Raw genomic sequence first — 87,968 nt, 5'->3', positions numbered from 1 at the left:
GGCTCAAGCCGGGCCCACTGGCCGTTCGTCAGATCCCCACGTCCCACGGGACATGATCATGAACGAACAAGATCCACTTTCGCAACAGACCCTAGACGTCTTCGGCCAGGAAGGCGGTCAGGCTGTCGAGGAGCATGGTGCTGCCCTGCTCGGCCATGTCGCGTTCCTCCGCCGTGTCGCAGGTCTGGCGGACCGCGATCCGCGTCCGGTCGCCGTCCTCGGCGAGCTCCACGGTCATCGACGACGGCTCGGGCTTCCCGGGCACGTCCATCCCCACCACCAGCAGGCGGTTCTCGGCGACGTCGAGGTAGGACCCGGTCAGCGGGAACTCGCCGCCGTCCGGCGTGACGACGGTGGCCTTCCAGGCGCCGCCCGGCCGTACGTCCATCTCGACGGAACCGGGAACGGCGTACGCCCACCGGGCGTACCGGTCCGGAGTGGTCCACGCCTGCCACACCCTGCCCGTGGGGGCGTCCAGCGTGCGGGTCAGGTGGTAGGAGAAGGCGTTGTCCGTGGTGGTCCGCTCGGCGCTCATGGCGTTGTCCCCTCGTCTTGTGTCCCGGTCGGCGGGTGGGTCCGTCGCACGGGTAGACGTGCGGGGGTGCGGGAAGTCATCGCTCCCCTGTGAGGAATTTTTCGTTGACAACGAAATGTTCATCCTGCGATCCTCGTCCCATGTCCTCGACCACCCCCGCACAGCCCGACGACCCCTTCACCCCGCCGAGTTCCGACGCGGCGCGAGCGCAACGGGTGCACGCCTCCCTGTTCCGCATCGCCGAACGGCACGCGGCCACGGACGGACAACGCCGCCGCCAGATCCACCCCGGCGTGATCGGTCCGCACGAGGCGGTCAGGCTCGTGGCCTTCCTGCTCAGCGGTGCCGCGTTGCCCGAGGACGGCGAACCCGAGGTGGACCGCGCGGACATCACCGCCGCGCTGAGCCTCGTACCGCGTGCCCGCGCGGAGATGGACGAACTGGAGGTCGGACTCCTCGAGATGGCGCGCGGACGCGGCATGACCTGGCCCGAGATCGCCTTCGGCCTCGGCCTGCGCAGTCCGCAGGCCGCCCGGCAGCGCTACGAACGCCTGGCCGGCCGCACCGACACGGACGACCGGTAGCCGATCGGTCAGCCGTCGTGGGCCGGCTCGCCCACGGCCCGGGCGGCTCGCCGCCAGGCGGCGCCGACCGCCCGGTGCGCCGCCTCCGTGCCGGCCGCCGTCCCGGACGGCAGGTGCACGGGCCGGCCGATGTGCACGTGGAGGCGCGGACGGCGCAACGGAGCGGTGAGCACACCGGCCAGTTGCTTCGCGGCCGGTCCGGAGGCCAGCCGCCGGGCCCCCGCCTGGCCCACGGGGACGACCGCGGCGCCGGTGGCGGCCGAGAGCCGTGCCGGACCGGTACGGAACGGCCGGGGCGCGGCACACCCCGCGTCCCGGCGTGACGGCAGGCCACCCTCCGCGTAGATGAGCACATGGCGTCCCGACCGCACCGCCTCCGCGGCGGCCTCCAGCGCGTCCGCCGCGCGGGCCGACCCCCGGTGCACGGGAACGTGCCCGCCCTTCGACAGGGCGCGCCCCAGCACCGGCACCCGCCACAGCCCTGCCGTCGCCAGGACGGCCGGTGTCACGCCCACCCCGCGCAGGGCGGCCAGCACGAGTGCCGGGTCGGCCATCGAGTCGTGGTTGGCGACGAAGACACTGCCCGCGGGGAACGGTCCGTCGGTCTCACGGGTGACGGTGAGCCGCCCGAACAACGGCAGCAGGACGGCGGCGGCACGGCTGAGCAAGGGACGTCCTTCCGGCAGACGGGATTCCTGCCGGTCAGCTTCGGACGCGGCGTGCTCCCCGCGCCTGAGTACGCGTACTCGGGTCGGCGGCGCCGCCTACTCGGCTCAGGACCGGGACCACGGCTGAATCACCTCCGGACACCCTGGGTACCCGCCGGGTCCCGCGCGGATACGCCGCGCCGCTCCGCCACGGAGGGCTGTCATGGCCGACCTCGACCCGACCGGCCCGCGGAAGGCGGCCTCCGGCACCGGGCAGCGCCGTGTCACCGGGCTGTCCGCGCGGCAGCCCCGGCCCGCCAGGCACACCGAACCCAGGGACGGTACCGCGATGACCGAGTACGAGCGTTCACACACGATGCCCGCATCACCCGAGCACGTCTTCGACCAGGCGGCCAACATCGACCAGATGGGCGACTGGCTGCCCGAGGCCCTGCACGTGCACGCCGAGGAGCTGCCCGCCGTCACCGTGCACGAGGACCACTCCGACGAGGACACCTCCGCGCTGTTCCGTGCCCGGCGGGACCAGATGCGGCTCGAATGGGGCACGCGTGAGCAGGGCAGCTACACCGGCTGGCTGCAGGTCGCCGGTATCGACAGCGGGGCCAGCGAGGTCACGGTGCACCTGTCCTTCTTCGAGGACAGCCACGACCCGGGCGAGAAGGCCGTCGGTGACGCCCTGGACACCAGCCTGCGGCGCCTGGAGGAACAGGTACGGCTCCGTGTCGACAACGCCGCCGGCTGACCGTCCACCCGTCCGGAAGGCCACCCACGCCATGAGCGACGAGCCCACCCACGAGCACCGCTCGGAAACCGCACTCGGGATCAACGGCAAGCCGCACACCCTCCTCCTCGACCACCGGCGGGTCCTGCTGGACCTCCTGCGCGAGGACCTCGGTCTCACCGGGGCCAAGAAGGGCTGCGACCACGGCCAGTGCGGGGCCTGCACCGTCCTGGTCGACGGCCGCCGCGTCAACAGCTGCCTGCTCCTGGCCGTCTCCCTGGACGGCTGCGACGTCACCACGGTCGAGGGCCTCACCGACGGCGACGACGGCCTGCACCCGCTGCAGCAGGCCTTCCTCGACCGGGACGCCTTCCAGTGCGGGTACTGCACACCGGGACAGATCTGCTCCGCCGTCGGCGCCCTCGCCGAGGCCGCGGCAGGCCACCCGTCCCACGTCACCGACCCGGCCACCCCCTCGGGATGCCCCGTCGCGCTGGACGCCGCCGAGATCCGCGAGCGGCTCAGCGGCAACCTGTGCCGCTGCGGCGCCTATCCGCACATCGTCGAGGCCGTGCGGGACGTGATCTGAGTGGAACCCTTCGGATACGTACGGGCCGGCACCGTCGAGGAGGCGGCCGAGGCGCTCGCCGCACATCCCGGCGCACGCTGCCTCGGCGGCGGCACCAACCTCGTCGACCTGATGAAACTGGGCGTGGAACACCCCGGTGTCCTCGTCGACGTCAGCCGTCTGCCGCTGGACACGGTGGAGGAACTGCCCGACGGCTCCGTGCGCGTCGGCGCCACCGTCCGCAACAGCGACCTCGCCGCCCACCCTCTGGTCCGCGACCGCTGCCCCGCCCTGTCCCAGGCGCTCCTCGCCGGCGCCTCCGGACAGTTGCGCAACGCCGCGACCATCGGCGGCAACCTCCTCCAGCGCACCCGCTGCCCCTTCTTCCAGGACCTGTCCAAACCGTGCAACAAGCGCGCACCGGGCAGCGGCTGCGGCGCCCGGGAGGGCACCCACCGCGACCACGCGGTGCTCGGCCACTCCGAACACTGCATCGCCACCCACCCCTCGGACATGGCGGTCGCCCTGGCCGCCCTGGACGCGCGCGTGGAGCTGTACGGCGGTCAGGGCGCCCGGGACGTCCCGGCGGACCGGTTCCACCGGCTCCCCGGGGACCACCCGGAGCGGGACACCGGGATCCGGCCCGGCGAACTGATCACCGGCGTGGTGCTCCCGGCCGCCACGGCGTCGCTGCCCTCCGCCTACCGCAAGGCCCGCGACCGCGCCTCGTACGCGTTCGCCCTGGCGTCGGTCGCCGCCGTCCTGGACACGGCGGACGACGGCACCGTCGCCCACGTGGGGCTCGCCTTCGGCGCGCTCGCCCACAAACCGTGGCGGGCCGAACGCGCCGAGGCCGCGCTGCGCGGCGCCCCGGCGACCGCGGACGCCTTCGCCCACGCCGTCGACCTGGAACTCGAGGCGGCCCGGCCGCTGCGGGACAACGGCTACAAGGTGCCCCTCGCCCGCAGTCTCGCCGTGGACGTCCTGACCCGGCTCGCGACACCCTCCCGGACCTGAACCCCCGTCCGGCTCCCCACAGGAGGACCCATGACCGGCACCGGTACCGCGTCGGGTGCCCCGGCCGAACGCCGCGAAGGACGCCAGAAGGTCACCGGCGGCGCCCGCTACGCCGCCGAGCACCCCCTGCCGGACCGCGCCCACGCCTGGCCCGTACCGGCCACCGTCGCCCGCGGCCGGGTGACGGCCGTCGACACCACGGCCGCCCTCGGCCTGCCCGGCGTCCTGACCGTGCTCACCCACGAGAACGCCCCCCGGCTCACCGGGCCCGACGACCCCACCCTGGCCGTGCTGCAGGACTCCCGCGTGCCGCACCGCGGCTGGTACGTCGCGCTCGCCGTCGCCCGGTCCCCGGAAGAGGCCCGTGCCGCCGCGGCGGCCGTCCGGGTCGAGTACGCCGTGGAGGAGCACGACGTGAGCCTCACCGCGGACCATCCCGGGGCGTACGAGCCGGAGACCGCCAACGCCGGGCATCCGGCCCGCCGCGAGTACGGGGATCCCGACAGCGCCTTCGCCGCCGCTCCCGTCCGGGTCGACGTCTCCTACCGTGTGCCGCCGCTGCACAACCACCCCATGGAGCCCCACACCAGTACGGCACAGTGGGAAGGCGACCGCCTCGTCGTCCACACCTCCAGCCAGGGCGGCACCGCGGTGCGCGCCGCACTCGCCGCGCTGTTCGGGCTGCCCGAGGACCGGATCACCGTCGATGCCGGCCATGTGGGCGGCGGCTTCGGCTCCAAGGGCACCCCGCGTCCCGACGTCGTGCTCGCCGTCATGGCCGCCCGCGAGACCGGCCGGCCGGTGACCGTCGCCCTGCCCCGCCGCCACCTGCCCGCCGTCGTCGGCCACCGGGCCCCCACCCTGCACCGGCTCCGCCTCGGCGCCGGCACCGACGGCCGGCTGACCGGTCTGACCCATGAGATCGTCACCCACAGCTCCCGCATCAAGGAGTTCGTGGAACAGGCGGCGGTCCCCGCACGCGTCATGTACGCCACCCCGAGCAGCCGGACGCTCCACCGCGTGGTCCGGCTCGACGTGCCGAGCCCCTCCTGGATGCGCGCCCCCGGTGAGTCGCCCGGCATGTACGCCCTGGAGTCGGCGATGGACGAACTCGCCACCGCCCTCGGCATGGACCCGGTCCGGCTGCGCCTCCTCAACGAACCCGAGCGTGAACCGGACAGCGGCAAACCGTTCAGCAGCAGGCACCTCACGGAGTGTCTGCGCGAGGGCGCCCGCCGCTTCGGCTGGGACCGCAGGGACCCCCGTCCCCGCGCCCGGGCGGAGGGACCGCTGCTCGTCGGCACGGGCGTCGCGGCGGCCACCTATCCCGTCCTCGTCCAGCCGTCCACCGCGGAGGCACGCGCGCTGCCGGACGGGACCTTCGTCGTCCGTGTCAACGCCACCGACATCGGCACCGGGGCCCGTACCGTGCTCGCCCAGGTGGCGGCGGACGCCCTCGGCGTGCCGCTGGAGCGGGTACGGACCGAGATCGGTGACAGCGACCTGCCGTCCGCGTCCCTGGCCGGAGGGTCCTCCGGGACCGCCTCCTGGGGATGGGCCGTGCACGACGCCTGCACCGGGCTGGCGGATCGACTGGCAGGACCTACGGGCCCGTTGCCAGGCGAGGGCATCACCGTCCACGCCGACACGTCGGGCCGGGCCGATGCCGACAGCCCTTACGCCCGGCACGCCTTCGGCGCGCACTTCGCCGAGGTCACCGTCGACTCCGTCACCGGCGAGGTGCGGGTGCGCCGGATGCTCGGTGTCTTCGCAGCCGGACGGATCCTCAACGCCCGCACCGCACGCTCCCAGTTCATCGGCGGCATGACCATGGGGCTGGGCATGGCGCTGACCGAGGGCAGCACGATGGACGCCGTGTTCGGCGACTTCACCGAGTCCGACCTGGCGTCGTACCACGTGCCCGCGCACGCCGACGTGCCCGCCGTCGAGGCGCACTGGATCGACGAGGACGACACCCACCTCAACCCGATGGGCAGCAAGGGGATCGGCGAGATCGGCAACGTGGGCAGCGCGGCCGCCATCGGCAACGCCGTCCACCACGCCACCGGCGTCCGCTTCCGCGAACTCCCGCTGACCCCGGACAAGGTGCTCGCCGGACTGCCGGGGCCGCCCGCGCCTACCAGTGGGCGGGCCGGCTGAGGGCGGGAGGCAGTACGGTGGCCGCGTCGCCCCTGGCCGCGTTGAGCTGCGCCTGGGTGAGGAAGAGCGCGCCGGTGAGGTCGGCGCCGCGCAGGTCCGCGTCGCGCAGATCGGCGCCGATCAGGTCCGCGTCGCGCAGATCGGCCCCGGCGAGGTCGGCGGCGACGAGGAGGGCGCCGCGCAGGCTGGCACCCCTGAGGTCGGCGCCGGACAGCTTCGCGCCGATCAGATCGGCTCCGCGATGGTCCCTCCTGCGGCCCGGGACCCGGGCGCGGGCCAGTTCGCTGGCCCGCAGCAGCAGCGGGTTGACCTCGCCGCGCAGCGCGTTCACGTCCAGGCCGGTGATCGACTCGGCGCTGCCGCGGGTCAGGCCCTCGATGTGGGCCAGCGCCTTCCGCAGTTCCTTGTGGACGGGGCGGGCCGGCGCGAGGTCGAGGGCCTCGGTGACGTAGTAGAGCAGCTCGTGCAGCTGCCGCATCACGGGGAAGACCTGGAACATGGAGCGCGCCGTCTTCGGCGCCCGGCGCCAGTCGGTGCCGCCGAAGGTGACCTGGGACACCTTCTGTCCGGCGCCGAAGCAGTCGAAGACGGTGCAGCCGGGGTAGCCCTTGTCGCGCAGCCGCTCGTGGATGCCGCAGCGGAAGTCCTGCTGGAGGTTGGAGCAGGCCTGTCCGGCGGCCTTGTCGGCCGCGAAGTCGGCGGATCGGGCGAAGGGCAGGGCCACGCAGCACAGACCGAAGCAGTCGGCGCAGTCGGCCCGAAGGTCTTCGTGGTCCCCGGAGTCCACGGGGATTTCGTGCTGTGGTGACACCGTGCGGGCTCCCGTTGTGCGACGAGCGGTCGGCGCCCATTCTCGCAGACGGTTCACCCGCGGATTCTCGGGGACGGCCGAAGACTCACGGCCTTCGGCGCGCGATCCTGGGGCGTCCGTCCTATGATCGACCCAATAAAGTTGAATCTCGAACTTTTCTGTGGTGGTGGAGGATCGGCGCATGAGCAACACGGAAACGCACCCGACGGAGTCGATCTGCGGCGCGGACGTCGACGGACCGCCCCCGCCGGGCATCGAGGTCCTCACCCCGAGGGACGTGCCCCTCGGCGGCCCCCGGGCCATGCGGGTGCGGCGGACCCTGCCCCAGCGGGCGCGGACACTCATCGGGGCCTGGTGCTTCGCCGACCACTACGGCCCCGACGACATCACCGAGTCCGGGGGCATGCGGGTGCCGCCGCACCCGCACACCGGCCTGCAGACGGTGAGCTGGCTGTTCAGCGGCGAGATCGAACACCGAGACAGCCTCGGCAGCCACGCCTTCGTCCGGCCCGGCGAACTCAACCTCATGACCGGCGGGTACGGCATCAGCCACTCCGAGGTCTCCACCCGGAGCACCGGGATCCTGCACGGCGCGCAGCTGTGGGTGGCGCTGCCCGGGGAACACCGCGACACGGCCCGGGACTTCCAGCATCACGTCCCCGCCCCGGTCGCGCTGGACGGCGGAGAGGCCCGCGTCTTCCTGGGCGCGCTCGCCGGCGACACCTCACCGGTGCGCACCTTCACCCCGCTGCTCGGCGCCGAGATCACCCTGGAACCGGGCGCACGCGTGACCCTCGACGTCGACCCCGGCTTCGAACACGGAATCCTCGTCGACAGCGGCGACATCCTCCTCGCCGATACACCCCTGAAGCCGGCCGAACTCGGTTACGCGCCCCCCGGCCGCACCGCCCTCACCCTGTCCAACCGGGCGACGGGGCCGGCCCGGCTGCTGCTCCTGGGCGGGCCGCCCTTCGAGGAGGAGATCGTCATGTGGTGGAACTTCATCGGCCGGTCGCATGAGGAGATCGTGCAGGCCCGCGAGGACTGGATGAAGGGAACCCGCTTCGGTGAGGTACACGGATACGACGGGACTCCACTGCCCGCGCCGGAGCTGCCGAACGCTCCTCTGAAGCCGCGAGGGAGGATGCGCTGACCTGCGAAAACGTGGGCTCTGAACCAAGGGACTCAGGATCGCTGCTGCGCCCGCCCGGTGACGTGGCCATCCCCTGGCGCGGGCCTTCGGTTCCCGCCTCCTGGCACCTCTGAAGCTTTCCGCGGTTCTCGATGTATGGGCATCTGCGGGCAGCTTCAGTCGAACCAACGCTTACCTTTTGCCGACTTTCCTGAGGGGTCGTCAGGTAGGTGGTGGGATGGAGTCCTCTCCACTCGCCCTGTTCGTGAGACGCCCTCGGCGCTGCAGCACTTCGCTGATGCAGTCTCTGGGGCCGGCGGGCTCGTCCCGTGGCGGCCTGCCGAGCATGACAGTGTGTGCTGTTTGCGGGAACCCGACAAGCGGTGTACTTGGTGGGGTCTGACGCAGGTTCGGGCGACAGGTGTGGGCACGCGGCCTGGAGGGTCGGCGTGGTCATGACGGTCTCGAATTCGATGGGGGTCAGCCTGCCGAGTGGGGCTTGTCTGCGGCGTCGGTGGTAGGTCCGCTCGATCCAGGTCACGATCGCGATCCGGAGTTCTTCGCGGGTGGCCCGGACACGGCGGTCGAGCGCCCGGACGAACTTCCGGGAGCGGAACTGCCGTCTTGCAGCGCGTGTGATGGGCGCCGTCCTCAGCCATGTGACCGGTCGACGACGGGTACGGCGGTGACAGGGTTGTGGCCCCCGGCGGCCGGTTGCATGACGAAACCCGCCACTTGGTGGTCAGTTCGGCCCAGACGACACGTCCGGGCCGGCCCGGTGCCCGGGTGACCGCCCAGTCGCCGCTCGACGCGTCGGCCAGGAGCAGTCCGCGTCCGTTCCGGTCGTCGGGGCCGGGCCTGCGGAGCATGGGCAGTTCCGGGCCGCGGGCCTGGTCCTCGACCTCGACGCGGATCCGGTCGGCCAGTATGTGCAGCCGGCAGACGATCCGTTCCCCGGCCGCGTGGGTGAGCGCGTTGGTGAGGAGCTCCGAGGCCACGATGGCAGCGTTGTCGCGCACCTCGTCGGCGACGCCCCGCGCGGTGAGCAGTTCACGCACACCGCCACGGGCGGTACGGGCCGAGGCTGGGGTCGCCGGCAGGCCGAACGCGCGGGTCTCCGTACGGCGTTCGGCCCCATGGGGCCCGGAGGCGAGACGGCCGGGGCCGTCCGGCCAGGGGAGTGGAGCCGTCGGCCCCTTCACCCCGGCGATGTTCGCGATCAGCGTCGCCTGGATCGGCTTCAGCGGGTTCTTTTTCGCGTTCGCCACCGACGACTGGCTCTACCGGGCCCTGACCATGGTGCAGATGGTGGGCGTCGTCGTCTTCTCCCTCGGCCTGCCGGCGATGTTCCACTCGATCGGGGAGGGCGAGTACCTGGAGCTGCGCGCCATGGTGATCGGGTACGTCGTGATACGGATCGCCATGGTGCTGCAGTGGTGGCGCGCGGCCCGCGAGTCTCCCCCGTTCCATGACGTGGGGATGCGGAACATCCGTTGGACCGTGCTGGTCCAACTCGCCTGGATCGTGGTGGGATTCACGCATCTGACGCTCGCGGTGGCGTTCGTCGCCTTCGCCGTGCCGGGGGCCTTGGAACTGCTGCTGCCGCTGCTCGCCCAGGGCCGCGCCGGCGGCACGCCGTGGCACCCCCACCACGTCGCGGAACGGTACGGCCTGTTCGCGATCATCACGCTCGGTGAGGGAGTGGTCGGCGCCGTCGCCTCGTCCGGTGATCTCCTGGGCGGCGCGGCCGGGACGGACTGGAGCGCGAACGCGGTCGCCGTGGTGCTGTCGCCGGCCCTGCCGGTCGGCCTCTGTCTGCTGATGGCGTATCTGCTGCACACGCTGCTGCTGTCCGCGGGAGACGGGTGCCATCTGCTGCTGGTCTCCCTCACCCTCACGGTCCTGGCCGCGGCGGTGCTCCTCGCCGCCGCCGGGGTGGGGGTGGCGGTGTGTCTGCTGGTGGTGATGCTCGCCCCGTTCGCCACCGTGGTCGGCTACGAGACGATCGGCCACCGTCACCAGCGGCGGATGCCGCGGAACCTCCGTACGGAGTGAGGTCTTGTCGACGCCGGTTTCCGTGGTGTCCGTACGGTCGGCGGGTGCCGTTGTGTGGGTCTGGTGAGAGTGTCCAAGTGACTGTCGGAGTAGGCGAGTCAGGGCACTTGAACTGATAAGATCATCAAACTTTCAGTAGGCTGGCGACGCGTCATGAACGCGTACGGGGGACAGTCTCTAAGGCCCCATCGCTGAGGAGTTGAGGCTTGGCCCGCCGTAGGCCCGCGCCGTTCGACGGCCCGGACTCGTCCCACGCATGCGCGGACCTGCCGAACTCCCGGCGCGATGCGACTTGAAGAGAGTCTCATGACGTCATTGACCGGGGATCCGCTGTTGTGGATCCTGCTTGTGGTGCTCGTCGCTGCGGTGTTCGCAGTGCAGCGGGCCCGGAGAACCAATCTGGCGCTCCGAAGAACGAAGAAGGACCTGGAGACCGGACTGGGCCAGGCCCAGGGCCGGATCGATCAGCTCCAGGGGCACATCGCCTCCCTGGACACCCGGCACCGCGGTGACCTCGCGGACGTCCGGGCGGACGCGGAGTCGTCGACCAAGGCGGTGCTGAAGTCGGCGATGGGCACGCTCCAGTCGCTCGCCGAGGAGCAGCAACTGCTGCTGGACGGGCTGTTGCAGAAGTACGGCAACGACACCGAGGTGCTGGCGGACCTGATGTCGGTGGACCACACCGGCAGCCAGTTCGGCCGCCGGGCCAAGGGCATCTCGGTGCTGTGCGGCGGGTGGCTGGGCCGGCGCGAGGGCGTGGCGACCGTCTACGACGTGGCCCGCAGCGCGCAGGGCCGCATCAAGGACTTCAACCGGGTGAGCATCCACGCGCAGGCCAGTGTCGCCGTCGCCAGCAAGGCCGTCGAGCCGGTTGCGGTGGTGCTCGCCGAGCTGCTGGACAACGCGACCACGTACAGTGCTCCGGGCACACCGGTCGAGGTCAACATCCAGGCCGTGCCGACGGGCGTGTGCTTCATCGTCGACGACGCCGGCCTGGGCATGGACCAGGAGACCAAGGACCGGGCGGCGACGCTGCTGTCCGCCGACGGCCCCGTCGACATCACCGGTCTCGGTGACCCGCCCCGGTTCGGGTTCGCGGTGTGCGGCATGCTCGCCGCGCGGTACGGCTTCGCCGTCTCCGTCGGGTCGGTGTCCCCCTACGGCGGAGTGCGTGCAGTGATCCGTGTGCCGGAAAGCCTTCTGGCGGCCGAGGCCGTCACTCCCGCCGAACCCGTCCGGGAGCCGGCGGACCGGGACCAGGACAGTGCGCCGCAGCGGCTGGCTCCCGTCCCGGTGGGCCCCTCGCATGTGGTGGGCACGACGAACGGCGGGCTGCCCAAGCGCCGTCGGCGTCAGGGCCCCATCTCGGTGGTGCCGGCCCCGGAGCCCACTGCCGGTATCGACCAGCAGACGTCCGAGTCGGCCGGCGAGGTGACCGCGTCGCGCCTGGGGGCGTTCGCGCGCGGCACCCAGCTCGGGCGGACCAACACCACGGAAGGACCTGACCACCAGTGAACACCGACCTGTCGTGGGTGCTGAACGATGTGCTCGAGGTGCGTGGTGCCCGCCACGCGGTCCTCGTCTCGGGTGACGGCCTGCTGCTGCAGCGTTCGGACGAGATCTCACGCGACGACGCCGAGACGAACGCCGCCGCGATGAGCTCCATGCAGTCCCTGAGCCGGGCGGTCGCCGGTTTCGTCGGGGCGGGGCACGGCATCTGGAAGCAGACGCTGCTGGAGTACGACGGCGGCTGGATCTTCCTCATCGCCGCCGGATCGGGCGCCTACCTCGCCGTCTCGGCGGCGCCGGACGTCGACATGGAGGCGGTGTCGTTCCGTATGCAGAAGACGGTGCTGGCGCTGAGCAAGGCGATGAGCGTGGCCCCGCGCTCGGACAACGGTGTCGGCGTATGACGACGCCCGGCGAAGAAGCACCCGTCACCAGTGACTTCGTCCGCTCCTACGTCATCACGGGCGGCCGGAGCCTGCCGTCCTCGGACGAACTGGCGCTGCACACCTTGGTCACCCTGGCTCCCGAGCGGACGCTTCCGCTCGGGGCCGGCCCCGAGGTCAGGGCGATCTGGGAGCTGTGCGCGGGTGGCTACCTGTCGGTCGCCGAGGTGGCGGGCCATCTCGGCCTGCCCGTCGGGGTGGCCCGGCTGCTGCTCACCGATTTAGCCGAGCAGGGGCACCTGCTGCGCAGGGCCGAGCCACCCCGGGCCCGGAACGTTGACAGAGCGACCCTCGAGAAGGTTCTGCATGGACTCCAATCCCTCATCGGCTGAGACGGCCCAGAAGTCCATCTACGTCTCCAGCGCGGTGACCAACGCCGCCAAGATCCTCGTCGTCGGGCATTTCGCCGTGGGCAAGACGACCTTCATCGGTTCGCTGTCGGAGATCACTCCGCTGCGCACCGAGGAGAAGATGACCCAGGCGTCCGTCCACGTCGACGACCTCCGGGGCGTGGCGGACAAGACCACCACCACGGTCGCCCTGGACTTCGGCCGTCTCACCCTGAGCGACGACCTGGTGCTGTACCTGTTCGGTACCCCGGGACAGCAACGCTTCATGCAGCTGTGGGAGGACATGGCCCGCGGCGCGCTCGGGGCACTGCTCCTGGTCGACCCGGGACGTCTGGAGGAGACCTTCCCGGTCATCGACCTCATCGAGCGGTACGGCCTGGAGTACGCCATCGCCGTCAACTGCTTCGACCCCGCCGCCACCTACAGCGAGGCCGAGGTGCGCGAGGCGCTCGACCTGCTCCCGGACACCCCTGTCGTCTACTGCGACGCCCGCGACCAGCAGTCGTCCGCCAAGGCGCTGATCGCACTGGTGAGACACCTGCTCGAGCGCGCCGCCTGACCGCCGCGCGCCCGCCCGGACCGGGAGCAGCGGTTCCCGGATCACTAAGGAAGACTTCGTGACTCCGCTCCCCCTCCCGAAGGAGGGGGGCTTCCAACCCGAAAGTTGCGGTCCAGCCCGAACCGATCCCTTGTGGGACAGTCAGAAACGTACACCAGGGATGCGATTCCCCCACCGGCTGATGCCGGTGGTTCCCTCGAAAGAGTTCCGATGGATCATCACTCCCCGTCTGCGGCTACCGCCGCCAGATGCCCCATGCACGACGCCGCGTTCGCCGCCGACCCCCAGCAGGTGTACGACCGGCTGCGCGCCCACGCCCCGGCCGGCCCCGTCGAACTCGCCCCCGGCGCCGACGCCACGCTGGTCGTCGGGCACGAAATGGCCCTGCGCGTGCTGCAGAACACCGAGCTGTTCGCCCGTGACTCCCGCCGCTGGAAAGCGCTCAACGAGGGCCGCATCGGCATGGACAACCCGGTGCTTCCGATGATGGCGTACCGGCCCAACTGCCTGTTCACCGACGGTGCGGTGCACCTGCGGCTGCGCAAGGCCGTGGTGGACAGCCTGGCCCGGCTCAGCACCACGCGCATCCGGCGCGACGTCGAGCCGATCGCGGACTACCTCATCGACCGGTTCAGCGAGCGCGGCCGGGCCGATCTGCTGAACGACTACGCCAAGCTGCTGCCGCTGCTGCTGTTCAACCGGCTGTTCGGCTGCCCGGCGGACATCGGTGACACCATCACCACCTCCCTGTCGGCGATATTCGACGCCAAGGACGCGCTGCGCGCCAACGAGGATCTCACCCACGCCCTCATGGAGCTGATCGCGCTCAAGCGCCGCCGGCCCGGTGACGACGTCACCTCCTGGCTGATCCAGCACCCGGCCGGGCTCACCGATGAGGAGCTCAAGGACCAGCTGGCGCTGTTGATGGGCGCCGGCATCGAACCGGAGCGCAACCTCATCGGCAGCGCCCTGGTGCTGCTGCTGTCCGGGGCGGGCGGCCGGCAGAGCGGCATGCTGATCGAGGAGGCGCTCGATCACGTGCTGTGGAACCAGACGCCCATCGCCAACTACGCCACCCACTATCCGGTGCAGGACGTCGACCTGGGCGGTCATGTGGCGGAGGCCGACACCCCGGTGATGATCTCCTTCGCGGGCGCCAACAGCGACCCCGCGCTGGCCGAGGCCCGCCGCGCCCACAGCAAGGGCGCCCATCTGGCGTGGGGAGCCGGTCCGCACGCCTGCCCCGCCAAGGACCCGGCGCAGGTCATCGCGACCACCGCGATCGAACGGCTGCTCAACGCGCTGCCCGACCTCACCCTGGCCGTACCGGAGAAGGACCTGCAGTGGCGGCCGGGACCGTTCCACCGGGCCCTGGTCGCGCTGCCGGTGACGTTCAGTCCCACGCCGGCCACCCGGATGGCGGCCGCGCTCCAGGACCGGGCCGCGGCACCGGGTGCGCAGCAGCCACTCCCGGCGTCCGCACCGGTACGGCAGGAACCGGCGCGGAAGAAGGGATTCTGGAGCGGCTTCCTGGACATCTTCCGTGTCTGATGCACCGCATGTGACAGGAGCAACACACAGGGGCGCATGACACGAGTGGGTGGAAGGGTAGGTTCCGGCGGTAGTGATCACAGTGCCCAGCAAAAGGAGCCCTGCGTGACCGCCGTTGGCGACATACGCGGTACCGCCACCGACCGCCGAGCCGTCATCTCCCTCATCCGACGCCTGCGTTCGGCTGAAGGACAGGCCAACCCCCTACCCGTATGGGAAGAGTTGCGCGCCCTGGGGGACGTCGTACCCGCCCCCTGGGGTGGCTACTTCGTCACCGGTTTCGAGGCATGCAGCCAGGTCCTGCGCAGCAGGAACTGGCTCGTGCCGGACTTCGCCTGGCAGGAGCGGCAGCCCGACCCGAGACGCTGGCAGGAGCTGGCCACCCAGGAGCTCACCGGTACCCTTTCCCGTCTCAACCCCCCGACGCACACCTGCCAGCGACGCGCGCTGGGCAACCCGTTCGACCGCGCCACCCTGGAGGGCATGCGCCCCCGGATCGCCGCTCTCACCTCCGGCCTCCTGGACGACCTGGAGGACCACCTGCGCACCGACGGGGAGGCCGACTTCGTCCACACGGTCGGCGAATTCCTCCCGGTCCGCACGATCTCCGAGTGGCTCCGCATCCCCGAGGAGCACCTCGCGCACATCCTGGACTTCGCCCACCGGCAGGCCTACGCCCAGGAACTGTTCCCCACCAGGGACGAACTCGCGCAGGCGGCCCGTGCCACGTTGGAGATGCGGGTCTTCTTCACCGAACTGATCCGCGACCGGCGGGCCCGCCCTGGCAACGATGTCCTCACCGGCTGGATCCGCTACTGGGACGCGCAGTACCCGGACGACCGGGCCGCCGCGGACCAGGTGATCTACCACCTCACGATGTTCGTCACCATCGCCTCGCTGGAGACCAGCGCGGTCCTGCTGACCAACGCGGTGCGGTTCGCCACCGAGGACCCCGCCCGGGCGGAGTGGCTCCGTGCGCACCCGGAGCACATCGAGGACCTGGTGGAGGAGGCTCTGCGCTACGACCCTCCGGTCTGGCTCAACTCCCACATCGCCGCCGACGACACCGTCCTGGCCGGCACCCCCATGGCCAAGGACACCACCGTCCACATACTGTACGGTTCGGCGGCCCACGATCCCCGGCGCAACCCGGACCCGCATGTTTTCGACATCCGGCGCGGCGGCGGCCATATCACCTTCGGCAGCGGCGCCCACTACTGCCTCGGCGCGGCCCTGGCGCGCTCCGAGGCCCGGGAACTGATCGCCCAGGTGCTGGAGCGCTTCCCGACCCTGCGGCCCACCGCACCGCCCGCCTACGACACCTCCCGGCTCGTCTTCCGCCGTATCACCTCCTTGAAAGTAACGACATGAATGCCGCGTCCCTCGCCGGACTCCCCGCCGACCGGATACTCAAGACCCTGCGCACCTACCGGCAGGGTCCTCTCCTCACCGTCGAACTGAACGTCCCCGAAGAGGGCAACGCCGTCACCGACGCCATGCTGGAGGATCTCCTCACCGTCCTCGACGAGCAGGACCCGGCGGTACGGGTCCTGGTTCTGGCCGCCGCCGGAGACGAGTTCTGTCTCGGCGGTGACCGGCGCGAGTTCCCCCGGCACCTCGCCGACGACCCCGCCGGCGGCGGCGTCCGTGTCAACGGGACGAAGGCCCTGCGTGTGTGCGAGGCCCTCACCGCCAACCCCGCCGTCACCATCGCCCGCGTCCAGGGCAGGGCCGTCGGCGCCGGCGTCGGACTCGCGCTCGCCTGCGATCTGCGCGTGGGCGCGGACACCGCGTCCTTCCGCCTGCCCGAGCTCGCCCTCGGACTGCCCCCCGCCTGGGGCGGGTTGCTCCCCCGCCTGATCAGCGAGGTGGGGGCCGCCCGTGTGCGGGAGCTGATCCTCACCGCACGTGTCTTCGACGCCCAGGAGGCCCTCGGTCTGTCGGTCCTCCATCGGGCCGTGCCGCGGGACGAGCTCGACGACGCCGTCATGGCCTGGGCCAAACCCGTCCTACGGCGGTCGGCCTCCGCCCTGCGGGTCACCAAGGCCATGTTCAACTCGCTCACCGCCACCACCCGACTCGCCGATACCTCGGTGTTCGATCCCGAACTCCTGGCGGCGGTCCTCACCCAGCAGCACCGGCCCGGCTGACCGCGGGCGTGCCGCTCGGCGGGCGGACGCGGCGATCCGCGCCGGTCAGGTGGACGTCTGCCCGTCGAGCGCCTCGCGCAGGATGTCGGCGTGTCCCGCGTGCTGCGCGGTCTCGGCGATGAGGTGCGCCAGCACCCCGCGCACGCTGCGCACCGCCCCCGGCTCGTGCCAGGGAGCCTCGGGCAGCGGATGGGCCGCCGACAGGTCGGGCACGGAGGCCACGATCTCCTCGCTGCGGGCGGCGACCCGCCCGTAGCGCGCGAGGATGCCGTCCAGGGTGTCGCCGGGCAGCATCCGGAAGTCGTTCCGATGGTCGATCGCCCACTGCGGGACCTCGCGGGCGGTACCGGCCGCGAGATCGGCCCAGGTGACGCCGTCGGGCAGATCGTGGCGCATCGCGGACGGGCCCTCGGTCACGAAGGCCGTCCACGCCTCCTCGACCGACGCGACGTGCTTGATCAGCCCGCCCAGGCACAGGGCGCCGACCGTCGGGCGCACACCGGCCTGTTCGTCGCTCAGTCCGCGCGTCGTGGCGGTCAGGGACGCCCGCGCGGTCGCGAGCGCGGCGAGCAGATCGGCCCGCTCGGCGTCGAGGGCGGGCGGTCGGGGCGTGGCGGTGGTGGTCACGGTGATCAGGTCCTTCTGGTCGTCGTCGTGGTCGGACACGAGAGGACCGTCGCAGGGGAAGCGGCCAGGTGATGTCCTCTTCCCGGGGCAGTATCGACGGCATGCCGAAAACCTCAGCCCGTCTGCTCTCCCTGCTCTCCCTGCTCCAGGCCCGCCGCGACTGGCCGGGGGCGCTGCTGGCCGAGCGGCTGGGGGTGAGCCCGCGGACCGTACGCCGTGACGTCGACCGGCTGCGCGAACTCGGCTATCCCGTCGCCGCCTTCAAGGGACCCGACGGGGGGTACCGGCTGGACGCCGGCACCCGGCTGCCGCCGCTGCTGTTCGACGACGAGCAGGCCGTCGCCCTCGCCGTCGCGCTGCGGACCGCCGCCACCACGGGCGCCGCGATCCGGGAGGACGCGGCCCGCGCCCTGGCCACCGTCCGGCAGGTCATGCCCGCGCGGCTGCGCCACCGCGTCGACACCCTCCGGGTGACCACCGTGGAGCCGTCCACGGCCCGGCCGCAGCCGTCCGTCGACGGCGCGCTGCTCATGACGCTGAGCGCCGCCGTCCACGCCGGCGAAGTGCTGCGCTTCGACTACGCCGCCTCGCCGCCGGAGGACGCCGCGCGTCCGCCGCGCCGGGTGGAGCCGCACCATCTCGTCAGCCGGGGCGGACGCTGGTACCTCGTCGCCTTCGACCTCGACCGTGCCGACTGGCGCACCTTCCGCGCCGACCGGATCGCCCCGCGCAGCCCGGCGGGGCCACGCTTCGCACCGCGCGAGGTACCCGGGGGCGACGTGGCGGCCTTCGTCACCGGCAGGTTCCGGGGTGCGGACGGCCCGGGCGAGTGGCCCTGCCGCGGCGAGGTGATCCTGGACCTGCCCGCCGCCACCGTGGCCCGCCACGCCCACGACGCCGTCGTCGAGGAGCTCGGCCCCGACCGCTGCCGGCTCGTCCTGGGCTCCTGGTCGTGGACCGCCCTCGCCGCCGGCGTCGGACGGTTCGACGCCGCCGTCGAGGTCGTCGGCCCGCAGGAACTCAAGGACGCCTTCGCGGTCCTGGCACGCCGTTACGCCCGTGCGGCGTCCGGTGCGCCCGGTGCGCCCGGTGTGTGATCAACAGTCCCGAAAAGCCGTTGCGCCCAGGGCCCGGTCACCGGATTCTTGGGCCTCATGCCCTACGCACTGCGTCCCGCGGCGCTCACCGACGCGCCCGCCGTCACCGAACTGCTCAACAAGGTCGACGAGATCGAGATCGGCCGGCCCGAGACCGACCTGCACACCGTCGAGGCCGATCTCAAGCATCCCGGTACCGATCTGGAGCGGGACTCCTGGCTCATCTGGGACGGGGACCTCCTGGTGGCGTACGGGCTGCTGTGGGACGGGTCCGGCGGCGAGCGCATCGGCATCGACCAGTACACCCTGCCCGGACACCAGGGGGCCGCCGCCCGGATGCTGGAGGCGATGGAGGCCAGGGCGCTGGAGAAGGCCCGGGAGAACGGGGCGGCGCGGGCGGTGGTGCATCTGTACCTCAACGCGGCGCCCACGCTGGACACCGGACTGTTCCGGGCGCGCGGCTGGCGGGTCGTACGCCGGTACCACGTACTGCGCCGCCCCCTGGACCCCGCGCGGGACCCGGTGCCGGAGGTCCCCGTCGGCGTGCGGGTGCGGAACTGCGCCGCCGAGGCGGACCGGTCGCGGGTCCACGAGCTGTACCAGGCGTCCTTCGCCGACCACTTCGACTTCCAGCCCCGCACCTACGACACGTGGCTGCACGACATCGACGCCGAGGGACTGGACTGGTCCCTGGTGTGGATCGTCGGCACCGAGGACCTGGGGGACGCCGGCTTCCTGCTCGCGCGGGACGACCGCGAGGCCATGGGGTGGATCCGCAGCCTCGGTGTCCTGCCCGAGGCGCGCGGCCGCGGACTGGGCGGATTCATGCTGCGGCACGCGTTCGCGGCCTTCGCGGCACGCGGCCGGGACACCGTCGGGCTCGGCGTGGACACCGGGAACGCCACGGGAGCACCCCGGTTGTACGACCGCCACGGCATGACGGTCCACTACGCCGTCGACACATGGGAGGTGACGGTCGGCTGACGTCGGCGCATCGGTCCCGGCGCACCCGGCATCGGTTACAACAGGCTGCTCCAGTACGTCCAGAAACGGGTCAGGACGAGCAGCACGACCACGCCGTACCAGCCGGCCAGCAGCAGCCAGTGGCTCTCCAGGACCAGGTCCAGGGCGGCGCGACCGTGCCGGGGCACGGGAAGGACGCCGTGCGCGCAGTTGCGCAGGGTCACGTACCAGAACAGGGCGATGGTCACGACCCAGACGACGGCGCAGTACGGGCAGAGGCGGTTGAGTTCGTACAGCGACTGCCAGATCAGCCAGTGGACGAACCCCACCGCCGCCAGCGCCCCGCCGTTCAGCGTCAGCCACAGCGCCCGGTGGAGCCGTGCCCCCGTCAGTACGGTCACGCCGAGGACGGCCACCGCGGCGAAGGCGCCCAGGCCGATCAGCATGTTGGGAAAGCCCAGCAGATTCCCCTGCGGGCTCGCCATGGCGCTGCCGCAGCCCACCACCGTGCTGACGTCGCACGACGGCACGTAGCCGGGGTCCTTGAGCAGACGCCAGTCGTCGACCGCGAGGCGCAGGGAGGCGAGCCAGCCGACGGCCCCGGTCAGCGTCATCAGCCATCCGATACGCCTCCCCGGGACCGTCGTCGTGCCGGCCGCCCCGCTCATACGGCCCGCCGCCCGCCCGGCGTGGTGCCGGCGGCCGTGCGCCGCCGGTAGACCACGTACGGGCGTACGAGGTAGCCGACCGGCGCGCTCCACACATGGACGAGCCGGGTGAACGGCCAGGCGGCGAAGAGCAGGCAGGCGGTGAGGGCGTGGAGCTGGAACAGCAGCGGGGCCCCGGCGATCGCCCCGGGCTCGGGGGAGAGGGTGAACAGCCCGCGGAACCACACCGAGACGGTGGAGCGGTAGTCGTAACCGGCGCCGAAGACGTTGTGGGCGGCGGTGGCGGTGATGCCGAGCAGTACGGTGGCGGACAGCAGCGGGAAGAGGACCTTGTCGCTGCGGTCGGTGCCGAGCCGGATCCGGCGGCTCAGCAGCCGGCGGGCGCACAGCATGCCGAGGCCGGCGACCATGGCGACCCCGGCGACCGAGCCCGCCCATACGGCGGTGGTGTGATACGTGTGCTCGTCGACGCCCACCGCCTCCGTCCAGGAAGCCGGCACCGCGAGGCCGACGACATGCCCGGCGATCACCATGAACGCGCCGAGGTGGAACAGCGGGCTGCCCCAGCGCAGCCACCGGTGCTCCAGGAGCTGGCTGGTGCGCGAGGTCCAGCCGAACTGGTCCTGGCGGTAGCGCCAGACGTGCCCGACGGCGAACACCGCGAGGCAGACGTAGGGGACGGCGACCCAGAGGAGGAGGTCGGCTGCGGAGGTGTTCATCAGCGGTCTTCCTGACGGTGCGCGGCGGACGGCGGAACGCGGGTGGGCGGAGCCTGCTCGGGTGGGACGAACGAGCCCGGCGGCGCGAACTCACCGGCCCCGTACGTCCCGTACGGGTCGATCCCGACGTCCTCGTTCGGCGGGCCCTCGGCGGCCAGTTCGGCCACCGCCCGCAGATCGGCCGCGGTCGGCGGCGGCAGCAGCTCGATCAGCGCCGCGAGGACGTGCCGGTAGGGGGAGTCCGCGTCGGCCAGGGCGTGGTGGATCAGTTCGATGCCGCGCCGGTGCTGGCGCAGCGGGGCCTCGCCCTTGCCGGGGCCGGTCAGCGCGGCGAACTCGAGCACGACCGGGAGGTGGTCGGGGAGTTCACCGCCGTCGGTGTCCCAGCCGGCCGCGCGGTACCGCTGGGCGAGGGTGAGCAGGGCCATGCCGCGGCGGCGGGTGTCACCGTGCAGGTAGTAGGTGAGGTAGAGGCTGCTGCGGCGGCGCAGGTCGAACGTCTCGACGTAGTGCCGCTCCAGGGTCTCCGGATCCTGTCCGGTGAACCAGGCGGCGAACTCGGCCAGGTGTCCGGCCGCGGGTGAGGGCGGCAGCGCCCCGACGGTGGCGGTGAGCACCGGCCGGGCGGCGGTGAGGTCGGCGTCGGGGTACTGCAGCAGCAGCGACATCAGCCGCAGCAGCAGCGCCCGTTGCTCCGTCTCCTCGGGGGTGGGCGGGGCGGTGCGGGAGCCCCGGTCCGGGCGGCGCAGCGCGGCCCGCACCTTGGTGCGCACGATCCCGGGCACGGTGGAGGGCAGCGGGGTCACGGGTGGCCTCCGGCGGGGGTGTCGGTGCCGCGGCGGCGCAGGGTGGGAATGCCGAGCATCACGCGCCGGCCGTCGCCGGGCCCCGGCTCGTCGGCGGTCTCGACGGGGCAGCGGTTCTCCATCGCGGAGAGCGCCGCCGCGTCCTCCTTGTGCGCGGCGGGGACGACGTAGCGGTCGTCGTACTTGGCGACGGCGAGCAGCCGGTGCAGGTCCTCCGCCTCCCGCGCGGTGAGTCCGACCGCCTTGAGCACGGCCTCGTCGCCCTCCTCGCCGAGCGTGCGCTCGCGCATGTAGGAGCGCAGCGCGGTGAGCTTCATCAGGACCCCGCCGACGACATCGGTGTCCCCGGCGCTGAACAGCTCCGCCAGGTACTCCAGGGGGATGCGCAGCCGGGTGACGGCGGCGAACACATGGTCGGGGTCGTCCTGGTTGCCGCCGGCCGCGTCGACGGCGTCGAGGACGGGGGAGAGCGGCGGCACGTACCAGACCATCGGCAGCGTGCGGTACTCCGGGTGCAGCGGGAGCGCCACCTTGTACTTCGACACCAGGGCGTGGACCGGGGAGCGGCGGGCGGCGTCCAGCCAGTCCTCGGGGATGCCCGACTCCCGGGCGGCGGCGATGACTTCGGGGTCGAAGGGGTCGAGGAAGACGCTGCGCTGGGCGTCCAGCAGGTCCTTCTCGTCAGGGGTGGCCGCCGCCTCGCCGACCCGGTCGGCGTCGTACAGCAGCAGGCCGAGGTAGCGCAGCCGGCCGACGCAGGTCTCCGAGCAGACGGTGGGCTGACCGGCCTCGATGCGCGGGAAGCAGAAGGTGCACTTCTCGGCCTTGCCGGTGGCGTGGTTGACGTACACCTTCTTGTACGGGCACGCCGTCACGCACATCCGCCAGCCGCGGCACTTGTCCTGGTCGACCAGGACGATGCCGTCCTCCACCCGCTTGTACATCGCGCCGGACGGACAGGCCGACACACAGGCCGGGTTGAGGCAGTGCTCGCACAGCCGCGGCAGGTGGAAGAGGAAGGTCTGCTCGAACTCGAACTTGACCTTCTCGGCCCACTCCCCGGAGAGGTTGGGGTCGGCACCGGCGTTCTCGGGAGCCCCGCCCAGGCCGTCCTCCCAGTTGGCGCCCCAGGTGATGGCGGTGGGCTTGCCGGTGAGGACGGAGCGGGGCCGGGCGACCGGCATGTCGGGCCCGGCGGGGGCGCTGATGAGGTTGTCGTAGTCGTAGGTGACCGGCTCGTAGTAGTCCTCCAGGGACGGCAGGTCGGGGTTGGAGAACAGCGACAGCAGCCGCTTGACCCGGCCCCCGGAGCGCAGGACCAGGCGCCCGCGCCGGTCGAGCATCCAGCCGCCCTTCCACTGCTCCTGGTCCTCGTAGCGGCGGGGGTAACCGACGCCGGGCTTGGTCTCGACGTTGTTGAACCAGGCGTACTCGACGCCGGTGCGGTTGGTCCACGTCTGCTTGCAGGTGACGGAGCAGGTGTGGCAGCCGATGCACTTGTCGAGGTTCATCACCATCGCGATCTGGGCCATGACGCGCATCTCAGTACTCCACTTGCTGGCTGCGGCGGCGGATGACGGTGACCTCGTCACGCTGGTTGCCGGTCGGGCCGTAGTAGTTGAAGGCGTAGGTGAACTGCGCGTAACCGCCGGCCAGGTGGGTCGGCTTGAGCAGCAGACGGGTCAGTGAGTTGTGCATGCCGCCGCGTCTGCCGCTGACCTCGGTCTTCGGCACGTTCACGTTGCGGTCCTGGGCGTGGTACATGTACACGGTTCCCTCGGGCATCCGGTGGGTGACCACGGCCCGGCAGGCGACGACACCGTTGCGGTTGTACGCCTCGATCCACTCGTTGTCCTTGACGCCGATCTTCTCGGCGTCCTGAAGTGACATCCAGATGACCGGACCGCCGCGGGACAGGTCGAGCATGTACTTGTTGTCCTGGTAGTTGGAGTGGATGGACCACTTCGAGTGCGGGGTCAGATAGCGGACCGTGACCTCGGCCCGCCCGTCCTCGTGCAGCTGCTCGTCGCCGTAGTGCCGTGGGGTGTTCAACGGCGGCCGGTAGACGGGCAGTTGCTCGCCGAGCTCGGTCATCCAGTCGTGCTGGACGAAGAAGTGCTGGCGGCCGGTGAGGGTGTGCCAGGGCTTCTTGTGCTCGGTGTTGATGACGAACGGGGAGTAGCGGCGCCCGCCGGTCTCCGAACCCGACCACTCGTAGGAGGTCATCACCGAGCGCGGCTGGGTGCGGGTGTCGGCGAAGGTGATCCGTTCCGCCTCGCGTTCGGCGGCGAGCTCCACCAGTCCCTCGCTGCCGGTCTGCCGCTCCAGCTCGCGGAAGCCCTCGGTGGCCAGGCGGCCGTTGGTGGTGCCGGACAGGGCCAGGATCGCCTCGCACATGTCGGAGGCGGTGGCCAGCGACGGCCGGCCGGCGGCCACGCCCTCGCGGACGGTCCCGCAGCGCAGGCGCAGGTCCTCGATCTCCCGGTCGGGGTGGACGGTGACACCCTTGGTGGTGGTGCCCAGGGTGTCGAGGAGCGGGCCGATGGCCCGCATCTTCTGCGCGACGGCCGCGTAGTCCCGCTCGACGACCACCAGCTTGGGCATGGTGCGTCCGGGGACCGGCTCGCACTCGCCGGTCTTCCAGTCCCGCACCACCCCACCGGGCTGGGCGAGTTCGTCGGGGGTGTCGTGGGTCAGCGGCACCGCCATGACGTCGGTGCGCTTGCCCAGGTGCTCGGCGGCCAGGTCGCTGAACCGGTCGGCGATGGTGAGGAAGGTGTCGTAGTCGGTACGGGCCTGCCAGGGCGGGGCGATGGCGGGAGTGAAGGCGTGCACGAAGGGGTGCATGTCCGTGCTGGACAGGTCGTCCTTCTCGTACCAGGTCGCGGCCGGCAGGACGACGTCGGAGAGCAGGCCGGTGGAGGTCATCCGGAAGTCCATGGTGACCAGCAGGTCGAGCTTGCCCTCGGGCGCCTCGTCCCGCCAGACCACCTCCCGCGGGCGCTTCCCGGGCGGGGTCTCCTCGGAGCGGACGGCCGCGTCCGTGCCCAGCAGGTGCCGGAGGAAGTACTCGTTGCCCTTGCCGGAGGAGCCCAGCAGGTTGGCCCGCCACACGGTCAGCACGCGCGGGAAGTTGGCCGGGTCGTCGGGGTCCTCGGCGGCGAACCGCAGCCGTCCCGCCTTCAGTTCGTCCACGATGTGCTCGGCGACCGGGCGCCCCTGCTCGGCGGCCTCGTCCGCCAGGTCGAGGGGGTTGCGGTTGAAGCCGGGGTGACCCGGCGTCCAGCCCAGCCGCACCGCCTGCGCCAGACAGTCGGCGAACCCCTTGCCCGCGAACCGCCCCTCGCCCAGCGGGGAAGCCAGTTCGTCCGGCCCGAACGCCTCGTACCGCCACTGGTCGGAGTTGAGGTACCAGTACGAGGTGCCCGCCATGTGCCGGGTCGGCCGCTGCCAGTCGAAGGCGAACGCCAGGTGCTGGAAACCGGTGAGCGGGCGCACCTTCTCCTGGCCGACGTAGTGTGCCCAGCCGCCTCCGTTGACGCCCTGGCAGCCGGTCAGGGTGGTCAGCGCCAGGAACGCCCGGTAGATGGTGTCGGAGTGGAACCAGTGGTTGGTACCGGCCCCCAGCGCGATCATGGAACGGCCGTTGGTGCGCTCGGCGTTGCGGGCGAACTCCCGGGCGATGCGCGCGGCCTGCTCCGTCGGCACGGAGGTGACGGTCTCCTGCCAGGCCGGGGTGTAAGGCTCGGACGCGTCCTCGTACGACGACGGCCACCTTCCCGGCAGGCCCGGCCGCTCCACACCGTACTGGGCCAGCATCAGGTCGAACACGGTGGTGACCCGGCGTCCGCCGACGGTACGGACCGGCACCCCGCGGACCATGGTCGTACCGCCCTCGGTGGCGCCCTCGTCGAAGCGGGGCAGCATGACCTCGGCCGTCTCCTCGGCCCGCTCCAGCAGGGTCAGCTCGGGTGTCACCTCGCCGAGGTCGAGGTTCCAGCGGCCCTGCTCGCCCTTGGCCCAGCGGAAGCCGAGCGAGCCGTTCGGTACGACCGGCCCGCCCGTGGCCGCGTCGAGGAGGACGGTCTTGGAGCCGGCGTTCTCCTCCTCGTGGCCGAGATCGGCGGCGGTCAGGAAACCGTCCGGCACCAGACCGCCCTCCGCGTGCTCGCGCAGCGCGATCAGGAACGGGGCGTCGGTGAACTTCCGCAGGTAGTCCTGGAAGTACGGCACCTCGCGGTCGATCAGGAACTCCCGCAGGATCACATGGCCCATGGCCATCGCCAGCGCACCGTCGGTGCCCGGGTGCGGGGACACCCACTCGTCGGCGTGCTTGACGTTGTCGGCGTAGTCGGGGCTGACGGCGACGACCTTGGTGCCGTTGTAGCGGGACTCGGTGAGGAAGTGCGCGTCGGGCGTGCGGGTGACCGGGATGTTGGAACCCCACATGATCAGGTAGCCGGCGTTCCACCAGTCCGCCGCCTCCGGCACGTCCGTCTGGTCGCCGAAGACCTGGGGGGAGGCGACCGGCAGATCGGCGTACCAGTCGTAGAACGACAGCAGGGTGCCGCCGATCAGCGACATGAACCGGGAACCGGCCGCGAACGACGCCATCGACATCGCCGGGATGGGGGAGAACCCGGCGACGCGGTCCGGGCCGTACGCCTTGACGGTGTGGACCTGCGCGGCGGCGACCAGCTCGGCCACCTCGTCCCAGTCGGCCCGTACCAGTCCGCCCTTGCCGCGCGCCCGCTTGTAGGCACGGGCCTTCGCGGGGTCGGACGTGATCTCCGCCCACGCCGCCACCGGGTCACCGAGCCGCTTGCGGGCCTCGCGCCACAGCTTCAGCAGCGCCCCGCGCACATACGGGTAGCGGACCCGGCTGGGCGAGTAGGTGTACCAGGAGAACGACGCCCCGCGCGGGCAGCCGCGCGGCTCGTACTCGGGGCAGTCGGTGCCGATCGACGGGTAGTCGGTGGCCTGGTGCTCCCAGGTGATGATGCCGTCCTTGACGTACACCATCCAGGAGCAGGAACCGGTGCAGTTGACGCCGTGGGTGGAACGCACCACCTTGTCGTGGGACCAGCGGTTCCGGTAGAAACCCTCCCACTTCGGATCGCCCTCACCGAACACCGCGCGCCCGTCGGACGAGACCTCACGGCGGTTCAGCAGTCTGCGCGCGGCCAGCGGCCAGCCCTGCGGGGCGGGGGCCTGACCCCGGGGTGCGCTGTGATCGTTCTCCATGGTCGAGAACGTTAGGTTCCGGCCGCACGGGCGGCCTTGGGCCGAACGGCCCTGCTCACCCCTCCTTCCGGCCCGCTCCCGGCCCACCGGCCAGGGACTCTCGGCGCGCCCGGACCGAAGCGCCCGGCCGGGTAAGGCCGTTCGGCCCGGTGCCCGCCCGGCGGCCGGGACCGGTGGACGCCGGCACGGGCCCGCCCGGCCCACGCGGCGGGGCGGAGGGCCGGTGATGCTGAGGCCCGGCCGGACCGGAGGCGACACGGACCGTCGGGCCGGCCGCCCGGCCACGTCTTCTCGCGTCAGGGGCCGCGCGGCAGGCACGGCGCGCTCCCGGTCCGGTCACCGTCCGGTCGCGAACGGCCCCGGTGGCGCCCCGGCCGCCTTCACCCGTTCCGCGGCTCGAACGCCCGGGCGACCGCCAGGCTGTCCTCGTAGACGTGGTGCCGGGTGACGAGACCGTCCCGGACCGTGAGATGCAGGGCGAACCGCGCCCGGTACGCGCGCCCGGTGGGCCGGGCGGTCTGACGGATCTCGCCGAGCACCACCGCGTCGTCACCGTCGACGAGGATGCGCTCGATCTCGGTCGCCGCGTGCTCCGGCACGTGGTGTGCGGCCAGTTCCCGGTAGTGGGCGGCCGCGTCGGCCCGGGTGGACCGGTGCCGGATCCACGGTGTGACGGCCCGGCCGTGCTCGGCCTCCGGCCAGTCCAGTCTCCAGTCGCAGTGCTCGGCGTACAGCTCGGCGACGAGCTCGGGGTCACCTTCGCCGATCCGGCGCAGCAACTCCTCGACGACGGTGCGCGTAGGTGCGGACGCTGTTGTGGACACGACCCTGCCTCCTCGTTCCTGCTGATGCGGAGCACTCATCCTGGCCCGCGCGCACCGGCCCGGCAATTACCTGCCGGGTAAGGGCGGACGGCCCGACCGCCGCGGAGAGGGACCTTCGGCCCACCGGATCGGGACTGGTCGGCCGGGGGGCCGGCCCGGCCCCGTGCGGGAGGCTGGCACCGACCGATCCGGAGGTATCCCGTGCACCACCGCAACCAGCACCCGTGCGGCTGTGTCCCCCGCCGTCCCCCGTCACGGGCGCTGCGCGCGGCACGGACCGGTCACAGTCCGGTCGCCCGACCCGTCTGCCACGACTCCCGGGCGGCCGGACGAACACTGGCCACGACCCGAACGCGGGGGACCCGATGAGCGGCGCACGCGCGATCCGGCAGCAGCACCAGGACGTCGCCGACCGGCCGTTCATCGTCATCTGGGAATCCACCCGCGCCTGCCCGCTGGCCTGTCTGCACTGCCGGGCCGAGGCCGTGCCCGACCGCGATCCGCGTGAGCTGGACACGCCCGCGGCCAAGGATCTGCTGGGTCAGGTCGCCGAGTTCGGGCAGCCCGCCCCGCTGTTCGTGATCACCGGTGGCGACCCGTTCCAGCGCCCCGACCTGAACGAGCTGATCGCTCACGGCAAGGAGGTCGGCGTCCGCGTCGCAGTGTCGCCGTCCGGCACTCCGACGCTCACCCCCGAGCGGCTGCGGGAGGTTCACGCGGCAGGTGCCGTCGGGCTCTCGCTCAGCCTGGACGGCTCCACCGCCGAACTGCACGACGGCTTCCGCGGGGTGCCCGGCGTGTACGGCTGGACGCTCGACGCGTGGGACGCCGCCCGCGCCATGGGTATGAAGGTGCAGATCAACACCACGATCGCCCGGCACAACCTGCACGACCTGCCGGACATCGTCCGTCTCGTCCGCGACCACGGGGCGATGCTGTGGAGCGCCTTCTTCCTGGTGCCCACCGGCCGCGGCCGGCAACTCGGCGAACTCACCCCCGCCGAGACCGAGGACGTACTCAACTTCGTGTACGACGTGGGTCTCACCGTGCCCGCCAAGACCACCGAGGCCCACCACTTCCGCCGGGTGGCGATTCAGCGCAGGATCCTCGCCGAGGCAGGCGACGACCACCCGGCGGTACTGGGACTCGGCCCGCTCTACCGGGAGTTGCGGGAGCGCTCCGCCGCACTCGGCCTGGACGCCGGGGGACGGCGGGCCCGGCGCCCCCCACTGGACGTCAACGCGGCACGCGGCTTCGTCTTCGTGTCGCACACCGGCACCGTGCACCCCAGCGGATTCCTCCCGCTGGGCGCCGGCAACGTGCGCACCCGGCCCCTGACCGGGATCTACCGGACCTCGGAGCTGTTCACCGGTCTGCGGGACCCCGACCGGCTGGGCGGACGGTGCGGGAAGTGCGAGTTCTGCCGGGTCTGCGGAGGCTCACGGTCCCGCGCGTACGGCGTCACCGGTGACCCGTACGCCGAGGAGCCCTGGTGCGGCTACCAGCCGGGGTCCTTCCCCCGCCGGGCCGAGCTGAGGGCGGCCCTTTCCGGCATCCTGCCGGTCACCGGGGAGTGACGTGAACGGCAGCCATGACGCCTCCTCCCGGCGGCCCGTCCTGCTGGGCACCGCGGCCGGAGCGGCCCTGACCGTGCTGGCCGTGCTCGCCGCCAACAGCGGCGGAGACACGGGCGGTCCGGCCGTCGCCGCGGGCACCGCGGGCGGTACCACCGTCACCCGCACCGTCGAGGTCACCCTGGACGGCATGCGCGTGCGCCCCGCCCGCATCGACGTCACCGAAGGCACCGCCCTGCGCCTGAAGGTCACCAACACCGACGCGCAGCGCCACGACCTCAAGGTCGGGAACGGATCCGCCACCCCGCTGCTCGCCCGGGGACAGAGCCGCACCCTCGACCTCGGGCCGGTCACCGAGGACCGCGAGGCCTGGTGCACCCTGCCCGGACACCGCGCGGCCGGTATGACCCTGGACATCGTCGTCCGCCGGGCGGCCGCCGACGGCCACGAGGGGCACTCCTCCGACGGCGCCGGCCTCGACCTCGGCGCCGGCTTCTCCCCGGGCCGGCAGCCGCGCACGGCCGACCTCGCCCCCGCACCGGACGGACGGATCCACAGGCTGGAACTGCGCGCCGCCCGCACCACGGTCGAGGTCGCCCCCGGCGTCGAACAGCAGATGTGGACCTTCGGTGGCACCGCCCCCGGCCCCACCCTGCGCGGCAAGGTCGGCGACGTCTTCGAGATCACCCTGGTCAACGACGACGAGACCATGGGCCACGGCATCGACTTCCACGCCGGGTCCCTCGCCCCCGACCGGCCCATGCGCACCCTCGAGCCCGGCGAACGCCTCGTCCACCGCTTCCGCGCGGAGAAGGCCGGGGCCTGGCTGTACCACTGCAGCACCGCCCCCATGCTCCAGCACATCGGCAACGGCATGTACGGCGCCGTCGTCATCGACCCGCCCGGCCTGAAGGAGGTGGACCACGAGTACCTCCTGGTCTCCTCCGAGCTCTACCTCGGCACCCCCGGCAGCACCGCCCAGGTGACCAAGATGCGCGAAGGCACCCCGGACGCCTGGGTCTTCAACGGCGTCGCCGCCCAGTACGCGAAGCGGCCCCTGACCGCGAAGGCCGGGGAACGGGCCCGGTTCTGGGTGGTCGACGCCGGGCCGGGCGACCCGGTGGCCTTCCACATCGTCGGAACCGTCTTCGACACGGTGTACAAGGAAGGCGCCTACCTGCTGACACCGGACCGGCCCGGCGGCGCGCAGGTGCTGGACCTGGCCCCGGCCCAGGGCGGTTTCGTCGAGACCACGTTCCCCGGGGCCGGGCACTACTCCTTCGTCGACCACGACATGCGGCACGCCGAGGCCGGGGCGCACGGCACCGTGGAGGTGGGGCGGTAGTGGACACCGTAGGACCGTGGTCCCTGGTGCGCTTCGCGCATGTGGCGGGCGCCGCACTGTGGGTCGGCGGACAGCTCGCCCTGTCCCTGGTGATCCTGCCGCTCGCCAGGCGCCTGCTCGCTCCCGACGCCAAGGACCGCTTCACCGCCGAGGCGGGACGCCGGTTCGGGATGCTCACCGGCGCGCTGTTCCTGCCGGTGCAGCTCGGCACGGGCGTCGCCATGGCCTGGCACAAGGGCGTCACCTGGGACTCCCTCGCCGAACCCGGCTACGGCCGCACCCTGGCCGCCAAACTCGCCCTGTTCGTCCTGGTGATGGCCGCCGCGGCGGGCCACGGCATCGCCCACGCGCGACACCGCACCGGCCTGGCCCGCGCCCTCGCCGTCGTCTCCCTCGTCGGCTCCCTGGGCGTCGTCCTCCTCGCCACCGCCCTGCCGGCCACCTGAGATCCCGGGGCCGCTCGGCGCGTGGCGAGGGGCCGCCCGGCCCTTCGCCGCCCGCCCCGCGGCGACGGAGGGTGGAGACCACGGGCAGCACTCCTCCACACCGGAGGTTCCCCCGACAGCGAGGAGCCACTGTGCAGACCAAGGAGATCGACGCCACCGCGCTGGAGACACTGCTGGCCGCGGCGGTGGCGGCGCCGTCGATCCACAACACCCAGCCGTGGCGCTTCGGCTTCGACCTGGGCACCCGGGCGGTCACGGTCCACGCCGACCGCAGCCGGGCCCTGGCGCTGGCCGACCCGGACGGACGCGCCCTGCACCTGTCCGCCGGCTCGGCCGTCCTCAACCTGCTGGTCGCAGCCGCCCACCTGGGCTGGAAGCCCGTACCACACCTGCTGCCGGATCCGTACGATCCGGAACTGCTGGCCACCGTGCAGCTGACCGTCGCCACGGACCCCCCGCCGGCCTACCGCGCCCTGTACCCGGCCGTGGAGCGGCGCCACTCCAGCCGGATGCCGTTCACCGGCCGCCCGGTGCCCGAACCGGTCGTCGCCGGCATGACCGCCGCAGCGCGGGCCGAGGGCGCCCACCTGTACGTCCCGGACATCCTCCAGACGCGCCGCCTGCTGCGGGTGACGTCGGCGGCCGAGCTGCGCAACGCCACGGACGAGGCCCGTGCCGCCGAAAGCCGCGCCTGGGTCGCCCCGCCCGGGGTGAGCCCGTACGGCATACCGCTCACCGCCGCCCGCCCGCTGGACGCCGCAGGACGCATGCCGATGCGTGACTTCACCGGCCGGGTGTCCGTGCCGGGGCGGCCACGGATGCGGTTCGAACGGCACGCCCAGGTCGCCCTGTTGTGGACCGTCGGCGACCGGCCGCGGGACTGGCTCGGGGCCGGCCAGGCACTGGAACGCGTGCTGCTGGTGGCCACCGCGCACGGGGTGCGGACCTCACTGCTCCACCAGGCCATGGAATGGCCGGACCTGCGGGAGGCGATGCGGGTCCCCGGCACCCGATGGTGCCGCCCGCAGGTGCTGATCCGCTTCGGTTACGGCCCCGAGGCGAAGGGAACCCTCCCCCCGCGGGCCGCGGCGCGTCCGGCCGAACGGCCGGTGCGGCACGCCGTTGGGACCTCGTTTCCGGGACCGCCGGTCCCCGGCGAGGGGGACTGACGGCCCAACGCGTCACCGCGTTCCGCGGCCGATAGTGGTCGTGGGACGCCGGCACGCAGCTCCGGCACCCGCGGCGCCGACTGATCCGGGCCGCACCGCGAACAGGGAGGACGGGCGGCATGCTCCAGCCGTCGAGCAAGTCGAATCGCGCACCGGCATCCGGTGCGGCCGTGACCGGCCGGGCCTGGCTGATGCTGGCCCTGGCCACGGCGGGGTTCGCCCTCAATTTCTGGGCCTGGGCACTGCTCAGCCCTCTCGCCCCCCAGCTGAAGGACTCCTTGGGCCTGTCGTCGTTCCAGCAGTCGCTGTTGGTGGCGGTCCCCGTCGTGGTGGGCTCCCTGGGCCGCATCCCGGTCGGCGCGCTCACCGACCGGTTCGGCGGACGGGTGATGTTCCCGCTGGTCTCGGCGGCCACCATCGTGCCCGTGCTCTACCTCGGTCTGGCCGGGCACTCCTCGCTCGCCGCGCTGCTGGCCGGCGGCCTCTTCCTCGGCATCGGCGGCACCTCCTTCGCCGTCGGCGTGCCGTTCGTCAGCGCGTGGTTCCCGCCCGAACGCCGGGGCCTGGCCATCGGCGTCTTCGGCGCCGGCATGGGCGGCACCGCGATCAGCGCCCTCACCACGGTCAAGCTGGTCGACGCGCACGGGATGGCCAACCCGTTCCTGATCACCGCCGCGGCGCTGGCCGTGTACGCGGTGGCCGCCGCCCTGCTGTTGCGCGACGCCCCCGGGTGCACCGTGCCGACCGAGCCGCTGGCGCGCCGTCTGGCCGCGACCTTCAGGCTGAACATCACCTGGCAGGCGTCCGCCCTGTACGCGGTGGCCTTCGGCGGCTACGTCGCCTTCTCGGTCTACCTGCCCACCTACCTGAAGACCGGTTACGGCCTCACCCAGGCGGACGCGGCCAACCGGATGGCGGGGTTCGTGCTGCTGGCCGTGGCCATGCGGCCGATCGGCGGCTGGCTGTCGGACCGCATCGGTCCGGTACGGGTGCTCACCGGCGCACTGACCCTGGTGGTCGCCGGCGCACTGGCCCAGTCGTTCACCCCCGCCCTGGCGCCCGTCGGCACCATCGCGTTCCTCGCCATGGCCGCGGCGCTCGGTGCCGGAAGCGGCGCCGTCTTCGCCCTCGTGGCGCTGCTGGCACCGGCGAACAAGGTCGGCTCGGTCACCGGCGTCGTCGGTGCGGCCGGTGGCCTCGGCGGCTTCCTGCCGCCGCTGGTCATGGGCGCCCTGTACGGCGCGTACGGCTCCTACGCGGTGGGCCTGGTGCTGCTGGCCCTGGTGGCCGCGGCGGCCCTGGCCCACACCGCGACCGGTGTACGCCGCGGGGTCACCCGACGCGTCCCCGCCGGCCGGCCGAACTGACCGTCACCCCCGGAGGAGTTACACCATGTGCGAGTACTGCGGCTGCCAGTCCTTGACGGCGATCGACGACCTCACCCGCGAACACGACGCGGTGGTGGACCTGATCAGCCACGTCCGGGAGGCCCACCGTGCCGGCGACACCGACCGGATGGCCGAACTGGCCCGGCGGATCGGCGCCGTACTGGAGCCCCACACCCAGGTCGAGGAGCACGGGCTGTTCCCGGCCCTCACCGACGAGTTCCCCGAGCAGATGGCCGCGCTCGAGGCGGAACACCGCCGCATCGAGGCCGTGCTGGAGGAGGCCGCGGCCGGCACACCGGCGGACGTCGCCTGGCCGGACCGGCTGATCCGGGCGCTCGACCTGCTGCGCGAGCACATCCTCAAGGAACAGGACGGTGTCTTCCCGGCCGCGCTGGCGGCCCTGTCGACCGAGGAGTGGGAGGCGGTCGAGGCGGTGCGTGCCCGCGTCGGCACCCGCATGCGGCAGCCGGCGGGCTGAGACCGGCCTGTGCCCCGGCCGGACACGTGTCCGGCCGGGGCACAGGCGTGTGGTGTCCCGGTGGGTCAGTCGCGGGTGACCTGGGGAGCGATGTCCTCGGTGTAACCGCGAGCCGGTGCGGTGGGCCTGGCGGCCGTACCGGAGCCGCAGAAGGAGGCGTCCAGCGTGGCGCCGAGGGTGGCGTTGACGGTTCCGTTGTTGGACGTGTTCGCCAGGGAGGTCATGCTGCGGGCGCCGTCGCTGGTGGTGAAGGCGTAGGTGTAGTAACCCTGGACGGTGCCGGTGTGGCCGTAGACGGTGGTGCCGCAGGAGAGTTTCCGTGCCCGCAGGCCCAGTCCGTAGGACTGCTTTCCGTCCGCGGTGACCGGGACCATGGTGGTCATGTCCTCCAGCTGCTCGGCGGGCAGGAGCTCGCCGGACAGCAGCGCGGAGAAGAAGCGGTTGAGGTCCTTCCCGCTGGAGATGACCGCGCCCGCGGACTGGGCCCAGGAGACGGTCTGTTCGGTGGAGTCGACCAGCGGCAGCGTGGTGTCGTCCTGGCGGAGGTAACCGCGGGCGTAGGAGCCGGAGATGGTCGTCCGCGGATGGACGTAGGAGGTGTTCCTCAGCCGCAGGGGAGCGAAGATGCGCCGGTGGTACTGGGTGGCGACCGGGGTGCCGGTGATGTGCTCGACGAGCTGCCCCAGCACGACGAAGTTGGTGTTGGAGTAGCTGTAGGCGGCGCCCGGCGCGTTGTTCAGGGGGCGCGCGGTGGACAGGTCGATGAGCTCCTGATAGCCGAAGACCTTGTTCCGGACCGCCTCGAAACCCGGGACGGTGTTGTAGAACATGTCGTTGGTGTAGTCGTACAGGCCGCTGCGGTGGCTGAGCAGATGCCGCACGGTGATGCGGTCGTCGGGCAGCGGTTCGGGCAGGTAGCTGTTGGCCGGGGCGTCGAGGTCGACGCGCCCTTCGGCGGCGAGCTGCAGCAGCACCACCGCGGTGAAGGTCTTGCTGACGCTGCCCACGCGGAACCGGCGGCCGGTGTCCATCGCCGTGTGGGCGCCGGTGTCGGCCTCCCCGGTGGCGACGCGGTAGGTGGTGAAGCCCTCGTCGATCCGGGTGAGTGCTCCGGGAGCGCCTTGTGCGAGAGCAGTGTCGTGCACGGTGCGCACGGCGGTGAGGTCGGGGGCGGGCAGGGAGGAACCGTCCGCGAGGGCCGGAGAGGCGCCCAGAGTGACGAGCAGGGTGGAGCCGGCGAGCGCCAGGCTCACATCTTTGATCCGCATCCGTGTCTTTCTGATGGTGGGGGAACCGGAGGGCGCCCACGACCCCGGATCGGCTCAACTTCCCTTGCTTGCAAGGAATTCGGAGAAGCCTCCGGAGGCAGGAGCGGCACCGCGGGCATCGTAGTGCACCGTCGGCCGCCATCGGCTCGGGCGAAGCATTCGGACTTCCCGGATGTCGCACCCATGACACGGGCTGTTCAAGACACGGTGATGATGTCAACACACGTTGTGGGGAGAAGCTCCGGTGCGCGGATCAACGGCGTGGTTCCGGGCCCCGTCCCGATCCCCGTCGGGCGAGCCCGGAACCACGAGCGGTGAAGGTCAGGGGCGCTTGGCGCGGTACAGGCCCCGGCCGCTGCGCCGGATGCGGGAGGTACCGACGAGGCGGTCGAGGGTGCTGCGGACCGCGTTGATGGTTCCGCTGTCGGTGTCACGGCCGAGGGCCGCCGCCACGTCGCGGGCCCGTACGTCCACGTCCCCCACCGTGGCGAAGTAGTCGAGGATCTGCTCGGTGAGCCGGCCGTACTTCTTCTGCCCGTCCGCGTCGGCGGAGGAACCGGAGGTGCGGCGGACCTGGGCCGGAGCCTTCGCCGTGACGTCCGCGGCGGCGGAGGGGGGCACGTCCGGCCGGGGGGCCGGCGCCTGCTGCGGCTCCGCCGTGCCGGCCGGGGCCGGGTCCGCCGGGGCGGGGTCGCGCATCAGGATCCGGAGGGTGCCGAGAGCCCGCTGGACGGAGCCCAGGTGTGCCACGACGGCGGCCAGTTCCCTCTCCAGGGCCTGCTTCTGCACCTTCAGTCGTTCCAGGTCCTCCTGAAGGCTTTCCGCGGTGACCTCGATGTTGTGCGCCGCGTGGGTTCCAGAGACCATGTGTTCCCCTCGTCCTCAGCCTTCCCACCGCATCATATCGCCGACGGCATCGGCATCGGCATCGGCATCGGCGTCGTCGCGGCACGGGCGGGACGGCGCCGGACACCGCGTCAGCGCGTGTCCCGGCGGGCGGCCATCCAGAGGTCGACGATCACGTCGGCGCCCTCGGCCGCCTTTTCCAGCCCCTCACCGGTGAGCACGTTCACCCCGGCCGACTGCGCGTGCGGCACCGCTTCGTGACCGGCGGCGTTCAGCTTCTCGACGACCTTCGACCCGATCAGGCCGGTACCGCCGAGGACTGCGATGCTCATGGTGTGCCCTTCCACGAAGGAGCGGCATGGTGTTCACGGCTCGTCCGGCAACATGTCAGTGCCACTGTTGCGGTCGGCAAGACAAAACGCGTGGACGTGACGACGGAAGGCGGACCGTCCGAGTGACGGCCGGCCTTCCGTCCGGTGCTACTTGCTGAGCCAGAGGTCGGGGCCGAACACCTCGTAGTGGACGTCCTTCGGGCATCAGGACGGCAACGCGCTGTCGGACGCGCGCACCCGGTTCGTGGTGACCATGATGTGCGCGCCGGGCAAGCCCATGCTCGAACTGGTCGACGAGGGCGAACTGGCGCGGCGGGCCCACCTGCGCGCCCCGCGGCCCACCGCCTGAGCCGCCGCCCACCCGGAAAACGTCCGGCCCCTGTCCCCTCCGCTGCCGGAGGGGACAGGGGCCGGACGGCTGTCCGCGGCGCTCACGCCGCGCCGATGACGGCCTTGCTGCGCATCAGGAAGTCCGACGGGAAGCTGTCGTGCGGCACACCCGGCGCCGTCCAGTGGGTGGGGCGGTCGCCGATGTACGGGTTGGCGGAACCGACGATCGTGTCCAGGCGGTCCCGCCGGTCCGTGTCCGCGGTGCCGGGGCGGGTGCCTCAGCCGAACTGGCCGGGCTGGTAGTCGCCGGCGGGCTGCTGGTTGATGACGTTGACGCGGTTGTAGGCGTTGATGATCGCGATCAGCGAGATCAGCGCGGCGAGCTCGTCCTCGTCGAAGTGCCTCGCGGCGTTCGCCCAGGCCTCGTCCGTGACACCACCGGCGGCGTCCGCGATGCGGGTGCCCTGCTCGGCCGGCTCCAGAGCGGCGCGCTCGGCCTCGGTGAAGACCTTGGCCTCACGCCACGCGGCCACCAGGTTGAGGCGCTGCTGGGTCTCGCCCGCGGCGGTGGCGTCCTTGGTGTGCATGTCGGTGCAGAAGCCGCAGCCGTTGATCTGGCTGGCGCGGATCTTCACCAGCTCCTGGGTCGCGACCGGCAGTGTCGAGTCGTGCACCACCTTCTTCGCCGAGTTGATGTGCTTGAGCACCTCGCCGGCGAGCGCGTTGCCGAAGAAGTTGATGCGAGCGTCCATGGCGGAATCCATCCTCCGTAGTGTGGTCACACCCTCATGACCGGGATGGTGAGGCTTCCCGTGACAGCAGCTGATGTGACGTACACCACAAATGTCCTCCGGCTTCGATCGGAACACGGGAAAGAAAATCTCGAGGACGCGCCGGCCCCGACCTCACAGCAAGGCATGACCGCACCATGAGCGAAGAGAACAAGCACCACGCCACCGCTGCCGCCGTCCTCCCCCTGGTCGGAGGCGCGGAGAACGTGGCGTCGGTGGCCCACTGCATGACCCGTCTCAGACTGGGGCTGCACGACCGGTCCCTCGTGCAGGACGAGCGGCTCAAGGCGCTTCCCGCGGTCCTGGGCGTGGTCGAGGACGACACCTACCAGATCGTGCTGGGGCCGGGAGCGGTGGCACGTGTCACCCCGGAGTTCGAGGCGCTGGTCGAGGCGGAGAAGGCCGGGGCCGCGACGGCGTCCCCCGCCCCGGACCGCGGGGACGACCCCGTGACGGCCGAGGCGCTCGCCGCGCGGGGAGCGGCGCTCAGGGCGGAACGGAAGACGAGGAACGCCACGCCGTTCAAGCTGTTCCTGCGCCGGATCGCGAACATCTTCGTGCCGCTGATCCCCGCGCTCATCGGCTGCGGCATCATCGCCGGTCTCAACGGCCTGCTGGTCAACCTGCACTGGCTGCCGGGAGTCACCCCGGCCCTGGCCGCCGTGGCGTCCGGGTTCATGGCACTGATCGCCGTTTTCGTCGGCCACAACACGGCCAAGGAGTTCGGCGGTACGCCGATCCTGGGCGGTGCCATCGCGTCGATCGTCGTCTACGCCGGAGTGGCGAACGTCGAGGCGTTCGGCCGGCACCTCTCACCGGGCCAGGGCGGCGTGCTCGGTGCTCTGGGTGCCGCGTGGCTCGGCGTGTACGTGGAGAAGTGGTGCCGGCGCCGGGTCCCCGAGGCCGTCGACGTCCTGGTGACGCCCACCGTCACCGTGCTCGTGGCCGGACTGGCGACCCTGTTCGGACTGATGTTCCTCGCCGGTGAGGTGTCCACCTGGATCGGCGACGCCGCCGACCGGTTGCTTTCCCACGGTGGCGCGGGCGCCGGGTTCCTCCTCGGGGGCCTTTTCCTGCCGCTGGTCATGCTGGGCCTGCACCAGGCCCTGATCCCCATCCACACGACCCTCATCGAGGGCGCCGGCTTCACCGTCCTGCTGCCGGTCCTCGCGATGGCGGGTGCGGGACAGGTCGGTGCGGCGATCGCGGTCTACTGCCGGCTGCCGCACAACACCTCGATCCGGACGACCATCAAGTCCGCGCTCTGGCCCGGCCTCCTCGGCGTCGGAGAGCCCCTCATCTACGGCGTGTCCCTCCCCCTGGGGCGTCCGTTCGTCACCGCCTGCACGGGCGGAGCCTTCGGGGGTGCGTTCGTCGGCCTCTTCAACCAGCTGGGCACGGACGTCGGTTCGACCGCGATCGGCCCCTCCGGGTGGGCGCTGTTCCCCCTCCTTGACGGCAACCACGGGCCGGGGCGGACGGTCACCGTCTACGCCGCCGGTCTGATCGTCGGTTACGCGACGGGTTTCCTCGCCACCTACTGCTTCGGCTTCACGAGGACCATGCTCACGGAACTCGACACGGCGCCCGCCGCTCCGGCGGAGGGCCGGCCCGTTCCCGCGGAGCGGGCCGCCGAGAAGCTCTGACCCGACGGCCGCGGTGGCCGAGGCGCCGCCCGATACCGTACGACGCGGACGCGCTTCGAGTACGGCGGCCTCGGCCATCGGCGGCCACCGGATCGAGCTCTTCGGGGTCCGGGCTTCATGCGAACGCCACCCGGGAGCCGGAACCGAGGAACGTCTCCGTCCTTCGGTTGCCTGTTCCGGCTGACCGACCGGGGCGGCCACCGTTCTGTACAGGGTTTGCAGTGCAAATCCGTCACAGCGTGCGTCGTGCGGTTCAGCGGCGTGTGCCCGGAGGACGTGGGAGCCCGTACACCGCCACGGACCCGGGATGACACACCGTGTCACCCCTTGCGTCCGAGGGACACGGTGAGCACGGCCGGCGCGGCCCGGCGTCGGGGGCGGGGCCTGCCTGAACTGTTGGATGCCCCGTGGCGCACCGTCCCACCGCCGGGGAGCCCTACCGGCCGTTTCTGGGGCGGGGCGATGGCCCTCGGCACAGCCGTCGTGCCGCTCATGCACCCATAACGGCGCGACACCGCGTGACATGGTGTCGATCTCGCGAGCGGCTGACGCGTGAGGCGGCACAGGGCCGCGCCGTGGGCGGGCAGGTCGGCGTGCAGGTCGGCGTGCAGGTGACGGCCGTCGTGCGGGGTGCCGGTACGGGTCCCAGTTCCCGTACGCGGTCGTCCGGGCGGGCGCCGACGGAGCCGAGCGGGCCGGTGATCCGAAGGGGAGCAGCGGGCGCGTCCGTCGGTGTCCCCGGCGGTCCGCAGGACGTCCGGCCCCTCGTCGTCGGTGAGCAGTTCGACCGTCTCCCGCGGGCTGGTCCGCTCGGCAAGGGTGAGCCGGCGCGGACGGTCCTCACCCCGTTCGGCGCGGATGCCGATACGGCCCAGGGGCAGCATGTCGGTGTTGCGGGGACCGGTCGTGCCGCCGGCCACCCGGCTTGTGGCCAGGTCCACTTCGGCCCGCGACAACGGCGGTACGGTGCTGCGATGACCGACGAGAGCCCCGATGGAACGCACTGTGCCGGTCCTCCCTCTACCTGGCCTGGAGAAGGCGTGAAGCCCAGATCTCGACGTCCTGTCCGCACCGCCGCCGTACTCGCCGCCGTCCTGCTGGCCGCGACCGCACCGGCCGCGGCCGCCGGTGTTCCCGGGGCGCACGCCCCAGCGGTGCCGCTGCGGGTGGCGACGTACAACATCCACGCCGGAGCCGGTGAGGACCAGGTCTTCGACCTCGACCGCACCGCGGCGGCCCTGCGCGACCTGCGTGCCGACGTGATCGGCCTGCAGGAGGTCGACGTCCACTGGGGCGCCCGCAGCGACTTCGCCGACGAGGCACGCGCACTGGCCGAGCAGCTGGACATGCGGGTGTTCTTCGCACCGATCTACGACCTGGACCCGGCCGTCCAGGGCGGCGAGCGGCGGCAGTTCGGCGTCGCCGTGCTGAGCCGCCACCCCGTACTCGCCGCCGAGAACCACGAGATCACCCGGCTCTCCACCCAGACACCCGATCCGGTGCCGGCCCCGGCGCCCGGCTTCGCCGAAGTGGTGGTCGACGTACGGGGCGCCCAGGTGCACGTCTACACCACGCACCTGGACTACCGGGCCGACCCGTCGGTCCGCGAGGCCCAAGTGGCGGACATGCTCGGCGTACTGGCCGCCGACCGCGGACCGAAGGTCCTGGTCGGCGACTTCAACGCCGAGGCGACGGCCCCCGAGTTGGCGCCGCTGTGGGAGCGGTTGCGGGACGCCGCCCCCGACGGCGGCGGGACGTACCCGGCGATCGACCCCGCCAAGCGCATCGACCTGGTCACCGTTTCCCCCGACATCCGGGTGACCGGCGCCCGCACGGTGGCGACGGAGGCGTCGGACCACCGGCCCGTGGTCACGGACCTGAAGGTCCCCCGACGCGGCCACTGAACCGGTCACCGGCGGGCCCGTTCACCCGCCCTGGAGGCGTCGCAGGTCGGAGGGGCGGACCTGGACGGCCACGACGGCGATCAGCGCGGCGAGCACGGCGAAGATCGCCGCCATGACGAAGGCCGCCGAGACACCGGAGGTGAGGACCTCGTCGGCCCAGGGCGGTGGCAGCTCTCCGGTGCGCCGGAAGCGCAGCCGTTCGGCAGGGGTCGCCTGCTGCAGGAAGCGCGGAATCTGTTTCTCCGCCTCGTTGCCGCTCGCCGTACCGAACACCGTGACCAGGATGGACAGACCGAGTGAGCCGCCGACCTGCTGGGTGGCGTTGAGGAGGCCGGAGGCCGCGCCGCTCTCCTGTACGGGCACGTCCGACAGCGCCATCAGCGTCAGCGACACGAACTCCATGCCCATGCCGAGACTGAAGACCAGCATCGGCCCCAGGACGCTGCCCGCGTAGGTGGAGTGGACGTCGGTCAGCGTCAGCCAGCCCAGGCCCGCCGCCGCGAGCACACCACCTCCGACCATGAAGGGCTTGGGCCCGTACACGGGCAGGAACCGCGAGGCCAGTCCGGCGCCGATCGCGATGACCACGCTGACCGGGAGGAAGGCGAGTCCGGCCCGCAGGGGACTGAAGTCCAGCACGTTCTGCACGAAGAGCGTCAGGAAGAAGAACATGCCGAACATCGCCGCGGCCAGGCACAGCATGATGCCGTACGTGCCCGCGCGGTTGCGGTCGGCGAACATGTGCAGCGGGGTGATCGGCTGCTTCGACCTCCTCTCGACCAGGACGAACCCGGCGAGGACGAGGACGGCCGCGGCGAACGAGGCCAGGGTGAGCGCGTCCCGCCAGCCGTCCTGCGCGGCCCTGATGAACCCGTAGACCAGCAGCACCATGCCGGCGGTGGAGGTCAGCGCGCCGGTGATGTCGAAGCGGCCCGGGTGACGTTCGGACTCCTTGATCCAGCGCGGTGCGGCGAGGGCGATGAGCAGCCCGATCGGGACGTTGACGAAGAGCACCCACCGCCAGTTCAGCCACTCGACGAGCACACCTCCGGCGAGCAGCCCGATCGCGCCACCGCCCGCCGACACCGCGGCGAAGACCCCGAAGGCCCGGTTGCGTTCCGGCCCTTCGCGGAAGGTGGTACTGATCAGGGCGAGGGACGTCGGGGAGGCGATGGCGCCTCCCACGCCCTGGAGGGCGCGGGAGGCGAGGAGTTGGCCGGAGTTCTGGGCGAGCCCGCCGAGCAGCGAGGCCAGCACGAAGAGCAGCACGCCGACGATGAAGACACGCCGTCTGCCGAGGATGTCGCCGGCCCGGCCGCCGAGCAGCAGCAGACCGCCGAAGGTGAGGGTGTAGGCGTTGACCACCCACGACAGACTGGTGGTGGAGAAGTCCAGGGAGCGCTGGATGTGCGGCAGCGCGATGTTCACGATGGTGATGTCCAGCACCACCATCAGCTGACACGACGCGATGACCAGCAACGCCATCGCGTGTCCACCGCCGCCGGTGTCCTGGGTGGCGTGCTGCGGTGCGGAGGCCGATCGCGGACTGCTTCTGGTCATACCGGGTCGCCCTTTCGGGAGTCCACCGTTCGACCGTACGCGCGCGTCTCCTTGCCTACATCTCGATCACCACAGCCCGCCGGGAGCTCCGCCTCCGACGTCCCGGGCCGCCCGGACCGGAGCATGGTTCCCTGCGATGCGGTGGGTTCGGCTTCCCGCCTGGGCGGCCACGGCGAACAGCAGCCACAGGTCCTTGTGCCAGGTCCCGTCCGCGGCGTAACAGGCGTAGAAGCCCAGTTCGTCGGCGAGCTCGACGGACGCCGGCGAATTCCGCAGCGGACAGTCGGGCAGCAGGGCGTAGCCGAACCTCATGGGCGTGTCTCCCCCGGCCTCGGCCGATCGGTCACCGGTCCGCCCGGTGCCCAGGCCGGTTCAGGGCCCGGCCAGGGCGCGCGCACGCCACCACGCTCTTTCGGCGAACGAGGTTCACACCCGCTCCACGCCCGGCGCCGATGATGTGCCACGCAGACCCGAGGCATGTCCCACGCTTGCCGCATCTATCGAATTTCGATAGATTTTCATCGCGATTCGATCGAAGTCTCTGCCTTCGACGGCCTGAAGGAGCACAGTCATGTCCACAACAGCCCACGCCCTCCACCACCCCGGGGAGACGGTCGAAACGGATGTGCTGGTGATCGGGGCCGGACTGGCGGGCCTTCACGTCGCCACACTTCTCGCCCGGCAGGGCCACGACGTGCTCCTGGCCGAGCGGCGGACCGGCCTCGCCGGTGCGATCCGTACCACAGGAATCTTCGTACGGAAGACGCTCGACGACTTCCCACTGCCCGACGAACACCTCGGACCGCCGATTCGGCGGGTGGTGCTCTACCCCCCTGGCCTGCGCCGCCCCGTCAGCCTGGTCAGCGACCGTGACGAGTTCCGGGTGGGTGACATGGCGCCGCTGTACGAGTCGGCGGCCGCCGTCGCGGTCGACGCCGGAGTACGGCTGGCACTGGGCACACGCTACGCCGGCCGGCGGGGCGGCACCTTCCGTCTGGTGGGCCGCGACGGACCGGCCGCGGTCCGGGCACGCTTCGTCGTCGGCGCCGACGGAGCCCGTTCGAGCGTCGCCCGCGACCTCGGCCTCGACCGCAACCGCCGACTGCTGGTCGGTGCCGAAGAGATCTTCGAGGTGCCCGCGAACGGTGAACCCCCGACCTTCCACTGCGTCCTCGACCCCTCGTTCGCCCCCGGGTACCTGGCCTGGGTGGTCAACGACGGGCGGCACGCCCATGTCGGGGTCGCGGGCTACGCCGACCGCTTCCCCCGGGGCCTGCGCCGGACCATGGAGCGGTTCAGCGCCTCGGCCCCCGGTCTGACCGGTGTGGACCGACCCGGGTCGGTGGAGCGACGCGGGGGCCCGATCCCCGTCGGCGGAGTGCTGCGCCGCATCGCCTGTGCCGAAGGGCTCCTCGTGGGCGACGCGGCGGGCGCGGTCTCCCCGCTCACCGCCGGGGGGCTGGACCCGTGCCTGCGACTGTCGGAACTGGCCGCCTCCGTCCTCGACGACGCGCTGCGGTCGGGGCGGCCGGACGCGTTGACCCACTACAGCGGAGCCGCCCTGCGCGCACACTTCCGAGGCCGGCTCACCCTGCGCAGGGGCCTGGCGCAGATACGGACACCGGCCGCGACCACAGCGGCGTTCGCCCTGCTGCGCACGCCGTTCGGCCGGGCCGCGGCCGGCCGCGTCCTCTTCGGCGACCGGTCCTTCCCCGACCCGTCGCCCACCGGTCAGAGGACGGTGAGCAGATCGTCGAGCGGGGCGGGGACGCGCCCGGGGTGGAGGGCCTCGACGAGGACGCGACCGTAGTGGATCTTGCGGCCCTTCTTCGTGCCGAGGAAGCGCCGCAACCGCTGCTGTGGCGTGCGTTCCCGCTGGGCGGGCTGGCTCAGGAAGGTCCGCAGGGGGCGCAGGTCGCCCTCCGCCCGGACCAGTTCCTCCACCCGCGTCACCCCCAGCGCGCGGATGAGCTCGTCCTCCAGGTCCGCGGCACAGACGAAGAACTCCTCCCCCGCGACACCGGCCCGTTCCAGCCCGCGGGCGTAGTAGCCGTGTTCGCCCTCGTCGCACAGCCCGGTGAGGCGCAGGCCCAGGCCGGGTGGCCCGAGAAGGCGGGCGAAGCGCCCGATGTTCATCGCGCCTCCCATCGGCAGGACGCAGATTCCTTCGGCCGGCAGGTCCCGGCCACGGCTCGCGGCCAGCGCGCCGACCGCCGCGGCGTCGCTCAGCCCTTCGAGCAGGACCGCTGCCCGGACGTCGAGCCGCGCCGCCAGCTCGCGCGCGGGGTCACCGGGACCTCCGGCCGCCCACGCGGTGACCGCTTCCCTGAACGACTCCATGTCAGCCATGGGACGAGTCTCCGCCCCTTGCGGGCGCCACCGGTAGGGAATTTCCGCCGGCGGCCCGCGGCGCCGGGCGACACCGGCGCCCGCTGCCGCGCCGCGGGCGCCGGTGTCGCCCGGCGAGTCCGGCTACGGTGTCACGCAGCCGATCGTCCCCACCGGGAAGTCGTTGCCCGACGACGTGGCCGTGAAGCCGAACGTCACGCTCCCCTCGGGGTTGATCACCCGGTTGTGATCGACGTTCCGCACCGTCACCGTGCCGTCGGAGCCCTTGGTCAGGGAACCGTTCCACGCACTGCCGATCGTGGTCCCGGAACCGGGCTTCCACTGCACGGCCCAGCCGTTCAGCGGCGACGTCCCGTGGTTCATCACCTCGACGGAGCCCTGGAAGCCGCCGTTCCAGGAGTTCACCACGTTGTAGACGGCCATGCAGGATCCGGTGTGGGGCGGGGGATCCGTCGGATCCGGGGTCGGGTCGGGGGTCGGAGTGCCGCCCGAGTTCCGGATGCCGGTCACCTCGCCGTTGCCGCCGTCGAAGACGACGTCGGAGCAGGAGAAGAAGTTCTCCTGGCTGTCCGAACGCACCCACTGCATGAAGATCAGCGCGTCGCCGGAGCGCCCGGAGGGAAGCTTCAGATCCCAGTGGTAGTGGCCGCCGTTGGTGCCCGGTGAGCCCTGCTGGGGCGGGTTGGTGACGGTCTGGACGAGCTCCAGGTCGTTCCAGCCCAGCTGGGACGTGGGCGACCAGCCGGGCTTGGTGAGGTAGACCCGGAAGTCACCGGGGTGGGCGGCCCAGTTGCTGTACTGCACCTTGACCGTCGCCCCGGACGTCAGATGCGTCCGCGGCCAGTCGGCGCGGGCCGCGTTGTAGGCGGAGAAGTCGTACGGGGACCGGTCACCGGCGCTGCAGAGCGTACCGTCCGGTACATAACCGGCGCCCCGCCCGGCCGCCTTGGAGTCGAGGACGGCGAACCAGTTGTACAGCGCCGACGAGCCGCTCCGGTTCAGCGCGTCCCGGCACGCCGGGTTGGTCGGGTCCAGTCCGCCGGTGCCGGTGACGGCGTCCAGCTGACAGAGGTAGGTACGTGATCCGGGCATCATCGCCACGCCGTGCGCCTGCGCGTCGTTCTGCCAGAGGAAGCTCAGGCCGAGCCCTCCGAGGAGGGTGGCCAGTACTGCTGCCAGGGAGATGAATCTCCGTCGTAAGGCCATGGGATCTCCTGTGCCGGTAGTGGATTGACGGGGGAGTGGCAGAGGTGGAAACCCCGCCCGTCCGGGGAGGGGCGTCAACCGGATGGGCGGGGGGCTCAGGGGGACCCGGGGCCCGCCCTGTCGGCGCAGGGAGGAAGAGCGGGCCCCGGGTCGGGGTGACACGGCGGGTGCGCGGCCCGCCGGTCGCGTCACGTGGTCGTGCAGGCGGTGCCGTTCAGGCTGAAGCCGTTCGGCTGGGCGAAGGTGCCGCTGTAGGTTCCCTGGAAGCCGAAGCTCTGGCTCCCGCCGGGCGCGATCCGCGCGTTGCCGCCGAGCCCGCTCGCCGTGACCGCGCCCGAGGAGGGGCTGACGGACGCGTTCCAGGCGTTGGTGACGCGCTGCCCGGAGGGCAGGGTGAAGCCGAGCTCCCAGCCGTCGATGGCGGACGGACCGGCGTTCCTCACGGTGACGTTCGCGGTGAAGCCGCCCGGCCAGACGTTCGTGGCGTACGACACCGCGCACGCGGCCGGACCGCCCGGCTCCTCCGGGCCGCTGCCGCCGGTGTTCACCGTGGAGGAGAAGGAGTTGACCGAGAGCCCCGCACCGTTCTGCCAGGGCTCGAATCCCGCCTGGACGCTCGTCAGGTACCAGTCGTTCTGCGCCATGCCGCGCGCGACGGTCTCCCGGACGAAGTCCATGACGTCGAAGCTCCAGCTGCCGATCGCCGACGGTGCCACGAACGACAGGACGTCGTTGGAGCCGTTGCCGCCCGACCACACCTGCCAGCTGCGCCCGGCCACGGTGGCCGTGCCGACCTGGGAGCCGATCGGCTGGATCGGGCCCACCTTGTTGAGCCAGATCATGATCTCGGTGCGGTTCACGCCGTCGGTCCGGGGCGTCGGGTCCAGCCAGATGTCGTACGAGGCGTTGTACACGGCGTCGCCGACGTAGCCGTACGAGATGCTGCTGGGCGCACTGGAGATGCCGCTGATCCGCGCGGGGAGGGCGGTTCCCGGCGAGCAGTTGGTGTAGTGGCAGCCGTTGAACACCGACGGGTAGGACTTCGGGGCCCCGTTGGTCGGCGCCGAGCCGTCGGCCTGGGTGACGCGGAAGCCGGTGTCCGTGGCGGTGACGCACTGGGTGGCGCTGCTGCCCCAGCGGTTGTTCTGGACGACGTAGCGCCCCTGGATGGTGGTCGATCCGTACGGTTCGCAGATCGTGGTGTCGGCCTGGGCCGGCGCCGTCCCGGTCACCAGCGCCGCGACCACGGCGAGAGCGGTGAGGAGCGTCGCGAACAGGCCGCGCAGGGCCCGGGTTTGGTGCGGTAACCGTCGCATGCGGGGACCTCTCCGAGAGGGTGCGGGGGGACCGGAGGGAGCGCTCCCCTCTCCCCATTGATGGGAGCGCTCCCATTGGTGTTTCGGGACGGGACTGTAGGAGCTGCACATGTCCCTGACAAGACTGTGCGCGGGAAACTGTCGAATTTATTTCGAAGCCGCAGGTCAGCGAGGTGATCCACAAGGGAGGTCCGCTTCGGGAGCGCTCCCGAAACATTCGATGGCGCCGTGGCTCGTGAGACCGCGGGGGAACGCGGGAAGAGTGGGTCAGGCGGAGCCGCGCAGCACCAGTTCCGTACGGAGGATGACGTGCCGCCAGGCCACCTCCGGCTCCTCCATCTCCTCCAGGAGCAGCCGCACCATCGTCCGGCCGATCTCCTCCAGCGGCTGGCGCACCGTCGTCAGCTTCGGATCGGTGTGCTGGGCGAGCGGGAAGTCGTCGAACCCGATCACCGCGACGTCCTCCGGCACCCGGCGTCCCGCCGCGCGCAGGGCGTCGAGCGCGCCCGCGGCCATGGTGTCCGACGCGGCGAACACGCCATCGATCTCAGGTGCGCGCTCGATGAGTTCGGCCATCGCCCGGTGCCCGCTGGCCGCCGAGAAGTCCCCCTCGGCCATCCAGGCCGGCCTGCTCTCGGCGCCCGCCCGATCCAGCGCCTCGCGGTAGCCGCGCAACCGGCACTGGGCCACGTACATGTCGAGCGGCCCGGTGATGGTCGCGATCGAGCGGCGGCCGAGGCCCAGCAGATGTGCCACCGCGCCGCGGGCGCCGCCGGCGTTGTCCGCGTCGACGTAGGTCACGCTCTCCTCGCCCGAGCGCCGTCCCAGCAGGACGGTGGGCAGTCCCACTTCGGCCAGCATGTCGGGCAACGCGTCCTCGGCGTGCACGGACATCAGCATCACGCCGTCGACCCGGCCGCCGCGCGCGTACTCCACGAGGCGCTGCCGTTCGGCGTCCGTGCGCACCAGGGTGAGCAGCAGCTGCACCTTGGTGTCGGTCAGCGCGTCGCCTACGGACCGGACGATCTCCGAGAAGAACGGCTCACCGAACTGCCGCCAGTCCGGCTCCGTCATGACCAGGGCGACGGCGTCGGCACGCCGGCCCGCCAGCGAACGGGCCGCCAGATTGGGGACGTACCCCAGCTCGGCGACGGCACGCTGCACGGCACGGCGCGTCGAATCCTTCACGCCCGCCTCGTTGTTGATGACGCGGGAGACGGTGCCCCGCCCCACACCGGCGAGCACGGCCACCTCCTCCAGCGTCGGTGCGCCGGGACGCTGCCTGCCCATGACCACCCCCAGGAGATCACTAGATCTTACGGCCATCGGGGCCCGGAACGGCCGGTCTCTCCACATGCTTCGTATCTGGAGGGTGACCGTCCCGGACAGCCGCCCCGGCGCTGTGCTGTCATCCCGACTGGCCTTACGGCACCGTTCACGTCACCCGCCGGGCGGCCCACTCGTGAACCGTGGCAAGGGAGCGGTATCCGGTGGTTCCCGCTCGCGAGACCTTGCCGGACGCGCGCGTTCCCCGGCCGTGAGGACGGCCCCGGGCCCGGCCCGAAGCCGCCCTCGGCGGGCGGAGGCGGTACGTCAGGAAGGCGTACGGCGCGTCCCCGGCGCCGCTTCCTCCCGTGCGGTCGGACGCGGCCCGCCGGGCCGGGCGTCCGGCGCCGGCGGCCCGCCCACCCGCAGGAGCGGCCAGTCCGCGAGGTCCCGCAGGAGCTGACGGTCGTGGGTCGCGACGACGACGCCGGCGCCGGTGCCGCGGAGCGCCCCGGTCAGCTCGTCGACCAGCGGCGCCGACAGGTGGTTGGTCGGCTCGTCGAGCAGGATCAGCGTGGGCCGCCCGGACAGCGCCAGCGCCAGGTCGAGACGCCGCTGCTGCCCCTGCGACATCCGCCCGACCGGCGTACCCGTCGCGTCGGAGTCCAGCAGCCCGAGGGACCCCAGCGCGACGGCGTCGCAGTCCCGGAGCGCCCCGCGGGCCACCGGCCGTCCGACGTGCCGGTCGTACACCTCGCGGGCGGTGAGCCGGGGATCGTGCTCGGCGGTCTCCTGGGTGACCCGGACCACCCGCGCCCCGCTCGCCGTCCACACGTACCCCTCGGTGGGCCGGAGAGCGCCGGCCAGCACCGCGAGCAGCGTGGACTTGCCGGCGCCGTTGGGCCCGGTGACGAGCAGCCGTTCGCCGCCGCCGAGGGCGAGGTCGACCGGAGGGGCCAGCCGCCCGTCCACGGCGACACCGTGCGCCCGCAGCTGCGGCGTGCCCGGCCGGACACCCGGCTGGGGCCACCGCAGGACAGGGGGCGGCTCCGGCAGGTCGACCCGGTGGGCGTCCAGTGCCTCCTGCTGCGGGTTCAGGGCCTGTACGACGCCCGGCGCACGGGACTGGCGCCGGTGCTTGCCGGTCCCCTTCTCCGGCCGCCAACCGGTGGAGAGCCGGTCACGGGCCCGTGACACCGCGTCCTGCAGCCGCCGGTGCTCGCTCTGCTGCTGCTCGTGGTCCTGCTCCCAGCGCTCACGCTCACGACGCCGGGCCTCCTCCCACGCGTCGTAGCCGCCGGCGTACAGGCGCGGCTTCCCGTCGCGGGCCGGGTCGAGGTCGAGGAACCGGTCCGCGACGTCGCGCAGCAGCGCCCGGTCGTGGCTGACGACGGCGAGACCGCCGTCGTGTTCGCGGAGCCTGCGGGTCAGGAAGTCCAGGCCGCCGGCGTCGAGGTGGTTGGTCGGCTCGTCGAGCAGCAGGACGTCGTGCCGCGAACCGAGCAGGCACGCCAGCCGGACGCGGTGGCGCTGCCCGACCGACAGGGCCGACAGCGGCCGCTCCCGGTCGGCGCAGGCACCGAGGGCCTCCAGGGCGACGTCGACGCGGCGTTCGGCGTCCCAGGCGTCGAGGCGGGTGGCGGCGTCGAGCGCGGCGGTGTAGCGGTCGTCGGCGGCGGGGTAGCCCCCGGCCATGGCGAGGCCCGCCTCGTCCAGCGCGGCGAGGGCCGCCAGGGACGGGGCCGCCGCCGCGGACGTGAGGGTGCCGACGGTCTCGCCGTCGCGCGCGGACAGCTCCTGGCGGGCCAGACCGAGCGTGCCCGTCCGGTGCACGGTGCCCGCGTCGGGCGTGATCAGTCCGGCCAGGACGTGCAGCAGGGTCGTCTTGCCACGGCCGTTCTCGCCGACGACGGCGATCCGCGACCGGGCGGAGACGGTGACCGAGACGTCGTTCAGGACGCGCCGGGACCCACGGGTGACGGTGACGCCGTCGGCGCGGACGTGGGCGCCGGAGCCCGCCTCGACGGGCAGGGGCATGGCTTCGGGGGGCGGGGTGGGGTTCAACGGATGCTCCGCAGCTCGCAGTGGAGCCGGGCAGCACGGGAAGGCCGCCCGGCAGGAACCGGAACGGCGTGCGCTGATTCAGGGAGAAGGCGCCGCCGTCAGCGGGCGGATCGAACCTTCTGCGACCAGATGCCTCGTGCCATGCCGAGCACCCTGACAGGGCCGGTGCCCCCGGTTCCTCCGGTTTTCGACGAGCACGGCCGGCCCGGGCCCGGGCCAGGCCCGGAGCGCGACTGCGGGATCATGACGACCATGGCACTCTTCCTCAGAACCCGCCCCGGCGGCGATCCGGCACGGACCCGTGTCGCGGCGGCCGTGGCCGCGCTGGTGACCGTCGGCGCCGGACTGGGCCTGCGGGCCGTGGCGGCGGGGGACGTGGCCAAGTACGGCGGGGATGCCCTCTACACCCTCTTGATCTTCGCCCTGGTGGTCCTGGCGGCGCCGCGGGTGACACCACCGAAGGCCGCCGCAGTCGCGCTCGCCCTCAGTTGGGGAGTCGAGTTCCTGCAGCTCACCGGGGGGCCGGCGGAACTCTCCCGGCACAGCACCGCGGCCCGTCTGGTCCTCGGTTCCACCTTCAACGCGCCGGACCTGTTCTGGTACACGATCGGCGCGATCGCGGGCCTGCTCGTCGCACGGGGACGTGCGGTGCCGGCCGGAGAGCCGTAGCACGCGGCACCGGTTTCACCGGGCGGGGAGGTGATACCCGGCCCTCCGACCTGTTCCCCCATGCGCAGGAGGACCCATGGCAACCGGTGAGACGGGCTTCAGCGATGTCGTGTACGACCTGATCTCCGTGCAGTACCACTCGCTGAAGGCGGGCCACGACTACGGCCAGTACGTCCGCGACGCGGAGAACGCGGGCCAGAAGGAGATCGCCGACTTCTTCAGGGAGGTCATGGAACAGGACTCGGAACGCGCGGCCCGCTGCCACCGCTACCTCGCCCGGCTGTCCGGCACCGGGAAGGCCGGCCCTGCCGTCAGCTGACGGCAGGGGGGCGTCGCAGCCTCGCCCGGCCGGCACCGGGGTGCCCGGCCGGGTGCCCGGCGTGCGGACGGACGCCGCGCACCGCACGCTGGTGTCATGGCGAGCGACCGGCCCATCGTGATCTACCCGCCCGGCGAGGACGGCGGCCGGCGCGTCCGTGGCGGCGCGCGGTTCCTCGGGATGGCGTACGGGCTGCTGGACGTGGTGGAGTTCCTGCGCCTCGTAGGACTGGAGAGCGTCGACGACGACTGGCTGCGCCGGTCCGTGACGGTCGAGTGGCGCGGTGGCGGCCCGGACGTGTGGAGTGCCCACGGCTGATCGGTACGCCCCGGGGGCGCCGCAGCGGAGCGGGAGGGGCGGGGCCGGGATGACGGTCGACGATGCTTGGGTGGGGCTCGCCGATGCCGTGCGCGCGGTGCGCAGGGAACTCGACGAAGCCGCGGCGCCGGCGGAGGAGGCCGTCGGACATTACCGGGCGCTCGCCGGACGTCACCCCGGGGCCTTCGCGGCGGACCTGGGCGACAGTCTTGTGGTGCGGGGCCGGCCGCCGCGCGATCCGGGCAGGGTGGAGGCGGGGCGAGTCAGGCTGCGCGAGACACTCGGACTCTTCGAGTCCGGAGCCCGCCCGGAGAGCGTCGAGGAAACCCGTGGCCTCCTCGACTCCCTCGCCGGGCGCGGGGATTCCGCCTGAAACAGAGCGGGCCCGTCACCGTACGGGAAGAGCGCGCACCGGCGTCGTGGTGTGCCGGTGGGTCCGCGAGCGGAAGGTGCGGCGGTAGGTGTCGGGAGGCACGCCGACGGTGCGGTTGAAGTGCCGGCGCAGCGTCGTGGCGGTGCCCATGCCGGTGGCCGCCGCGATGCTGTCGATGCCGTCGTCGGTGGTCTCCAGCAACTCCTGTGCGTGGCGGATCCGTTGGGTCAGCAGCCACTGCAGCGGCGTGGTGCCGGTGACCGACCGGAAGTGGCGGCCCAGGGTGCGCGAGCTCATGTGCGCCCGGCGGGCCAGGTCCTCGACGGTCAGGGGCCGGTCCAGCCGTTCGAGCACCCACGGGAGCAGTTCGGCGAGGGGGTGACGGCCCGGGGCCGGAACCGGGGTCGCGACGAACTGCGCCTGGCCGCCGTGACGGTGCGGCGGCACGACCAGCCGGCGCGCGAGGGTGTTGGTGACCGACGCGCCGTGATCGAGGCGCACGAGGTGCAGGCACAGGTCCAGCGCGGCGGCTTTCCCGGCGGAGGTCAGCACGCTGCCGTTGTCCACGTAGAGGACGTCCGGGTCCACCGTCACCCGGGGGTGGCGCTCGGCCAGGACGCGGGTGTGCGCCCAGTGCGTCGTCGCGCGCCGCCCGTCGAGCAGGCCCGCGGCGGCCAGCACGAACGCGCCCGTGCACAGGGAAGCCACGCGGGCACCGGCCTCGTGCGCGGCGCGCACCGCGTCGAGCAGGTCGGCGGGCGGCTCCTCGTCGACGTCGGCCCATCCGGGGACGATCACGGTGTCGGCGTACGGGAGCCGATCGAGGCCGTGGTCGGGGTCCAGCCGGAACCGCCCGGCCCGCACGGCACCCGGCCCGCAGACGACGAGGTCGTACCAGGGGCCCGGTACCCCGGCCGGGGCGGCGCCGAAGACCTCGTGGGCAATGGACAGTTCGAAGTGCAGCATCCCGTCGGTGACGGCCAGCGCGACAGTGGTCACGTCCGGAATTGTACGGGCCGTGGCGTTCCGGACACTCGTGCGGGGGTGCCCGCCTTCGACAGGATGTCCACGGCGGATCACGGAAGAGCATGCGAGGACGGGGGAGAACCCATGGATTCGGGACACACCGTGGTGGTGTTCGGCGCGTACGGGCACACCGGGCGGTTCGTGGTGGCGCAGTTGCGGGAACGCGGGTTCGTCCCGGTTCTCTCCGGCCGCGACGCCGGCAAACTGGAGGCGCTGGCGGCGTCCCACCCCGGCACGGACGTTCGTCCGGCGTCGGTCGAGGAGCCGGTCTCGCTCGACCGCGCACTGGCCGGCACGGCGGCCGTGGTCAACTGTGCCGGGCCCTTCGCCACGACGGCGGCACCGGTGATCGAGGCGGCGCTGCGCGCCGGGATCCCGTACGTGGACGTGGCGGCCGAGATCGAGGCCAACGCCGACACGTTCACGCACTTCACCGACCGCGCCCGCGCGGCGGGAGCGGTGATCGTCCCCGCGATGGCCTTCTACGGCGGCCTCGGCGATCTGCTGGTCACCGCGGCCATGGGCGACTGGACGGCGGCCGACGAGGCGCACATCGCCTACGGGCTCAGCGGCTGGCACCCCACCGCCGGAACGCGCGCGGCGGGCGCGGTGTCCCGTCGGCGGCGGGACGGCCGACGCGTCCGGTACGCCGGCGGGCGGCTGGAGTACCACCACGACGCCCCGCCGACGCTGGAGTGGCCCTTCCCCCACCCGATGGGCCCCAGGACCGTCATCGGGGAGTTCACGATGGCGGACGTCGTCACCGTGCCCAGCCACCTGTCCGTCCCGGAGGTGCGCAACTACATGACGGTCGAGGCGGCCAGGGACCTGTCGGATCCGGACACCCCGGCACCGGCCGCGACCGACGAGCGGGGGCGGTCCGCACAGACCTTCCTCGTCGACGTCGTCGTGCGCTCCGGCGGCAGCGAACGGCGTGCTGTGGCCCGGGGCCGGGACATCTACGCCGTCACCGCGCCGCTCGTGGTGGAAGCGGTGGACCGCATCCTCACGGGACGGACCGGAACCGCCGGCGTCGCCTCCGCCGGCGCGATCTTCGACGCGCCCGACTTCCTCGGCGCCCTGTCCCCGCACCTGTCCCTGGAACTGCGTCCGTGAGACGCCGGGTGACGCGCCGGAGCCCTGACGGGACCTTGCGGTCCCGTCAGGGCGAAGCGGTCCGTCGGGAGGTGCGGGTCAGCGGGTGAAGGTGACCCGGTGCTCCTTCAGGGCGCCGCAGTTGGAGCCGTACACCTGGACGTACACGTTGTTGATGCTGCCGCCCCAGTCCACGCAGTGGCCCTTGCCGTAGACGTAGGTCGGCCCCGCGTACGACGTGAACCGCCCGTCGTCCTGGTCGCTCTCCTCGGTGTCGGGGACGTAGATCCACGCGGACATGTCCAGGGCGGTGCCGGGGTTGTTGCGGATGGTCGTGACGCAGTTCCGGCCGTTGGCCGAGTTGTACGTCAGGTAGACGGTGCCCAGTGAGCCGACGGCTGCCGAGTTCACGGTCTTGTAGCCGCTTCCGCAGACCTTCTGCGGTGTGGTGCCGGGTGCGGCCGAGGCCGGTGAGGCCAGGGCGGTCGTGGCCCCCACCGACAGGGCGGCCAGCGCGGAGGCGGCCAGGACAGAACGGCTGAGTCTCATATTTCCCCCTTGCGACTCTTGGAGCGGTTGCTCCTGCCTGGTGTGACCCGCGGGCCGGGCGAAGGGTTGTGCCGTGTTCGACGCCGAGACGGCGCAGGCTGTCGTCCAGCGCGGTGACCAGCCAACGGCGCGAGCTCCCCCGGTGGTTCCGCTCGTCGCCCATGGGCATGCCGGCCTTGGTGGCCAGCACGATGTCGTCGCGGCGGCCGACGATGGCCTTGCCGGCCATCTCCTCCGACTCGCCGTCGCCGTACCGGTCGGCGGTGTCGATGAGATTGACGCCGGCCTCCAGGGCGGCGTCGACGATGGCGGTGGCCTCGTCCTGGGTGGTGCGTCCGATCCTGCCGAAGTTCATCGCGCCGAGCGCGAGGGTGCTGACCTGGACGCCGGTGCGGCCCAAGGTGCGGTACTGCATGTGCGTGTCCCCTCCGTGCGGGAAATGCGTGAGGGGGCGGCGGCGCACGGCTTGGTGGCAGGGCGCCCGCTCTGGCATCACAAGTAAACGAAACCATGCTCCGGAACAATACGGAGCGTTGTTCCGTTTTGGCGGGCGGTGGGGAGCGGAAGGAACGGCGCGATGAGCGACAGTGAAGAGGACGCCGGGCACAGGGCCCCGTCCCGGCGCAAGGACGCCCGGCGCAACGAGGAGACCCTGCTCGACGCCGCCGCCGCGGTCTTCGTCACGTCGGGCGTGGACGCGCCGGTTCGCGACATCGCGGCCGAGGCCGGCGTCGGGCCGGACACGATCCACCGCCACTTCCCGACACGGGCGGACCTCATCGTCGTCGTCCACCGGCACCAGGTCGACGCCTGCGCCGAGCCCGGCCCTGCCCTGCCGGCCGCCGGCGCGACTCCGCACGCGGCACTGGGGGAGTGGGTCGGCCTCTTCGTCGACTTCCTGGTCACCAAGCACGGCCTCACCGCCGTCCTGCACTCCGACGAGGCCGGTTTCGACGCCCTGCGCGCCTACTTCTCGGAAAACCCGTGCATCGGCGCGGAGCGCGACCCCCGCTACGACGCGCGCCGGCTGGTCGAGCTCCTCGTCACGGGACTGCGGCCGCCCCGGCACCGCCTTCCCGGACGGTGAGGGGCACAGTGCACAACATGTCACACCTTTGACCGGTCTCCTGTCCTACGGACGGGAAGGCGGCGCACGGTGCCACCAGGACCACTTCGGCCTCCGGCTCGGGCGAGGGCATGGGCCTGATGGCCCACGAGGGGGCCTGGTAGCCCCTGCCCCGAGTACCGGTTCCGGAGCGACGCTGGTGGGGACGGAGAAGGTCTGGTCCGGAGGTGGATGTCATGCTTGCGCCTGTTGTCGCCGGTGTCGACGGTTCCGTCGAAAGCCTGGCGGCCGCCGAGTGGGCCGCCCATGAGGCCGTGCGCCGCGGCCGGTCCCTGCGGCTGCTGCATGTGCGCAACCGGAGCCCGCGCCGGGGTGAGGCGGCGGCCGCCCAGGCCGCCGAACGACGTCTGGCGCGGCAGGTCCTGCGGGCAGCGGAGGAACGCGTCCTCGCCGTCCGCCCCGAGGTGCGGGTGTACGACGAGCAGGTCGAGGGACCGGCGTCCGCCGCCCTGCTGAAGGCGGTGGGCGACGCCGAACCGCTGGTGCTGGGATCGCGCGGGCTGGGCCGTATCACCGGACTGCTCGTGGGTTCGGTCGCGCTCGAGGTCGTGGCGAAGGCCGCCGCTCCCGTCGTCCTCGTACGGGCCGGCACGGCAGGAGAAGCGCCCGGTACCGGCCGGCGGGACGTGCTCCTCGGCGTGGACGTCACGGAGCCGTGCGACGAGGTGCTCGCGTTCGCCTTCGAGGCGGCCCGCCTGCGCCACGCGCGGCTGAGGGCCCTGCACGCCTGGCGCGCGCCCGACCCGCTCACCCTGGGACCCGGTGAGGTCGGCCTGGTGAGCGATCCGGAGCGGGCCGAGGAATGGCTGCGCTTCCTCTCCGCCGTGCTCCAGGTGTGGCGCGACAAGTATCCCGACGTCGAAGTACTGGAGACGGTGGTGGACGGCAAGCCCGCGGGCGCCCTGGTGAAGGCGGCGTCCGGCGCGGACCTGCTGGTCGTCGGACACCGGCTCACCGACCGCCCGAGGGCCCCGCGTACCGGCCCGGTGACCCACGCCGTGATCCAGCAGGCCGGCTGCCCGGTGGCCGTCGTACCCCACCACTGAGACACGGCGGCGGCCCACCGGGCGGCCAGGGAGGCGCTGCGACGGGGAATGCCCGCGCCGCGTGGCTGTCCACCGGCCGCGCGGACCGTGAAAGGAGGCGGACCACCATGCCGAAGAACGTGCTGGTCGCCTATGGGACAACGAATGGATCGACCGCGGAGATCGCCGAGACCGTCGCCGGAGTCCTGCGCGAGGAAGGGCTCACGGCCGAGGCGCGGGCAGCCGGGTCCGTTCCGAGCGCCGCGCCGTACGACGCGGTCGTGGTCGGCGGCGGACTGTACGCCGGTCACTGGCACCGGGACGCCCGCCGCCTCGTCCGCCGCCACGGCAAGGACCTGGCCGGACGTCCGCTGTGGCTCTTCAGCAGCGGACCGCTCGACGCCTCCGCGTCGCAGCGGGACATTCCACCCGTGCCCTGGGTGAAGAAGGCCGTGGTCCGGCTCGACGCCCGGGACCACGTCACCTTCGGCGGCTGTCTGCGGGAGGGCGCGAGGGGCTGGGTCGCCCGGATGATCCTCCGCAACGGAAAGGGCGGGGACTTCCGTGACTTCGGACGGATCGAGACGTGGGCTGCGCGGATCGCCCAGGAGCTGAGGGACGGCTGACGGCACAGGAGAGGCGGAGCCGCCGCAGGACGCTCACGGGAGGGCCGGTCCCACCGGTGCGGACCGGCCGGAGGGAGGACGTATCGATCAGGGAACCAGGGAGAAGCGGCTCTCCTCCTCCTGCGTGAAGTGCGGCCGCAGCACGGTGTGCAGGCCGCAGCGGCAGGCACGCAGGTCCTCGAGCTGCTCGGGCGCCGGCGCGCCCTGCGCCTCGACGGGCGCCGGGTGGGTGGCCACCCACCCGGCGAGCCGTTCGATCTCGGCGTCGACGGGGACGTGCCGCCTCGGGGTTCCGGCCACCGCCCGGGACTTCCGTCCGGTACCGGCCGACTTCAGCGGCGCGCGGCCGCTCCCCGTACCACGGCGACCGGACAGTGCGCGTGATGCAGCAGCGCCTGGCTGACCGACCCCAGCAGCAGCCCGGTGAAACCGCCGCGCCCGCGGGCCCCGACCACCATCAGCTGGGCGGTCCGGCTCGCCTCGATCAGGGCCTCGCGGGTGGGGCCGTGCACCACCTTGTGCTCCACGACGACATCCGGATGCCGCTTCTGATGCCCGGCCAGCGCCTCCGACAGCAGACGTTCCTCCTCCTGACCGAGCGCCTCGGCCGGATTCGCATACGGCTCGGACGGATCCGGCGGGGCGGGCAACGGCGCGTTCCATGTGGTCCAGGCGTGCAACGCGACCAGGGTGGTCCCGCGCAGCTCGGCCTCCTGGAAGGCGAACTCCACCGCCTCGTCCCCGGCGGGGGAGCCGTCGACGCCCACGACGACCGGACCGTCGAGGCGGGCTGTCTCGCGCACGACGAGCACGGGAGAGCGCGCGTGCGTCGCGAGATGCACCGCCGTCGAACCCACCATCAGCCCGACGAACCCGCCCATTCCGCGGGATCCGACGACCACCAGCTCGGCGGCACGCGACTGCGCCTCGAGCACCGTCAACGGCTCCCCCGTCACCACCACGTGCGACACCTCCACCTCCGGCGCCGCGGCCCCGGCACGCTCCACCGCCTCCGCCACCAGGCGCTCGACCATGTTCCGCATCCCGCCCTCCGGCGGCCCCAGGGGCGACGGACCCAGGGGGGCGTGCGGTGCGGGCCAGAGGAAGGCGTGCACCACCTCCAACGCAGCCGTCCGCAGCCGGGCCTCCCGCGCGGCCGCCTCCACCGCGGCGAGACTCGACGCCGACCCGTCCACGCCGACGATCACCAAACCACTCACTGCGCCTCCCGCGTCCGGAGCGTTCTCACTCCCTCCGGACTCATCCCGGTGACGTCCTGGTGCCACGGGACTTACGGCCCGCCCACAGGACCATCGGGTACACGGATGTTCCGGCGTGCGCGATCCGGTGACCGCGGCCGGTGACCCGGACCCGGCCTCCTCGACGACGTCAGGCCGCAGACCTCTCTCGCTCCGGGGGGCGTTCGTCCGGACCGTGATCCCCGATCCCGCTCTCCGACCGGTGCCCGCCGGCGTCCTGCCCGTACGGGTCGAGCCGTCCTGGGCCGTCCGGCGGGTCCCGGCCGGAGCCCGCGCGCCACCGCCGTACGCCGTGGCGGAGCCCGAGCCCGGCACATCCGGCAGGAGTGCGGCCCGGACCGGCTGCCGCTCGGCACGCTGACGTGCGAGGACCGGGTCTCCGGTGCGCGCGGTCACCACGCCCGCGACCGTGCCGCCGTCACGGGACCCATCGGGGTCTCCCGTCGTGCGCAGTCGCGAACGTCCGAACGACGTTGCGGTGAAGGGACGTTCGGACCGCCGACCGGGCCTGCCGGCCCCTTCGGCCGATGCCGCGGACGCGGGACATTGAAAGCGCAACGAGACCGGGAAGACCTCAGGAGCAGCTCCCTCGAAGGGGATGACCATCATGGCAGTCCACGATCACCCGCACCGGCATTCGGGGTTCCGCTTCCCGTTCCTGCACAGGTCCGGGACGGCACCGGCGGCCGACACGACGACCGTGACCGCCACGAGCGCGTACGTGTTCGCCGGGCTGCGGCTGCTGACCGGGTTCGTCTTCCTGTGGGCGTTCCTCGACAAGACCTTCGGTCTCGGCTACGCCACGCAGTCCGGCAAGGGCTGGATCGACGGCGGGTCGCCCACCCAGGGCTTCCTCGGCGGGGTGGCCGTCGGGCCGATGGAGTCCACGTTCCACGACTGGGCCGGAGCCGCCTGGGCGGACTGGCTGTTCATGCTCGGCCTGCTCGGCATCGGCCTCGCCCTCACCGCGGGCATCGCACTGCGGCTCGCCGCCGTGGCGGGCACCGTGATGATGGCGCTGATGTGGATCGCGGAGTGGCCGCCCGCGAAGCACCTCTCCGACGGGTCGGCGAGCATGTCGACCAACCCGTTCGCCGACTACCACCTCGTCTACGCGGTCGTCCTGATCGCCCTCGCGGCCGTGGGCGCCGGCGCCACCTGGGGGCTGGGCAGGGCGTGGGCGCGACTGCCGTTCGTCGGCCGTAACCGCTGGCTGCTCTGACCTCCCCTTTCCGGCCCTGGGTACCGCCGTGGCGACGCGGCGGTACCCGGGGCGTCGGCGTGCCCTCCGTCGGACGCACCGCCCGGCCCGCCGGCGCGTTCTTCCGGCGGTTTCCAGGGGACCGGGGCTGATCCCGGCCGGGAACCCACCGCCGTTCCGGCACAGCCCGTGGAGGTCGGGAGCGGCGCCCGTCGGGCACACCCGCCGGTTCGCGGCGTACGCGTTGCGATGCGGTGCGCGGTGGCCTCGCAGGCGGTGGGGGACGAGCAGTTCGACGGCTCCGGTGCCGTCGACGACGACCGTGGCATCCGGTGCCGGAGCCGACAGCCCGCGGAACCGCTCCCCGGCGGCTCCGGGCTCGCCGGCCTGCGGAGGAACCGCACGCGTGCCCGGTCCGAGGGCCGCAGCGTGGCGCGTGGCCGTACCGCCGGTCCTGTCACTCATGTCCGCCCGGCCACCGACTGCTCGGCCTCACCGACGGTGCGGCGGCCGGCCTGCGGCGCCCGCCCCAGGAGCATGTGCTCGGTGCGGCACAGCCCGATGCCCCGCGCGCCGAACCGGCGGGCCCGTGCGGCGTCCTCGGGGGTGTCCGCGTCGGCCCGCGCCTGAAGCCGCCGGACCGTGTCGGCCCGGGCCGGGGCACGCGTCACCGAGCCGACCGTCCGGGCAGCTTCCCCGTCGGTGCCGCCGGTCTCCGGGAACCGCATGACCGCCGAGTCGACGAGGGGCGCTGCCCCCGGACGCACGGCCCCGGCGGAGCCGTCCACGAAGATGACCGTGCCCTCCTCGACGACCGTCCCGTCAGGGGGTGAAGACCGGCGGCGGCCTCGCCCCGACGCCGAACTTCGCCACCCGCCCGGACCGGCTCGGCGTCCCGGTGCGGATCCGCTGCGTCCTCGTCCCCGGCTGGACCGACGACCCGGCCGCCGTCGACGGCCTCGGCGGCTCCCTGGCCGGTCCGGGCAACGCCGACCGGGCGGACGGTCCCGCCGTTCCACAAGCCCGGCGCCCACAAGTACGACGTGCCGGGCGTTCTCTTCCCCCGCGCGACACACCCGTACCGGATCCGGACCCGACCGAGCGGGTGCGTGAACAGTTCCGGGAGCACGGCTTGCGGGCGCTGTGAGCCGTGCCCTCCGCAGTGCGCGGGACCGTGCGTGAGCCGACGCCGCCACCGGGCAGGTGCGCCCGCGCGTCAGGACCCCGCTTCGCGTTCGGTGACGTGCTCGCCGACGCCGTCGGCGACGGCCGCGGACAACAGCGCAGGCAAGAGGCCGGGGAACCGGGCCTCGATGGCTTCACGCCGCAGTGTCACGCAAGACCGCGTGCCCTCCTGGCGGATCTGTGTGACACCCGCCTCGCGCAGCATCCTGAGGTGATGACTGAGCGTCGGCCTCCGGCGCCATGAGCGGGCACGCGGCCCGTCCTCCCCGCCCCTCGACGTCGCGTGAGGGGAACGCGGCGGGACGGGTGCCCCGCGTGACCGGCACCAACGGGACTTTGCCTGCTCTTTACAACCTGCGCCTCCGTTGTTCCGTCTCTTCGCACGATCCATGACCCAGCCCGCCGGGTCACCGCGCGGGCGGACCGACGAAAGAGAGCGATCCATGCGCCGAACCGTCCTCAGTGCCACGGCACTTGCCTGCACCGCCGTATTGGCGAGCACGGTGCCCGCGTTCGCCGACGGACCGTCCCCGGTCCCCGCGGCCACCGTGACCCCCAGCGAGTCGCCGGCCCCGGCCGACGCCGCGGACCCGAGCCCCGTACCGGCCGAGAGCGACGCACCGGCCCAGTCCGCGGTCCCCGGCGAGGTCACCGTCGTCCCGAGTGGTGCGCCCGACACCGGTGTCGCGTCCGCGGAGTCCGGGGCCGACGGCGCGCTGATCGGCGGGGGTGCCGCCGCGGTGCTCGCCGCCGGCGGCGCGGCGGTCTTCCTCGTACGCCGCAGGCGGGCGACCACGGCGTGACGGCGCTCTCCAGGCGTGCCTTCGCCACCGCGGCGACGGCCGCGTTGCTCGGCGGCTGCGGCGGCGGTCACCGGACCGGCCGGTCCACGGCCGGACACCCCGGGAGCACGACACCGTCCGCGCAGCCCTCCGCGAAGCCGGCGCGCGTCCTCGGACGTTCGGTCCCGGTCGGACTGGAGATACCTGCCATCGGGGTCGACACCCCGGTCATCCGGCTGGGGTTGGCTCCGGACCACACGGTCCAGGTGCCTCCGATCACGGCCCATGACCGGGCGGGCTGGTACCGGCACTCGCCGACGCCCGGCCAGACCGGCCCGTCGGTGATCCTCGGCCACGTCACGGTCGGCGCCCACGGGGACGGCGTCTTCCGCCGCCTCGCACGTCTGCGCCGGGGGGACAGGATCGTGGCACGCCTGGAGAACGGCACAGCGGCGGTGTTCGCCGTCGACTCGGTCCGCACGGTTGCCAAGGCGGACTTCCCGACGGACGCGGTCTACGGTGACGTCGACCGGCCGGAGCTGCGGCTCATCACGTGCGGCGGCCCACGGACCGGCGACGAGTACCGCGACAACGTGATCGTGTTCGCCGCGCTGACCTCCACGAGTCCCTGATCCGCCACCGGGCCCCCGGGCCGGCGGGCTGTACGCCCCCGGCCCGGGATCCGACCCGCGACCGGCACCACGACACCAGTACCGCCACGACCATGGAGAGCGTTGAAACGGTCCCGAGAGCAGGCAGCGTCCGAACTCTTCGCCGCCCTCTACCCGCGCCTCGCCGGCTGGTGCCGCCGACTGGTCGACGACGACGAGACGGCCCACGAGATCGCCTCGGAGGCGTTCACCCGGCTGTGGGCCCGCTGGACGTCCGTGGCCGAGCCCCGGGGCTTCCTCTACGTCACCGCGGCCAACCTCGTCCGGGACCACTGGCGCACACTCGGACGCGAGCGCAAGGCCGTGCACCGGGTCACCACCGAGACCGCCGTCCGCCCGCACACCGAACAGTCCGACCCGTCCGTACGTCTGCTCGTGCAGTCGCTGCCGGAACGACTGCGCGTCCCGATCCTGCTGCACTACTACGCTGACATGCCGATCCGGGAGGTGTCCGCGGTGACCGGACGCAAGGAAGGAACCATCAAGGCCGACCTCCACGCGGCCCGGGAACTGCTCCGCGCCCATCTGAGGAGAAGCCTTGATCACACACTCTGACGAGGGTCCGGAGTTCGAGCCCGACGACCCCCTCGCCGTCATTCTGCGGCCCGCCTCCGACCACCTCGGCCCGCCCCCCGGCCGGTTCGAGGAGATCCGGCGCGGCGCGGCGCGGCGTCGGCTGGTCCGTGCCGCGGTCGGGGCCGGACTGACGTGCGCCGTCGCCGCCCTCGTCGTGCTGCCGCTGCAGTCGTCGCCCCCCGGCCGTCCGGTGTCCCCGACGGTCCCCCTCGCCCCGCCTCCCGTGAGCAGCCCTTCCGCCACGCCCGCTCCGTCGGCGTCACCGGAGCCCGCCGAAGTCCGCCCCACCCCGCAGGCCCCGGCCGACGGCCCCGAAACCCCGGCGAGTGAGGTCGCCCCCGTTCCCGGCCCGCGGTGAGTCCGTGCGGCCGGGCCGCACGGTGGAAGCCGTGAGACGCCCGGCGGCCTCACGGTCGCGGTGTGCCCGCCCCGTCGCGTGCCTTCCTGGTGCCGGCAGTCCCAGGAAGACCGGGCAACTGGCTGTCCGTGCCGCCGTTTCGCAGGCCGGGGGCGTGAGCGGGGAAGGAACGACCATGAGCAAGTACGCACTCGTCACCGGCGCCGCCTCGGAATCGGCAGGGCCTTCGCCGAACGCCTGGCCGCCGACGGCTACGACCTGGTGATCGTGGGCCGCCGGCGGGAACGGCTCGGAGAGTTCGCCGCCTCACACCCCGAGGCCGGGGTCAGGCCCGTGGCCGCCGGCCTGTCGACGGACGCGGGCATCGACACGGTCGCCGGAACCTGCGCGGCCGATCCGCTCACCGTGCCGGTGAACAACGCCCGGGTCGCCCACTGCATGCCGCTCGACGAGCTGCCCGCCGACAAGGCCACCGAACGCGTCAACGTCGAGGTCCTCGCCCCCACGATTCCATCGGCCTCACCCGTGTCGTTGCGGACGCCCGGACGGGCCCCCAAGCGGTACTGGACGGCATTCGGCTGGTCGGGCGGAGACCGTCCGAACTCGGGGACGAGATCAGCGCACATCCGGAAGGACCCGGCAAGACGATCTCCGTGACCCCCGAGGGCGAGATCGGCTCCGAGGACTGGGGATGCTGCCGCGCGCCCAGCCGAGCAGGCGATGTCCTCCTGACACGCCCGGTGTTCGGCAGGCCCAACTCCTGGGTCGACACCATGTTCGACTGCATCCCGGCCGGCGAACGGGTGGTCCACCGGGTCCGTCGACTCATCGCCGCGCACGCGCGTCCGGGGCCGCGGTGTCGTGTCCGGCCCCGTGCGTCAGGCGTCGAAGCGGTGGCGGGCGGTCTCGATGCGACCGAGGTGCCGGTGGGTCCAGTCGCGCATCGCGTCGACCGTCGCTCGCAGGGCTCGGCCCGGCTCCGTGAGGGTGTACTCGACCCGCGGCGGCACGACGGGGTGCACGCACCGCTCGACCAGGCCGTTGCGCTCCAGCATGCGCAGGTTCTGCGCGAGCATCTTGTGGCTGATGCCCTCGATCCCGTCGCGCAGCTCGGTGAAGCGCAGGGTGCGCTCACCGATGGCTTCGATGATCAGGAGCGCCCACTTGTTGGCGATGTCCGTGAAGATCTCCCGCGCCAGCGAGTCCGCACGCGTCAGGTCGGCTTCGTCCTTGGCCGAGCCCTTGAACTGCTTGGTCGCCATGAGGTTCCTCAGTCACCGAGAAGTGCGTTCTTCCATGTCAGCGAACACTCTCTGGTGGTTTCCGAGTAACCACAAGAGACCACCAGGGTCTTGCACGACAAGGAGGCGGGCAGCATGGCCATCACTCCGGTGAGCCCCGACGGATTGCCGAAGATCGACGTCTACCGGCAGGTGTCCGTCGCGTCGGGGTCGAAACCGGTCTTCGTCGCGGGGCAGACCGCGTGGGACGCGGAGGGGGCACGGCCGGGGCGGGCGACCTCGCCGCGCAGGCCGAGCGGTGCCGCCTCAACATCGGCACCGCCCTGGCCGAGGCCGGTGGCTCCTTCGACGACGTGGCGAAACTGACGGTCCACGTCGTCGACTGGACCCCCGACAAGATGCCCCTGCTCCTGGAGGGGATCTCCCGCGCGGCCGCGAAGCCGGAGTCACCCCGGTCCCGCCGGCCACGCTCCTGGGGGCAGCGGCACTCGACGTCCCCGAGCACCTCGTCGAGATCGAGGCCACCGCGGTCCTCGACTGACGAGCTCCAGACGCAGCCCCGAGTACCTCGGCGCCACACTCGGCCTCCTGGGCGGCGCCGACGTACGCGTCCGCGTCGGCCGGGCCGTCCGGGGTGCCCGTCGGCACTGAGCGCGGACGCGGGCACAACCACCCCTGGTCCTTGACGACAGCATGCGCGGTCTTCGCCGACCGGATCGTGAAGTGCCGGTGAAAACCCTGTGGAAGCGGTGTCCGTGGGGTCGCTTATGCTGCACCGGATGATCACGCGGGACCAGGGGAGGGCGCGGGATGTTCGGCAAGGTGTTCGGCCGGGGAGCGGAGAGAGCGGCGGCGGATCCGCACGCGCTTTCCGTCCCGCGCAGGAAGAACGGGATGTACACGCTGCGCGCGCTCGGGGACACGCGGGTGCTCGCGCTGGTGGAGGCGGCCGACGCGGGTGAGTGGGAGGCGGTCAAGGCGGCGCTGGCGCCCTTCGATCTCGGCCGCGACCACCAGGTCCTCGGTGAACTGGCCGTCCTGGACGGCGTGCAGGACTGGATCGGCCGGGCCGTCGAGGAGGACGAGGAGCACCGGGCGACGGCCCTGCTGATATCCGGGGCGCGCCACATCAGCTGGGGCTGGGAGGCGCGCACCGCCGCGCGTGCCGTGAACGTCACGCAGGAGCAGTGGCGGGTCTTCCACGAGCGGCTCCACATCGCCGAGGAGCACCTGTTCGAGGCTGCCGAGTTGCGGCCGGAATGGGTCACGCCGTGGCGGCAGCTCCTGACCTCCGGTCGCGGTATGTCGTTGGGTGCCACCGTCAACGAGACCCGGTTCGACGCCGCCCTGCGCCGCGACCCGCTGGATCCGGACAGCCACACCGAGCGGCTGGCGCAGCTGCAGCCCCGTTGGGGCGGCGAGCCCGGCCAGGCCCTGGCGTTCGCCCGCGACGCGTTCGCCCGCGCCCCGCAGGGGCACAGCCTGGGCTGCGTGATCGCCATGGCGCACATCGAGGAATGGGTCGAGTCGGACCGTGGGGACTGCCTCGAAACCCCTGAGATCCAGGCAGAGCTGCGGGAGGCGGCCGACCACAGCATTCTCCACCCCGCCTACGTGTGGCGCCCGGGCTGGCAGCAGGACTTCAACATGTTCGCCATGGCCCTGTCGCTGGCCGATGAGCGCCACACGGTCCGGCGCGTCTTCCAGACACTGGACGGCGCCTACACCAAGTGGCCCTGGACCTTCTTCGCGGACCCCGAGAAGGAGTTCGCCCGCCGCCGGCGCCGGGCCTGAGCGCACGCCGCTCCCGGACCGCCCGCCACCCGTCGTCCCTCCCACCCCGGACTGCCCGATGACTCTGCCCGAAACCGCCGCGAACCCGGCCGGTGCCGACCGCACCTTCCAGGTGGATCTGCGCGGCCTCGTCGACCTCCTCTCCCACCACCTCTACTCCAGCCCCCGTGTCTACCTGCGCGAACTCCTGCAGAACGCGGTGGACGCGCTGACCGCCCGGCACACCCTCGAACCGGCCGCCCCCGCCGACGCCTTCGGTGTCCGTCTGTACGCCGACGGCGCGGTGGTGCGCGTCGAGGACGACGGCGTCGGCCTCACCGAGGCCGACGTGCACACCTTCCTCGCCACCATCGGCCGCAGCAGCAAGCGCGCCGAGCGAATCGCCGAGCAACGCGGCGACTTCATCGGCCAGTTCGGCATCGGTCTGCTCTCCTGCTTCCTGGTCGCGGACGAGATCCACGTCCTGAGCCGTTCCGCCCGCACCCCCGACGCGCCCGCCGTGGAGTGGCGGGGACGCGGCGACGGCAGCTACACCGTCCGCGTCCTGCCCGCCGGCACCCGCCCCCGGCCCGGCACCACCGTCACCCTGACGCCCCGCGCCGACGCGGGCGAATGGACCCGCCCGGCACAAGTGCACGCGCTGGCCCGGCACTTCGGCTCCCTGCTGCGTCACCCGGTGACCTTCGACGACGGCACGGGCGGCCCGGAAGGCCCGGGCGCCGCCTCCGTCAACCCCGAGCCCGCCCCCTGGGCCCGTACGTACCCCACGCCGGGAGCCCGCTCCCGCGCGCTGGCCGCGTACGGCGAGGAGGTCTTCGGATTCCGGCCGCTGGACACCATCGAGCTGGACCTGCCCGCAGTGGGCCTCAAGGGCATCGCGTGTGTGCTGCCCGAGACGGTGCCGGCCGGTCGCAGTCACGGCCACCGCGTACACGTCAAGGGCATGCTCCTGTCCGAGCAGGCCGAGGAGATCCTGCCCGAGTGGGCGTTCTTCGTCCGTTGCGTCATCGATGCCGAGAGCCTGCGCCCGACCGCGTCCCGCGAGTCCCTGTACGAGGACGACACCCTCGCCGCCGTCCGCGAGGCCCTCGCCGAGCGGCTGCGGGCGTGGATCGCCCGGGCCGCCGCCAGCGACCCGGACCTGCTGGCCCGCTTCCTCCAGGCCCACCACCTGGCCGTGAAGTCGCTCGCGGTGCACGACGACGAGATCCTGCGGATGCTACTGCCCTGGCTGCCGTTCGAAACGACCGACGGGCACACCACCCTCGACGAGTTCGCGCGCACCCACCGCACCGTGCTCGTGACCTCGAGCGTGGAGGAGTTCCGGCAGGTCGCGGCGATCGCCTCGGCCGCCGGACTCGGCGTCGTCAACGGCGGCTACACCTACGACCGTGAACTGGTCCACCGGCTGCCCGAGATCAGGTCCGAGGTCACGGTCGCCGACCTCGACCCGGCGACCCTCACGGCCCACCTCGACCCCGTCGACCGGGAGACGGAACTGGCCGCCGCGGCCTATCTCGCCCAGGCCCGCGACGCCCTCGCCGTCTTCGACTGCGACGTCGCGCTGCGCACCTTCCAGCCCGCCTCCGCCCCCGCCCTCCTCGTCGACAGCCGCGATGCCCGGCACGAACGCACCCGCTCCCAGCTCGCCCGCGAGCAGGAGGGCGGTCTGTGGGGTGACATCCTCGGCGCCCTGCGCCAGGAGGCCCCTCGGGCCCAGCTGATCCTCAACCAGCTCAACCCGCTGGTCCGCACCGCTGTCGCCATCGACGAGCCCGAGCTGGCCCGCACCAGCGCCGAAGCCCTCTACGGGCAGGCCGCGCTGCTGTCCCGGCGACCGCTCAAACCCGCCGAGTCGAGCCTCATCAACCGTTCCTTCCTCGATCTTCTCGCCCACGCCCTCCGCAAGGACAGCTGACGATGCCGACCGCACCCCATCCCCAGAGCACGGACGAGCTGCACCAGGCGCTCCAGGAGAACCGCCGGCGCCCCTACGGCCGCGCCCGCACCGTCACCGCCGAGGAACTCGTCGACGCCGCCGAGCAGTTCGCGGAGCCCGTTCCGCTCGTCCGCGCGCTCCTCGAACTCCAGGAGGCGTACACCTACGGCTCCGAACCCCGGAAGTCGCCCGTCGTCTTCGCCCGCCTGCTCACCCTCTTCGACGAGCAGCCCGACGTCTTCGACGACCGCCTGCGCCACACGCTGTTCTGGCGGTTCAAGTGGGTGGCGAACGCCCTGCGCGCGCTGCCCGAGATTCCGCTGGCCAGCCTGCGCCAGTGGCTGACGGAGATGCGCGACCGGTACGAGAAGGCCGGTCTCGGCCTCCAGCCCTACTACGGCCAGGCGTACCAGCTCGCCGCCCACATCGGCGAGGACACCGCCCTCGCCTACGAGCTGTGGGCCGGCCGCACCCGCACCCGGCTCAGCGACTGCGAGGCCTGCGAGATCTGCGAGCGCGCCCTTTACCACCTGGCGGCGGGCGACGACGCGCGGGCACTGCGCACCTGGGAGCCCGTCCTGGCCGGGAAGGAATCCTGCCAGGAGGAGCCGGCCCGCTCCTTCTCGTACGCGCTGCTGCCCCTGCTGCGGACCGGCCGCACCGACGAGGCCCGCGAACTGCACCTCGCCGGCTACCGCGGCTGCCGCCGCAACCCCTCGATGTCCGGGGAGGTCGGGCGGCACCTGGAGTTCTGCGCGCTGACCGGCAACGAGGCACGCGGTCTGGAACTCCTCGCCGAGAACCGGAACCTGTTCGACGAGGTGGACTCGCCGCGGGAGCAGTTCGACTTCCTCACCGGCGTGGAGGTCCTCCTCCAGCGCGTCGAGCACCTCGGCCACGGCGAACTGCCCGCCGCCGGATTCACGGGCCGCACCTGGACGGCGACCGGCCTGCGCGCCGAGGTCCGGGAGCGTGCCGACGACCTCGCCGCCCGTTTCGACGCCCGCAACGGCACCACCGCCCACGCCGACCGCCGCAGAGCCCGCCTCGACCGTGCCCCCCTCCTGGACGCACTGGAACTGACCCTGCGCACCCGCACCCTCGACGACGTGGCCCCGGTGGCCCCGGTCGCCGCGCCCACCACCCGTACGGCCCCCGCCGTCCCCGAGTCGCTGCCCGAACTCATCCGCCGGGCACGGGAACTGGACGAACAGGGGCACCCGGACGCGCGGGCCTGCTGGGCACGGCTGCGCACGCTCGTCGCCACCCGCGACTACACCCACCCCGAAGACCCGGCCGCGGGCCCGCTCGTCCACCTGTGCGCCGACCTGCTGGCCGACGAGGCGAGCCGGGCCGGCGAGAAGGACGAGTTCGCCGACGCCGCCGCCCTCCACGAGGAGGCCGCGGGCCTGTACGACGACGCCGGGCAGCCGGGCCACGCGGCACTCGCCCGCGCCTGCGCCCTGCTCGCCACCGCACGGACTCCCGCGCAGGACGCCGACGGAACCGAGGCGAAGGCCGCCGCGCTGACCGCCGCCCACGCGTCCATGGTCCGCCTGCACGAGGAGACGCCCGGTCTCACCCCGCGCCAGGAGGCCCGCCTGCTGCGGCTGCGGGCCACCGCGCTCGGCGTGCGCCTTCAGACGTCGGGAAGCGAGGAGCACATCGCGCCGGTCCTCGCCGAGGTGGACCTGCTGCACACCTTCGCCACCCGGCACGACGTCGACGCGCAGATCGCCGGGGCCCTGCTGCTGCGGGCCACCACGTACGCCATGTCCGGCGACCTGCCCGCCGCACTCACCGGGACCGACGGCGCCCTCGACCGGCTCAAGGCGCACGGCCCGGCCTGGCACCTGCCCCGCGCCCTCGCCCTGCGCGGCCGGCTCCAGCTCGGCCTGCAGAACGCGCAGGCCGCGTACACGGACCTGGCCGAGGGCCTGCGGCTGGCCGCCGACTGGCCGGCCGACACGGTCGACACCTCCCGCCTCCACAGCGATCTGGCCGGGGCCTGCCTGCATCTGGGCCGCCCCGACGAGGCGCTGCGGCACCTGACCCGCTCCGCGGAGCTGGACCTCCGCGGCGGCAGCCGGTTCGACGCGTACTGCACCTACAGCAACGCGGCCCGGCTCAGCCTCGACCTCGGCCGCGTCGAGGACTGCATCGCGCTGCTCGACTCCGTGCTCGCCGAACCGGACGTCGCCGCCGGGGAACCGGACGACCGGCTCGTCGCCCAACTGCGTCTGACCCGCGCCCGCGCGCTGCACGCGGGGGACGACCTCAAGGCCGCCACGACGGAGTTCGTCGCCCTCGCGGCCGAGTCGGCCGGCTGGGACGACGACCCGGGCAGCCACGCCATGATCGCGGCCGAAACAGCCGTACTCCTCGGCGAGTCCGGCGAGTTCGGCCGCGCCCGCGAGGCCGCGGACCAGGCACTCGCCGCCCACGCCAAGGATCCGCGCCACGAGCAGCTCAGCAACTGCCTGCGCGAACTCGCCCGGCTCCAGGCGGAGCGGCAGGGCCCGGAGGGACTGGCCGACGCCCGCGGCTTCCTCGCCGACGCCGGCCGCATCGCCGACGAGGCCCGCGCCGCCGGGTACGAGGTCCACGGCCGACCCCTGGACGCCGCCCTGGCCTACGAACACGGGCGTGTCAACGCCTACGCCGGTGAGTACGAGGACGCCCTGACCGCCCTGGAGAAGGCCCTCGCCCTGCTCGGCGAGCCGGGACGGGACCAGGAGCACGTCGGCGAGTGGGCCGAGTGCGTCCGCCTCGCGGGTGCCGTGGAGGGCATCTACCTGGAACGCCCCGCCCCGGCCCTCGCCCGCCTCGACGCGGCGGTCACCCGCCTCACCGCACTGGGCCACACCGAGGAGTCCGAGCCGCTGACCTCCCTGACGGCCCGGCTGCGCGACGAGGAGTGACACGGCGGGCCCCGGACGGTCCGGGGGCGGTGAGCGGATACGGAGGCAGCCGCTCAGACCGCCGTCCGGCCGTCCGTCGGGACGCCCAGCCGGTCGGCCACGGTGGTGAGGACCGTTCCCAGGGGGAGCGCGACCCGGGTGACGGCGTGCCGGTCGCCCCGGGTCGGGTCCCGGTTGACGATCAGTACCGGTGTGCCGGCCTGGGCGGCCTGGCGGACGAACCGCAGCCCGGACATCACCGTCAGTGACGACCCCAGGACGAGCAGCGAGGCCGCCTCACGGACCAGCGTGCGGCAGTGCTCGACCCGCTGCGGCGGCACGTTCTCGCCGAAGAACACCACGTCCGGTTTGAGGACGCCGCCGCAGACCGTGCAGGGCACCACGTGGAAGTCCCCGACCTGTTCGTCGGTGAGGTCGGCGTCACCGTCGGGGTTGATTCCCGCGGCCACCGGCGCGAAGCCCGCGTTGGCCTCCTCCAGCCGCCGGGCGAGTTCGCGGCGCGGGCCGAGGGCGCCGCAGGAGAGGCAGACGACCCGGTCCAGGCCGCCGTGGAGTTCCACGACGCCCTCGCTGCCGGCGGCCTGGTGCAGACCGTCGACGTTCTGCGTGATCACACCCGAGAGCAGGCCGTGCCGCCCGAACGCGGCCACGGCCCGGTGCCCGGCGTTGGGCAGGGCACGGCGGAAGGTGCGCCAGCCGAGGTGGCTGCGCGCCCAGTACCGGCGCCGGGCCCGGTCGCTGCCGGTGAAGTCCTGGTAGGTCATCGGTGTGTGGCGGCTCAGGCTCCCGCCCTCGCCCCGGTAGTCGGGGATGCCCGACTCGGTGGAGATGCCCGCCCCGCTGAGCACCAGCACACCGCCGGCGCTCAGCGCCTCGGCGACCGGCTCCGGATCCGTGGAGCCCGGCGGCAGGTCTTCTTCGGGGGTCCAGCTCAGAGTGGGGCGCATGCGCATGCCGCCAGGGTACGGAACGCGGCCCGCGCCGTGCTGGTCCGGCGGCCCCCGAGGGGTGCCCCGTCTCCCGTCGGCCGGTGGCACGGCACCCGGGGCGGGGTCAGCGTCCGGTCGCCCCGTCGATCAGTTCACGGAGGATGTCCGCGTGGCCGGCGTGGCGCCCGGTCTCCTCGATCATGTGGGTGAGCGCCCAGCGGACGCTCGGAGCGGGACCGTTCGACCGGGGGCGGGGAACCGGTGCCCCGAGGTCGGCGCACGCGTCGAGTACGTCGTTCGCCCGGGCGACCGCCTGCCGGTAGCGGGTGACGACATCGGCCACGCCGTCCGCGGGCGCGGCGTGGAAGGTGGCCTGCCAGTCGGTGACCCGGTCCCCGAGGAACGTGGCCCGCTCGACGAAGGTGAGGTGGTTGAGCAGCCCGAGCAGGTTCGTGCCCGAGGGCACTGCGGCAGTGCGGACCTGCGGTTCGGGGGCGTCCTCGACCTTCGCGGAGACGGAGCTGCGCAGGTGGTCGAGGAAGCCGCGCAGCACCTCGGTCTCGCTGTTCCCGGTGCGGGGCGGCGGGGTGTCGCCCCGGTTTCCGTGACGCATGGTGCCTCCTCGTGTCGGGCTGAGCCGGTTCAGGCCGTGCGGCGGACGATCAGAACGTGGTCGGTGACCTCGGCGGTCCGCCCGTCCGGTCCGGTCGCGACCCGGCGGGGCGAGTCGGCCCGCTCGACCGTCCATGCCGCCGGGTCCAGGCCGATGTCCGCGGCGACCTCCCGCGGGGCCGGGTACCGGACGTCGGGATCCTGGTTCCACGACCACGGAGCGGTCGACCCGTGGTCGACGACCAGCAGCCGCCCGCCCGGCCGCAGGGCGTGCGCGGCCTCGCGCAGCACGGTCGCCCGGTCCAGGTCGAGGGGAGTGTGCAGGTAGTGGGCGCAGACGAGATCGAAGACCCCGTCCGGGAACGAGGCGCGCAGATCGTGCCGCCGGGCGGTGATCCGATCGTCCAGACCCTGCGAGACGGCGAGTGAGGCGAGGCGCTCGACGGCCACGGACGAGACGTCGACGGCGGTGACGCACCATCCCTGACGGGCGAGCCACAACGCGTCGCCACCGGCGCCGCATCCGAGGTCCAGCACGTCACCGGGCGGCAGGTCCGCGACCGTCTCGGTGAGACGTGCGTTCGGCCGCGGATCGGTGGCGGCCGGTCGGGCCGCGTGGACACCGTCCCAGAACGTGATCGCGTCGGTGGTACTCATGTGAGGGCTCCTTCTGCCGGGGAACGCGTCCGAGTCTTGCCCAACCTCCCGCGAACCGGCACGAGATGTTGCCGTTCCGGCAAAACGCCCGGTGAGGCCCTCACTCAAGAGCCTCGTAGGCGGACGGCGGATGGACGAGTTCGGGGTGTTCCACCGTGTACCGGTCACCGTGGATCGTCAGCATCGCCCAGTGCCAGGACGTGTCATGGAAGACCAGACCGCGGTAGGCATGGTCCTCCGGCTCGTACGGATAGCACTCCAGGGCTGCTTCCGTGGCTTCCGCCGGCGCCAGGCCGCCGTAATGCCGCATCACCCAGGCGTAGGCACGCCGCTCGGCGTGCAAGTAGTCGAGGTACTCCGCTTCGCTCCATGTCATGACCGGGACTCTATGAGGGCGGGCTCGGTAGGCTGCGGCACGTCCGTGCACGGAAGCGGGGGATGTGACCTGTGGACACGCAGATCGCGACGGCGTTGGTCGCCGCCGCTGCCGCCGTCGGGGGCAGCGCGGTGACGGGCGTGCTCACCTGGCTGGCGGCCCGGCGTCAGGCCGGCGCCGCGTGGGCGGCCGGGCAGCGTCAGGCCGACGCCGCCTGGGCCGCGGGAAAGAGCCAGGCCGACGCCGCGTGGGCCGCGGCGCAGAGCCAGGTGGCCGCTCAACTCGCCGTCACCCGGCAGACCCTCGCCGAACAGGCGCGCGCCGTCGAGCGGGACGTACGCCGCACGGCGTATGTGGCTTTCCTCGGCAGGGCCGAAGCCGCGCACCAGGCCAGGACCGCCCACCACGACGCACTGGGCGGCCCCACCGCCGCGGCCCGGAGGCAGGAGTACGCGGACGCGGTGAACGCCGTCGGGGAAGCGCTGAACGTCGTACGACTGGAAGGGCCCGACGCCGTCGTCACGGCCGCGGAGGACCTCGCCGGCGCGCTCGCCCCCACCGCGCCGCCGCCTCGTTACGCCGCTGCCCACAGCGCGTTCCTCACTGCCGCCCGGGCCGCGGTCACCGTCCCGTAGCGGCCGGGCGCGGACTTCCGTGCCGGGCGGGACCGGATCAGGAGGGCAGCGGTGCCGTCCACGCGGCGGCGGTGGACCCGTCCGGCTCCCATCCGTACCGCCGCAACCGCTCCGCCTCCCTCTCCTCGCCGCCGTGCCGAAGCACGTCAGCCGCCAGGCCCACACAGAAGGGCCAGCCGCGGACCGCGAGTTGCCACAGCCACGCGAGTGCTTCCCCGTGGCGCTCCAGCGTTTCGTACAGTTCGACGGTGAGCCACAAGAGGTCCACGTCACCGGCTTCGACCGCACGCCGGAACCATGCCGTGGCTTCCTCCGTACGGCCGGCTTCCCTCAGCGCGCGTCCACCCGCACTGTACGCCGCGGACCTGTGACCGGTGTGCCGCGCACTTCTTTCCCACCACTGCAGAGCCGACTCCAACTCGCCTGCCTCCGAGTACAGTTCGGCAACCGTGCCGGGCGCCCTGTCATGCCCGCGCTCCGCCTGGGCGAGCGCCAGGTCCAAGGCCTCGCCCTCCCGTCCCGCGTCGCACAGTCGTGAGACGGCGTAGTAGATCGCGCTGGGGTGGCCGTTCTCGGTCAGTTCGAGCAGCCAGGACAGTTTCTCGTCGTCCGAAGCGGTCCATCGTCGCAAGGGCTTCCCCAGGAGTTCGGTGGTAGCCGCGTAGGTGAGCCGCCATCGTGTCAGGTCGGCCGCGGTCTTCCCCTGGGACGCCAGCAGCTCCAGCTCCCACGCGTCGACGGCTTGGGCGAAGCGGCGCTCGCCGCCCTCCACCGCGCGCTGGTACCACACGAGCGCTTCGGGCAGCTCCTCGTTCCTGGCGAGGGATCCGGCGTACTGGAGACAGACCCAGGATCCGGGACGGGGAACCGAGGCTGCGCGGCGCCACCAGTGGAGGCTCTCGGCATGGCGTCCGGCCTCGTCGAGCACGCGGGCGGCGACGACCAGCGCGTGATCGTCGTCCTCCGCGGCTCTCCCCAGAGCCTCGAGAGCCACGTCGTCCCGCCCCATGCGGAACAGCACCCGTGCGGCCCGCTCCCCGGTCGACCCGGAGTCCCGGCCGGCCCTGGCCAGCCATTCGACCGCCTTCCGTTCCTCCCCGCGTTCCAGCAGCAGCTCGCCGAGCCTGAGGAAGGAGTGGACGTCGTCCTCGTCCGAGGACGACAGAAGCGTCAGCGCCTCCTCGGCACGTCCGAGTCCGATGAGCAGGTCCGTGGCTCTGCCGGGACACCACCGACCGTCCGCACCCCGCTCCCGGTACCACGCCAGTACCGCATCGGGACCGCCCGTCGCCCGCAGATGGCCGACGAACGTCTCCTCGGCCTTGGTGTGTCCCTGCTCAGCGGCCCGGCGCCACCACAGCAGCGCTCTCGGATCGTCCACCGGTCCCATGCGCTGGACGAGCGGGCTCAGCACCGACCCCTGCGAACGTTCCTTGGGCACCTCGTCCCACCACCACTTCAGGATCTCCTCCGCTTCCTCCGGCGTGCCGCAGGGAGCTCCCTGCACAACGCGGCTCAAGGCGAAGCTTCCCGCTTGCTCCGTCGCGCTCCGGATCCACCAGGGACGTGCCTCCTCCTGTCGCCCGCAGTCGTTCAGAAGCTGCGCCAGCTTCTCGGCGCCTCCGTCCGCCTGCGCGTAGAACAGCGCCGCCACCCGGAGGAGGCCGCGGTTCTGCGCCGACTCTCCCAGGGAGAGGAACCCGGATCTGTCCCCGTGCACCAGCAGCGCCTCCCACAACGCGGAGGGGACGACGTCGTCCTGGCGCGTGAGCCGGCCGTGCTGGTCGAGATAGTCGGCCAAACGGTAGTGCGGGAACGCGAACTCGCCGGAAGCGGCACCACCGGACGTGCGGCGGGCACGCGGACGCCTTCGGACCAGCGCTCCGCGCACTCCGGTGACGGGAGAGGCGACATGGGCCAGGGCCGTCTCCAGCCAGTCCTCTGCCAGGGAGTCCCACTCCTCGTCCGTCAAGTAGCCCTCGGCGCCCTCGGCGAGGAGCCCGTAGGACAGCGAGGGTCCGTGACCCAGCCGCCGGGCGTCCATCGCGGCGGTCATGAGGCTCCTCGCCCCGACGGGCGCCGACTCGTAGCGGGACAGCAAGGCGGGTGCTCCCGCGAGGTACTGGACGACCTGGCCCTCGTTCGCGTTCTCCACGGCCAGTGTCAGACGAGGGTCGCTCTGCCCTGCACGGCGTGCCGCGGCCACTTCGTCGGGCCGGAACCTGGCCGCCACCTGCACATCGCGGCCGCTCAGCAGGGCTCGTGCCTCGCTGTGCTCGTCCTCACGGCTTCCGTCGGCCGGGAGCGAGGTGAGCTCGTGCCAGTAGCCCGGCCACAGGGTGGCCACCACCAGCACCGGCGCCCGCTTCGGGTCGCTCAGCAACTCTCTGAGCCCGGCCGCCAGTTCCGCCCGCAAACCGCCCGCGGGAGTCAGGAGGAACAGCTGGGCCTCATTGAGCCAGACCACGGTCCGCGGCCCGACCGAGGCCAGCCCGTCCCGCAACGCCTGACCCCGGCCCGGCGCGACGGGCTGCCACAGCTCCCAGCCGTCCGGCAGCTTCCGCACCGCCTCCCAGCACGCCCGCGTCTTGCCCGTCGACGACTCGCCCACCACACACACCAGCCGGCTGTGCCCTGCGGCCGCCTCCACCACCAACGCGTCGAGCACATCGTCGTGCTCCCGCCGTACGTAGGCCGGCAGCACGGGGAGAGACGCCGTGCCGGTCGTCCGAACCTCGACCGAACGGTGGATCTCCAGCACGAGCGGATCGCTGATGTCGTTGATCGACCACTGAGGCATGGAAAGCGGGCCGCCTTGCCGTCGTTCGTACCGGACAGTCCATCCTGTCCAGTGGTCCCGCTTCCCGCCAGTCCCGTACGAAGGCGATCGCAGGGGAGGAAAGCGCTTTGGCCGATCGTCGCCGAGCCGCGACGATGCCCCTGTCCTCCGGACGGAGGGCATTTGCTCGTTCTCGTGTGTACAGGGTGTGAAGCCGAGCCGACCGCCCGGCAGAAGGCGCCGGCACCCACACCGGCTGGTCGTGGACCCCGTCGATGTCACCCGCGTACATCACCGGTTTCGGAGAACACCTCGCGTCCCACACCTTGACCCGTCCGAACCGCGCGGTTTAGCGTTCCCGCGTTTGGTAGCGATTGAAACGATTCAATGCGCGTGAACTTCTCTGGGGTGCACTCATGTACGACGAATCCGTCCCGCAACGTGGCGGGATGTCCAGGCGCACGGTCCTGGCCACGGCAGTGGCCGTAGGAGCAGCGGCCGCCCTCGGCGCGGCCTCGCCCGGCGCCGTCGCGCTTCCCGCTGTCGGAGGCGCCGGGCCGACCGCCGACTGGTTCGCCGCCCCCGCCCGGTCGGTGCGGCCCAAGTTCCGGTGGTGGTGGCCGGACGGTCTCGTGGACCCGGACGAGATATCCCGTGAGATCGACCAGATCGCGGACGCGGGCTTCGGCGGAGTGGAGATCGCCGCCGTTCACCACAGCATCAAGGACAAGTCGCTGCTGGACACCGCCCGTCACGGCTGGGGCGGCGGACCCTGGCGCGACGGTGTCGAGGCGGCCCTGCGCCGGGCGGCGAGACGCGGCCTCACCGTGGACATCACCCTCGGCCCGAGCTGGCCCGTGGCCGTGCCCGGTGTCACTCCCGACGACGCGGCCGCGGCCAAGGAACTCGTCCACGGCCGCGTCTCGTTGGCCGGCGGCGCCACCTACGAGGGTCCGGTGCCCCAGCCCGTGCACGAGGCCGCCCCCGGAGTCACCCGTGCGCGTCTCCTCGCCGTCCAGGCCGTTCGTGTCGAGCCCGCCAACTCCACGCGCAAGGAGACGGGACTCGACCCGGACAGCGTCCGCGACCTGACCGCCGAGGTCGCCGACGGCGCCCTGACGTGGACGGCGCCCGCCGAGGGCGAATGGGTGCTGATCTCCTACTGGCAGCGGGGCTCGGGCCAGCAGCCGGAGTCCGGACCGCACTCCGCCCCCGCCGCCTACGTGGTCGACCACTTCAGCGCGGCCGGTACCACCGCCGTCACGGACTTCTGGGAGCGTCGGATCCTGACCGGCTCCCTGCGGCGCCTGCTGGAAGCGGCGGGCGGCGCCTTCTTCGAGGACTCCGTGGAGATGGAGACCGAGGGACTCGTCTGGACGGAGCGGCTGCCGCAGGAGTTCGAGAAGCGCACGGGCCGTCCACTGCTGCCCCATCTGCCCGCCCTCGTCCTTGACGACAGCAACCAGGTGTTCGCCTTCGAGGCCCAGCTGACCCGGCAGATCAGGCACGACTTCTGGGGCACGGTGTCCGACCTGTTCAACCGTCACCACCTGCGCGCGCTGCGGGACTGGGCGCACACCCTGGACATGACCCTGCGCTCGCAGCCCTACGGCCTGCAGACCGACGCCATCGAGTCCGCCGCGATCCTCGACATCGCCGAGGGCGAGTCCCTCGGCTTCAAGAACCTGGACGACTACCGGTGCCTGGCCGGCGGCCGGGACATGGCCGGGCACACCGTGCTGTCCTGTGAGTCGGGCGCGTACAACGGTTCGGCCTACGGCACGACCTGGGACCGGGTCCTGCGCACCATGGGCGGCGCGTACGCGGCGGGCGTCAACCAGACCGTCCTGCACGGCTTCTCCTACGCGAAGGCCCCCGAGGCGCAGTGGCCCGGCTTCGCCGCCTTCAGCCCCTACAACGGCAGCCCCGGCTACGGCGAGTCCTGGGGACCCCGGCAGCCGACCTGGCGGCACGTCGAGGACATCTCCGGCTACCTCGGCCGCGTGCACCAGGTCCTCCAGGCCGGCACGGTCCGCGCGGACGTCGCCGTCTACCGGCAGACCGGTTACACCGCCACCGGCATCGGCGCGTCCTGGTTCACCTCGACCGGTGTCCCACTCGGCTGGACCCACCAGTTCCTCAGCGGTCCGCTGCTGGACCTGCCGAACGCCAGGGTGTCCGGCGGCCGTCTGGCCCCCGACGGCCCCGCCTACAAGGCGCTGTTCGTCGAGGGCGACTTCTTCTACGGCTCCACCCCGACCCTCGCCCTGGCCGACGCCCGCAAACTGCTCCGCTTCGCCGAGGCCGGGCTGCCCATGGTGCTCCTCGGCGCCTTCGACCAGGCGCTCACGCCGGGCGTGCCGGAATCCGGGGAGACGGAGCGGCTGCGGGACGTCCTGGCCCGCCTGCTCGCCCTGCCCCACGTGGTCCGGGTCACCGACAAGACCGCGGTCGGCGACGCCCTCACCGCCCTCGGCGTCAGCCCCGACGCCCGCTACTCCGCCTCCTCTACGCTCCTCAACGCGCACCGCGTGACGAAGGAGGCGGACTTCTACTACCTGTGCAACGGCAAGCACGCCGAGACCGTCAAGCCGCCCGTCGCCGCGATCGACCACGACGTCACCCTGCGCTGCACCCGCGGTCGCCGGTCGGTGCCCTATCTCCTCGATGCCTGGACGGGCAAGGCCGTGCGGGTGGGCCGGTACACGCAGAAGGGCGACGAGATCACCCTGCGCGTCGCGCTCCGGCCGGGCCAGACGGCGATCGTCGCGCTGGGGCGGCCGGGACTCTTCGGGGACCGGAACGGAAACCGTCCCCACGCCGTCTCCTCGGACGCCGACGAGGTGCTGTTCACCCGGGACGGACTCACCGTGCGGGCCGGTACGGCGGGTACGTACCGGACGGAGCTGTCCCAGGGCCGCACGGTCACCACCACCTTCCCGTCCGTGCCCGCCGTGATCGAGCCGGACCGGTGGCGGCTCGAGGTGGAGGACTGGGTCCCGGGCTCCGACGTCACCCGGACCGAAAAGGTGCGCAGGGACCTGGTGCTGGACACCCTGCTGCCCTGGTCGAAGATCCCCGAACTGGCGGACTCGGCCGGCATCGGCCGCTACCGCACCACCGTCGTGCTCCCGCACGACTGGACCTCCGGCCACGGCGCCTTCCTGGACCTGGGACAGGTGAGCGACACCTTCCGCGTGACGGTCAACGGAAAGGAGTCGGGCCCCGCCGATCGGATGTCGCCCGTCATCGACGTGGGGCCGCTGCTGCGGCGCGGCGAGAACACCATCGAGATCGAGGTGGCCACGCCGCTGGTGAACCGCCTCAGGACGACCCGTCCGGAGGTCTTCGGCTCCCTGACCCGCCAGGACCACGGACTCGTGGGACCGGTCAAGCTGGTGCCGTACGCGCAGGCCGGCATCTGATTGAACGATTCGATCCACCCTTCCCGGACCCGACAATGAGACAGCCGCTGTGCGGACGGCGCGTGCGCCGTCCGCACAGCGGCATGCCTGTGTGGCGTCCCGCTCGCGCATGTCGGGACGACACCACCACCGGGGCCTTCGGTGGCGGCGGCCACGGAGCCGAGGCCCTGGCCCTCGACATGGGCGCCCACCCGGCGGGGGAGCGGGAGCGCCTGCTCGCCCGCTTCACCACCGTGATCCGGGACGCGGGCCACCATCTGCTGCTGGGCGAGATCTCCCTGCCCGCGGCCTTCCGGGTGCTGAGCGGCGCGGGACGCGACGACGTCGTGCACGCCATCGCCACGCAGACGACCAGCCCCAGTTACGGCTACCAGGTACGCGCCGGCAACACCACCCTCGGAGAGTCCTGGGACGGTGGCCCCGGCCAGTCGCAGAACCACTTCATGCTCGGCGCCATCGACTCCTGGTTCACCACCCGCGTCGCCGGCATCTCCCAGACCGCCGACTCCGTCGGCTACGCCGAACTCTTGATCGCCCCGGCCGTCGAGGGCGACATGACCTCGGCGTCGGGCTCCTACCGGACGCCGTACGGCATCGCCCGCACCGACTGGGCGCGGACGGCCGACCGCTTCCGGCTGACCGTGGACGTCCCCGCCGGCAGCACCGCCGAGGTGCACGTCCCCGCAGCCGGCGGACGCGCCGGGGCACCGAAGGGAGCGCGCCTGCTGCGCACGTCCGGGTACCAGGTGGGTTCGGGACACTGGACCTTCCACTCGGTCCCACCGCGGTCCTGAGCGACGGGGTGGCGGGTTCGGCTGAACCGTGGGACCGGCGCGCGCGTAAGAGGAGAGCGGAGGGCCTCTCACGCGCGCGATCCCCGGCGCCGGCCCGCCACGTTGCACCGACCGACGCAAGGAGTACGCGACGATGAGCACCGCCCGCCCGAGCGACCGGCTGGCCGGCCACCAACCTCTCGTTCTGGGCCTGTTCCGCATCGTCCTGGGTCTGCTGTTCACCAGCGAGGGCGCCGCCACGGTCTTCGGCGTGCTGGACAGGAAGGCCGCCCCGGCAGGTGACTGGCCGTTCTGGTACGCGGGCGTGATCGAGCTCGTCTGCGGTGCCCTCGTCCTCCTCGGGGTCGCGACCCGCAGCGCGGCGTTCCTCAGCTCGGGAGCCATGGCCTTCGCCTACTTCACCGAACACCAGAAGGACGGTCTGTTCCCGCTGCAGAACGGCGGTCTGTCACCGGCGTTGTTCTGCTGGGGCTTTCTGCTCCTGGTCTTCTTCGGGCCGGGCGCCCTGTCCCTGCCGGGCCTGCTCCGCCGCGGCGGCACCACGCCCGCGCCGCCCGGGGACACCGCGCCGGTCCCCGCGTCGAGGTAGTGCGCGGCCCGGCCGCCTTGTCATGGAGGGCGCCATGACGCCGGCGTCGCCGGCGGGGCGGACGACCGCGTACCCCGTCCGGGGCAAGGAGACGGTCGTCGACGAGCCGTCTCGCGGTGGCACGGTGTAACAGTTCCATATGATCCATAGACGAAACGCCCCTGCAGACAACGTGCGGAGTTCACGGGGAAGCCGGATCCGGGCCGCCGCGATCGTCCTGATGGCCGCGACCGTCCTGGGCGTGACCGCCGAAGCGAAGGCGTCGTCCCAGTCGGCTCCCCGGGGGACCGACTGGGACGCCATCGCCGCGTGCGAGTCCGGCGGCGACTGGCAGGCGAACACCGGCAACGGTCACTACGGCGGCCTGCAGTTCACGCAGTCGAGCTGGGTCGCGGCCGGCGGACTCGAGTACGCCCCGCGCGCGGACCTGGCGACCCGCGAGGAACAGATCACCGTGGCCGGACGTCTGGCCCGGCTCCAGGGAATGTCGGCCTGGTCCTGCGCCTGACTCTCCGCCCCGCGGCGGAGGGTGACGACCCGGCCGGGGTGGGCCGCGTAACGTCCACCCTCATGGAACACCTGGCTCAACCGCAGTCCGCGCCGGGCACCGGGCGCCGGGCCCGTGACCTCGGCATCGTCATCGGACGCGCCGCCACCGGGCCCTTGAACGCGATCACCGATGTGCCGGGCGTCCGCGTCGGCCACACCACCGTCCGCCGGCCCCCTGGTGTGCACAGCGGAGTCACCGCCGTCGTGCCCGACGGCGTCGGCCCCCGCACGCCGTTGCCCGCGGGGGCTTTCACCGGCAACGGTTACGGCAAACTCATCGGCACGACCCAACTCGCCGAACTCGGCACGCTGGAGACGCCGGTGCTGCTCACCTCCACGCTGTCGGCCTTCCGCGTCGCCGACGCCCTCGTCGGCTGGACGCTCGAACGGCCCGGATGCGAGGAGGTGCGCAGCCTCAACCCTGTCGTGGGGGAGTGCAACGACGGCTTCCTGTCCGACATCCGCGCACGGCCCGTCCACGAGGAGCACGTCCGGGCCGCCCTCGACGCGGCGTCCGGCGGGCCGGTCGCCGAGGGCTGCGTCGGCGCGGGAACCGGCACGGTCGCCCTGGGCTTCAAGGCCGGCATCGGGACCGCCTCACGCACGCCGGACCTGGAAGGACGACGTTTCGCAGCGGGCGTCCTGGTGCAGGCGAACTTCGGCGGCACACTGCGCGTCCTGGGCCGCACCGTCACACCCGGGTCCGTGGGCCTCGAAGCAGACGATCCGGCGGCGGGGGGAGAGACCGGCTCCTGCATGATCGTGGTGGCCACGGACGCCCCTCTCGACGCCCGGCAGCTCACCCGCGCGGCACGCCGTGCGGTATTCGCCCTGGCCCGCTCGGGCGCGGCCTACAGCCATGGCAGCGGCGACTACGCCGTGGCCTTCAGCACGCGACCGGGGGGAGCCGGCGTGTCCGTGGCCGATGCCGCACTGGGGCCGCTGTTCGAAGCGGTCCTCGACGGCGTCGAGGAGGCGGTGATCAACTCCCTGCTCGCCGCGCGGACGACCACTGGCTTCAACGGCCACACGGCCCCGGCCCTCCCGGCGGACCGCCTCCTCTCCGCTCTCACGGCCGGTCCGTTCGGGCCCGACGAGTCGGGATCCTGTGGTGCGCGACGCCTTTGAGGACGCCGCACTCGCCACCCCCCCCCATGAACTCGGCGACTCCTCGAAGGCGGGCGGCGTGAACGCAGGACCGCCGCTCGGCTCATCGCCGTCTCCGGCCGGACCGGGTTCCGCGCGTGACCGGGAGAGCTCCTGCCGGCCGGCGAGGCCTGCCGCACGGGCCTGGCGTACTGCGTGGCCCTGGCCGCCTTCGGCACGCGGGACGACGCCGATCCGCTGACCGCCCGCCCCGGCGCCGACCGGGCCGCGCGGTTCCTGGCCGAGGACGGCCTGTGGCAGCAGTGGGTCCAGGGCACGCCCGCAGGCGGCCGTTCGAGTCACCCCGCCCCCTCCTGAGCCTGATCCGCCGGCTCCGCGCCTTCGTCGACGAGTGCGCCGGGCTGCGGTCATCGGGATGACCGCAGCGAGCGTACGACTGCCTCCAGGACCTCGTGGACGGTCTTCGCGGGGTGGCCGATGGCGGTTTCCAGCGTCGGGTCGACGACGTCGAACTCGCCCTTGCGTGAGGCGGTGAACATCGTCAGGGCGAACTCCGCGGCCGGCCGCGGCATCCCGTGGGCGACTGCCGCGGATGTCCACTCGTGGTCGTCCATGACGACTCGGGTGACGGTCCGGCCGGTGATGCGGCCGAGGATCTCGGCGACGTCGGTGAAGTCCAGCGTGTGCGGGGCTGTCAGCGGCGGCGTGATCCCTTCGAGCGCTCCGTCCTCGGTCAGAGCGACGGCCGCGGCTTCTGCCAGGTCCTCATGGGCCGTCCAGGACACCGGGCCGTCCTGCGGCACGGCGAGTGTGCCGGTCTCCAGCGCGGCGCCGATGTAGTGACTCAAGGTGGCGGCGTAGAAGCCGTTGCGAAGGGCGGTGCAGGGGACTTCCTGCTGCTTGAGGTACTCCTCGGTGGCCGCGTGGACCCGCTGCGGCGGGAAGAGCGACGTGGGCGAGGCGGCCTGGTGGCTGGTGTAGAGGATGCGCCGGGCGCCCGCTTCCCGCGCTGCGTCGACGGCGGCGCTGTTGGCGGCCGCCGCGCCGTCACCTCGGATGGCCGCGGAGACGACCAGGACGCGCTCGGCACCTTCGAAGGCGTGCTTCAGGCTGTCGGGTTCGGTGAAGTCTCCGGCCCGGACCCGGACGCCGCGCTCTGCGAGGCCGGCGGCCCCGCGCACGTCGCGCACACTGACGCCGATCCTGTCGGCCGGTATCCGCTCCAGCAGGCGGTCGACGATCAGTGTCCCGAGGCGGCCGGTGGCCCCTGTGACGATCAGCATGGCTGGCTCCTGTCCGATGATGCTTCCAATGGAACGAAAATAACGATAACACTGATACTTCCGTTGGAAGCAATCACATGCACACAGGGAGGGGACGGCCGGTTCCCCGCAGTTGGGGCCAGGCTGTACGGCGGTCCGGTCGGAGATGTCATTGATAACATCGCTTGTCACGCACGGGCGATACCATCGTCTCCATGGCACCGAACACGCAGCGGCGAGACATCACACGGGACCGCATCGTGAAGGCCGCGGCCGGCCTGCTGCGCGACCAGGGACCCGCCGCGGTGACCACGCGCCGCGTGGCCCAGGAGGCAGGGCTGCAGCCTCCCGCGCTGTACCGCTTCTTCCAGGGCAAGGACGACCTGCTGGTCGCCGCCGTGGAACAGGTCTTCGCCGACCACGTGGCACGCAAGCAGACCACCGCGCCTTCGGACGACCCGGTGGAAGACCTCCGCGCCGGATGGAACACGCAGATCAGCTTCGGCCTGGCCCACCCGTACGTCTACGGCCTGCTGCTCGACCCGGCCCGCGCGCGCGACACTCCGGCGCAGGTCAAGGGTGTGCTGGTCCTCGCCGAACGGGTGCGCAGAATCGCCGCCGCCGGACGGCTGCGGGTGAGCGAGGAACGCGCCGTCGACCTCATCCGCTCGGCGGGGGTCGGAACCATCCACACCCTGCTGACCCTGCCGCCGGAGCAACGTGACCCGCACCTGGCCGACGCCGCCTTCGACGCGATCACCCGCGCCGTCCTCGTGGACGAACCCGCTGTCCCCACCCGGGACCGGGCGGCCGTCGTCGCGGCCTTCCGCACTCTCCTGCCCGAGCTGCCCGGCCTCAGCAAGGCCGAAGCCGCGCTCCTCGACGAATGGCTGCGACGCTGATCACGAGCAGCACCCCGCCGGCGGCGACCGCACGCTCCGCCGGGCCGGTGCCGGCTGGGGGGTGTCGTTTGGATCAGGCCGGCTTCGGGCGACGGCGCCTCACAGCCGAGCCGGGCGGGGTCCGGTGCGTGCGGCTGCGAGGCGGAGGAGGGGGTCGACGCGGGGCGTCGAGGACCGACGGCGACGCCGCGGAGGTGCGTGCCGGGCCCCGCGACCCCGGCAAGATCCAAACGGCATCTCCTAACCCTCCCGCGCCCACGGTCGCAGCTTCTCCGGGTTGCGGACCACCCAGATCCGGGTGACGTGCCCGTCGGAGACGTCGAACGACGCCACGGTCATGACGACTCCGGCACGCCGGGCCACCAGGCCCGGCACACCGTTGACCGACCGTTCCAGGATTTCGATCCCCGGAGCCCTGTCGGCGACGGCGACCATGTACTGGGCGATGCGTGCGCCGCCCTCCACCGGGCGCAGGACGGTGCCGACCATGCCGCCGCCGTCCGCGGTCATCACCGCGGCCGGGTCGAGGAGACCGACGAGGGCCGCGATGTCCTGGGTCTCCCATGCCTCTTTGACATGCCTCACCACGTCGGCCCGGCCGGTCGCCGTCACCGGAGCACGCACGACGCCCATCCGCCGCCGGGCGGAGGCAGCCAGTTGCTTGCAGGCCGCAGGGGTCCGGCCGAGGACGTCGGCGATCTCGGCGAACGGGTACCGGAAGACGTCGTGCAGGACGAACGCCACCCGCTCGGCGGGCGTCATCGACTCCAGGACGACGAGGAAGGCCATGGCCACCGACTCGTCCAGGACGATCTGGTCGGCGGGGTCCGGGGGAACGGCGGGGTCCGGGCCGCCCGCCCGGGCCCACTCGGTGCGATCGGGCAGTGGCTCGGGCAGCCACGCGCCGACATACCGTTCACGGCGGGCCCGCGCCGAGCCGAGCAGGTCCAGACAGATGCGGCCGGTCACCGTCGTCAGCCAGGCGCCGGGGGACAGGATCTCCTCCCGCCTGCTTCGCGGCAGCCCGTACCAGCGTGCGTAGGCGTCCTGTACGGCGTCCTCGGCCTCGGTCACCGAACCGAGCAGCCGGTAGGCGACATTGATCAGTTGGCGTCGTTCGCCGGCCGTCCCGTCCGTGCTGTTCCCGACAGTCCCCATGTTTCCGGCCGCCCCCTCGCCTTACCTTTCGCAGGCCCGCGTCGTCGGTCCTGCGAGACCTTATCGATCTACCGCCCGAGGGCGGGAAAAGGGGACTGTGAC

The 87,968-nt window shown here is 72.6% G+C and carries 84 protein-coding genes and 8 pseudogenes; 53 read left to right on the top strand and 39 right to left on the bottom strand.

Annotated features, from left to right (window positions below; translation table 11 throughout):
• Window positions 1-91: 91 nt before the first annotated feature.
• Window positions 92-535: an SRPBCC domain-containing protein gene (locus ACH4VX_RS23860; protein WP_398369871.1), complete on the bottom strand. Its 444-nt coding sequence runs from the start codon at window positions 533-535 to the stop codon at window positions 92-94.
• A gap of 140 nt (window positions 536-675) precedes the next feature.
• Here ACH4VX_RS23860 and ACH4VX_RS23855 point away from each other — a divergent pair, with 140 nt between their 5' ends.
• Window positions 676-1,119 carry a DNA-binding protein gene (locus ACH4VX_RS23855; RefSeq protein ID WP_398369869.1) on the top strand — a complete coding sequence of 148 codons (444 nt, stop codon included), beginning with the start codon at window positions 676-678 and terminating at the stop codon, window positions 1,117-1,119.
• 8 nt (window positions 1,120-1,127) lie between these two features.
• Here the strand turns inward: ACH4VX_RS23855 and ACH4VX_RS23850 are convergent, their stop codons facing one another.
• The gene (locus tag ACH4VX_RS23850; RefSeq protein WP_398369868.1) at window positions 1,128-1,787 is read right to left on the bottom strand and encodes a lysophospholipid acyltransferase family protein; all 660 of its coding nucleotides are present in this window, start codon (window positions 1,785-1,787) and stop codon (window positions 1,128-1,130) included.
• A gap of 328 nt (window positions 1,788-2,115) precedes the next feature.
• On the opposite strand from ACH4VX_RS23850, the gene ACH4VX_RS23845 reads away from it, so the two are divergent.
• From ACH4VX_RS23845 to ACH4VX_RS23830, 4 genes are read left to right on the top strand one after another with little or no spacing between them, the layout of a single operon-like run.
• On the top strand, window positions 2,116-2,529 hold the full coding sequence (locus ACH4VX_RS23845; protein ID WP_398369894.1) for an SRPBCC family protein: 414 nt from the start codon (window positions 2,116-2,118) through the stop codon (window positions 2,527-2,529).
• A 31-nt stretch (window positions 2,530-2,560) separates the two neighbouring features.
• Window positions 2,561-3,097, top strand: a complete 537-nt coding sequence (locus ACH4VX_RS23840; protein WP_398369867.1) for a (2Fe-2S)-binding protein — start codon at window positions 2,561-2,563, stop codon at window positions 3,095-3,097.
• Window positions 3,098-4,093 (top strand): FAD binding domain-containing protein, encoded by a 996-nt coding sequence (locus ACH4VX_RS23835; RefSeq protein ID WP_398369865.1) that lies wholly within the window; start codon window positions 3,098-3,100, stop codon window positions 4,091-4,093.
• 30 nt (window positions 4,094-4,123) lie between these two features.
• Window positions 4,124-6,253 (top strand): xanthine dehydrogenase family protein molybdopterin-binding subunit, encoded by a 2,130-nt coding sequence (locus ACH4VX_RS23830; RefSeq protein ID WP_398369864.1) that lies wholly within the window; start codon window positions 4,124-4,126, stop codon window positions 6,251-6,253.
• Here ACH4VX_RS23830 and ACH4VX_RS23825 read toward each other — a convergent pair.
• Window positions 6,231-7,040 carry a pentapeptide repeat-containing protein gene (locus ACH4VX_RS23825; RefSeq protein ID WP_398369862.1) on the bottom strand — a complete coding sequence of 270 codons (810 nt, stop codon included), beginning with the start codon at window positions 7,038-7,040 and terminating at the stop codon, window positions 6,231-6,233. The genes ACH4VX_RS23830 and ACH4VX_RS23825 overlap by 23 nt on opposite strands.
• A gap of 205 nt (window positions 7,041-7,245) precedes the next feature.
• Between ACH4VX_RS23825 and ACH4VX_RS23820 the strand changes: the two genes are divergently transcribed.
• A complete protein-coding gene (locus tag ACH4VX_RS23820; RefSeq protein ID WP_398369861.1) occupies window positions 7,246-8,217 on the top strand; it encodes a pirin family protein in 972 nt (323 codons plus the stop codon).
• A gap of 409 nt (window positions 8,218-8,626) precedes the next feature.
• On the opposite strand, the pseudogene ACH4VX_RS23815 reads toward ACH4VX_RS23820, so the two are convergent.
• Window positions 8,627-8,827: pseudogene (locus tag ACH4VX_RS23815) on the bottom strand (IS3 family transposase); the annotation flags it as partial.
• Between the two features lie 133 nt (window positions 8,828-8,960).
• Window positions 8,961-9,296: pseudogene (locus ACH4VX_RS23810) on the bottom strand (ATP-binding protein); the annotation flags it as partial.
• Here ACH4VX_RS23810 and ACH4VX_RS23805 point away from each other — a divergent pair.
• The 8 genes from ACH4VX_RS23805 (at window position 9,196) to ACH4VX_RS23770 (ending at window position 16,813) form a co-directional block, all read left to right on the top strand.
• Complete coding sequence (locus tag ACH4VX_RS23805; RefSeq protein WP_398369859.1) at window positions 9,196-10,251, top strand: low temperature requirement protein A; 1,056 nt, start codon at window positions 9,196-9,198, stop codon at window positions 10,249-10,251. The pseudogene ACH4VX_RS23810 and the gene ACH4VX_RS23805 overlap by 101 nt on opposite strands.
• Before the next feature lie 306 nt (window positions 10,252-10,557).
• Window positions 10,558-11,766: an ATP-binding protein gene (locus ACH4VX_RS23800; RefSeq protein ID WP_398369858.1), complete on the top strand. Its 1,209-nt coding sequence runs from the start codon at window positions 10,558-10,560 to the stop codon at window positions 11,764-11,766.
• The gene (locus ACH4VX_RS23795; RefSeq protein WP_398369856.1) at window positions 11,763-12,164 is read left to right on the top strand and encodes a roadblock/LC7 domain-containing protein; all 402 of its coding nucleotides are present in this window, start codon (window positions 11,763-11,765) and stop codon (window positions 12,162-12,164) included. Before ACH4VX_RS23800 ends, ACH4VX_RS23795 begins: the two co-directional genes overlap by 4 nt.
• Window positions 12,161-12,535, top strand: a complete 375-nt coding sequence (locus ACH4VX_RS23790) for a DUF742 domain-containing protein (protein ID WP_398369854.1) — start codon at window positions 12,161-12,163, stop codon at window positions 12,533-12,535. The genes ACH4VX_RS23795 and ACH4VX_RS23790 overlap by 4 nt, the downstream gene beginning before the upstream one ends.
• A complete protein-coding gene (locus ACH4VX_RS23785; RefSeq protein ID WP_398369852.1) occupies window positions 12,510-13,112 on the top strand; it encodes a GTP-binding protein in 603 nt (200 codons plus the stop codon). The genes ACH4VX_RS23790 and ACH4VX_RS23785 overlap by 26 nt, the downstream gene beginning before the upstream one ends.
• 255 nt (window positions 13,113-13,367) lie before the next feature.
• Complete coding sequence (locus ACH4VX_RS23780; RefSeq protein WP_398369850.1) at window positions 13,368-14,663, top strand: cytochrome P450; 1,296 nt, start codon at window positions 13,368-13,370, stop codon at window positions 14,661-14,663.
• A gap of 105 nt (window positions 14,664-14,768) precedes the next feature.
• On the top strand, window positions 14,769-16,034 hold the full coding sequence (locus ACH4VX_RS23775; protein ID WP_398369848.1) for a cytochrome P450: 1,266 nt from the start codon (window positions 14,769-14,771) through the stop codon (window positions 16,032-16,034).
• On the top strand, window positions 16,031-16,813 hold the full coding sequence (locus ACH4VX_RS23770) for an enoyl-CoA hydratase/isomerase family protein (protein WP_398369846.1): 783 nt from the start codon (window positions 16,031-16,033) through the stop codon (window positions 16,811-16,813). Before ACH4VX_RS23775 ends, ACH4VX_RS23770 begins: the two co-directional genes overlap by 4 nt.
• Before the next feature lie 45 nt (window positions 16,814-16,858).
• Here ACH4VX_RS23770 and ACH4VX_RS23765 read toward each other — a convergent pair whose 3' ends face one another.
• Window positions 16,859-17,440 carry a DinB family protein gene (locus ACH4VX_RS23765; protein ID WP_398369893.1) on the bottom strand — a complete coding sequence of 194 codons (582 nt, stop codon included), beginning with the start codon at window positions 17,438-17,440 and terminating at the stop codon, window positions 16,859-16,861.
• 101 nt (window positions 17,441-17,541) lie between these two features.
• Between ACH4VX_RS23765 and ACH4VX_RS23760 the strand changes: the two genes are divergently transcribed.
• Together ACH4VX_RS23760 and ACH4VX_RS23755 are read left to right on the top strand one after the other, a co-directional pair.
• Window positions 17,542-18,537 carry a helix-turn-helix transcriptional regulator gene (locus ACH4VX_RS23760; protein WP_398369844.1) on the top strand — a complete coding sequence of 332 codons (996 nt, stop codon included), beginning with the start codon at window positions 17,542-17,544 and terminating at the stop codon, window positions 18,535-18,537.
• A 57-nt stretch (window positions 18,538-18,594) separates the two neighbouring features.
• Window positions 18,595-19,521, top strand: coding sequence for a GNAT family N-acetyltransferase (locus tag ACH4VX_RS23755; protein ID WP_398369842.1), 927 nt, complete (start codon window positions 18,595-18,597; stop codon window positions 19,519-19,521).
• A gap of 35 nt (window positions 19,522-19,556) precedes the next feature.
• Here ACH4VX_RS23755 and ACH4VX_RS23750 read toward each other — a convergent pair whose 3' ends face one another.
• The 6 genes from ACH4VX_RS23750 to ACH4VX_RS23725 form a co-directional block, all read right to left on the bottom strand.
• The gene (locus ACH4VX_RS23750; RefSeq protein WP_398369840.1) at window positions 19,557-20,114 is read right to left on the bottom strand and encodes a vitamin K epoxide reductase family protein; all 558 of its coding nucleotides are present in this window, start codon (window positions 20,112-20,114) and stop codon (window positions 19,557-19,559) included.
• Between the two features lie 50 nt (window positions 20,115-20,164).
• Window positions 20,165-20,887 (bottom strand): respiratory nitrate reductase subunit gamma, encoded by a 723-nt coding sequence (gene narI, locus ACH4VX_RS23745; RefSeq protein WP_398369838.1) that lies wholly within the window; start codon window positions 20,885-20,887, stop codon window positions 20,165-20,167.
• Window positions 20,887-21,693: a nitrate reductase molybdenum cofactor assembly chaperone gene (gene narJ, locus ACH4VX_RS23740; RefSeq protein ID WP_398369836.1), complete on the bottom strand. Its 807-nt coding sequence runs from the start codon at window positions 21,691-21,693 to the stop codon at window positions 20,887-20,889. The genes narI and narJ overlap by 1 nt, the downstream gene beginning before the upstream one ends.
• On the bottom strand, window positions 21,690-23,234 hold the full coding sequence (gene narH / locus ACH4VX_RS23735) for a nitrate reductase subunit beta (protein WP_398369834.1): 1,545 nt from the start codon (window positions 23,232-23,234) through the stop codon (window positions 21,690-21,692). The genes narJ and narH overlap by 4 nt, the downstream gene beginning before the upstream one ends.
• Window position 23,235: 1 nt before the next feature.
• Window positions 23,236-26,937: a nitrate reductase subunit alpha gene (locus ACH4VX_RS23730; protein WP_398369832.1), complete on the bottom strand. Its 3,702-nt coding sequence runs from the start codon at window positions 26,935-26,937 to the stop codon at window positions 23,236-23,238.
• A 380-nt stretch (window positions 26,938-27,317) separates the two neighbouring features.
• A complete protein-coding gene (locus ACH4VX_RS23725) occupies window positions 27,318-27,761 on the bottom strand; it encodes a nuclear transport factor 2 family protein (protein ID WP_398369830.1) in 444 nt (147 codons plus the stop codon).
• A gap of 365 nt (window positions 27,762-28,126) precedes the next feature.
• Here ACH4VX_RS23725 and ACH4VX_RS23720 point away from each other — a divergent pair, with 365 nt between their 5' ends.
• From ACH4VX_RS23720 to ACH4VX_RS23695, 6 genes are all read left to right on the top strand, one after another.
• A complete protein-coding gene (locus ACH4VX_RS23720; protein WP_398369828.1) occupies window positions 28,127-29,338 on the top strand; it encodes a TIGR04053 family radical SAM/SPASM domain-containing protein in 1,212 nt (403 codons plus the stop codon).
• Between the two features lies 1 nt (window position 29,339).
• Window positions 29,340-30,680: a multicopper oxidase domain-containing protein gene (locus tag ACH4VX_RS23715; RefSeq protein ID WP_398369826.1), complete on the top strand. Its 1,341-nt coding sequence runs from the start codon at window positions 29,340-29,342 to the stop codon at window positions 30,678-30,680.
• Window positions 30,680-31,126 carry a hypothetical protein gene (locus ACH4VX_RS23710; RefSeq protein ID WP_398369825.1) on the top strand — a complete coding sequence of 149 codons (447 nt, stop codon included), beginning with the start codon at window positions 30,680-30,682 and terminating at the stop codon, window positions 31,124-31,126. The genes ACH4VX_RS23715 and ACH4VX_RS23710 overlap by 1 nt, the downstream gene beginning before the upstream one ends.
• 131 nt (window positions 31,127-31,257) lie before the next feature.
• On the top strand, window positions 31,258-32,295 hold the full coding sequence (locus ACH4VX_RS23705) for an Acg family FMN-binding oxidoreductase (RefSeq protein ID WP_398369824.1): 1,038 nt from the start codon (window positions 31,258-31,260) through the stop codon (window positions 32,293-32,295).
• Between the two features lie 119 nt (window positions 32,296-32,414).
• Entirely contained in the window at window positions 32,415-33,662 is a 1,248-nt protein-coding gene (locus ACH4VX_RS23700) for an MFS transporter (RefSeq protein WP_398369822.1), read from the top strand.
• Between the two features lie 25 nt (window positions 33,663-33,687).
• Entirely contained in the window at window positions 33,688-34,161 is a 474-nt protein-coding gene (locus ACH4VX_RS23695; protein WP_398369820.1) for a hemerythrin domain-containing protein, read from the top strand.
• Window positions 34,162-34,226: 65 nt separating this feature from the next.
• On the opposite strand, the gene ACH4VX_RS23690 is transcribed toward ACH4VX_RS23695, so the two are convergent.
• The 3 genes and pseudogenes from ACH4VX_RS23690 to ACH4VX_RS23680 form a co-directional block, all read right to left on the bottom strand.
• On the bottom strand, window positions 34,227-35,429 hold the full coding sequence (locus ACH4VX_RS23690; RefSeq protein WP_398369818.1) for a serine hydrolase domain-containing protein: 1,203 nt from the start codon (window positions 35,427-35,429) through the stop codon (window positions 34,227-34,229).
• A gap of 321 nt (window positions 35,430-35,750) precedes the next feature.
• Window positions 35,751-36,296, bottom strand: a complete 546-nt coding sequence (locus tag ACH4VX_RS23685) for a hypothetical protein (protein WP_398369816.1) — start codon at window positions 36,294-36,296, stop codon at window positions 35,751-35,753.
• A 140-nt stretch (window positions 36,297-36,436) separates the two neighbouring features.
• Window positions 36,437-36,607, bottom strand: a pseudogene (locus ACH4VX_RS23680) (NAD-dependent epimerase/dehydratase family protein); the annotation flags it as partial.
• 202 nt (window positions 36,608-36,809) lie between these two features.
• On the opposite strand from ACH4VX_RS23680, the pseudogene ACH4VX_RS23675 reads away from it, so the two are divergent.
• Window positions 36,810-36,956: pseudogene (locus tag ACH4VX_RS23675) on the top strand (cupin domain-containing protein); the annotation flags it as partial.
• A gap of 259 nt (window positions 36,957-37,215) precedes the next feature.
• Here ACH4VX_RS23675 and ACH4VX_RS23670 read toward each other — a convergent pair.
• Window positions 37,216-37,689, bottom strand: coding sequence for a carboxymuconolactone decarboxylase family protein (locus tag ACH4VX_RS23670; RefSeq protein ID WP_398369814.1), 474 nt, complete (start codon window positions 37,687-37,689; stop codon window positions 37,216-37,218).
• A gap of 176 nt (window positions 37,690-37,865) precedes the next feature.
• Between ACH4VX_RS23670 and ACH4VX_RS23665 the strand changes: the two genes are divergently transcribed.
• Window positions 37,866-39,374, top strand: coding sequence for a PTS transporter subunit EIIC (locus ACH4VX_RS23665; protein ID WP_398369813.1), 1,509 nt, complete (start codon window positions 37,866-37,868; stop codon window positions 39,372-39,374).
• Window positions 39,375-39,694: 320 nt separating this feature from the next.
• On the opposite strand, the gene ACH4VX_RS23660 is transcribed toward ACH4VX_RS23665, so the two are convergent.
• Window positions 39,695-40,330 carry a hypothetical protein gene (locus ACH4VX_RS23660; RefSeq protein WP_398369811.1) on the bottom strand — a complete coding sequence of 212 codons (636 nt, stop codon included), beginning with the start codon at window positions 40,328-40,330 and terminating at the stop codon, window positions 39,695-39,697.
• Window positions 40,331-40,414: 84 nt separating this feature from the next.
• Here ACH4VX_RS23660 and ACH4VX_RS23655 point away from each other — a divergent pair, with 84 nt between their 5' ends.
• Window positions 40,415-41,278, top strand: a complete 864-nt coding sequence (locus ACH4VX_RS23655; RefSeq protein WP_398369809.1) for an endonuclease/exonuclease/phosphatase family protein — start codon at window positions 40,415-40,417, stop codon at window positions 41,276-41,278.
• A gap of 21 nt (window positions 41,279-41,299) precedes the next feature.
• Here ACH4VX_RS23655 and ACH4VX_RS23650 read toward each other — a convergent pair whose 3' ends face one another.
• Complete coding sequence (locus ACH4VX_RS23650) at window positions 41,300-42,838, bottom strand: MFS transporter (RefSeq protein WP_398369808.1); 1,539 nt, start codon at window positions 42,836-42,838, stop codon at window positions 41,300-41,302.
• Window positions 42,839-42,973: 135 nt separating this feature from the next.
• Window positions 42,974-43,150 (bottom strand): annotated as a pseudogene (locus ACH4VX_RS23645) (5,10-methylene tetrahydromethanopterin reductase); the annotation flags it as partial.
• A 259-nt stretch (window positions 43,151-43,409) separates the two neighbouring features.
• Here ACH4VX_RS23645 and ACH4VX_RS23640 point away from each other — a divergent pair.
• Window positions 43,410-44,648 (top strand): FAD-dependent oxidoreductase, encoded by a 1,239-nt coding sequence (locus ACH4VX_RS23640; protein WP_398369806.1) that lies wholly within the window; start codon window positions 43,410-43,412, stop codon window positions 44,646-44,648.
• Here ACH4VX_RS23640 and ACH4VX_RS23635 read toward each other — a convergent pair.
• The 5 genes from ACH4VX_RS23635 to ACH4VX_RS23615 all read right to left on the bottom strand — a co-directional run bounded on the left by ACH4VX_RS23635 (window position 44,570) and on the right by ACH4VX_RS23615 (window position 51,039).
• Window positions 44,570-45,187: a TOPRIM nucleotidyl transferase/hydrolase domain-containing protein gene (locus tag ACH4VX_RS23635; protein ID WP_398369805.1), complete on the bottom strand. Its 618-nt coding sequence runs from the start codon at window positions 45,185-45,187 to the stop codon at window positions 44,570-44,572. The genes ACH4VX_RS23640 and ACH4VX_RS23635 overlap by 79 nt on opposite strands.
• 123 nt (window positions 45,188-45,310) lie before the next feature.
• Complete coding sequence (locus ACH4VX_RS23630) at window positions 45,311-46,393, bottom strand: lytic polysaccharide monooxygenase (protein WP_398369804.1); 1,083 nt, start codon at window positions 46,391-46,393, stop codon at window positions 45,311-45,313.
• Window positions 46,394-46,581: 188 nt separating this feature from the next.
• On the bottom strand, window positions 46,582-47,709 hold the full coding sequence (locus tag ACH4VX_RS23625; RefSeq protein WP_398369802.1) for a cellulose binding domain-containing protein: 1,128 nt from the start codon (window positions 47,707-47,709) through the stop codon (window positions 46,582-46,584).
• 267 nt (window positions 47,710-47,976) lie between these two features.
• A complete protein-coding gene (locus ACH4VX_RS23620) occupies window positions 47,977-48,999 on the bottom strand; it encodes a LacI family DNA-binding transcriptional regulator (protein WP_398369800.1) in 1,023 nt (340 codons plus the stop codon).
• Window positions 49,000-49,302: 303 nt separating this feature from the next.
• Window positions 49,303-51,039 carry an ABC-F family ATP-binding cassette domain-containing protein gene (locus ACH4VX_RS23615; protein WP_398369798.1) on the bottom strand — a complete coding sequence of 579 codons (1,737 nt, stop codon included), beginning with the start codon at window positions 51,037-51,039 and terminating at the stop codon, window positions 49,303-49,305.
• 252 nt (window positions 51,040-51,291) lie between these two features.
• On the opposite strand from ACH4VX_RS23615, the gene ACH4VX_RS23610 reads away from it, so the two are divergent.
• From ACH4VX_RS23610 to ACH4VX_RS23595, 4 genes are all read left to right on the top strand, one after another.
• Window positions 51,292-51,708 carry a DUF2809 domain-containing protein gene (locus ACH4VX_RS23610; protein WP_398369797.1) on the top strand — a complete coding sequence of 139 codons (417 nt, stop codon included), beginning with the start codon at window positions 51,292-51,294 and terminating at the stop codon, window positions 51,706-51,708.
• Between the two features lie 76 nt (window positions 51,709-51,784).
• The gene (locus ACH4VX_RS23605) at window positions 51,785-52,027 is read left to right on the top strand and encodes an acyl carrier protein (protein WP_398369795.1); all 243 of its coding nucleotides are present in this window, start codon (window positions 51,785-51,787) and stop codon (window positions 52,025-52,027) included.
• Between the two features lie 96 nt (window positions 52,028-52,123).
• Window positions 52,124-52,345, top strand: coding sequence for a hypothetical protein (locus ACH4VX_RS23600; protein WP_398369793.1), 222 nt, complete (start codon window positions 52,124-52,126; stop codon window positions 52,343-52,345).
• A 49-nt stretch (window positions 52,346-52,394) separates the two neighbouring features.
• Complete coding sequence (locus ACH4VX_RS23595; RefSeq protein WP_398369792.1) at window positions 52,395-52,718, top strand: hypothetical protein; 324 nt, start codon at window positions 52,395-52,397, stop codon at window positions 52,716-52,718.
• Window positions 52,719-52,733: 15 nt separating this feature from the next.
• Here the strand turns inward: ACH4VX_RS23595 and ACH4VX_RS23590 are convergent, their stop codons facing one another.
• Entirely contained in the window at window positions 52,734-53,717 is a 984-nt protein-coding gene (locus tag ACH4VX_RS23590; protein WP_398369791.1) for a helix-turn-helix domain-containing protein, read from the bottom strand.
• Window positions 53,718-53,828: 111 nt separating this feature from the next.
• Here ACH4VX_RS23590 and ACH4VX_RS23585 point away from each other — a divergent pair, with 111 nt between their 5' ends.
• A complete protein-coding gene (locus ACH4VX_RS23585) occupies window positions 53,829-54,860 on the top strand; it encodes a saccharopine dehydrogenase family protein (protein ID WP_398369790.1) in 1,032 nt (343 codons plus the stop codon).
• Between the two features lie 78 nt (window positions 54,861-54,938).
• On the opposite strand, the gene ACH4VX_RS23580 is transcribed toward ACH4VX_RS23585, so the two are convergent.
• Entirely contained in the window at window positions 54,939-55,388 is a 450-nt protein-coding gene (locus tag ACH4VX_RS23580; protein ID WP_398369788.1) for a spore-associated protein, read from the bottom strand.
• Window positions 55,389-55,461: 73 nt separating this feature from the next.
• A pseudogene (locus ACH4VX_RS23575) lies at window positions 55,462-55,803 on the bottom strand (aldo/keto reductase); the annotation flags it as partial.
• A gap of 162 nt (window positions 55,804-55,965) precedes the next feature.
• On the opposite strand from ACH4VX_RS23575, the gene ACH4VX_RS23570 reads away from it, so the two are divergent.
• The 3 genes from ACH4VX_RS23570 to ACH4VX_RS23560 all read left to right on the top strand — a co-directional run bounded on the left by ACH4VX_RS23570 (window position 55,966) and on the right by ACH4VX_RS23560 (window position 58,165).
• Window positions 55,966-56,475, top strand: a complete 510-nt coding sequence (locus ACH4VX_RS23570) for a TetR/AcrR family transcriptional regulator (protein WP_398369786.1) — start codon at window positions 55,966-55,968, stop codon at window positions 56,473-56,475.
• Window positions 56,476-56,690: 215 nt separating this feature from the next.
• Window positions 56,691-57,560 (top strand): universal stress protein, encoded by an 870-nt coding sequence (locus tag ACH4VX_RS23565; RefSeq protein ID WP_398369784.1) that lies wholly within the window; start codon window positions 56,691-56,693, stop codon window positions 57,558-57,560.
• A 107-nt stretch (window positions 57,561-57,667) separates the two neighbouring features.
• Window positions 57,668-58,165 (top strand): flavodoxin domain-containing protein, encoded by a 498-nt coding sequence (locus ACH4VX_RS23560; RefSeq protein ID WP_398369782.1) that lies wholly within the window; start codon window positions 57,668-57,670, stop codon window positions 58,163-58,165.
• 87 nt (window positions 58,166-58,252) lie between these two features.
• Here ACH4VX_RS23560 and ACH4VX_RS23555 read toward each other — a convergent pair whose 3' ends face one another.
• A complete protein-coding gene (locus ACH4VX_RS23555; RefSeq protein ID WP_398369781.1) occupies window positions 58,253-58,465 on the bottom strand; it encodes a hypothetical protein in 213 nt (70 codons plus the stop codon).
• A gap of 32 nt (window positions 58,466-58,497) precedes the next feature.
• Window positions 58,498-59,385: a universal stress protein gene (locus ACH4VX_RS23550; RefSeq protein ID WP_398369779.1), complete on the bottom strand. Its 888-nt coding sequence runs from the start codon at window positions 59,383-59,385 to the stop codon at window positions 58,498-58,500.
• Window positions 59,386-60,031: 646 nt separating this feature from the next.
• Here ACH4VX_RS23550 and ACH4VX_RS23545 point away from each other — a divergent pair.
• Window positions 60,032-60,646 carry a hypothetical protein gene (locus tag ACH4VX_RS23545; protein ID WP_398369777.1) on the top strand — a complete coding sequence of 205 codons (615 nt, stop codon included), beginning with the start codon at window positions 60,032-60,034 and terminating at the stop codon, window positions 60,644-60,646.
• 440 nt (window positions 60,647-61,086) lie between these two features.
• On the opposite strand, the gene ACH4VX_RS23540 is transcribed toward ACH4VX_RS23545, so the two are convergent.
• A complete protein-coding gene (locus tag ACH4VX_RS23540; protein ID WP_398369776.1) occupies window positions 61,087-61,413 on the bottom strand; it encodes a putative PEP-binding protein in 327 nt (108 codons plus the stop codon).
• A 47-nt stretch (window positions 61,414-61,460) separates the two neighbouring features.
• Between ACH4VX_RS23540 and ACH4VX_RS23535 the strand changes: the two are divergent.
• Window positions 61,461-61,772: pseudogene (locus ACH4VX_RS23535) on the top strand (pyruvate formate-lyase 1-activating enzyme); the annotation flags it as partial.
• Between the two features lie 69 nt (window positions 61,773-61,841).
• On the opposite strand, the gene ACH4VX_RS23530 reads toward ACH4VX_RS23535, so the two are convergent.
• Window positions 61,842-62,015 (bottom strand): hypothetical protein, encoded by a 174-nt coding sequence (locus ACH4VX_RS23530; RefSeq protein WP_398369774.1) that lies wholly within the window; start codon window positions 62,013-62,015, stop codon window positions 61,842-61,844.
• A 238-nt stretch (window positions 62,016-62,253) separates the two neighbouring features.
• Between ACH4VX_RS23530 and ACH4VX_RS23525 the strand changes: the two genes are divergently transcribed.
• The 5 genes from ACH4VX_RS23525 to ACH4VX_RS23505 all read left to right on the top strand — a co-directional run bounded on the left by ACH4VX_RS23525 (window position 62,254) and on the right by ACH4VX_RS23505 (window position 64,854).
• Window positions 62,254-62,613: a sortase-dependent protein gene (locus ACH4VX_RS23525; protein WP_398369772.1), complete on the top strand. Its 360-nt coding sequence runs from the start codon at window positions 62,254-62,256 to the stop codon at window positions 62,611-62,613.
• Window positions 62,610-63,224, top strand: coding sequence for a class F sortase (locus ACH4VX_RS23520; RefSeq protein ID WP_398369771.1), 615 nt, complete (start codon window positions 62,610-62,612; stop codon window positions 63,222-63,224). The genes ACH4VX_RS23525 and ACH4VX_RS23520 overlap by 4 nt, the downstream gene beginning before the upstream one ends.
• A 102-nt stretch (window positions 63,225-63,326) precedes the next feature.
• On the top strand, window positions 63,327-63,818 hold the full coding sequence (locus ACH4VX_RS23515; protein ID WP_398369769.1) for an RNA polymerase sigma factor: 492 nt from the start codon (window positions 63,327-63,329) through the stop codon (window positions 63,816-63,818).
• On the top strand, window positions 63,802-64,197 hold the full coding sequence (locus ACH4VX_RS23510) for a hypothetical protein (protein ID WP_398369768.1): 396 nt from the start codon (window positions 63,802-63,804) through the stop codon (window positions 64,195-64,197). The genes ACH4VX_RS23515 and ACH4VX_RS23510 overlap by 17 nt, the downstream gene beginning before the upstream one ends.
• A 261-nt stretch (window positions 64,198-64,458) precedes the next feature.
• Window positions 64,459-64,854 (top strand): hypothetical protein, encoded by a 396-nt coding sequence (locus ACH4VX_RS23505; RefSeq protein ID WP_398369767.1) that lies wholly within the window; start codon window positions 64,459-64,461, stop codon window positions 64,852-64,854.
• A 221-nt stretch (window positions 64,855-65,075) separates the two neighbouring features.
• Here ACH4VX_RS23505 and ACH4VX_RS23500 read toward each other — a convergent pair whose 3' ends face one another.
• Window positions 65,076-65,459, bottom strand: coding sequence for a winged helix-turn-helix transcriptional regulator (locus ACH4VX_RS23500; RefSeq protein ID WP_398369766.1), 384 nt, complete (start codon window positions 65,457-65,459; stop codon window positions 65,076-65,078).
• Between the two features lie 114 nt (window positions 65,460-65,573).
• Here ACH4VX_RS23500 and ACH4VX_RS23495 point away from each other — a divergent pair.
• From ACH4VX_RS23495 to ACH4VX_RS23480, 4 genes and pseudogenes are all read left to right on the top strand, one after another.
• Window positions 65,574-65,979 (top strand): annotated as a pseudogene (locus ACH4VX_RS23495) (RidA family protein).
• 269 nt (window positions 65,980-66,248) lie between these two features.
• A complete protein-coding gene (locus tag ACH4VX_RS23490; RefSeq protein WP_398369764.1) occupies window positions 66,249-67,232 on the top strand; it encodes a hypothetical protein in 984 nt (327 codons plus the stop codon).
• Window positions 67,233-67,290: 58 nt separating this feature from the next.
• Entirely contained in the window at window positions 67,291-69,150 is a 1,860-nt protein-coding gene (locus ACH4VX_RS23485; protein ID WP_398369763.1) for an HSP90 family protein, read from the top strand.
• A 2-nt stretch (window positions 69,151-69,152) separates the two neighbouring features.
• The gene (locus ACH4VX_RS23480) at window positions 69,153-72,092 is read left to right on the top strand and encodes a hypothetical protein (RefSeq protein ID WP_398369761.1); all 2,940 of its coding nucleotides are present in this window, start codon (window positions 69,153-69,155) and stop codon (window positions 72,090-72,092) included.
• Between the two features lie 53 nt (window positions 72,093-72,145).
• On the opposite strand, the gene ACH4VX_RS23475 is transcribed toward ACH4VX_RS23480, so the two are convergent.
• The 4 genes from ACH4VX_RS23475 to ACH4VX_RS23460 form a co-directional block, all read right to left on the bottom strand.
• On the bottom strand, window positions 72,146-73,045 hold the full coding sequence (locus tag ACH4VX_RS23475) for an NAD-dependent protein deacetylase (protein WP_398369760.1): 900 nt from the start codon (window positions 73,043-73,045) through the stop codon (window positions 72,146-72,148).
• 100 nt (window positions 73,046-73,145) lie between these two features.
• Window positions 73,146-73,634, bottom strand: coding sequence for a DinB family protein (locus ACH4VX_RS23470; RefSeq protein ID WP_398369759.1), 489 nt, complete (start codon window positions 73,632-73,634; stop codon window positions 73,146-73,148).
• A 29-nt stretch (window positions 73,635-73,663) separates the two neighbouring features.
• Window positions 73,664-74,290 (bottom strand): SAM-dependent methyltransferase, encoded by a 627-nt coding sequence (locus ACH4VX_RS23465; protein WP_398369757.1) that lies wholly within the window; start codon window positions 74,288-74,290, stop codon window positions 73,664-73,666.
• A 100-nt stretch (window positions 74,291-74,390) separates the two neighbouring features.
• Entirely contained in the window at window positions 74,391-74,666 is a 276-nt protein-coding gene (locus ACH4VX_RS23460) for a hypothetical protein (RefSeq protein ID WP_398369755.1), read from the bottom strand.
• A gap of 71 nt (window positions 74,667-74,737) precedes the next feature.
• Between ACH4VX_RS23460 and ACH4VX_RS23455 the strand changes: the two genes are divergently transcribed.
• Window positions 74,738-75,301 (top strand): hypothetical protein, encoded by a 564-nt coding sequence (locus tag ACH4VX_RS23455; RefSeq protein ID WP_398369754.1) that lies wholly within the window; start codon window positions 74,738-74,740, stop codon window positions 75,299-75,301.
• A gap of 37 nt (window positions 75,302-75,338) precedes the next feature.
• Here ACH4VX_RS23455 and ACH4VX_RS23450 read toward each other — a convergent pair whose 3' ends face one another.
• Complete coding sequence (locus ACH4VX_RS23450) at window positions 75,339-78,101, bottom strand: tetratricopeptide repeat protein (RefSeq protein ID WP_398369751.1); 2,763 nt, start codon at window positions 78,099-78,101, stop codon at window positions 75,339-75,341.
• Between the two features lie 428 nt (window positions 78,102-78,529).
• On the opposite strand from ACH4VX_RS23450, the gene ACH4VX_RS23445 reads away from it, so the two are divergent.
• The 6 genes from ACH4VX_RS23445 to ACH4VX_RS23420 all read left to right on the top strand — a co-directional run bounded on the left by ACH4VX_RS23445 (window position 78,530) and on the right by ACH4VX_RS23420 (window position 84,901).
• Window positions 78,530-81,505: a glycosyl hydrolase gene (locus tag ACH4VX_RS23445; RefSeq protein WP_398369750.1), complete on the top strand. Its 2,976-nt coding sequence runs from the start codon at window positions 78,530-78,532 to the stop codon at window positions 81,503-81,505.
• An 83-nt stretch (window positions 81,506-81,588) separates the two neighbouring features.
• Entirely contained in the window at window positions 81,589-82,299 is a 711-nt protein-coding gene (locus tag ACH4VX_RS23440; protein WP_398369748.1) for an alpha-L-rhamnosidase C-terminal domain-containing protein, read from the top strand.
• Between the two features lie 133 nt (window positions 82,300-82,432).
• The gene (locus ACH4VX_RS23435) at window positions 82,433-82,888 is read left to right on the top strand and encodes a DoxX family protein (RefSeq protein WP_398369747.1); all 456 of its coding nucleotides are present in this window, start codon (window positions 82,433-82,435) and stop codon (window positions 82,886-82,888) included.
• A gap of 139 nt (window positions 82,889-83,027) precedes the next feature.
• On the top strand, window positions 83,028-83,396 hold the full coding sequence (locus ACH4VX_RS23430) for a transglycosylase family protein (protein ID WP_398369745.1): 369 nt from the start codon (window positions 83,028-83,030) through the stop codon (window positions 83,394-83,396).
• A gap of 62 nt (window positions 83,397-83,458) precedes the next feature.
• A complete protein-coding gene (locus ACH4VX_RS23425; RefSeq protein WP_398369743.1) occupies window positions 83,459-84,565 on the top strand; it encodes a P1 family peptidase in 1,107 nt (368 codons plus the stop codon).
• A 132-nt stretch (window positions 84,566-84,697) separates the two neighbouring features.
• Complete coding sequence (locus ACH4VX_RS23420) at window positions 84,698-84,901, top strand: DUF6000 family protein (protein WP_398369891.1); 204 nt, start codon at window positions 84,698-84,700, stop codon at window positions 84,899-84,901.
• A 50-nt stretch (window positions 84,902-84,951) separates the two neighbouring features.
• Here ACH4VX_RS23420 and ACH4VX_RS23415 read toward each other — a convergent pair whose 3' ends face one another.
• Window positions 84,952-85,827, bottom strand: a complete 876-nt coding sequence (locus ACH4VX_RS23415; protein WP_398369741.1) for an NmrA family NAD(P)-binding protein — start codon at window positions 85,825-85,827, stop codon at window positions 84,952-84,954.
• Window positions 85,828-86,021: 194 nt separating this feature from the next.
• On the opposite strand from ACH4VX_RS23415, the gene ACH4VX_RS23410 reads away from it, so the two are divergent.
• Window positions 86,022-86,708 (top strand): TetR/AcrR family transcriptional regulator, encoded by a 687-nt coding sequence (locus ACH4VX_RS23410; RefSeq protein ID WP_398369740.1) that lies wholly within the window; start codon window positions 86,022-86,024, stop codon window positions 86,706-86,708.
• A gap of 240 nt (window positions 86,709-86,948) precedes the next feature.
• Here the strand turns inward: ACH4VX_RS23410 and sigJ are convergent, their stop codons facing one another.
• Window positions 86,949-87,866, bottom strand: coding sequence for an RNA polymerase sigma factor SigJ (gene sigJ, locus ACH4VX_RS23405; RefSeq protein WP_398369738.1), 918 nt, complete (start codon window positions 87,864-87,866; stop codon window positions 86,949-86,951).
• Window positions 87,867-87,968: the final 102 nt, after the last annotated feature.

This window comes from Streptomyces sp. NPDC020731 (assembly GCF_044334705.1).
GTDB lineage: Bacteria > Actinomycetota > Actinomycetes > Streptomycetales > Streptomycetaceae > Streptomyces.
Note: the sequence above shows the minus strand (reverse complement) of the source record. Positions and strands in the feature narration are given on the sequence as shown.

Bases quoted from the DNA above. Each gene is read 5' to 3' on its own strand.
- ACH4VX_RS23860 (WP_398369871.1), bottom strand. From the start codon at position 535: ATGAGCGCCGAGCGGACCACCACGGACAACGCCTTCTCCTACCACCTG.
- ACH4VX_RS23855 (WP_398369869.1), top strand. From the start codon at position 676: ATGTCCTCGACCACCCCCGCACAGCCCGACGACCCCTTCACCCCGCCG.
- ACH4VX_RS23845 (WP_398369894.1), top strand. From the start codon at position 2,116: ATGACCGAGTACGAGCGTTCACACACGATGCCCGCATCACCCGAGCAC.
- ACH4VX_RS23840 (WP_398369867.1), top strand. From the start codon at position 2,561: ATGAGCGACGAGCCCACCCACGAGCACCGCTCGGAAACCGCACTCGGG.
- ACH4VX_RS23830 (WP_398369864.1), top strand. From the start codon at position 4,124: ATGACCGGCACCGGTACCGCGTCGGGTGCCCCGGCCGAACGCCGCGAA.
- ACH4VX_RS23820 (WP_398369861.1), top strand. From the start codon at position 7,246: ATGAGCAACACGGAAACGCACCCGACGGAGTCGATCTGCGGCGCGGAC.
- ACH4VX_RS23805 (WP_398369859.1), top strand. From the start codon at position 9,196: ATGGCAGCGTTGTCGCGCACCTCGTCGGCGACGCCCCGCGCGGTGAGC.
- ACH4VX_RS23800 (WP_398369858.1), top strand. From the start codon at position 10,558: ATGACGTCATTGACCGGGGATCCGCTGTTGTGGATCCTGCTTGTGGTG.
- ACH4VX_RS23790 (WP_398369854.1), top strand. From the start codon at position 12,161: ATGACGACGCCCGGCGAAGAAGCACCCGTCACCAGTGACTTCGTCCGC.
- ACH4VX_RS23785 (WP_398369852.1), top strand. From the start codon at position 12,510: ATGGACTCCAATCCCTCATCGGCTGAGACGGCCCAGAAGTCCATCTAC.
- ACH4VX_RS23780 (WP_398369850.1), top strand. From the start codon at position 13,368: ATGCACGACGCCGCGTTCGCCGCCGACCCCCAGCAGGTGTACGACCGG.
- ACH4VX_RS23770 (WP_398369846.1), top strand. From the start codon at position 16,031: ATGAATGCCGCGTCCCTCGCCGGACTCCCCGCCGACCGGATACTCAAG.
- ACH4VX_RS23760 (WP_398369844.1), top strand. From the start codon at position 17,542: ATGCCGAAAACCTCAGCCCGTCTGCTCTCCCTGCTCTCCCTGCTCCAG.
- ACH4VX_RS23755 (WP_398369842.1), top strand. From the start codon at position 18,595: ATGCCCTACGCACTGCGTCCCGCGGCGCTCACCGACGCGCCCGCCGTC.
- ACH4VX_RS23750 (WP_398369840.1), bottom strand. From the start codon at position 20,114: ATGACGCTGACCGGGGCCGTCGGCTGGCTCGCCTCCCTGCGCCTCGCG.
- narI (WP_398369838.1), bottom strand. From the start codon at position 20,887: ATGAACACCTCCGCAGCCGACCTCCTCCTCTGGGTCGCCGTCCCCTAC.
- narH (WP_398369834.1), bottom strand. From the start codon at position 23,234: ATGCGCGTCATGGCCCAGATCGCGATGGTGATGAACCTCGACAAGTGC.
- ACH4VX_RS23730 (WP_398369832.1), bottom strand. From the start codon at position 26,937: ATGGAGAACGATCACAGCGCACCCCGGGGTCAGGCCCCCGCCCCGCAG.
- ACH4VX_RS23720 (WP_398369828.1), top strand. From the start codon at position 28,127: ATGAGCGGCGCACGCGCGATCCGGCAGCAGCACCAGGACGTCGCCGAC.
- ACH4VX_RS23700 (WP_398369822.1), top strand. From the start codon at position 32,415: ATGCTCCAGCCGTCGAGCAAGTCGAATCGCGCACCGGCATCCGGTGCG.
- ACH4VX_RS23695 (WP_398369820.1), top strand. From the start codon at position 33,688: ATGTGCGAGTACTGCGGCTGCCAGTCCTTGACGGCGATCGACGACCTC.
- ACH4VX_RS23690 (WP_398369818.1), bottom strand. From the start codon at position 35,429: ATGCGGATCAAAGATGTGAGCCTGGCGCTCGCCGGCTCCACCCTGCTC.
- ACH4VX_RS23685 (WP_398369816.1), bottom strand. From the start codon at position 36,296: ATGGTCTCTGGAACCCACGCGGCGCACAACATCGAGGTCACCGCGGAA.
- ACH4VX_RS23670 (WP_398369814.1), bottom strand. From the start codon at position 37,689: ATGGACGCTCGCATCAACTTCTTCGGCAACGCGCTCGCCGGCGAGGTG.
- ACH4VX_RS23665 (WP_398369813.1), top strand. From the start codon at position 37,866: ATGAGCGAAGAGAACAAGCACCACGCCACCGCTGCCGCCGTCCTCCCC.
- ACH4VX_RS23650 (WP_398369808.1), bottom strand. From the start codon at position 42,838: ATGACCAGAAGCAGTCCGCGATCGGCCTCCGCACCGCAGCACGCCACC.
- ACH4VX_RS23640 (WP_398369806.1), top strand. From the start codon at position 43,410: ATGTCCACAACAGCCCACGCCCTCCACCACCCCGGGGAGACGGTCGAA.
- ACH4VX_RS23635 (WP_398369805.1), bottom strand. From the start codon at position 45,187: ATGGCTGACATGGAGTCGTTCAGGGAAGCGGTCACCGCGTGGGCGGCC.
- ACH4VX_RS23630 (WP_398369804.1), bottom strand. From the start codon at position 46,393: ATGGCCTTACGACGGAGATTCATCTCCCTGGCAGCAGTACTGGCCACC.
- ACH4VX_RS23625 (WP_398369802.1), bottom strand. From the start codon at position 47,709: ATGCGACGGTTACCGCACCAAACCCGGGCCCTGCGCGGCCTGTTCGCG.
- ACH4VX_RS23620 (WP_398369800.1), bottom strand. From the start codon at position 48,999: ATGGGCAGGCAGCGTCCCGGCGCACCGACGCTGGAGGAGGTGGCCGTG.
- ACH4VX_RS23610 (WP_398369797.1), top strand. From the start codon at position 51,292: ATGGCACTCTTCCTCAGAACCCGCCCCGGCGGCGATCCGGCACGGACC.
- ACH4VX_RS23605 (WP_398369795.1), top strand. From the start codon at position 51,785: ATGGCAACCGGTGAGACGGGCTTCAGCGATGTCGTGTACGACCTGATC.
- ACH4VX_RS23600 (WP_398369793.1), top strand. From the start codon at position 52,124: ATGGCGAGCGACCGGCCCATCGTGATCTACCCGCCCGGCGAGGACGGC.
- ACH4VX_RS23595 (WP_398369792.1), top strand. From the start codon at position 52,395: ATGACGGTCGACGATGCTTGGGTGGGGCTCGCCGATGCCGTGCGCGCG.
- ACH4VX_RS23585 (WP_398369790.1), top strand. From the start codon at position 53,829: ATGGATTCGGGACACACCGTGGTGGTGTTCGGCGCGTACGGGCACACC.
- ACH4VX_RS23580 (WP_398369788.1), bottom strand. From the start codon at position 55,388: ATGAGACTCAGCCGTTCTGTCCTGGCCGCCTCCGCGCTGGCCGCCCTG.
- ACH4VX_RS23570 (WP_398369786.1), top strand. From the start codon at position 55,966: ATGAGCGACAGTGAAGAGGACGCCGGGCACAGGGCCCCGTCCCGGCGC.
- ACH4VX_RS23565 (WP_398369784.1), top strand. From the start codon at position 56,691: ATGCTTGCGCCTGTTGTCGCCGGTGTCGACGGTTCCGTCGAAAGCCTG.
- ACH4VX_RS23560 (WP_398369782.1), top strand. From the start codon at position 57,668: ATGCCGAAGAACGTGCTGGTCGCCTATGGGACAACGAATGGATCGACC.
- ACH4VX_RS23545 (WP_398369777.1), top strand. From the start codon at position 60,032: ATGGCAGTCCACGATCACCCGCACCGGCATTCGGGGTTCCGCTTCCCG.
- ACH4VX_RS23530 (WP_398369774.1), bottom strand. From the start codon at position 62,015: ATGCTGCGCGAGGCGGGTGTCACACAGATCCGCCAGGAGGGCACGCGG.
- ACH4VX_RS23525 (WP_398369772.1), top strand. From the start codon at position 62,254: ATGCGCCGAACCGTCCTCAGTGCCACGGCACTTGCCTGCACCGCCGTA.
- ACH4VX_RS23500 (WP_398369766.1), bottom strand. From the start codon at position 65,459: ATGGCGACCAAGCAGTTCAAGGGCTCGGCCAAGGACGAAGCCGACCTG.
- ACH4VX_RS23490 (WP_398369764.1), top strand. From the start codon at position 66,249: ATGTTCGGCAAGGTGTTCGGCCGGGGAGCGGAGAGAGCGGCGGCGGAT.
- ACH4VX_RS23485 (WP_398369763.1), top strand. From the start codon at position 67,291: ATGACTCTGCCCGAAACCGCCGCGAACCCGGCCGGTGCCGACCGCACC.
- ACH4VX_RS23480 (WP_398369761.1), top strand. From the start codon at position 69,153: ATGCCGACCGCACCCCATCCCCAGAGCACGGACGAGCTGCACCAGGCG.
- ACH4VX_RS23475 (WP_398369760.1), bottom strand. From the start codon at position 73,045: ATGCGCATGCGCCCCACTCTGAGCTGGACCCCCGAAGAAGACCTGCCG.
- ACH4VX_RS23470 (WP_398369759.1), bottom strand. From the start codon at position 73,634: ATGCGTCACGGAAACCGGGGCGACACCCCGCCGCCCCGCACCGGGAAC.
- ACH4VX_RS23465 (WP_398369757.1), bottom strand. From the start codon at position 74,290: ATGAGTACCACCGACGCGATCACGTTCTGGGACGGTGTCCACGCGGCC.
- ACH4VX_RS23460 (WP_398369755.1), bottom strand. From the start codon at position 74,666: ATGACATGGAGCGAAGCGGAGTACCTCGACTACTTGCACGCCGAGCGG.
- ACH4VX_RS23450 (WP_398369751.1), bottom strand. From the start codon at position 78,101: ATGCCTCAGTGGTCGATCAACGACATCAGCGATCCGCTCGTGCTGGAG.
- ACH4VX_RS23445 (WP_398369750.1), top strand. From the start codon at position 78,530: ATGTCCAGGCGCACGGTCCTGGCCACGGCAGTGGCCGTAGGAGCAGCG.
- ACH4VX_RS23440 (WP_398369748.1), top strand. From the start codon at position 81,589: ATGCCTGTGTGGCGTCCCGCTCGCGCATGTCGGGACGACACCACCACC.
- ACH4VX_RS23435 (WP_398369747.1), top strand. From the start codon at position 82,433: ATGAGCACCGCCCGCCCGAGCGACCGGCTGGCCGGCCACCAACCTCTC.
- ACH4VX_RS23430 (WP_398369745.1), top strand. From the start codon at position 83,028: ATGATCCATAGACGAAACGCCCCTGCAGACAACGTGCGGAGTTCACGG.
- ACH4VX_RS23425 (WP_398369743.1), top strand. From the start codon at position 83,459: ATGGAACACCTGGCTCAACCGCAGTCCGCGCCGGGCACCGGGCGCCGG.
- ACH4VX_RS23415 (WP_398369741.1), bottom strand. From the start codon at position 85,827: ATGCTGATCGTCACAGGGGCCACCGGCCGCCTCGGGACACTGATCGTC.
- ACH4VX_RS23410 (WP_398369740.1), top strand. From the start codon at position 86,022: ATGGCACCGAACACGCAGCGGCGAGACATCACACGGGACCGCATCGTG.
- sigJ (WP_398369738.1), bottom strand. From the start codon at position 87,866: ATGGGGACTGTCGGGAACAGCACGGACGGGACGGCCGGCGAACGACGC.